Origin of the sequence: Mesorhizobium sp. B2-9-1 (assembly GCF_006439455.1) — a bacterium.
Classification (GTDB): domain Bacteria; phylum Pseudomonadota; class Alphaproteobacteria; order Rhizobiales; family Rhizobiaceae; genus Mesorhizobium.
Genome location: NZ_VFTP01000003.1, coordinates 166,398 through 281,740 on the forward strand (window position 1 = coordinate 166,398; position 115,343 = coordinate 281,740).

General features: G+C 63.7%; 99 protein-coding genes, 1 tRNA gene and 1 pseudogene (2 of these 101 cut by a window edge). 44 read left to right on the forward strand and 57 right to left on the reverse strand.

What is annotated here, in order from left to right; genetic code table 11:
* The 4 genes in view from FJW05_RS08265 to FJW05_RS08280 are tightly spaced (at most 38 nt apart) and all read right to left on the reverse strand, a layout consistent with a single transcriptional unit that may run on beyond the window.
* On the reverse strand, nt 1–64 hold the 5' end (the start) of the coding sequence (locus FJW05_RS08265) for an aminotransferase class III-fold pyridoxal phosphate-dependent enzyme (protein ID WP_140630199.1). It extends 1,295 nt beyond the left edge of the window; the window shows 64 of its 1,359 coding nt (coding positions 1–64); its start codon is at nt 62–64; its stop codon lies beyond the left edge, outside the window.
* 25 nt (nt 65–89) lie between these two features.
* Nucleotides 90–755, reverse strand: a complete 666-nt coding sequence (locus FJW05_RS08270; protein ID WP_140630202.1) for an HAD-IA family hydrolase — start codon at nt 753–755, stop codon at nt 90–92.
* Nucleotides 752–2,002 (reverse strand): Tm-1-like ATP-binding domain-containing protein, encoded by a 1,251-nt coding sequence (locus tag FJW05_RS08275; RefSeq protein ID WP_140630204.1) that lies wholly within the window; start codon nt 2,000–2,002, stop codon nt 752–754. Before FJW05_RS08275 ends, FJW05_RS08270 begins: the two co-directional genes overlap by 4 nt.
* A gap of 38 nt (nt 2,003–2,040) precedes the next feature.
* Nucleotides 2,041–2,805: an IclR family transcriptional regulator gene (locus tag FJW05_RS08280; RefSeq protein ID WP_140630207.1), complete on the reverse strand. Its 765-nt coding sequence runs from the start codon at nt 2,803–2,805 to the stop codon at nt 2,041–2,043.
* A 178-nt stretch (nt 2,806–2,983) separates the two neighbouring features.
* Here FJW05_RS08280 and FJW05_RS08285 point away from each other — a divergent pair, with 178 nt between their 5' ends.
* Genes FJW05_RS08285 through FJW05_RS08305 form a run of 5 tightly spaced genes read left to right on the forward strand, consistent with a single transcriptional unit; the run spans nt 2,984 to nt 8,693 of the window.
* Nucleotides 2,984–4,429 carry an APC family permease gene (locus FJW05_RS08285; protein WP_140630209.1) on the forward strand — a complete coding sequence of 482 codons (1,446 nt, stop codon included), beginning with the start codon at nt 2,984–2,986 and terminating at the stop codon, nt 4,427–4,429.
* A 51-nt stretch (nt 4,430–4,480) separates the two neighbouring features.
* Entirely contained in the window at nt 4,481–5,683 is a 1,203-nt protein-coding gene (locus FJW05_RS08290) for a cytochrome P450 (RefSeq protein WP_246673281.1), read from the forward strand.
* Nucleotides 5,680–7,170, forward strand: coding sequence for an aldehyde dehydrogenase (locus tag FJW05_RS08295; RefSeq protein WP_140630212.1), 1,491 nt, complete (start codon nt 5,680–5,682; stop codon nt 7,168–7,170). The genes FJW05_RS08290 and FJW05_RS08295 overlap by 4 nt, the downstream gene beginning before the upstream one ends.
* Nucleotides 7,171–7,198: 28 nt before the next feature.
* A complete protein-coding gene (locus tag FJW05_RS08300) occupies nt 7,199–8,074 on the forward strand; it encodes a hypothetical protein (RefSeq protein ID WP_140630215.1) in 876 nt (291 codons plus the stop codon).
* A gap of 31 nt (nt 8,075–8,105) precedes the next feature.
* Nucleotides 8,106–8,693 carry a YceI family protein gene (locus FJW05_RS08305; protein ID WP_140630218.1) on the forward strand — a complete coding sequence of 196 codons (588 nt, stop codon included), beginning with the start codon at nt 8,106–8,108 and terminating at the stop codon, nt 8,691–8,693.
* Nucleotides 8,694–8,896: 203 nt separating this feature from the next.
* Here FJW05_RS08305 and FJW05_RS08310 read toward each other — a convergent pair whose 3' ends face one another.
* Entirely contained in the window at nt 8,897–9,643 is a 747-nt protein-coding gene (locus FJW05_RS08310; protein ID WP_140630221.1) for an IclR family transcriptional regulator, read from the reverse strand.
* Nucleotides 9,644–9,803: 160 nt separating this feature from the next.
* Between FJW05_RS08310 and FJW05_RS08315 the strand changes: the two genes are divergently transcribed.
* The 4 genes from FJW05_RS08315 (at nt 9,804) to FJW05_RS08330 (ending at nt 13,714) form a co-directional block, all read left to right on the forward strand.
* On the forward strand, nt 9,804–11,195 hold the full coding sequence (locus tag FJW05_RS08315; RefSeq protein ID WP_140630223.1) for a transaminase: 1,392 nt from the start codon (nt 9,804–9,806) through the stop codon (nt 11,193–11,195).
* Between the two features lie 3 nt (nt 11,196–11,198).
* Nucleotides 11,199–11,996: an SDR family oxidoreductase gene (locus FJW05_RS08320; protein WP_140630226.1), complete on the forward strand. Its 798-nt coding sequence runs from the start codon at nt 11,199–11,201 to the stop codon at nt 11,994–11,996.
* On the forward strand, nt 11,993–12,766 hold the full coding sequence (locus tag FJW05_RS08325; RefSeq protein ID WP_140543983.1) for an SDR family oxidoreductase: 774 nt from the start codon (nt 11,993–11,995) through the stop codon (nt 12,764–12,766). The genes FJW05_RS08320 and FJW05_RS08325 overlap by 4 nt, the downstream gene beginning before the upstream one ends.
* A gap of 219 nt (nt 12,767–12,985) precedes the next feature.
* A complete protein-coding gene (locus tag FJW05_RS08330; RefSeq protein WP_140630228.1) occupies nt 12,986–13,714 on the forward strand; it encodes an autotransporter outer membrane beta-barrel domain-containing protein in 729 nt (242 codons plus the stop codon).
* Between the two features lie 67 nt (nt 13,715–13,781).
* Here FJW05_RS08330 and FJW05_RS08335 read toward each other — a convergent pair whose 3' ends face one another.
* From FJW05_RS08335 to FJW05_RS08355, 5 genes are all read right to left on the reverse strand, one after another.
* Nucleotides 13,782–14,561: an SDR family oxidoreductase gene (locus FJW05_RS08335; RefSeq protein WP_140543913.1), complete on the reverse strand. Its 780-nt coding sequence runs from the start codon at nt 14,559–14,561 to the stop codon at nt 13,782–13,784.
* The gene (locus tag FJW05_RS08340) at nt 14,554–15,444 is read right to left on the reverse strand and encodes an aldose 1-epimerase (RefSeq protein ID WP_140630231.1); all 891 of its coding nucleotides are present in this window, start codon (nt 15,442–15,444) and stop codon (nt 14,554–14,556) included. The genes FJW05_RS08335 and FJW05_RS08340 overlap by 8 nt, the downstream gene beginning before the upstream one ends.
* A 13-nt stretch (nt 15,445–15,457) precedes the next feature.
* Nucleotides 15,458–16,408, reverse strand: a complete 951-nt coding sequence (araH, locus tag FJW05_RS08345; RefSeq protein ID WP_140630234.1) for an L-arabinose ABC transporter permease AraH — start codon at nt 16,406–16,408, stop codon at nt 15,458–15,460.
* An 11-nt stretch (nt 16,409–16,419) separates the two neighbouring features.
* Nucleotides 16,420–17,931, reverse strand: coding sequence for an L-arabinose ABC transporter ATP-binding protein AraG (gene araG, locus FJW05_RS08350; protein ID WP_140630236.1), 1,512 nt, complete (start codon nt 17,929–17,931; stop codon nt 16,420–16,422).
* A gap of 72 nt (nt 17,932–18,003) precedes the next feature.
* A complete protein-coding gene (locus tag FJW05_RS08355; protein ID WP_140630238.1) occupies nt 18,004–18,993 on the reverse strand; it encodes an arabinose ABC transporter substrate-binding protein in 990 nt (329 codons plus the stop codon).
* Between the two features lie 253 nt (nt 18,994–19,246).
* Between FJW05_RS08355 and FJW05_RS08360 the strand changes: the two genes are divergently transcribed.
* Nucleotides 19,247–19,936, forward strand: a complete 690-nt coding sequence (locus tag FJW05_RS08360) for a FadR/GntR family transcriptional regulator (RefSeq protein ID WP_246673313.1) — start codon at nt 19,247–19,249, stop codon at nt 19,934–19,936.
* A gap of 10 nt (nt 19,937–19,946) precedes the next feature.
* On the forward strand, nt 19,947–21,095 hold the full coding sequence (gene dgoD, locus FJW05_RS08365) for a galactonate dehydratase (protein WP_140630245.1): 1,149 nt from the start codon (nt 19,947–19,949) through the stop codon (nt 21,093–21,095).
* A gap of 114 nt (nt 21,096–21,209) precedes the next feature.
* Here the strand turns inward: dgoD and selD are convergent, their stop codons facing one another.
* Entirely contained in the window at nt 21,210–22,259 is a 1,050-nt protein-coding gene (selD, locus tag FJW05_RS08370; RefSeq protein ID WP_140630969.1) for a selenide, water dikinase SelD, read from the reverse strand.
* 214 nt (nt 22,260–22,473) lie between these two features.
* Between selD and fdnG the strand changes: the two genes are divergently transcribed.
* From fdnG to FJW05_RS08410, 9 genes and pseudogenes are all read left to right on the forward strand, one after another.
* Complete coding sequence (gene fdnG / locus FJW05_RS08375; RefSeq protein WP_140630248.1) at nt 22,474–25,560, forward strand: formate dehydrogenase-N subunit alpha; 3,087 nt, start codon at nt 22,474–22,476, stop codon at nt 25,558–25,560.
* Nucleotides 25,561–25,572: 12 nt separating this feature from the next.
* Complete coding sequence (gene fdxH, locus FJW05_RS08380) at nt 25,573–26,523, forward strand: formate dehydrogenase subunit beta (protein WP_140630251.1); 951 nt, start codon at nt 25,573–25,575, stop codon at nt 26,521–26,523.
* Nucleotides 26,510–27,214, forward strand: a complete 705-nt coding sequence (locus FJW05_RS08385; RefSeq protein ID WP_140543931.1) for a formate dehydrogenase subunit gamma — start codon at nt 26,510–26,512, stop codon at nt 27,212–27,214. Before fdxH ends, FJW05_RS08385 begins: the two co-directional genes overlap by 14 nt.
* 102 nt (nt 27,215–27,316) lie before the next feature.
* Nucleotides 27,317–28,234, forward strand: a complete 918-nt coding sequence (gene fdhE, locus FJW05_RS08390; protein WP_140630254.1) for a formate dehydrogenase accessory protein FdhE — start codon at nt 27,317–27,319, stop codon at nt 28,232–28,234.
* 7 nt (nt 28,235–28,241) lie between these two features.
* The gene (gene selA / locus FJW05_RS08395; RefSeq protein WP_140630257.1) at nt 28,242–29,663 is read left to right on the forward strand and encodes an L-seryl-tRNA(Sec) selenium transferase; all 1,422 of its coding nucleotides are present in this window, start codon (nt 28,242–28,244) and stop codon (nt 29,661–29,663) included.
* The gene (locus tag FJW05_RS08400; protein ID WP_181164880.1) at nt 29,650–30,438 is read left to right on the forward strand and encodes a tetratricopeptide repeat protein; all 789 of its coding nucleotides are present in this window, start codon (nt 29,650–29,652) and stop codon (nt 30,436–30,438) included. Before selA ends, FJW05_RS08400 begins: the two co-directional genes overlap by 14 nt.
* Nucleotides 30,435–32,261: pseudogene (selB, locus tag FJW05_RS08405) on the forward strand (selenocysteine-specific translation elongation factor); the annotation flags it as partial. The gene FJW05_RS08400 and the pseudogene selB, both read left to right, overlap by 4 nt.
* A gap of 126 nt (nt 32,262–32,387) precedes the next feature.
* Nucleotides 32,388–32,483: transfer RNA gene (locus FJW05_RS27360), tRNA-Sec, on the forward strand.
* Between the two features lie 156 nt (nt 32,484–32,639).
* On the forward strand, nt 32,640–33,080 hold the full coding sequence (locus FJW05_RS08410; RefSeq protein ID WP_140630264.1) for a hypothetical protein: 441 nt from the start codon (nt 32,640–32,642) through the stop codon (nt 33,078–33,080).
* A 656-nt stretch (nt 33,081–33,736) separates the two neighbouring features.
* On the opposite strand, the gene FJW05_RS08415 is transcribed toward FJW05_RS08410, so the two are convergent.
* The 18 genes from FJW05_RS08415 to FJW05_RS08500 form a co-directional block, all read right to left on the reverse strand.
* Nucleotides 33,737–34,549, reverse strand: coding sequence for an NAD(P)-dependent oxidoreductase (locus FJW05_RS08415; RefSeq protein WP_140630267.1), 813 nt, complete (start codon nt 34,547–34,549; stop codon nt 33,737–33,739).
* Nucleotides 34,550–34,552: 3 nt separating this feature from the next.
* Nucleotides 34,553–35,755, reverse strand: coding sequence for a pyridoxal phosphate-dependent aminotransferase (locus tag FJW05_RS08420; RefSeq protein ID WP_140543941.1), 1,203 nt, complete (start codon nt 35,753–35,755; stop codon nt 34,553–34,555).
* Entirely contained in the window at nt 35,755–37,371 is a 1,617-nt protein-coding gene (locus FJW05_RS08425; RefSeq protein ID WP_140630270.1) for a hydantoinase B/oxoprolinase family protein, read from the reverse strand. Before FJW05_RS08425 ends, FJW05_RS08420 begins: the two co-directional genes overlap by 1 nt.
* Nucleotides 37,368–39,464 carry a hydantoinase/oxoprolinase family protein gene (locus FJW05_RS08430; RefSeq protein ID WP_140630273.1) on the reverse strand — a complete coding sequence of 699 codons (2,097 nt, stop codon included), beginning with the start codon at nt 39,462–39,464 and terminating at the stop codon, nt 37,368–37,370. The genes FJW05_RS08425 and FJW05_RS08430 overlap by 4 nt, the downstream gene beginning before the upstream one ends.
* A complete protein-coding gene (locus FJW05_RS08435) occupies nt 39,461–41,131 on the reverse strand; it encodes a thiamine pyrophosphate-binding protein (protein WP_140630277.1) in 1,671 nt (556 codons plus the stop codon). The genes FJW05_RS08430 and FJW05_RS08435 overlap by 4 nt, the downstream gene beginning before the upstream one ends.
* A gap of 98 nt (nt 41,132–41,229) precedes the next feature.
* Complete coding sequence (locus FJW05_RS08440; protein ID WP_140630280.1) at nt 41,230–42,654, reverse strand: FAD-binding oxidoreductase; 1,425 nt, start codon at nt 42,652–42,654, stop codon at nt 41,230–41,232.
* Between the two features lie 57 nt (nt 42,655–42,711).
* Nucleotides 42,712–43,476, reverse strand: coding sequence for an amino acid ABC transporter ATP-binding protein (locus FJW05_RS08445; protein WP_140630285.1), 765 nt, complete (start codon nt 43,474–43,476; stop codon nt 42,712–42,714).
* A gap of 10 nt (nt 43,477–43,486) precedes the next feature.
* On the reverse strand, nt 43,487–44,566 hold the full coding sequence (locus FJW05_RS08450; protein WP_140630288.1) for an ABC transporter permease subunit: 1,080 nt from the start codon (nt 44,564–44,566) through the stop codon (nt 43,487–43,489).
* A gap of 5 nt (nt 44,567–44,571) precedes the next feature.
* On the reverse strand, nt 44,572–45,735 hold the full coding sequence (locus tag FJW05_RS08455) for an ABC transporter permease subunit (RefSeq protein WP_140543955.1): 1,164 nt from the start codon (nt 45,733–45,735) through the stop codon (nt 44,572–44,574).
* 84 nt (nt 45,736–45,819) lie between these two features.
* Nucleotides 45,820–46,854 (reverse strand): amino acid ABC transporter substrate-binding protein, encoded by a 1,035-nt coding sequence (locus FJW05_RS08460; RefSeq protein ID WP_140630290.1) that lies wholly within the window; start codon nt 46,852–46,854, stop codon nt 45,820–45,822.
* Between the two features lie 88 nt (nt 46,855–46,942).
* Entirely contained in the window at nt 46,943–47,890 is a 948-nt protein-coding gene (locus FJW05_RS08465) for a LysR substrate-binding domain-containing protein (RefSeq protein ID WP_140630293.1), read from the reverse strand.
* Nucleotides 47,891–47,971: 81 nt separating this feature from the next.
* Nucleotides 47,972–48,721 (reverse strand): SDR family oxidoreductase, encoded by a 750-nt coding sequence (locus FJW05_RS08470; protein WP_140630296.1) that lies wholly within the window; start codon nt 48,719–48,721, stop codon nt 47,972–47,974.
* A gap of 10 nt (nt 48,722–48,731) precedes the next feature.
* Nucleotides 48,732–49,442, reverse strand: coding sequence for an SDR family oxidoreductase (locus FJW05_RS08475; RefSeq protein WP_140630300.1), 711 nt, complete (start codon nt 49,440–49,442; stop codon nt 48,732–48,734).
* 279 nt (nt 49,443–49,721) lie between these two features.
* Nucleotides 49,722–50,510 carry a FadR/GntR family transcriptional regulator gene (locus FJW05_RS08480; protein WP_181164882.1) on the reverse strand — a complete coding sequence of 263 codons (789 nt, stop codon included), beginning with the start codon at nt 50,508–50,510 and terminating at the stop codon, nt 49,722–49,724.
* A gap of 56 nt (nt 50,511–50,566) precedes the next feature.
* A complete protein-coding gene (locus FJW05_RS08485) occupies nt 50,567–50,914 on the reverse strand; it encodes a RidA family protein (RefSeq protein WP_140630306.1) in 348 nt (115 codons plus the stop codon).
* A gap of 10 nt (nt 50,915–50,924) precedes the next feature.
* Complete coding sequence (locus tag FJW05_RS08490; RefSeq protein ID WP_140630309.1) at nt 50,925–51,731, reverse strand: SDR family oxidoreductase; 807 nt, start codon at nt 51,729–51,731, stop codon at nt 50,925–50,927.
* A complete protein-coding gene (locus FJW05_RS08495) occupies nt 51,724–52,536 on the reverse strand; it encodes a shikimate dehydrogenase (protein WP_140630311.1) in 813 nt (270 codons plus the stop codon). Before FJW05_RS08495 ends, FJW05_RS08490 begins: the two co-directional genes overlap by 8 nt.
* Nucleotides 52,537–52,539: 3 nt before the next feature.
* A complete protein-coding gene (locus FJW05_RS08500; RefSeq protein WP_140630314.1) occupies nt 52,540–53,430 on the reverse strand; it encodes a 2-hydroxy-3-oxopropionate reductase in 891 nt (296 codons plus the stop codon).
* 109 nt (nt 53,431–53,539) lie between these two features.
* Here FJW05_RS08500 and FJW05_RS08505 point away from each other — a divergent pair, with 109 nt between their 5' ends.
* The 4 genes from FJW05_RS08505 to FJW05_RS08520 are packed head-to-tail and all read left to right on the forward strand — an operon-like array spanning nt 53,540 to nt 57,290.
* On the forward strand, nt 53,540–54,304 hold the full coding sequence (locus tag FJW05_RS08505; protein ID WP_140630316.1) for an aldolase/citrate lyase family protein: 765 nt from the start codon (nt 53,540–53,542) through the stop codon (nt 54,302–54,304).
* 8 nt (nt 54,305–54,312) lie between these two features.
* Nucleotides 54,313–55,530, forward strand: coding sequence for an FAD-dependent oxidoreductase (locus FJW05_RS08510; RefSeq protein ID WP_140630319.1), 1,218 nt, complete (start codon nt 54,313–54,315; stop codon nt 55,528–55,530).
* Nucleotides 55,531–55,586: 56 nt separating this feature from the next.
* The gene (locus tag FJW05_RS08515; protein WP_140630322.1) at nt 55,587–56,336 is read left to right on the forward strand and encodes an electron transfer flavoprotein subunit beta/FixA family protein; all 750 of its coding nucleotides are present in this window, start codon (nt 55,587–55,589) and stop codon (nt 56,334–56,336) included.
* A gap of 24 nt (nt 56,337–56,360) precedes the next feature.
* Complete coding sequence (locus tag FJW05_RS08520) at nt 56,361–57,290, forward strand: electron transfer flavoprotein subunit alpha/FixB family protein (RefSeq protein WP_140630325.1); 930 nt, start codon at nt 56,361–56,363, stop codon at nt 57,288–57,290.
* A gap of 243 nt (nt 57,291–57,533) precedes the next feature.
* On the opposite strand, the gene FJW05_RS08525 is transcribed toward FJW05_RS08520, so the two are convergent.
* Nucleotides 57,534–58,568 (reverse strand): LacI family DNA-binding transcriptional regulator, encoded by a 1,035-nt coding sequence (locus tag FJW05_RS08525; protein WP_140630327.1) that lies wholly within the window; start codon nt 58,566–58,568, stop codon nt 57,534–57,536.
* Between the two features lie 197 nt (nt 58,569–58,765).
* Here FJW05_RS08525 and FJW05_RS08530 point away from each other — a divergent pair, with 197 nt between their 5' ends.
* The 10 genes from FJW05_RS08530 to FJW05_RS08575 all read left to right on the forward strand — a co-directional run bounded on the left by FJW05_RS08530 (nt 58,766) and on the right by FJW05_RS08575 (nt 67,962).
* Entirely contained in the window at nt 58,766–59,812 is a 1,047-nt protein-coding gene (locus FJW05_RS08530; RefSeq protein ID WP_140542664.1) for a sterol desaturase family protein, read from the forward strand.
* Between the two features lie 94 nt (nt 59,813–59,906).
* Nucleotides 59,907–60,872, forward strand: a complete 966-nt coding sequence (locus tag FJW05_RS08535; RefSeq protein WP_140542665.1) for a sugar ABC transporter substrate-binding protein — start codon at nt 59,907–59,909, stop codon at nt 60,870–60,872.
* A 208-nt stretch (nt 60,873–61,080) separates the two neighbouring features.
* Nucleotides 61,081–62,025: an ABC transporter permease gene (locus FJW05_RS08540; RefSeq protein WP_224606939.1), complete on the forward strand. Its 945-nt coding sequence runs from the start codon at nt 61,081–61,083 to the stop codon at nt 62,023–62,025.
* Nucleotides 62,022–63,044, forward strand: a complete 1,023-nt coding sequence (locus FJW05_RS08545) for an ABC transporter permease (RefSeq protein ID WP_140630334.1) — start codon at nt 62,022–62,024, stop codon at nt 63,042–63,044. The genes FJW05_RS08540 and FJW05_RS08545 overlap by 4 nt, the downstream gene beginning before the upstream one ends.
* Nucleotides 63,045–63,118: 74 nt before the next feature.
* Complete coding sequence (locus tag FJW05_RS08550) at nt 63,119–63,964, forward strand: ATP-binding cassette domain-containing protein (protein ID WP_140630336.1); 846 nt, start codon at nt 63,119–63,121, stop codon at nt 63,962–63,964.
* 80 nt (nt 63,965–64,044) lie between these two features.
* Complete coding sequence (locus FJW05_RS08555) at nt 64,045–65,049, forward strand: Gfo/Idh/MocA family oxidoreductase (protein WP_140630340.1); 1,005 nt, start codon at nt 64,045–64,047, stop codon at nt 65,047–65,049.
* A complete protein-coding gene (locus FJW05_RS08560; protein ID WP_140630343.1) occupies nt 65,046–66,005 on the forward strand; it encodes a sugar phosphate isomerase/epimerase in 960 nt (319 codons plus the stop codon). Before FJW05_RS08555 ends, FJW05_RS08560 begins: the two co-directional genes overlap by 4 nt.
* 11 nt (nt 66,006–66,016) lie before the next feature.
* Nucleotides 66,017–66,325: a MocE family 2Fe-2S type ferredoxin gene (locus tag FJW05_RS08565; RefSeq protein WP_140542670.1), complete on the forward strand. Its 309-nt coding sequence runs from the start codon at nt 66,017–66,019 to the stop codon at nt 66,323–66,325.
* Nucleotides 66,326–66,331: 6 nt separating this feature from the next.
* On the forward strand, nt 66,332–67,111 hold the full coding sequence (locus tag FJW05_RS08570; protein ID WP_140630346.1) for a TIM barrel protein: 780 nt from the start codon (nt 66,332–66,334) through the stop codon (nt 67,109–67,111).
* A 26-nt stretch (nt 67,112–67,137) separates the two neighbouring features.
* Nucleotides 67,138–67,962: a 3-methyl-2-oxobutanoate hydroxymethyltransferase gene (locus FJW05_RS08575; RefSeq protein WP_140630349.1), complete on the forward strand. Its 825-nt coding sequence runs from the start codon at nt 67,138–67,140 to the stop codon at nt 67,960–67,962.
* Between the two features lie 718 nt (nt 67,963–68,680).
* On the opposite strand, the gene FJW05_RS08580 is transcribed toward FJW05_RS08575, so the two are convergent.
* From FJW05_RS08580 to ehuB, 14 genes are all read right to left on the reverse strand, one after another.
* Nucleotides 68,681–69,592 (reverse strand): ABC transporter permease, encoded by a 912-nt coding sequence (locus FJW05_RS08580; protein ID WP_140630351.1) that lies wholly within the window; start codon nt 69,590–69,592, stop codon nt 68,681–68,683.
* Complete coding sequence (locus FJW05_RS08585; RefSeq protein ID WP_140630356.1) at nt 69,589–70,689, reverse strand: ABC transporter permease; 1,101 nt, start codon at nt 70,687–70,689, stop codon at nt 69,589–69,591. The genes FJW05_RS08580 and FJW05_RS08585 overlap by 4 nt, the downstream gene beginning before the upstream one ends.
* A complete protein-coding gene (locus FJW05_RS08590) occupies nt 70,686–72,209 on the reverse strand; it encodes an ABC transporter ATP-binding protein (RefSeq protein WP_140630971.1) in 1,524 nt (507 codons plus the stop codon). Before FJW05_RS08590 ends, FJW05_RS08585 begins: the two co-directional genes overlap by 4 nt.
* 2 nt (nt 72,210–72,211) lie before the next feature.
* A complete protein-coding gene (locus tag FJW05_RS08595) occupies nt 72,212–73,306 on the reverse strand; it encodes a BMP family ABC transporter substrate-binding protein (RefSeq protein ID WP_176477105.1) in 1,095 nt (364 codons plus the stop codon).
* A gap of 26 nt (nt 73,307–73,332) precedes the next feature.
* Nucleotides 73,333–74,712: an amidohydrolase gene (locus tag FJW05_RS08600; RefSeq protein WP_140630358.1), complete on the reverse strand. Its 1,380-nt coding sequence runs from the start codon at nt 74,710–74,712 to the stop codon at nt 73,333–73,335.
* A gap of 1 nt (nt 74,713) precedes the next feature.
* Nucleotides 74,714–75,373 (reverse strand): glutathione S-transferase family protein, encoded by a 660-nt coding sequence (locus FJW05_RS08605; RefSeq protein ID WP_140630361.1) that lies wholly within the window; start codon nt 75,371–75,373, stop codon nt 74,714–74,716.
* On the reverse strand, nt 75,370–76,215 hold the full coding sequence (locus FJW05_RS08610) for an aromatic ring-hydroxylating dioxygenase subunit alpha (RefSeq protein ID WP_140630364.1): 846 nt from the start codon (nt 76,213–76,215) through the stop codon (nt 75,370–75,372). Before FJW05_RS08610 ends, FJW05_RS08605 begins: the two co-directional genes overlap by 4 nt.
* A complete protein-coding gene (locus tag FJW05_RS08615; RefSeq protein WP_140630366.1) occupies nt 76,212–76,862 on the reverse strand; it encodes a Rieske 2Fe-2S domain-containing protein in 651 nt (216 codons plus the stop codon). Before FJW05_RS08615 ends, FJW05_RS08610 begins: the two co-directional genes overlap by 4 nt.
* A 163-nt stretch (nt 76,863–77,025) precedes the next feature.
* Nucleotides 77,026–77,259 (reverse strand): acylphosphatase, encoded by a 234-nt coding sequence (locus FJW05_RS08620; protein WP_246673283.1) that lies wholly within the window; start codon nt 77,257–77,259, stop codon nt 77,026–77,028.
* 117 nt (nt 77,260–77,376) lie between these two features.
* On the reverse strand, nt 77,377–78,150 hold the full coding sequence (locus tag FJW05_RS08625; protein WP_140630371.1) for a GntR family transcriptional regulator: 774 nt from the start codon (nt 78,148–78,150) through the stop codon (nt 77,377–77,379).
* On the reverse strand, nt 78,147–78,926 hold the full coding sequence (ehuA, locus tag FJW05_RS08630) for an ectoine/hydroxyectoine ABC transporter ATP-binding protein EhuA (RefSeq protein ID WP_140630373.1): 780 nt from the start codon (nt 78,924–78,926) through the stop codon (nt 78,147–78,149). The genes FJW05_RS08625 and ehuA overlap by 4 nt, the downstream gene beginning before the upstream one ends.
* Nucleotides 78,923–79,582: an ectoine/hydroxyectoine ABC transporter permease subunit EhuD gene (gene ehuD, locus FJW05_RS08635; protein ID WP_140542713.1), complete on the reverse strand. Its 660-nt coding sequence runs from the start codon at nt 79,580–79,582 to the stop codon at nt 78,923–78,925. Before ehuD ends, ehuA begins: the two co-directional genes overlap by 4 nt.
* Nucleotides 79,579–80,307 carry an ectoine/hydroxyectoine ABC transporter permease subunit EhuC gene (gene ehuC, locus FJW05_RS08640; protein ID WP_140542682.1) on the reverse strand — a complete coding sequence of 243 codons (729 nt, stop codon included), beginning with the start codon at nt 80,305–80,307 and terminating at the stop codon, nt 79,579–79,581. The genes ehuD and ehuC overlap by 4 nt, the downstream gene beginning before the upstream one ends.
* Nucleotides 80,308–80,361: 54 nt before the next feature.
* Nucleotides 80,362–81,219: an ectoine/hydroxyectoine ABC transporter substrate-binding protein EhuB gene (gene ehuB, locus FJW05_RS08645; RefSeq protein WP_246673285.1), complete on the reverse strand. Its 858-nt coding sequence runs from the start codon at nt 81,217–81,219 to the stop codon at nt 80,362–80,364.
* Nucleotides 81,220–81,471: 252 nt separating this feature from the next.
* Between ehuB and FJW05_RS08650 the strand changes: the two genes are divergently transcribed.
* From FJW05_RS08650 to FJW05_RS08675, 6 genes are read left to right on the forward strand one after another with little or no spacing between them, the layout of a single operon-like run.
* On the forward strand, nt 81,472–82,638 hold the full coding sequence (locus tag FJW05_RS08650) for a Xaa-Pro peptidase family protein (protein WP_140630379.1): 1,167 nt from the start codon (nt 81,472–81,474) through the stop codon (nt 82,636–82,638).
* Between the two features lie 11 nt (nt 82,639–82,649).
* Nucleotides 82,650–83,837 carry a M24 family metallopeptidase gene (locus FJW05_RS08655; RefSeq protein ID WP_140630382.1) on the forward strand — a complete coding sequence of 396 codons (1,188 nt, stop codon included), beginning with the start codon at nt 82,650–82,652 and terminating at the stop codon, nt 83,835–83,837.
* Nucleotides 83,838–83,854: 17 nt separating this feature from the next.
* On the forward strand, nt 83,855–85,111 hold the full coding sequence (locus tag FJW05_RS08660; RefSeq protein WP_140630385.1) for a sarcosine oxidase subunit beta family protein: 1,257 nt from the start codon (nt 83,855–83,857) through the stop codon (nt 85,109–85,111).
* A gap of 13 nt (nt 85,112–85,124) precedes the next feature.
* Nucleotides 85,125–85,421, forward strand: coding sequence for a sarcosine oxidase subunit delta (locus tag FJW05_RS08665; protein WP_140542687.1), 297 nt, complete (start codon nt 85,125–85,127; stop codon nt 85,419–85,421).
* Entirely contained in the window at nt 85,418–88,360 is a 2,943-nt protein-coding gene (locus FJW05_RS08670) for a sarcosine oxidase subunit alpha family protein (protein ID WP_140630389.1), read from the forward strand. Before FJW05_RS08665 ends, FJW05_RS08670 begins: the two co-directional genes overlap by 4 nt.
* On the forward strand, nt 88,353–88,886 hold the full coding sequence (locus FJW05_RS08675) for a sarcosine oxidase subunit gamma (RefSeq protein ID WP_140630391.1): 534 nt from the start codon (nt 88,353–88,355) through the stop codon (nt 88,884–88,886). Before FJW05_RS08670 ends, FJW05_RS08675 begins: the two co-directional genes overlap by 8 nt.
* A gap of 135 nt (nt 88,887–89,021) precedes the next feature.
* Here FJW05_RS08675 and ggt read toward each other — a convergent pair whose 3' ends face one another.
* From ggt to FJW05_RS08705, 6 genes are all read right to left on the reverse strand, one after another.
* On the reverse strand, nt 89,022–90,614 hold the full coding sequence (gene ggt, locus FJW05_RS08680; protein WP_140630975.1) for a gamma-glutamyltransferase: 1,593 nt from the start codon (nt 90,612–90,614) through the stop codon (nt 89,022–89,024).
* A gap of 37 nt (nt 90,615–90,651) precedes the next feature.
* A complete protein-coding gene (locus FJW05_RS08685) occupies nt 90,652–91,344 on the reverse strand; it encodes an ABC transporter permease (RefSeq protein WP_140630394.1) in 693 nt (230 codons plus the stop codon).
* Nucleotides 91,341–92,054, reverse strand: coding sequence for an ABC transporter permease (locus tag FJW05_RS08690; protein ID WP_140630397.1), 714 nt, complete (start codon nt 92,052–92,054; stop codon nt 91,341–91,343). The genes FJW05_RS08685 and FJW05_RS08690 overlap by 4 nt, the downstream gene beginning before the upstream one ends.
* Before the next feature lie 73 nt (nt 92,055–92,127).
* Complete coding sequence (locus FJW05_RS08695) at nt 92,128–92,979, reverse strand: transporter substrate-binding domain-containing protein (protein WP_140630399.1); 852 nt, start codon at nt 92,977–92,979, stop codon at nt 92,128–92,130.
* Between the two features lie 91 nt (nt 92,980–93,070).
* Nucleotides 93,071–93,778: a GntR family transcriptional regulator gene (locus FJW05_RS08700; protein ID WP_246673287.1), complete on the reverse strand. Its 708-nt coding sequence runs from the start codon at nt 93,776–93,778 to the stop codon at nt 93,071–93,073.
* A 279-nt stretch (nt 93,779–94,057) separates the two neighbouring features.
* Nucleotides 94,058–94,858: a SapC family protein gene (locus tag FJW05_RS08705; RefSeq protein ID WP_140630401.1), complete on the reverse strand. Its 801-nt coding sequence runs from the start codon at nt 94,856–94,858 to the stop codon at nt 94,058–94,060.
* Nucleotides 94,859–95,149: 291 nt separating this feature from the next.
* Between FJW05_RS08705 and FJW05_RS08710 the strand changes: the two genes are divergently transcribed.
* The gene (locus FJW05_RS08710) at nt 95,150–95,425 is read left to right on the forward strand and encodes a hypothetical protein (RefSeq protein ID WP_140630404.1); all 276 of its coding nucleotides are present in this window, start codon (nt 95,150–95,152) and stop codon (nt 95,423–95,425) included.
* Here FJW05_RS08710 and FJW05_RS08715 read toward each other — a convergent pair.
* The 6 genes from FJW05_RS08715 to FJW05_RS08740 form a co-directional block, all read right to left on the reverse strand.
* Nucleotides 95,404–95,946, reverse strand: a complete 543-nt coding sequence (locus FJW05_RS08715; RefSeq protein ID WP_140630407.1) for a GNAT family N-acetyltransferase — start codon at nt 95,944–95,946, stop codon at nt 95,404–95,406. The two genes, FJW05_RS08710 and FJW05_RS08715, sit on opposite strands and share 22 nt — an antisense overlap.
* A 15-nt stretch (nt 95,947–95,961) precedes the next feature.
* Nucleotides 95,962–97,287 carry a hypothetical protein gene (locus FJW05_RS08720; RefSeq protein WP_140630411.1) on the reverse strand — a complete coding sequence of 442 codons (1,326 nt, stop codon included), beginning with the start codon at nt 97,285–97,287 and terminating at the stop codon, nt 95,962–95,964.
* 30 nt (nt 97,288–97,317) lie between these two features.
* Nucleotides 97,318–97,851: a tail fiber protein gene (locus tag FJW05_RS08725; protein WP_140630414.1), complete on the reverse strand. Its 534-nt coding sequence runs from the start codon at nt 97,849–97,851 to the stop codon at nt 97,318–97,320.
* Between the two features lie 10 nt (nt 97,852–97,861).
* Nucleotides 97,862–98,371 (reverse strand): tail fiber protein, encoded by a 510-nt coding sequence (locus FJW05_RS08730; protein ID WP_140630416.1) that lies wholly within the window; start codon nt 98,369–98,371, stop codon nt 97,862–97,864.
* Nucleotides 98,372–98,382: 11 nt separating this feature from the next.
* On the reverse strand, nt 98,383–98,880 hold the full coding sequence (locus FJW05_RS08735) for a tail fiber protein (protein ID WP_140630421.1): 498 nt from the start codon (nt 98,878–98,880) through the stop codon (nt 98,383–98,385).
* Nucleotides 98,881–99,041: 161 nt separating this feature from the next.
* Nucleotides 99,042–110,612, reverse strand: coding sequence for a hypothetical protein (locus FJW05_RS08740; protein ID WP_140630429.1), 11,571 nt, complete (start codon nt 110,610–110,612; stop codon nt 99,042–99,044).
* Nucleotides 110,613–111,005: 393 nt separating this feature from the next.
* On the opposite strand from FJW05_RS08740, the gene FJW05_RS08745 reads away from it, so the two are divergent.
* The 3 genes from FJW05_RS08745 to FJW05_RS08755 all read left to right on the forward strand — a co-directional run bounded on the left by FJW05_RS08745 (nt 111,006) and on the right by FJW05_RS08755 (nt 113,556).
* Nucleotides 111,006–111,464: an invasion associated locus B family protein gene (locus tag FJW05_RS08745; protein ID WP_140630432.1), complete on the forward strand. Its 459-nt coding sequence runs from the start codon at nt 111,006–111,008 to the stop codon at nt 111,462–111,464.
* Between the two features lie 531 nt (nt 111,465–111,995).
* The gene (locus tag FJW05_RS08750) at nt 111,996–112,940 is read left to right on the forward strand and encodes an alpha/beta hydrolase (RefSeq protein WP_140630435.1); all 945 of its coding nucleotides are present in this window, start codon (nt 111,996–111,998) and stop codon (nt 112,938–112,940) included.
* 76 nt (nt 112,941–113,016) lie between these two features.
* Nucleotides 113,017–113,556 carry a hypothetical protein gene (locus FJW05_RS08755; protein ID WP_140630438.1) on the forward strand — a complete coding sequence of 180 codons (540 nt, stop codon included), beginning with the start codon at nt 113,017–113,019 and terminating at the stop codon, nt 113,554–113,556.
* 12 nt (nt 113,557–113,568) lie between these two features.
* Here the strand turns inward: FJW05_RS08755 and FJW05_RS08760 are convergent, their stop codons facing one another.
* Nucleotides 113,569–115,343: the 3' portion of a N,N-dimethylformamidase beta subunit family domain-containing protein gene (locus tag FJW05_RS08760; RefSeq protein WP_140630441.1), read on the reverse strand. Its footprint extends 307 nt past the window's final position; 1,775 of the gene's 2,082 nt are visible here — the last part of the coding sequence; its start codon lies beyond the right edge, outside the window — the gene reads right to left on this strand; it ends in the stop codon at nt 113,569–113,571.

The following is a 115,343-nucleotide window of genomic DNA, read 5'->3' on the forward strand; positions in this document are numbered from 1 at the left end:
GATGCGCCATTGGATGCCAGATCGGCTTGGCGTTGTTTTCGGTGAGAAAATTGATGTCACGCATCGGGAGGGACTCCGGGTTTTTCCAATCAGGGAAGCGCCAGGCCGAAATGGCCGAGCGCCTCGGCATGGCTTCGCGCCGGCTCTGCGACGTCGAAATGAACGGCAAGCATTCCGGCGGCAACCGCGCCGTCGACATTGCGCTTCTGGTCGTCGACGAAGACGCAGGTGGCCAGGGACAGCTGCAATGCCTCGCCGACCATCGCGTAGGCGCGAAGATCGGGCTTGAGGGTGTGGGTATAGGTTGCGTCGACGATCGTCTCGAACAGCGACAGGAGCGGCAGGCGTTCGCGGAACCCACTACCATAGAACAGATCGAGCTCATTGGAGAGGATAGCGAGCCTGATCCCTGCCGAATGGGCGATCCGGATCGCCTGCTCCGCCTCCGGCCGCACAACCGCTTGAGGGTCGGCGCCGCGCGCCCGCTGCACGAAGGTCGACATGTCCCGCCAGTCCTCGCCTACCAGCTGGCCGACTTCGCGTGTGCGTGTCTTCCAGTATTCGCGCTCGCTGATCTCGTCGGCCTGCATCGAGCGCCAAAGCGGGTCGGACGCCGGGTCGAACGGCCCGCGCCATGCTAGCGTGCCAGGTGCCAGCCCCAGTGCCCGCTCAGTCAGCGCATGCGTCTCGAACATCGTGCGGGTGACGACGCCGCCGAAATCGAGCACCAGCGCCTGTGGCTTCGCGCCGCTCATGCCGCGCACCTACCGGGCGGGATGATGCCCTCGGCAACCCAACGGTCGAAGACCTCCAGCGCCTTGGCGCTGAAGGCGGCATCGTTGATGTGTCCGGTAATCTCGTGCAGCTCGGCATTTTTTGGCACGCTTAGGCGCATCTCCTCGACAAAGGCCGCCAGCGCTTCCGGCTCGTACAGCGGCTCGCCCTGCTGGTCCCATTGCTGGACACCGCCGGCGGGTAGGATGAAGGCTGTCGGGCCGGTCGCCGCCGCGAGCTTCTCGCCGATCGCCCGCGCGATTTCCTTGCGTGTCGCGCCATCTGAGGTCACCGAGGCGAGCAGGCGGTTATGCGCATGGTAGGGCCGTTCGGTGAAGCGGGACGGCACGGCCTGCCAGGTCGGGAAATCGACCATGTCGACGGCGCCCGGCGCAACGATCTGCGGGATGCCCTGACGGCCCGCATTCTCGAGCCGGTCCGCGCCTGAACTCACGACCGAGCCGGTGAGATGGTTGGCGAGCTCCTGCAGGCTGAAATCGAGCACCGCGACGAACCCCTTCTGCGCGGCGATCGCCTCCAGCGCCCGTCCGCCCATGCCAGTGGTGTGAAAAACGATGACCTCGTAGCCCCGCTTTTCCAGCTCCGGCTTCAGCGTCACCATATATTGGAGGCAACTCTTGCCGAGCGAGCTCATGCCGATCCTCGGCCTGGCCGCGTCCGGCTTGACGACGGCGCGCGCGGCGCCCACCACCGCGCCGCTGGCCTGCGACAGCACCGCCTTGCAGGCGCTGTTGAGCCCATAGAGACCGCCGGCCCACAGGATCATCATCAGGTCGGTGGCGATGCGCTCCGGCGGCAACAGATGCGAATAGGCGATCGTCGAGACGACGAATTTCGGCGCGCCAAGCGGCAGAGCCAGCGCCACGTCGAGCGCAAGATCGGTGCCCATCGAGCCGCCAAGCGCGATGAAGCCGTCGATGTCGCCCTTGTCGTGCAGCGAGCGGGCGAGCCGCGAGGCGCCGAGCGCCATGAGCGTCATCGCGGTATTCTCGTCCCCGCTGGCGATGATCGCCTCTATCGTCGTATCGGCCGCCCGCGCCACGGCATGCCGGTCGTGCTCCGGCCGATAGGGCGGATCGCCAAGCACGCTGACGTCCATCATCACGGCGACGCCGCCGACAGCTTCGATGCGCTCGCGCATGAACAGAAGCTCGTCGGCCTTGGTGTCGCCGGTGCCGATAACCAGGATTCGGCGTGTCTCCTCCACAGTCAGTTCTCCTTGCAGTGTGTATCTTATTATGCCCGTTACGCCCGTTTGCGGCCCGGCAGGCCGCCGAAAAGCCGCTCGCTGATGCCGTGCGCCGCCGCCGCGACCCTGGCGCCGTAGCGCTCGATGTCGCCCTTTTGGACCCGCACCCCGGGCGCGGCGACAGCGATGGTGCCGATGGCAAAACCGTCGGCGCCGAGGATGGGTGCTGCGACGCTGAGCACGCCTTCCTCATACCCTTGCGAACCGGTCGAATGGCCGCGCGCACGGGCAGCGGCGATATGCTCGGCGAGCGTTTCGGCATCGCCGATTGTGTAAGGCGTAAAAGCGGCCATAGGTCCGGCGAGAACGGCTTCGCGGATACGGTCCTCGGCAAACGCCAGGAAGGCGATGCCGGAGGCCGTCGCATGCATCGGCAACACTTCGCCGGGCTGTACGCTGACCCGGTTGGCCTTTGTCGATTCGGCGACGTGGACCGAGATCAGGCCACGTTTTGAGTATTCGGAAAGATGCACCGTCTCTTCGGTTTCGGCGGCCAGGAGGTTCACCATCGGCACGGCAATGCGCAGGAACGGAAACTGCGCCTCGCGCATCAAGGCCAACCGCGTCAGGCCGGCTCCGAGCCGGTAGAAGCGCGTCGCCTCGTCCTGCTCGACCAGCCCTTGCGCGATGAGGGAGACCAGCAGCCGGCGCGTCGTCGCCTTATCGAAGCCGGCACCCTTGGCCAGATCGGCGAGTGCCGTTTCGGGCGTGCCGCGTCCAAGCATTTCCAGCAGCGAAATGGCTTTGGCCACCGTGCTCATCGCGTGCCTGCTCCTCCTTCAGATACTTAACGTGCGAATTAACTTGACAGCAAGTCGATTCCTTTGCAAGTCTAATATCGAAATGCCGTTGCAAATAATGAAATGCACGCACGGCCCGCCAGAAGGCTCCGGCATCTCAGGGACACTCGGTTTCCGCACAGCGGAGTTGGAGGGAAAGATGACTGCAATTGAAGCCGGTGAAGTGAACCGGCTGAGGAAGAATAGCCTTGGCGTTGGCGCCATCACCTTCATGGTGATCTCGGCAGCGGCGCCGCTCACGGCCGTCGCCGGCGGCACGCCGCTCGGCATGCTGATGGGTAACGGCGCCGGCTTTGCCGGCACCTACCTGATCGTGACGCTTTTGCTGCTGCTGTTCGCGGTGGGTTACGTCGCCATGTCGCGCCATGTCGGCAATGCGGGCGCCTTTTATGCCTATGCCGCGCGCGGACTTGGCGGCTTGGCCGGCGGCGCCACGGCACTGATTGCCATCCTGTCCTACAATGCCATGCAGATCGGCGTCATGGGCCTTCTCGGTGCCGCCACCGCCGGCCTGTTCGCCGGCTGGGGCATCGCCTTGCCCTGGTGGGTCTGGAGCTTCATCGCCATCGCCATCGTCGCCGTGCTCGGCTACCGGCAGGTCGACCTGTCGGCCAAGATTCTCACCGTGCTGGTGCTTGCCGAATATGTCGTCGTGCTGGTCCTCGACCTCACCATCCTCAAGACCGGCGGCGACAGCGGCCTGTCGGCCGCACCCTTCAGCTGGAGCCAGATCACCAGCGGCGCGCCGGCCATCGCCATCCTGTTCTGCTTCGCCGCCTTCATCGGCTTCGAGGCGACGACGATCTACGCCGAGGAGGCGCGCGACCCGAAGGTGACCATTCCGCGCGCGACCTATTTCTCGGTCATCCTGATCGGCCTGTTCTACATGGTCACCGCCTGGCTGATGGCCGTCGGTGCCGGTGTCGACAAGCTCTTGCCGGCTCTGCAGGGCCTGCAGGATCCGACCACCTTCCTGTTCGGTCTATCCGACCGCTATGCCGGAACGCTGCTCACGCACGCCATGAGCATCCTGTTCGTGTCGAGCCTGTTCGCCGGCGTGCTGGCGTTCCACAACGCGGTCGCCCGCTACATGTATGTCGCAGGCCGCGAGAAGCTCCTGCCGCTGTCGATCGGCGTGACGCATTCGTCGCACCAGAGCCCGCATGTTGCCTCGGTCATCCAGACCGCACTTGCCGCTGTTGTCGTCGGGCTGTTTGCCGTGCTCGGCCTCGATCCGGTGCTGGCGTTGTTCTCGTGGCTGACCAATGTCGCCACGCTCGGCGTCATCGTCATGATGGCGGTGGCCTCGCTCGCGGTCGTGATGTATTTCCGCGCCAATCCGTCGAGCCAGGAAAACGCGCTGAAGACCACTATCCTGCCGGCGCTGACCTTCATCGCCTTCGCCCTCATCATCTACCTGATCGTCATCAATTTCGGCAGCCTGTCCGGAGCCGGCGGTCTCCTCGGCGTGTTCCTGCCGCTGCTGGTGCTGATCGCCGCCGTCGTGGGCCTGCTTCTGGCGGGTTCGTTGAAGGGTCGTGATCCGGTTGCTTTCGAAAACCTCGGCAAGCCACCGCAAGATTAAAGCAGACAAGAGGGGCGGCGCATTGGCGCCGCCTCTTCCATCGCAAAGGGAGTGACGGCATTGACCTTTGCCGAGACCATCACCGTCGAAGCACTGGAATGCGATCCCTATCCGATCTATGCGGAACTGAGGCGCAGAGCGCCGGTGGCTTTCGTGCCGGCGGTCAACCTCTGGTTCGTCACCCGCTGGAAGGATGTCGAGACGGTCGCCAAGTCGCCCGATATCTTCTCGGCGGTTGTCGGCACTTCCCCGGTTGAGCGCTCGTTCGGCAAGCCGACGATCCTCACCACCGACGGCGAGACGCACAAGCAATTGCGTCAGGGCGTCGACCCAAAATACCGGCCACGAACTGTCGCTTCTTACGCCGGCGACCTCGTGCGCTCCATCGCAGGACCCTATCTCGACGAAATCGCCGAACGGGGCTCAGCCGAGCTGATGGCCGACTATTTCGAGCCGGTGTCGACGCTCAGCCTGGCGCGCTCGCTCGGCCTTGCCAACATTGACATGCCGACCTTGCGGCGCTGGTTCTATGGGCTTGCCCAAGGTGCCATCAATTTCGAGAACGACCCGAAGCGGCAGGAGATCGCCGACGCCATCAGCGCCGAGGTCGGCACCGTCGTCCAGCCGACGCTGGAGCGGCTTCTCCACGAGCCCGACGATTCCGCGCTTTCGCACATGTTGCATGACGGCATGCCCGCGGGCTCGACCCGCCCGATCGATTTTCTGATGCCAAGCATCAAGGTGATCCTGCTCGGCGGCATGCAGGAACCCGGCCATGGCGCCGGCTCGATCCTTGCCGGCCTGCTCACCCATCCCGAACAGCTGCGGCAAGTGCTCGACGATCCCGAGACTTTCGTGCCGAAGGCCGTCGATGAGGGCCTGCGCTGGGTGGCGCCGATCGGTACCCAGACGCGTCAGACGACACGTGCGGTGGAAATCGGCGGGGTCACGATCCCCGCCGTCGCGCCGGTCGCGGCACTCGTCTCCTCGGCCAGCCGCGACGAAAGCCGTTTTTCCGATCCCGACCGCTTCGACATCAATCGAGACGAGGGCAACCACGCCGCCTTTGGCTTCGGCCATCATTTCTGCTCGGGCCGCTTTTTCGCGCGCGAGCAGATGTGCCTGGCGGTCCGATTGCTGCTCGAACGCTTTCCCGGCCTGAGACTGGTGCCGGGCAAGGAACCAGTCTTCCGCGGCTGGGAGTTCCGCGCGCCAACCGCGCTGCATGTCACAATCGGAGCCACCGCTCAATGATCAACCAGACCACCATCGACACGCTGCGCAAGGCGGAGGTCGGAGCGCGACGTCTGTTCATCGATGGCGTCCATACGGATGCGCAGAGCGGCGCCAGCCTGCCGGTGATCTCGCCGATCGACGGCCGCTCCTTCGCCACCATCGCTGACGGCGGGGCCGCCGATGTCGACCGCGCCGTGGCCTCGGCGCGCAAGGCATTCGAAAGAGGTTCGTGGTCGCGCTCAGCACCTGCCTTCCGCAAGAAGGTGCTGACGAAGTTCGCCGAACTGGTGGAGAAGCATGCCGACGAACTCGCCGTGCTCGGCGTGCGCGACAACGGCACCGAGATCGCCATGGCCTACAAGGCCGAGCCGCTGTCGGCTGCGGGCACGATCCGCTACTATGCCGAAGCTATCGACAAGGTCTATGGCGAGATCGCGCCGACGGCCGACAACGTGCTCGGCCTGATCCACAAGGAGCCGCTCGGCGTCGTGGGTGTCATCGTACCCTGGAATTTCCCGCTGATGATCGGCGCCTGGAAGATCGCGCCGGCGCTCGCCGCCGGCAACGCTATCGTTGTCAAGCCGCCGGAGATCGCCTCGCTCACTTTGCTGCGGCTGGCCGAGCTGGGAGCCGAAGCCGGACTGCCCGAAGGCGTCTTCAACGTCGTCACCGGTCGCGGTTCGGTGGCCGGCGAGGCGCTCGGCCTGCATATGGACGTCGATGCCATCGCCTTCACCGGCTCCGGGCCGGTCGGCCGCCGGCTGCTTGAATATTCCGCGCGCTCCAACCTGAAGCGCGTCTTCCTCGAGCTTGGCGGCAAGTCGCCCAACATCGTCTTCGCCGACGCGGTGGACCTGAAGCAGGCAGCCGTCGTGTCGGCCAACGGCATCTTCCGTAATTCCGGCCAGGTGTGCGTCGCAGGCTCGCGCCTGCTCCTCCAAGCTTCGATCTACGACCGTTTCATGGACGAGCTTGTCAAGGCAACCACGAAACTCAAGGTCGGCGATCCGCTTGATCTCGCAAGCGATATCGGCGCGGTGTCGAGCGCCGAGCAGCTCGACAAGAATCTCGGCTTCGTCACCAGGGCGGCAGAGGAGGGCGCCCGCCTCGTCACCGGCGGCGAGCGTATCTTGATCGAGACCGGCGGCAGCTACATGGCGCCGACGATCTTCGAGAACGTGACTGGAGAGATGCAGCTTGCCCGCGAGGAGGTGTTCGGGCCCGTGCTTGGCGTCATGCGCTTCGAAACCGAGGAGGAAGCGGTGCGCCTCGCCAATTCGACCGTCTACGGCCTGGCCTCGGCGGTGTGGACCGCGAACCTTTCGACTGCTCACCGGATGGTGCGCGCCATCAATGCCGGCGTCGTCCACGTCAACACCTATGGCGGCGCTGACATCACCGTGCCGCTCGGCGGCGTCAAGCAGTCCGGCTTCGGCCGCGACAAGTCGCTGCACGCCATCGACAAATACACCGACCTGAAGACCGCCTGGATCGCGCTTGGGTGATCGTTTGAGCGCGTTTCTGGGCAATCCGATGGTCACCACAGCCGCGCTGCCGCTGTTGCTCGGCCTCATGCTTGCACTGCTGGCGAGATTTGCCTTTCCGGCATCATCACGCATCCTCTCTCTGCTTTGGGCGGCATTGCTGCTGTTTTTCTATCTCGATATGCTCGGCGCGCCGGTCGTGCCGCCTATCGCCGCCAGCCAGAAGCTGATCTATCTCGCCTTTGCCGGCATCGTGTTAGGCCTCTTGCCCGAGCGCGTCCTGACCGGTCGAACAGCCGGCGTTCTTGCCGCTGCCGCCATCGCCGCGGCCATCCTGTGGCTCGGCTGGCGCCGCATCGCCTCCGGCTCGCTTGACCTACAGATGGTCGCCGCCGCCATCGCCGGCTTGCTGATGATCGCCGGCACCGCGATGCTGGTTCACATGCGGGCCGGGTCGTCGCTGTCGGCCGAGCAATCATTCCTCGCGCCGGCGGCGGTGCTGGCCGTGTTCGTGGCCGGCGCCATCATCTCGGTGCTCGGCGCGGCGATCGTCACCGGCCAATTGCTCGGCTCGCTCGCCGCGCTGACAGGCGGCTGGTGCCTCGTGCAGTATGTCGCGTCGCTGCGCGGCGGCATCGCCGCCGGTTGGAGCAAAGGCGTCGAATTTCCGCTGCTCTACGCCGCCGCGACAATCCTCATCCAGGTTGCGCTGCTCGCCCCGAAGGCGAACCCAGTGGCGCTGATGCTTTCCCCCTTGCCGCTGATCGTGGCCGCGCTTGTGCCCGGCCCGCTGCAAGGCCTGCTTCCCGGCGCCGGGCCATTGCGGCCGCTGGTCGCCGGCCTCCTGATCGCCATACCGGCGATGTTGGCTGTGCTCACGGCGATCGTTTGGGCGCCGCATGGGGCAGCCCTCGGCTTTTCCTGAGCCACAACAATAACCCAACTGGGAGAGAGACGTGACGACAAGAAACCTGATCGCCGCCCTTGCCTTCGCCGGCGCCTCCGCGCTGACATCGGCCGCCAATGCCGACAATTACGTGATCGACGGCCAGCACGCCTGGATTACCTTCACCATCAAGCACGGCATTTACGGCATCGCCCACGGCCAGTTCGACGCTGTGAAAGGCGCGATCGTCATGGACAAGACCGATCCGACGAAGAGCAGCGTCAAGGCTGAAATCGATGTCGGCTCGGTCCATACCGCCTTCGATCAGCGCGACAGCGACCTCAAGGGACCCGACTTCTTCAACGCCGCGGAATTCCCGACGATCGGCTTCGAGAGCACCAAGATCGAGAAGCTCGACGACAAGACCGGCAAGGTGACCGGCACCCTCACCATCAGCGGCGTTGCCAAGGAGATCACCCTCGATGTCAAGCTGCTCAACGAAGCGCCGGCGCCGTGGGATGCGACGCTGACCAAGGCGGCGTTCAGCGCCACCGGCAAGATCAGCACCGCCGACTTCCCGATGGCAAAGGCTGCCGACGGCTTCGGCCTCGGCCCGGACGTCGACATCCTTATCGATCTTGAGGCGATCAAGAGATAGGCCGTCCGGGGCGGGGTACGGCTGCGCGACCGAACAGCGCCGCGCGGCAGGCTGGCACGCTGCTGTCCGTCCAGAATGAAGTTGGCACAACGGTCACCGATCATGATCGCCGGTCGCAGCAGCGTTGCCGCTGGTCGGGCGCGGCATGATCAAGGCGTCGCGGATGCGCAGGCGCGGCACGCGGCAACGCCAGAGATGACCGGTTACGCCTCGCCGGTCAGCCGCACTGAGATCAGCCGCGCCGCCTTGATCGCCGCTTCGCCCTGGCTTGCCGCGACCGCATCGTCGACGCGTGAGACGGGTGAAGCCACCGCCAGCGTGCCGATCGGGTTGCCGTCCGAGCCGAGAATCGCCGCACCAATGCTGTGCACGCCTTCCTCATAGCCCTGGGCGCTGCGCGAATAGCCGCGCGAGGCGGCGAGGCGCACTGCCTCCATCAGCCTGTCCGGCTGTGTCATGGTGTGCTGACTGAATGGCTGCAGCGGCCCATCGAGATATGCGCTGACAACTTCCGGCCGCGAGGCAGCGAGGAAGGCGATGCCGGATGCCGTGCCATGCAGCGGCAGCACTTGGCCGACATCGACATTGACGCGGTTCGCCTTGGCCGACAGTTCGACATGCACGGTGAGCAGCGCCCCGGCGCTGAATTCCGACAAATGCACGGTCTCGCCGGTCTCGATCGACAGGTCGCGCACCACCGGCGCCGCCAGGCGCACGAAAGGGAAATGCGCGTCGCGAATGCGCGCCAACCGCGACAGGCCGGCGCCCAGCCGGTAACGGCGGCTTTGCGACTCCTGCTCGATCAACCGGCGTTCGGCAAGCGCCATCAGCAGGCGCCTGGCAGTGGCCTTGTCGAGGCCGGCCTTGCGGGCAAGGTCGGATAGGCCGATCTCCGGTTCCGCTAGCGTAAACAGCTCCAGCAGCGAAACCGCCTTGCCGACTGTGCTCATTTTCGATTCTCCAAGATACTTCGCATGTGAATTAACTTGACAGCGGCCGAAACGCCTTGCAGTCTCCCTATAACATACAAAACGACGGTTCACATAATGAACCGAACTTAAGACCGGTTGGCGCCCTGAGGCAACGGCGCACAAGGAGACTTGCGCCGTGATGGCTGATGCCAAAAAAGATCCGCATTCCGTAATCATCGGCGACCTGCTCGACCGCGAGCAGCAGCGCTTCCGCGACACGCATCCGCGCTCGGCAGCGGCGTGGGAAGAGGGCAAGCAGCATTTCCTCTATGGTGGCCCGTCGCACTGGATGCGCCGCTGGGCCGGCGGCTTTCCGATCTACGCGGCTTCGGCGCGCGGAGCGCATATCAGCGACATCGACGGTCACGACTATGTCGACTTCGCGCTTGGCGACACCGGCGGCATGTGCGGCCATGCGCCGGAAGCGGTGACGCGCGCCGCGCTTCGTCAGCTGCAGAACGGCACAACCATGATGCTGCCGACCGAGGACAGCCTGTGGGTCGGCGCCGAACTCACGCACCGCTTCGGCCTGCCTTACTGGACGCTGACGACTTCGGCCACCGACGCCAATCGCGGCGCCATCCGCATTGCCCGCATGATCACCGGCCGCGACAAGGTGCTGGTGTTTTCCGGCTGCTATCACGGCGGTGTCGAGGAGGCGCACGTCGAAATCCGCGACGGCAAGGTCGGTATGCGCAACATGATCCATCCCAACGGCGTCGACCATTCCGCCGTCTCCAGGGTGGTCGAGTTCAACGACATCGCGGCGCTCGAGGAAGCGCTGTCGCATGGCGATGTCGCCTGCGTGCTGACCGAGCCGCTGATGACCAATTTCGGTATGATCCCAGTCGCCGAGGGTTTCCACGCCGCATTGCGCGAGATCACGCGCCGCAGGGGCACGGTGCTCATCATCGACGAAACGCATACCATCTCCAGCGGCCCAGGCGGCTACACGGCGCTGCGCGGGCTGGAGCCGGACATTCTGGTCGCCGGCAAGGCAATTGCCGGCGGCATTCCGGCCGGCGTCTTCGGCGTCTCGCAAGAGATCGCCGAGCGGCTGTGGAAGCTTGTGCCGATGGTCAATCCGCGTGTGCGCCAGTCGGCGCATCTCGGCATCGGCGGCACCTTGGCCGGCAATGCGCTGACCGTCGCCACCATGCACGCGGTGCTGGAAGAGGTGCTGACGCCGGCGAATTTCGAACTCATGATCGCCAACACCACGCGCCTTGCCGAATCCGCCTGGGGCATTATCCGCGCCAACAAATTGCCCTGGCATGTGACGCAGGTCGGTGCCCGCGCCGAGATCATGTTCATGCCCAAGCCGCCGCGCAACGGTGCCGAGGTCATTGCCGGCCGGCGCGGCGATCTCGAAACCTTGCTGCACGCCTTCTACATGAACGAAGGCATCTTGGTGACGCCCTTTCACACCATGTTCCTGATGTGCCCGGCGACCTCGCCGGCCGATGTCTACCGTCATACGGACGTCTTCGGCCGCTTCGTCGATCTCGTGCGTAGCGCTGGCGTCGTCTGAGCGATGGCGAACCCGTTCGACCTCACGGGCAGGGTGACGCTGGTGACCGGCGGCGGGCGCGGCATCGGCGCCGCCATCGTCACGCGCTTCGCCGAGGCCGGCGCCTCGGTCTTCATCGCCAACCGCACATTGAATGTAGCGGAGGCGCTGGCGGCCGACCTCTCGACGCGCGGTCTTTTCGTTCGCACGGTCCCGCTTGCCGGACTCGACCGCGCCGCGCTCCATCGGCTTGTCGGCGAAATCGTGCGCGAGGCCGGCCGCCTCGACATCGTCGTCCACAACGCCGGCGGCTGCCCCTGGGCCTCGGTCGAGGAGCTTGATGCGGACAAGCTCGAAGAGGCGCTGGCGGTCAACCTGAAGTCCTGCTTCTGGCTGGCGCAGGCAGCGTCTCCGGCGATGCGCGCCAATGGCTTCGGCCGCATCCTCGTCACCTCGTCGGTGTCGGCGCGCGTCGCCATGGCGGGCGGGGTGCACTATTCGGCGGCCAAGGCCGGCGTCAACGCTTTCATCCGGGGTGCGGCCTTCGAATTCGCGCGCGACGGCATCACCGTCAACGGCGTCGAACCTGGCTTCATCGCCAAGCCCGGCCGCGGCACGATGAGCAAGCCCGAGGCGGCGGCTCGGCTCGGCCGGTTCATCCCCATGGGCCAACTCGGCGAGGCCGACGACATTGCCTACGCCATGCTCTACCTCGCGTCCGAGCAGGCGAAATATACCACAGGCCAGACCATCGTCGTCGACGGCGGCTCGACCTTGCCGGAGACCGGCTATGCCGTCGAGCGGCACTGGGGGCTCGCATGAGCCGCCGCCTCGAAGGCCGTAACGCACTGGTCACCGGTGCGGCCACCGGCATGGGCCGCGCCACAGCCGAGCTGTTCGGCCGCCACGGCGCCAAGATCGTCGCCTTCGGCCATGGCGAGGACGTGCTGGAGGAAGCGGCGAAGGCCAGCGGCGGCATCGCCGTGCGCGGCGACATCACGCAGGCGGGTGATATTGCCCGCGCCATTGACGCCTGCAGCGGCCGCCTTGACATAGTCGTCAACGCCGCCGGCGTGATGATCCTCGACGAGCCAGAGACGCTGAGCGACGAAACCTGGGCGATGAGCTTTGCCGTCAACGTCACTGGTTCGATGATGGTCTGCCGCGCCGCCCTGCCGCTGCTCAAGGAACGCGGCGGCGCGATCGTCAACATCGCCTCCGTCGGCGCCTTCAACGCCAGCGGCCAGAACGCCGCCTATTCGGCAAGCAAGGCCGCTCTGGTTTCTTATACCCGCTCGCTGGCCTACGCGCACGGGCCCGACGGGATTCGCGCAAATGCGGTGGCGCCGGGCTGGGTGCGCACGCCGATGAGCGTCTACGAAATGGAAGTTGCGGCCGCCGCCCGCGGCACGACGCCCGAAGAGGAGTTCGCCGCGCTCACCGGCCGCATTGCGCTGCGGCGCGTGGCCGAGCCGGCCGAGATCGCCAATTGCTGCCTGTTCCTGGCCTCCGACGAGGCGTCCTTCGTCACCGGCGCAGTGCTCGTCGCTGACGGCGGCGGTCGCGCGCCGACGCAGAACAGGGCCGTCTGATGCGAACGGAACCATAGATATTGGCCAGTCCGCCGCGGGCGCTGGCTGATGGCTCTGGGTGAACAAATGACCGACTGAAGCATCGACCCGGCTCCTTTCGCGACCCGCCGGACCATACGAGATCATACGAAGAATATGGGTTGGCTAACCATCCGCTAAACCATTGATTTTCCTTAGCAGTCTCACATCCTCCGGGCCCACCATTATCATTATTTATCAATGATTTGGCGCCTATTTCTCCCTTCGGTTAGCCAAGTTCCTTTGGCGACCCCACGCTACGGGACCGCCTCGTCGGATATCTTGTCGATCTACGGTGTCGGCTCGATCCAGGCCACCAGTTACGGCTTCGGCGGCACGCTGACCTGGTATGGCGACAACGGCTTCTACACCGACGCTCAGGGCGAGATGACCTGGTATGACAGCGATCTGAAGTCCGCCACGCCGGGCAGAGAGCTTGCCAAGGGCAACAACGGATTTGGCTATGCGCTGAGCATCGAAGCCGGCCAGAAGCTTGCGCTGCAGGGAAAATGGACGCTGACGCCGCAGGCTCAGCTCGCCTATTCCTCGGTGCGCTTCAACAGCTTCACCGATCCGTTCGATGCGGCGGTATCGCTGAGCGGCAGCGATGTTCTGATCGGCCGCGCCGGCCTATCGCTGGACTATGAGGATGCCTGGACGGGCGCGCAAGGCAAGATCAGCCGCTCGCACCTTTACGGCATCGCCAACCTCTATTACGATTTCTTGGACGGCAACGACGTGGATGTGTCGGGCACGGCGCTGCATGAGCACGACCAGCCGCTCTGGGGCGGTGTGGGTGTCGGCGGATCGCTCTCCTGGGCGGACGACCGCTACACGGTCTACGGCGAAGCCTTCGCCAAATCGAGCCTGAAAAACTTCGGCGACAGCCGGGCAATCGGCGCAAAGCTCGGCTTCAGCGTGAAGTGGTGAGCGGAGTGTGGTGATGAATACGGCCCGTATCCTCGCATAAGTGGGGCTGGCTGGCCGCCGGCCAGCCTTACACCGCGTGTTGAAGCTGGCTGAGCCCGCCATCGACGACAAGGCATGCGGCATTCATGAAGGGGCATTCGTCGGAAATCATAAACACCGCCGCAAGGGCGATTTCGCGGACCGACGCGATGCCACCGCCGGGATGCAACGCCATTGTTTTGGCCCGTGCTGCGGCCGGATCGGGAAAGCTGTTCCAGTAGTCGATCACCTTTCGCGTCTCCACATAGCCAGGCGCCAGTGCATTCACCCTTATACCCCGAGCGGCGTATTCGAGAGCCAGCGATCTCGTTAGGCCGAGCAGCGCATGTTTGGCGACCGGGTAGGGGAAGGTGTGCGGGATGATCGTGAAGCTGTGGGTCGAAGCGATGTTGAGGATGGTGCCGCCACCATTTTCAATCATTCCCGGAAGTGCCGCCTTGCTGCAGTTCCAGGCACCTTTGACATTGACATCGAAATTGCGGTTCCACTCTTCTTCGGTCGCCTCCAGCGGTGTTGAAAACACGTTCATTCCTGCATTGTTGATCAGCGCGTTGATAGGGCCGATTTCCCTGTCGGCCCTCGTGACGGCATCGGCGATAGCGGCCCCGTCACTGACATCCGCGGTGGTATGTCCGATATGACCTTGCGGCGCGGACAGGCCGGCGACGGTCCGGTCGAGCAGGTCCCCATCGCGGTCGACCAAGAACAGCCTTGCCCCTTCGGCAAGGCACGCCTCGGCTATGGCCAGTCCGATGCCTTGCGCGGCGCCCGTCAGGAAGATGCGTTTGCCGAACAGCCGATCAACCATGGTTGTTACTCCAGTCGAAGACAGTCATTGCGAATTCCGCGCTGAAAATGCCGCCGGGAGCAAGCATTACAAGCCCCATTGGGTCGGTCTCCAAATGCTTCAGCGCATTAGGGGCGTGGCTCATCGGCTCCAGACAGAAGAAGCTGCGGTCGCTGTCCGGCGCATAGAGCATGTAGCGGCGGAGTGCCGGGCTGGCTTCGATTTCAAGTCCCAGCCTTTGTTCCGGCCAAGCGATCCGCGCCTGTCCGCTCCAGCCTTCGAAACAATTGTTCAGCCAACGGTCGGGCAGTCGGCGTGGCGTTGAAAAATCGACATCGTCCGCCAGCGCAACCCGCTCCGCCGGCAGATGTCCTGCGCGTTCGGTCCACCAGTCGCTGGCAGGCGCGAAAAGGGTGGTCAGCGGCGTTCGTGGAAAGAAGGGATGAAAGCCGAGGCCGAAGGGAAGGGCGATTTCGCCGGTGTTGGTGACCGAGATCTGGAGCGCCAGGCGCGCGCACGAAAGGCTGAACGACTGTCGCGCGTGATAGGCATGGGGCGAACCGAAACCCTCCGGCTTGTCAAAGCACAGCTCGACATGATCGGCTCGGCGCTCGGTCACCTCCCAGGCCTCGAGCCATCCATCTCCATGGATGAATAGAGGATCGGGCGCATTGGGCGCCAATCGGAACGTTCGGCCGCCGCAGGAGAAAGCGTTGCCTTCAACGCGATTGCCGATCGGCACCAAAGGAAAGCAGGCGCAATCCGCAACGTCGAATTCGGCCTCGCCTTTGTAGGGACGCAAGAATGGCACCCCTTCGGCCGTATGCCCGTCGACGACAGCGCCTCCCTGCGGGCTGATCCGGACGCTCAACCGATCGTTCTCGATGAGTATCCGGGGTGACATGCGATCGCCCGGCTCAGCGCCTTCCGAATGCCGACGAGCGGAGATTGTCGAGCAGCACCGCGAGCAACAGGATCACTCCGCGCACGATGTATTGGTAGAAAGCCGCGATGTTGAGTAGGTTCATTACGTTCTCGGCGATACCCATGATCAGCACGCCAACGATGACGCCCGACATGGCGGCGCGACCGCCGGCCAGCGAGACGCCGCCGAGGACGCAAGCCGAGATAACGGAGAGCTCCAAGCCGACCGCCGCGTTGGGCTGGCCTGAGGTGATGCGTGAGGCCAAAAGGATGCCCGCGATACCGCAGACGAAGCCTTGCAGCGCGAAGATCCAGATGCGCGTCCTGTCGACATTGACGCCGGCCAGCCGCGAGGCTTCCGGATTGCCGCCGATGGCCAGTGTATTCTTGCCGAAGACGGTTCGGTTGAGCACGAAGCCGAAGATCCCGAACAGTATGGCCAGCACCCAGATCGGCGTCGGTATGCCGAGCAGTTTCGACAGTGCCAGCTGGTAGAAATCCGGGCTGTTGATGCCAACGGCGCGGCCGTCGGACGAAATCAACGCGAGGCCGCGCACGATCTGCATTGTGGCCAGCGTCGTGATCAGCGCGTTGATGCGGAATTTGGCGATGACGACGCCGTTGATGAAGCCGACAAAGGTGCCGCAGGCGATTGCAGCGAGAAGCCCGAGCAGGATCGAGCCCGACGCGTTCGATGCCATCACGGCGACCATGCCGGCGAAGGCGACGATCGAGCCGACCGACAGATCGAAGTCGCGCGCGGCAAGGCAGAACATCATGGTGCAGGCGACGATACCGACGGTGACCACCGATTGCAGCAGGCCAAGCATGTTGCGGTCAGTCAGGAAGTTCGGCACCAGCAGCGAGACCAGCGCGAACGCAACGACGAAGATGACGACGAGCCCCTGTTCGCCGAGCACGATCTTCTTCAACTGACCGGTCATGGCAGAAGTCCTCAGGATGCGATCGCGTCGGGGGTTTTCTTGTCGGGGAGCGCCGCGGCCAGGATCGCCTTTTCGGCGAATTGGTCGCGCGCGAGCTCGGCGCTGATGCGCCCGCCACACATCACCAGGATGCGGTCGCAAATGCCCATCACTTCCGGCAGCTCGGAGGAGACGACGACGATCGCCATGCCCTCTTCGGCAAGCTGGTAGAGCAGTTCGTAGATTTCCGATTTGGCGCCGATATCGATGCCGCGCGTCGGCTCGTCGACGATCAGCACGCGGATGTCCTGTTCGGATAGCCAGCGGCCGAGGATGACCTTCTGCTGGTTGCCGCCTGAGAGATTGACGATATCCTGCTTGCGCGAAGGCGTGCGCACCTTGAGCTTCTTGATGAAGGTTTCGGCCGTCGCGATCTCGCTGGCACGGTTCAGGACGCCGAAGCGCGTGTGATGGCGCCTGGACGAGATATTGATGTTCTCCTCGATCGAGCGGCCCTGGATGATGCCGTCATGCTTGCGGTCTTCCGAGCATAGCACGATGCCGGCCCTGATCGTGTCATGCGGGCTGGCGGCGGCAACCGTCTTGCCGTCGACCATGATCGTGCCGCCCGAACGCGGATCGGCGCCGAAGACAAGCCGCATCAGTTCGGATCGGCCGGCGCCGATGAGGCCGAAGAAGCCGACGATCTCGCCGGCGCGGGCTTCGAAGCTTGCCGGCGTGCGCAGCCTGGCGCCGCTCAGTTTGTCGACCTTGAGGCGAACCTCTCCCGCCTTGCGCGGCCGAAAACCCCAGATGTCGGAAATCTCGCGGCCGACCATTTCGGCCACGATCTGATCGCGGGTGACATCCTTCAGCGATTGATGGTGCGCGGCGAGCTTGCCGTCGCGCAGCACCGTCAGGCTGTCGCAGAGCCGGAACACCTCGTCGAGGCGGTGCGACACATAGATGATCACCTTGCCTTCGCCACGCAGCCGGTCGATCAGGGCGAACAGGATTTCGCTTTCACGTGACGATAAGGAAGAGGTTGGCTCGTCCAGCGCGATGACGTGCGCATCGAGCATGATCGCCTTGGCGATCTCGACCATCTGGCGTTCGCCGATCGACAGCGTCTTGACCTTGCGGCGCATGTCGATGTCGATGCCGGCCGATTTCAGCTTGGCGCCGACATCCTCCAGCATCCTGCCGCGCGCGATGACGCCGGCGCTGGCGGGAAAGCGCCCGAGGCTGAGATTCTCGGCGACGGTGAGTTCCGGAACAAGCTGCAGTTCCTGATGGATGACGATGACGCCATTGTCGAAGGCGTCGCGGGTCGAGGTATAAGCCTGGACCTTGCCGTCGATGGTTATTTCGCCGGTATCGGCATGCTGGTCGCCGGACAGGATCTTGATCAGAGTTGATTTGCCAGCGCCGTTCTCGCCCATCAGCCCGTGCACGGCGCCTCTTTCGACGCCGAACGTCACGTCGGACAAAGCCGTGACGCCCGGGTAGGTCTTGGTAACGTTGGAGAATTCGAGAAAGGACACGGGGCTTCGATCCTTCTTGGGCAGGCCAAACAGGCGGCGGCATCAAGCCGCCGCCTGTTTGTACAGGGAGGATTATTCGATGCCGAGGTCCTTGCGCACCTTCTGGTAGTCGTCGCGCTTGGCCAGCGCGCCCGCGGTCAGCGTCAGCTTCGCCGGCTCCTTGTTGTTGGCGATCCAATCATACATGTTGAGCGCGGTCTCATAACCATGCCGCTTCGGTGAGATAATCACGGTGCCGACGAAGCCGGTCGCGGCGGGCTTCTTGAACTCGTTGATCGCCGATTCCGCGCCGCCGATGCCGACGCCGATCATGCCGTCGGCGGGAATGCCGACACTTTCGGAAGCGCGAACGGCGCCCAGCACGGCCTCGTCGTTGAGGCCGAAGGCAATCCACTTCTTGATGTCGGCATGGGCATTGAGCACCACAGTCGCGGCGTTGAGGGCCGCTTCCGTGTCGGTCTTGGCTTGCGGGGCGTCGAAGATGTTCTGGGTCTTGAAGCCGGCGGCTTTCAGCACCGAAATCGCGCCTTCAACACGGTCGACGGCTGTCGGCAGCTGATCGTATGAAACGCGGATCGCGCCGACCTCGTCCATCTTCCAGCCGCGCGCCTTCATCTCATCGATAATGGCCTGACCAACCGCCTCGCCGATCTTGGTGGCCGAAATGCCCATATGCGGCACGTCTTCCAGCGGCTTGCCGTCGGCGCCGACGAGGCGGTCGTCCACCGTCATCAGCTTGAGATTGTTGGCGGCGGCCTTGGCGACGATGCCTGGGCCGAGTTTCACGTCCGGCGTGCAGACGACGAAGCCTTGCGCTCCTTGAGCGCCTAGATTGTCGATCGCCGACATCAGCTTCTCGCCGTCCTCGGCGCCGATCTTGACGAGAGTGAAACCCTTTTCCTTGGCGGCCTGGTCGGCGAACTTCCATTCATCCTGGAACCACGGCTCCTCCGGCTGTTTGACGATGAAGCCGATCTTGGTGTCCTGAGCATAGGCAGCGATGGTCGTGACGGACAGCACGGCAAGCGCGCCGGCGACGAGCGCGGTCTTCAAAAGTCGCATGATTACCTCCCAGCGATGGCCGGGCGCTTGAGCCCGGGTGCTGGAGTTTCTAGTTGTTTTTATCATACTCGTCAATTGATCTGGTATGATAATTAAGATACATGCTCTGACCAGGGATCGCTGGCGCAATTGACCCGCATCCGGTAAGGCCGGTTGTGCGAAACCGACAGGTTCGCCGCCTTGGAGGAGGGCTGAGGTGACCGAAACTTCGAAGAAGGCACAAGGCGACACCGCTACCCGCCGGCCGCGCGTGATGCCCGATGTAACGAAGGCGCTCGCCTCGGACATTTTTTCCGGACGCTATCCGGCAGGCTCCTCCCTGCCGACCGAAAATGATCTCGGCATCGAATACGGCGTCAGCCGCACCGTCATCCGCGAGGCTCTCAAAGTGCTGGCCGCCAAGGGACTGGTGCTGTCGCGGCCACGCATCGGCACGGTCGTATGTGAACAGGACAACTGGAACATTATCGATCCGCAGGTGCTGGCCTGGCACGCGCCGCATGCGCTCGACGACAAGCTATTCGACGCCATCCTAGAAACGCGCCGCGCCATCGAACCATTGGTTGCCGAACTCGCCGCCACGCGTGCGACACTGCAGGAAGTTGCCGACCTCGAAGCGGCATGGCGCGGCATGGCCGGCGCAGGCGAGGACCTCGCCGCCTTCTCGCGCAGCGACATTGCCTTCCACCAGATCGTCTATGCCGCAAGCCACAACCCGATCTTTCGGCAAATCGGCAATCTGATCGACACCGGGCTGAAGTTCTCGCTGGAAGCCTCAGCGACGATCTCGCTGGAAAGGCGCATGGAAGCGGTGGCGGCGCACCGCGAGGTGGTGGAGGCGCTGCGCATGCGCGATGCCACCGCGGCGAGGGGCGCGGCGACCAATATCCTCGATCTTGCGGCGCGCGATCTGCTCAGCGCCAAAAAACTCAAGAACAACTGAGACGGATCGCATGAAGATCACCTCGCTCACCACCTACATCGTGCCGCCGCGCTGGCTGTTCCTCAAGATCGAGACCGATGCCGGCGTCACCGGCTGGGGCGAGCCCGTCATCGAAGGCCGGGCGCTGACCGTCGAGGCGGCGGTCAAGGAATTCGCCGACTACCTCATCGGCAAGGATCCTCGCCTGATTGAGGATCACTGGACGGTGATGCATCGCGGCGGCTTCTACCGCGGCGGGCCGATCCTGATGAGCGCCATCGCCGGCATCGATCAGGCGCTGTGGGACATCAAGGGCAAGGCGCTCGGCGTACCCGTGCACGAACTGCTCGGCGGCAAACTGCGCGACACGATCAAGGTCTATTCCTGGATCGGCGGCGACCGGCCGGCGGAAGTCGCGGCGGGCGCCAGGGAAGTGGTGGCACGCGGCTTCCACGCGCTCAAGATGAACGGCACCGAGGAACTGCAGATCGTCGACAGCCACGACAAGATCGACGCCGTGGTCGAGCGCGTCGCCATGGTGCGCGAGGCCGTCGGCCCGAATATCGGCATTGCCGTCGATTTCCATGGCCGCGTTCACCGGCCGATGGCGCGCATCCTGGTCAAGGAGCTCGAACTCTACAGGCTAATGTTCATCGAGGAACCGGTACTGAGCGAAAACCGCGAGGCGCTGAAGGAGATCGCCGCGCTCGGCTCGACACCGATCGCACTCGGCGAACGGCTCTACAGCCGCTGGGACTTCAAATCCGTATTCGAGGAAGGCGTCGTCGACATCATCCAGCCCGATCTGTCGCATGCCGGTGGCATCACCGAATGCCGCAAGATCGCGGCGATGGCGGAAGCCTATGACGTGGCGGTGGCGCCGCATTGTCCGCTGGGGCCCATCGCGCTGGCCGCGTGCCTGCAGCTCGACGCCGTGAGCTACAATTGCTTCATCCAGGAGCAGAGCCTGGGCATCCACTACAACGCCGGCAACGACCTGCTCGACTATGCCGCCAACAAGGACGTCTTCCGCTATGAGGACGGCTATGTCGCCATTCCCGACGGCCCGGGCCTGGGCGTCGTCATCGACGAGGACTATGTCAAGGAGCGCGCCAGGGAAGGCCACAACTGGCGCAACCCGATCTGGCGCCACAAAGACGGCTCCTTCGCCGAGTGGTGAACGGCACGGTCGCCGGCCAGCTTGACCCAGTGTCGCCTAACCGCGCCCCAGGTTCCCGCTGGTTTTCCCAAGCGTTCGACGATGGCGACAGCGACAGCAGGAGATGCCGGTCGCTCAGTCCTCGATCACTAGGGCTGGTTGGCCGCGCTTGACATATCCGATCATCGCTGCCGACGGATAGCCGCTAGCGACAATTCTCTCGACCAATGCACCGGCACGGTCAGGATCGCAGGCTATCAGCAGCCCGCCTGAAGTCTGCGGATCGGTGAGAAGATGGCGCCGCCACTCCGGCATATCCGACGGCAGGAGCACAGCATCGCCATAGCTCGACCAGTTGCGCCGCGATGCGCCGGTGACGAAACCTCGCTCCGCGAGCGCTGCCGCTTCTTCAAAGACGGGAACGTCGTGGTCGCAAATGACGAGCGCGCAGTCGGAGCCGCGCGCCATCTCAAGGGCATGCCCGATCAAGCCGAACCCGGTCACATCAGTGATCGCATGCACGCTTGCGTCCTCGGCGAGCTCCGCTCCAATCCGGTTGAGAAGGGTCGTCGAGGCGATCATCTCTTCGTAGCAGCCGGGCGGCAACGCCTGCCTTTTGATGGCCGCGGAATAAATCCCAACGCCGAGTCCCTTTGTCACGATCAGGGCGTCTCCCGCCTTGGCCCCCGAATTGCGTCGGATGTCCGTCGGCCGGCAGGTGCCGATTACGGCAAGCCCGTAGATCGGTTCCGGCGAGTCGATCGAATGGCCGCCGGCGATGGGTATCCCGGCTGTGGCGCAAATGTCGTGGCCGCCCTTCAAGATTTCCCGGATGATGTCCGTCGGCAGTTTCTCGATTGGCATTCCAAGGATGACCAGGGCCATAATTGGCCGCCCGCCCATTGCATAGACGTCAGAAAGTGCATTGGTCGCCGCAATCCGGCCGAAGTCGTACGGATCGTCCACCATCGGCATGAAAAAATCGGTGGTCGCAATCACGCAGGTCGCGTCGTCGATCTGCCAGACGGCAGCATCGTCTCCGGTTTCGGTACCGACAAGGAGCTGCCTGAAGGGGCTGGGAACCGGCTGTTCGGCAAGAAGCTGCTGAAGGACGGAGGGCGCCAGCTTGCACCCGCAGCCACCGCCATGAGCAAGGCTGGTCAGGCGCGGAGGTGCTTCGGTGATATCGCCCCGCGACGCGGGAGCCGTTTCCAACACCACGCCTTACTGTAGGGTCACGTTCCAAAAAACGTCAATCGCATTTTTCCTGCGCGAAGCATTTGCCGACGCTGATCTGCGCTCTAAGTTTTTGACATTACGCCAATTTGGCTCAAAATGGCGTGCGTGTCCCTTGGTTCTGGATGCTCGTATGGGCATGGAATTCGGGAGGAAAACCCAGATGAATGTTGAATTTTCACGGCGCGCGTTCCTGCAGACGGCGGGCGCGGGTCTCGCCGGCACGACATTGGGAGCTTTCGGCTTTGCCGACATCGAGGCCGCGCATGCGGCGGCGATACGGTCCTTCAAGCTCGCCAACACGACCGAGACGCGCAACACTTGCCCGTACTGCTCGGTGGCCTGCGGCATCATACTGTATTCGAAAGGCGATCTTAGAAAGGGCGAGCAGGCCGACATCACCCATATCGAAGGCGATACCGACCACCCGACCAATCGCGGCACCTTGTGCCCCAAGGGATCGGCCCTGCTCGGCTTCGTGAAATCTCCAACCCGGCTGCGGCATCCGATGATCCGCAAGCCCGGGTCCGACAAGTTCGAGCCTATAGGCTGGGAAGACGCGCTCGACCGCATCGCCCGCCTGATGAAAGACGATCGCGACAAGAACTTCGTCGCGAAGAACAATGACGGCGTGACGGTCAACCGGTGGCTCACCACAGGCTTCCTCGCCGCCTCGGCTTCGACCAATGAAACCGCGTTCGCGACCTACAAAGTAGTCCGCAGCACGGGCATACTGGCGTTCGACAACCAGGCACGTGTCTGACACGGCCCGACGGTGGCGAGTCTCGCCCCAACATTCGGCCGTGGCGCAATGACCAATTCCTGGACCGACATCAGGAACACGGATCTTGTCGTGATCATGGGCGGCAATGCCGCGGAAGCGCATCCCTGCGGCTTCAAATGGGTCACCGAAGCGAAGGCAAACCGCGGCGCCAAGCTCATCGTCATCGATCCGCGCTTCACGCGGTCAGCCTCAGTTTCCGACCTCTATGCGCCGATTCGCCAGGGGACGGACATCGCCTTCCTGCTCGGCCTGATCAACCACTGCATCCAGAACGACAAGGTGCAATGGGATTATGTGAAGGCCTTCACCAACGCGTCCTATGTCGTCAAGCAGGGCTTCACATTTCAGGACGGCCTCTTCTCCGGCTATGACGAGGCGAAGCGCGACTACGACAAGTCTACCTGGGACTACGACATCGGCCCCGACGGCTTCGCCGTTGTCGACGAAACCCTGGCCAATCCCCGTTGCGTCTGGAACCTGCTCAAGAACCACGTCGCGGTCTATACGCCGGAGATGGTCGAACGCATCTGCGGCACGCCGAAGGAGAGATTCCTGAAGGTGGCCAAGATGGTTGCCGAAACGTCCGCGCCGAACAAGGCGATGACGTCGATGTATGCGCTCGGCTGGACGCAGCACTCGAAGGGCTCGCAAAACATCCGTGCCATGGCGATGCTGCAGCTTGTGCTCGGCAATATCGGCATTCGCGGCGGCGGCATGAACGCGCTGCGCGGCCATTCCAACATCCAGGGGCTGACCGACCTCGGGCTGATGTCGAACCTGCTGCCGGGTTATCTCACGGTGCCGACGCAGAAGGAGCCGGACCTCGCGACCTACATGTCGACGCGCGGCTTCAAGCCGCTGCGGCCGAACCAGATGAGCTACTGGCAGAACTACAAGAAGTTCTTCGTCAGCTTCCAAAAGTCGATGTGGGGCGATGCGGCAACGCCGCAGAACGACTTCGCCTATGACTATCTGCCGAAGCTAGACGTGCCGGGCTACGACCTGCTGCGTGCTTTCGAGCTGATGCACCAGGGCAAGATGAACGGCTATTTCTGCCAGGGCTTCAACCCGCTGCAGGCGGCTCCGAACAAGAAGAAGGTGATCGAGTCATTCTCGAAGCTCAAATTCCTCGTCATCATGGATCCGTTGGACACCGAGACGGGACGGTTCTGGGAAAACCACGGCCCGTACAACGATGTCGACCCGTCGCAGATTCAGACGGAAGTCTACCAGCTGCCCTCGACCTGCTTCGCCGAGGATGACGGCTCGCTGGTCAATTCGGGGCGCTGGCTGCAATGGCATTGGGCTGGCGGCACGCCCCCCGGGGAGGCCAAGCGCGACACGTGGATCATGGCGCAGCTCTACCTGCGCCTGAAGGATCTCTACACCAAGGAAGGCGGCGCCTTCCCCGATCCGATCGTCAAGCTCACCTGGCCTTATGCCGATCCCGACGATCCGAAGGCCGAAGAGCTTGCCCAGGAGATCAACGGCAGGGCGCTCGCCAAGGTGACCGACACGGCCGATCCGACGAAGGTGCTGGCCGAGGCCGGCAAGCTGCTGCCTGCCTTTGCCGCGCTGCGCGACGACGGCTCGACCGCCTGCGGCTGCTGGATCTATTCCGGCTGCTTCAACGAGAACGGCAACAACATGGCAAGGCGGGATACGAGCGATCCGGACGACGCCGGCTTCTATTCGAAATGGGCGTTCTCATGGCCCGCCAACCGCCGCATCCTCTACAACAGGGCGTCGGCTGACCTCACCGGAAAACCTTGGGATCCGAGCCGCAAAGTGATCGAATGGGATGGCCAGAAGTGGTCGGGGTACGACGTGCCCGACATTCTGCCCACTGCCAAGCCCGATCAGGTCGGCCCGTTCATCATGAACCCGGAAGGCGTCTCGCGCCTCTTTACCCGAACCATGATGCGCGACGGACCATTCCCGGCGCATTACGAGCCGTTCGAGTCGCCGATCGTCAATCCAGTGGCGCCCAAAGTCCGCGGCAATCCCGCCGCGCGGGTGTTCCAAGGCGATATGGCCCAGTTCGCCGAAGCGGCCTCGCCGGAGTTCCCCTATGCGGCGACCTCCTACCGGCTGACCGAGCATTTCCACTTCTGGACCAAGCACGTCATCGTCAATGCGGTGATGCAGCCGGAGTTCTTCGTGGAGATTTCGGAACAGCTGGCGGCCGAGAAAGGCATCACCAAGGGCGGCTGGGTGCGCGTCTGGTCGAAGCGCGGTTCGGTTGTGGCGAAGGCCATGGTCACCAAGCGGATCAGGCCGCTCACCTGCGACGGCAAGACCATTCACATCGTCGGCATACCGCTGCACTGGGGCTTCACGGGAGCGGCGAAGAAAGGCTTCGGCCCGAATATGCTCACACCCTTTGTCGGCGACGCCAATATCGAGACGCCCGAGTACAAGGCGTTCCTGGTCAATATCGAGCCCGCGCCAGGGCCGGTGGCATAGGAGGAGCGAGCGATGTTTCCTCCCATTCCCAACCCTTCGACGACGCAAACGGCCCCGCGTCTCTCCGAGAAGGACCTCATCCGCCGCTCGGCGTCGACCGTGCCTGCCCCGGAAAAGCAGCCCACGGAAGTCGCCAAGCTTATCGATGTCTCGAAATGCATTGGCTGCAAGGCCTGCCAGACAGCCTGCATCGAGTGGAACGACACGCATCCGGAGGTCGGCGTCTTCGCCGGCGCTTTCGAGAATCCGCCCGACCTGACGCCGGACATGTTCACGCTGATGCGCTACAGCGAATGGGACAACCCGGAGACCAACGAGCTCGAATGGCTGATCCGCAAGGACGGCTGCATGCATTGCGCCGATCCCGGCTGCCTCAAGGCCTGTCCGGCACCGGGCGCGATCGTGCAATATTCGAACGGCATCGTCGATTTCGTCCACGAGAACTGCATCGGCTGCGGCTACTGCATCAAAGGCTGTCCGTTCAACATCCCGCGCATCTCCAAGGTCGACCACACGGCCTACAAATGCACGCTTTGCTCCGACCGGGTGGCGGTCGGTCAGGGTCCGGCCTGCGCCAAGGCCTGCCCGACCCAGGCGATCGTGTTCGGTACGAAGGAGGAGATGAAACAGCATGCCGACGGCCGCATCAAGGACTTGAAGTCGCGCGGCTTCGTCAATGCCGGCCTCTATGATCCGCCGGGCGTCGGCGGGACACATGTGATGTATGTGCTGCATCATGCCGACAAGCCGGAGATCTATAGCGGCCTGCCCAAGGACCCGAAGATCAGTCCATTGGTCGAGGCTTGGAAAGGTGTGACCAAATATGCGGGCCTCACGGTCTTGGGCGTGGCGGCCGGCGTCGGCTTGCTCCACCATTTGATCATGGGACCGAACAGGGTAACCGAGGCGGATGAGGAGCACGCCGAACAGCTGACGGAGGGCGACAGCCATGGCCGGCGATGACCTCAAGCCGAACGAACAGGTCCATCCCGGCAAGCCGGTGATCGTGGACCGCTACACGGTAGGGGCACGGATCAACCACTGGATCACGGCGGCGAGCCTGGTCCTGCTCGCCCTGTCCGGCCTTGCGATGTTCCACCCGAGCCTGTTCTTCCTGTCCGGCCTCTTCGGCGGGGGCCAGTTCACGCGCTTCATCCATCCCTGGATCGGCGTTGTGCTCTTCTTCAGCTTCCTTGGACTTTTCCTTCGATTCTGGAAGGCCAATCTGTGGAGACGCGAGGACGGGACGTGGCTCGGCCGTTTCCGCGACGTGCTGGCCAACCACGAGGACAATGTTCCCGAGGTCGGCAAATACAATGCCGGCCAAAAACTCGTCTTCTGGTCAATGTCGGTGCTGATTGTGATCCTCATCTCCAGTGGACTGGTGGCATGGGATCAGTATTTCTCCCAGTATACGACAATCGATCAGAAGCGCGTGGCCATACTTGTCCACTCCATAGCGGCGGTGGCGATCATCGGCGTCTGGATCGTCCATTTCTATTCGGCCATCTGGGTGCGCGGTACCATTCCGGCCATGACGCGTGGGCGGGTGACCGGCGGCTGGGCCTGGCGGCATCACCGCAAATGGCTGCGGGAGCTCGTCACCAAATCGAGCAAGGAAACGGGATCGTCGGGATCCAAGCCCGCCGAATAGAGCGGGTGCTGGTCGGATGACTTTCCCGCCCTAGTTTTTGTGTTTGCACATGATTTTTGCCGGTCAGGCAACCACGTGACCCGTGCGGTTCGTGAGGCTCGAATGCCAAGACAGATCATTCCGGCCGGTTCCGACCCCACCGCCATAGGCGAGATCTCCGCCCCTCCCTTTGCCTGCCTTCCAGAGCCTGCAAGTCTGTTTTCTCGTCGTGCGCAGCGGTGGAACGCGCTGGCTGCAGGCCATGAGCTGCGTCCCTATCTTTGCTTTCTTGCCGCTCTCGCCGATGTGCAGCACTGCATCCAGGAGGACCTGGCGGAGCCAGCGATGCCTGATGCCGCAGCGCGCGAGCGCGCGCGCAGTTTTGGAATGCCGCCGCTCGACCGCAACAGCCTCGCGCTCGACATGGCCACGGAGACGCTCGACCGCCTGGTCGCCGCGGCATTGGAGATCGAGAAGCCAGGCGCCGCGGCCGATGCGCTGGACCGTTTGAGGCAGGCCACTCCGGCGAAGCGCGTCGGCATGGTGCGCAATGTGCTCGCCGGTGCGATGCCGATGGAGGCGCTCGCCGAGCACGTCTACGTCGCGGCCGCGCTGCAGGTTCACTTCGCCCGTCTCGCCGCCCGACTGGACGCCCATGCGCTGGTGCCGGTAGGCGAAGGTGCATGCCCCGCCTGCGGATCCCCGCCTGTATCCTCGATCATTGTCGGCTGGCAGAGGGCCCATGGGTCGCGCTTCTGCGCATGCTCGCTGTGCGGCACGTTGTGGAACTATGTGCGCATCAAATGCACGTTATGCGGCTCAACCAAGGGCATCGGCTACCAGGAGATCGAGGACGGACCGGGCACGGTGAAGGCAGAGACCTGCGATTCCTGCGGCTGCTATGTGAAGATCCTGCATCAGCACAAGGACCCCGGGCTCGACCCGATCGCCGACGACGTGGCGACGCTTGGCCTCGACATGCTCGTGCGCGAAACCGGCTATCGCCGCGGATCGTTCAACCCGTTCCTGATCGGCTATTGAGGGTGGGATGTCCGGTCTGCCCGCAACTCGCCTGCGCGATCTCCCTTCAGTCGATCGAGTGCTGAAGACGCCACTCGCGGCTGCGGCGGTCGAGCGCTTCGGGCAGCAGTCGACGACGCGCGCCATCCGCGATGCGCTCGAAGAAGCGCGGGCAGCGTGCCGCAACGGGGCCGCGGTGCCTGATCCGTGCGACCTCGCTGTCGACGCGCTTGTGCGGCTCAAGACCGCCGAGCACCCGTCGTTGCGCCCGGTATTCAACCTGACCGGCACTGTGCTGCACACCAATCTCGGCCGCGCGCTGATTGCGGGCGAAGCCGCCGAGGCGATGCGCGCTGTCATGCACGAGGCAGTGGCGCTCGAATTCGACACCGGGACGGGCAGACGCGGCGAACGTGACGATCATCTGCGCACGCTGATATGCGAGCTCACGGGGGCGGAGGACGCGACCATCGTCAACAACAACGCGGCTGCGGTCCTGCTCGTCCTCAACACGCTCTCGCTCGGCCGCGAGGCGATAGTGTCGCGTGGCGAGCTGATCGAGATCGGCGGCGCTTTCCGCATGCCGGACATCATGGTCCGCGCGGGCGCGAGGCTCGTTGAGGTCGGGACTACCAACCGTACGCATCCCCGGGACTATCAATCCGCCATCGGTTCGGCGACCGGGCTGGTGTTCAAGGTGCATACGTCCAACTATCGGATCGAGGGGTTCACGGCGGAGGTCCCGGCGCGCGAGCTTTCTGCAATCGCCAGGAAGCGCGGCGTGCCTCTCGTCCACGACCTCGGCTCGGGCACGCTCATCGATCTCACCCAATATGGCCTCAGGTACGAGCCGACCGTGGGCGAGGCGATCGCGGACGGCGCCGATCTCGTCACCTTCTCGGGCGACAAGCTGCTCGGAGGGCCGCAGGCAGGTTTCATCGTCGGCAGGAAGGATCTTGTTGCCGAGGTCAACCGAAACCCGATGAAGAGGGCGCTTCGCGTCGACAAGCTCCGGCTGGCCGCGCTGGAGGCGACGCTGAAGCTCTATCGCAACCCGGATCGCCTGGCCGAGCGTTTGCCGACTCTGAGGCTGCTCGCGCGCCTCGCCGTCGATATTGTCGCGCAGGCCCAGCGTCTGGCTCCCCTGCTTTCCAATGCGTTGGGCGTTCAATTTTCAGTGCAAGTGATGGAGTGCCGCAGCCAGGTCGGATCTGGCGCAATGCCGCTCGATACCTTGCCGAGCGCCGGGCTTGCCCTCAGCCCCCATTCAGGAAGCGGTCAGGCTCTGGAAATTCTTGCAGCCGCGTTGCGGGCGCTGCCTGTTCCGGTGATCGGGCGGGTCGAAAAGCGGGCGCTCGTGCTTGATCTGCGTTGCCTTGAAGACGAAGCCGGGTTTGTGGCCAATCTCGCGAACTTCACTCTGGGAGGAGATGGTGGTGCGGTGGCTTGATCATCTCCCGCGCAAGCCCACCCGGACACCTGTGGCCGACCAGCTGGCGGCCGCCCTCGACGCCGCCAGACGGGGCGACTATGCCACAGCTCTCTGCATTTGGGAGCCGCTGGCGCGGTCCGGATCGGCTCGCGCCCAAAACAATATTGGCGCCTGCTTCGCCGAGGGGCTCGGCGTCGAGCGTGACCGCAGTCTTGCCGTCCGCTGGCTGGCGCTCGCCGCCGAAGCCGGCGATCCGGTCGGGCAGCGGAACCTCGCCTCGCTCTGTTTCCGTGGTGAAGGCGTCGAGCAGAACTACCGCCGCGCGGCCGAGCTCTATCGGGCAGCGGCCGAGCAGGGCGACGGACCGGCGCAGGACATGCTGAGCTGGATGCTGCTCGAGGGTGAGGTGATCGAGCCCGACATTGCCGAGGCGCGGCGCTGGGCGCTGGCCGCTGCCGGGCAAGGGATCGCATCGGCAATGACCCGCGTCGGCATGCTCTATCACGATGCGCTCGGCGTGCCGCGCGATCCTGCGGAAGCGGTCCACTGGTGGCGCAAGGCGGCATTGCGCGGCGACGCGGACGGTCAGGCCATGCTCGGCGCCGCCTGCCATCTCGGGGCCGGCGTTTGCGCCGACGCTGTCGAAGCCTATGCCTGGCTGCTGCGTGCGCAGGCAGGCGGCAGTGTTCTCGCAGGCCGGTACCTGGACGCGGCGCGCGCCGCGCTGACCGCGGACGATATCGCCGAGGCCGAGCGCCGCGCTGCGCTGCCGTCCGAGGAGCCCGCGCCATGATCGTCGGCACGGCGGGGCATGTCGACCACGGCAAGACGACGCTGGTGCAAGCACTGACCGGCGTCGACACGGACCGGCTCCAGGAAGAGAAGGCGCGCGGCATGACGATCGATCTCGGCTTCGCCTATCTTCCGACGCCGAGCGGGGACGTCATCGGGTTCATAGACGTCCCCGGTCATGAGCGCTTCGTGCACACCATGGTCGCCGGCGCCAGCGGCATCGATTTCGTGCTGTTGGTCGTGGCAGTCGACGACGGCGTCATGCCGCAGACGCGTGAACATCTGGCGATCGTCGATCTGCTTGGCGTCAGGCGCGGGCTGGTCGTGCTCTCGAAATGCGATCTGGCCGACCCGACACGACGCGCAGCCGTTGCCGCTGACGTCAGCGTCGCACTTGCCGGCACCGCCTTGGAAGAGGCTGAGGTCATCCCGGCCTCCACCGTTACCGGTGAAGGCATCGATGACCTTCGACGCCTGCTGTCCGAAGAGGCTTCGCGCTTCGCCAGGCGCTCAGCCGCGGGCCGCTTTCGATTGGCGGTCGACCGCTGCTTCACCCTCAATGGCATCGGTACTGTCGCGACCGGCACCGTCCTCTCAGGTTGCGTTGATGTCGGCGACAGCGTGGTGACAAGCCCGCCAGGGCTTGCCGCGCGCATTCGCTCGATCCGCGCTCAGGACCGCGTGGCGGAGCGCGGCCGAGCCGGAGACCGCTGCGCGCTCTGTCTGACAGGCGACGGCGTCAGTAAGGAGGCGATCCGCCGCGGAGATGTGATCCTCGATCCCGCGCTTCACGCGCCGGCAGATAGGATCGACGCCGAGTTGCGCCTGCTGCCCCGCGAGCCAAGGCCGATCGGGCAGTGGTTCCCGGTGCGGCTCCATCACGCCGCGGCCGAGGTCGGGGCGAGAATCGTGCTCCTCGGCGACGAGCCTATAGCGCCGGGCGGCACGGCCAAGGTCCAGATCGTTTTGGAGAGCCCGATCGCCGCTGCGGCCGGCGACGCCTATGTGATGCGAGACACCTCCGCCCAGCGAACCATAGGCGGCGGGCGCTTCATCGACCTCAGGGCCCCGAGCCGGAAACGCCGTTCACCGGATCGGCTGGCCATGCTCGAAGCACTCGCCATCGCGGCTCCGGAAAAGGCCGTCGCTGCGCTGCTCGACACGCCGCCCCGCTATCTGAACCTCGCAGCCTTCGCACGCGATCGGACGCTCGGCGCCGGCGAGATCGCCAGCCTGATCGATCGTCTTGGCCTTGTCACGATTCCCGTCGGGGAGACGCAGTTCGTGGTCTCGTCGATGCGTTGGGCCAGGTTCAAGCGCGACCTGAGCGCAACCCTGGAAACTTTCCATGCCGACAACCCGGATATGCCGGGCATCGGAATGGAAAAGCTGCGACTTCAGCTTGATCCCTGCCTTCCTGCGCCGGCCTTCGCTGCTGCAATGCGAAGCCTCGTCCGCGCCGGGCAGATTGAACTGTACGGCGCCTGGATACGGCTTCCGGGTCATGAAGTCCGTCTGGCGCCCAGGGAGGAGGCCCTCTGGCGTGAGATCGAGCCGCTGATAGCCGGCTCGGAGCGATTCCATCCCCCAAGAGTGCGAGATATCGCAGAGGAGCTTGCCAGGCCGGAAGCCGAAATCCGCAAGCTTCTGAAGCTTACTGGACGGATCGGCACGGTGCATGAGGTTGCGCATGATCACTTTTTCCTTCGGTCGGCGTTGGCCGAGATCGTCGAGATTGTCTGCAAACTGGCGGCCGAGCATGACGGGCAGTTCAGCGCCGCACAGTTTCGAGATCGTGCGGGCAGCGGCCGCAAGGTCGCCGTTCACATCCTCGAATTTCTCGACCGGCATGGCGTCACCTTGCGGCGTGGTGACCTGCGGCGCGTCAACGGGCAGCGGCTGGACCTGTTTCGCCACCAGGATGACAAAGCGCCAAAGGCAGAAGATTCTGGAGGAGCATCGTCCCCGGTGGGGCGTCCGGACTTCAAATCCGGGAAGGGCCGCGAGCCGGTCCTTGGTGGGTTCGACTCCCACTCTCTTCCGCCATCCTCCTAGAGCGTTTCACCGTTTCACGGAAACGGCGAAACACTCTATCTCTTTGTTTTTGCGCAATTCCGGACGGAAAACCGTGCCACACTTTCCCTGGAATTGCTCTAGAGTCCGATCCTGAAAATCTATCGGACCTCCCGAGGAGATGAAGCGATGCCAGCATCCTTTCTGCTCGAACTGACAACTTCGGCCGAAGCCGCCAAAGCTGCGGAGACGAGTTTCAGACGCGAGGCCGCAAGGCAGATCGCGGCGCTAGAGCAAGAGCGCGCATTCGCCTTCAGGCGGCTTAACCTGATGCAGCTACTCGGCGATGCAATAGCCCCGGCGGAAAGTGAGGATATCGCCGTGGCGAGCGCCTTTGCCGCCTTGCGCACGCGTCTCGGCTGGAATGCAGACAGCGAGGCGTGCTCGGAGGTGATCTCGCATTTTGGCCCGGTTGCGCTGGCAATGTTCCGGGATTCGAGCGGGGACCAATCCGCCAACACTCATGCCGCCCTTGCGGATTTCGAGCACTGGTATTCCGAAACCCGGGGCTCACCGTTCTGGACCCTGTTCGAGCAGCAGATGCCGGACACGCCTGTCGTCGATTTTTGAAGAACGCAAATCCACGGAACCGACGGCTGCCTTCGAGGCGCATGCCAATAGGCATGTTCGGCGCACGTCCTCAATTGAGCACTGTCGGCAATCTCTTCGTCATCCTGCCGGAGCTCGAAAAGGCAATCCAACAATAGCGCACATTCCGCGGTGTCCTGATCTGCTATTCCCGATAGTGCGCGCGGTGGCGCGACGGCGTCTTTGATACAGTCAATTTCCCACGCGCGCGGTAGCCGGAACAATACGGAACGATATGGGAAGATATCTTGTTTTGGCCCATGAAAAGAACAATGAAATCAACATCATTTCCACATCCTCCGGGCCCACCAAAACCTCCGCATAAGCCATGTTATCGCTGGATTTTTTGATAGTTGCCCACAGTATGGACTCGAACCCCCTTCGTTTGAAGAACCTCGAAGCGTTTTTACGCATTTCAAGGAAATCGAATCGAGCCAGGCATCGCGTGTGCTGAACTTGAGCGACCGTTGTCGCGTTTCGGCGGAATCGGCGCGCTTCTGATACTCAGTCCACGGACAATCGCTTTGGGTTCGGGCCAGGTATGCTGGCATCAGTCTGAGAGATTTCGCGCATGCGAAGCGTTGTGTGATTCCAGTTGGCGTGATTAAGCCACATGTTACTCCCGCTGTCGTGAATCGTCATATTGGCGTATCGTCCGGATGCCCAAGCTCGCAGAACCAGCCGCCAAGATATCTTACGGATGGCCTGGTCGGATCGGGAACCGGCGTCTTCGCCTCGATGGCGGCGCGGAATGGCTCGGCGCTGTCCTGTGGGATAAATCCCAGATGGTTCGCGCCGCTGTTGTCGACCATCTTCAGCTTGTTGTCGGAAATGCCGTAAGAGATGGTGTGGCCGACGCGCGGCGCGGTCAGCGATGCCTCCACCAGGCGCACGCAATCGGCGAAGGAGAGGTACGACCATAGCATGCGGCGGTCCGCCGGTTCCGGGAAGGACGAAAAGATGCGCAGGCACGCCGTCTCGATGCCGAACTTGTCCCAGTACAGCCGGCTGAGGCTTTCGACGAAATTCTTCGACACACCATAGAGGCTGTCGGGACGCACCGGCGCGTCGACGCCGATATGCGCCTCGACCTCGTGGTAGCCGATGGCATGCACCGACGAGGCGTAGATGACGCGCTTCACGCCATGTTTCCGGGCGCCTTCATAGATGTGGTAGGAGCCGCGGATGCTGGAATCGAGGATGGTCTGCCACTCGCATTCGAGCGGCGCGCCGCCGAAATGCACGATCGCGTCGCAATCCTTGGTGGCGGCGATCGTCGCTTCCATGTCGGCGAGGTCGAAGACCGCTTCTTCCTCGTGAGGCGCAAGATCACCGAAGGAGTGGCGCCCCGCCAATCGGATCTTTTTTGCCAGCGGCACCAGCCCCTTGCGCAGCTCCGATCCGAGCCGGCCGGCGGCGCCGGTGATCAGGATACGTTCGTAATGCGGCATCGTTTACTCCACTTGCGCGACGGCGATATTGATCCGCGAGATCGCCTCGGCCAGCACCTCTTCGCTGGTCGCGGTCGAGATGCGGAAATAGGGTGACAGTCCGTAGGCGACGCCGGGCACCGACGCCACCCGGCCCTCGTTCAGCAGGTAATTCGCAACCGCCGTATCATCTTCCAGCACGATACCTTTTGGGGTCTTGCGGCCGATCAGGCTGGCGCAGCCGATATAGGCATAGAAGGCGCCTTCCGGTGGCGAGAGCGTCAGCCCGTTGATCTTGCGTATCCCGTCGACCACCAGATCGCGGCGCGCCTCGAAGGCCTGCCGGAAGCGCGCGACCTCATCCTGCGGGCCATTGAGCGCGGCGACAGTGGCTGCTTGCGCGATCGAACAAACGGACGTGCAGGACTGGCTCTGGATCGTCGACATCGCCTTGACGAGTGGCGTAGGGCCGGCGGCGTAGCCGACACGCCAACCGGTCATCGCGTAGGACTTCGACACGCCGTTGACGATCAGCGTGCGGTCTCTGATCTCGGGGCAGGCCTTGCCGAAGGAGACGAATTTGCGCCCGTCGAACAGGATGTGCTCGTAGATCTCGTCGGAGAGGACGAGCACTTGCGGATACTTGGCCAGCACCGCGCCCAGTGCCGCGAGATCGGACCCGGAATAGACCGCGCCGGATGGATTACCCGGCATGTTGAGGAAGAGCCATTTCGTCCTCGGCGTGATTGCCTTTTCCAAGAGCGCTGGCGTCAGCCGGAAACCGGTGGTCTCCGGGCATTCGACGACGACCGGCGTGCCGCCGAGCAGCTTCACCATCTCCGGATAAGAGACAAAGTAGGGCGCCGGCAGGATCGCCTCGTCGCCCGTCTCCAGCGTTGCCATCAGCGCGTTGAAGATGATCTGCTTGGCGCCGTTGGCAACGACGATGTCATCGGCCGTATAGTCCAGCCCGTTTTCGCGGCGGAATTTTCCCGCTACCGCCTCGCGCACCTCAACCGTGCCGGCAGCGGCTGTGTAGAGCGTCTGGCCGGCCTTGGCGGCGAAATGAGCGGCATCGACGATGTGATGCGGTGTCGGAAAGTCGGGCTCGCCCAGGCCGAGATCGATCACGTCCACGCCCCTGGCGCGTAGCGCCTTGGCGGCCTGCGAAGCGGCCATCGAGGCCGAAGGCTTCACCACCGAAAGGCGCGAGGCAATATAGCTCATCAGTCGTTCTCCGTGATGTAACCCTTGGACCGATCATTGGCTCGCGCGGCCGCACGGCGTTTGGCCGGATCGCCATAGCCGCCGCCGCCTGGCAGTTCGAGGATCAGCCGGCGTCCCGCCGGCACATGCTGCCAGCCCTTGGGCCGCATCTTCGTGCCGTCGTCGAGCTTGACCACGCCGGCAACGCCAGACTTCCCGCCATTGCGGCCGTGGGCCGGATGGTTGACGCGGTCGAACATGGCCGAGAAGTCGAATTCGTGGCCGTCGGTCGCTGCGATCTCGATGATCTGTCCGAGGCCGCCGCGGAATTCGCCGTCGCCGCCGGAATTAGGGCGCAGCTCCTTGCGCCAGATGACGATCGGGCCAGTATGTTCCGTCGCTTCGATCGGCATCGTGTGCACGCCGGACGGAAAGGCCGTCGCCGACAAGCCGTCGAGCTCGGGGCGGGCGCCCATGCCGCCGGAATTGAACATAAGCACTTCGGCGCGGCGACCGGATGTGCCGGAAACAGGGCGCGCCGAAATATGGATGTTCCAGAGTGCGCCGGCGCCTTCCGCAAGGATTTTTCCGGGTAACGCCTTCGAGAAGGCGCCGAGCACCAGATCGGGAACCATGTGGCCGAAAATATGCCTGAGCGCCACCGGCGCCGGCCGCACCGCGTTCAGGATGTTGACCGGTGAGGATACGGTGAAGAAGGCGAGCGAGGCGGCATTGTTGGGAATGTCGGGCGCCACCATGCATTTCAGCGCATAGCAGGCATAGGCCTTGCTGTAGATGATCGGGCAGTTGATGCCCCAGCGGCTCATCGGATCTGTGCCGGTGAAATCGACCTCGACATGGTCGTCGCGGACCGAGACCGTGGCTGCGAGCTTGACCGGCTCGTCATAACCGTCGGTCACCAGCTGGTTCGACCAGCTTCCCTTCGGTAGCGCCTCGATGCGCTCGAGCATCGCGTCGCGGGTGCGCGAGAAGATGAAGTCGCCGAGTCCGTCGAGGGAGGTGAGGCCGATCTCCTTCATCATGTCGACGAGGCGGCGATGGCCGACCTCGTTGCAGGCTGCAAGCGAATAGAAATCGCCGACGACCTGGTTGGGCTCGCGGACATTGGCGCGCAGGATGCGGACCAAGTCGAGGTTGACCTTGCCCTTCTCGGCAAACTTCATGATCGGGATCTGGATGCCTTCCTCATAGACCGACTTGCCGTCGGCGCCGAAGCCGCGGCCGCCGACATCGACGACGTGCGCCGTGCAGGCGAAGAAGGCGACGAGCTTGCCATTGAGGAAGGACGGCGAGACCATGGTGATGTCGTGTAGGTGGCCTGTGCCCAGCCAGGGGTCGTTGGTGACATAGGTGTCACCCTCGAACATGTTCTGGCGCGGGATCTCGTTCATGAAATGCAGCACGGCTTCGGCCATAGTGTTGACGTGGCCGGGCGTGCCGGTCACCGCCTGCGCCAGCATCTGGCCGCGCGGATCGAACACGCCGGCCGACAGGTCGCCGGATTCGCGCACCGAGGTCGAGAAGGCGGTGCGCAAAAGCGTGAGCGCCTGCTCCTCGACCACCGAGATCAACCGGTTCCACATGACCTGCATGCGGATTTCGCCAATGTCGCTCATGCCTGGCTGCCTTTGCGGATCAGGAGGATCGCGCCGTCGCTCTGGATGACGGCGTCGAAGCTGGTGGTGACAACAGTCGATGTCTCGCGCTCGACGATGACGGCAGGCCCCGCGACCCAGTCGCCGGCGCAGAGCGTGTCTCGCTCGACGATGCCGTAGCTGCGCGGCGCGCCGCTGACCGGGTCGAAGACTTCGCGCGTCGTTGTCGGTTCACTCGATTTCTTGCCGGTGGTGAGCTCGTGCCTGACGACGGCGGGACGAACATCCGTCGCCTTGACCGACCAGGTGACGATCTCGATCTCGAGGCCGTCGAGCCCTTCGATGGCCCGGCCGAAGAAGCGCTGGTAGTTCTCCTCGAACAGGTCCTTGAGCTTGGCGACGGCATCGTCGCCGAACGGCTCGTCCGCCAGCGGCACGGGGATTTCCCAGCCCTGACCGGCATAGCGCATGAAGGCGGTGATCTCGCAGACGATCCTGCCGCTGGCGCCGGTGCGCACAAACCCCTCGGCTGAGGCTTTGAGATCGGCGAGCAGGGCATTCACTTCCCTTGACTTGAAGCGCGAGAGGCGCGTCAGCTTCGAGGCCAGAGCTTCGTAGCCGAAGGGAGCCTTGAGGAAGCCGATCGCCGATCCGACACCGGCGCCGCGCGGCACGATGCATTGGTCGATGCCGAGCTTTTCGCAAAGCCTTGCCGCATGCAGAGGCGCTGCGCCGCCAAACGCGATCATCAGATTGTCTGAAATGTTCTTGCCGTTTTCGACGGCATGGACGCGGGCGGCATTGGCCATGTTCTCGTCCACGACCTCGCAGATGCCAAAGGCCGTCGACATGGCATTGAGCGACAGGCGCTCGCCGACATCGCGCAGGAGCGCCTGCTCGGACGCAGATGTGTCGAGCCTGATCGCGCCGCCGGCGAAATTGTCGGGATCGAGCTTGCCAAGCACCAAGTCGGCGTCGGTGATCGCCGGGCGCTTACCGCCGCGGCCATAGCAGGCCGGACCCGGCTCCGAGCCGGCGCTTTCCGGCCCGGTCTGGATGCGGCCCATGGCGTCAACCCAGGCGATCGAGCCGCCGCCGGCGCCGATCTCGATCATCTCGATCACCGGAATGGAGATCGGCATGCCCGAGCCCTTGGAGAAGCGATAGGTGCGGGCCACCTCGAAGGTCCGCGCCGTGCGCGGCGCAAAATCCTCGATCAGGCAGATCTTGGCGGTGGTTCCGCCCATGTCATAGGAGACGACCTTCTCCAGGCCGAAGCGTCGAGCGATGTCGGCGGCAAAAATGGCGCCGCCCGCGGGACCGGACTCGACCAGCCGGACAGGGAATTCAGAAGCGGTTTCCACCGAGATCAGGCCGCCGCCGGAATGGATCATGAAGACCGGGCACTCGGCGCCCATGTTCTTGAGGCGCGTCTGCAGGCGAGAGAGGTAGTCGGCCATCTGCGGCCGCACATAGGCGTTGGCGCAGACCGTGTTGAAGCGCTCGAATTCGCGCATCTGCGGCGAGACCTCGGCGCTGATCGAGATCGGGATGGTGAGCTTGCGAGCGAGGATCTCGCGAGCGCGGCGCTCGTGGTCGGGGTTGGCGTAAGCGTGGATGAAGCCGATCGCCACCGAGCCGAAATTGCTGGCAGCGATCCGATCGGCGATCCCTTCGAGCGCCGCCTCGTCGAGCGGCTGCAGCTCTTGCCCCTCGGCGCCGATGCGGCCCTTGACCGTGAAACGGTCCTCGCGCGGGATCAGGGGCGTCGGCAGTTGCAGGTTCAAGTCATACTGCTCAAAGCGGTTCTCCGTCCGCATCTCGATCACGTCGCGAAAACCTTCCGTCGTGACCAGTGCGGTCCTGGCGCCGCGCCGCTCGATCAGCGCATTGGTGGCGAGCGTCGTGCCGTGGATGATGATACCTATCTCGGCTGCCGAAATTCCGGCATCGCGGACGACGACGTCGATGCCGTCGAGGATCGCCTGCTCGGGCGCCGAGTAATTGGTCAGCACCTTGGTCGAAAACATCGTTCCCCTGACATCGAGGGCGATGTCGGTGAAGGTGCCACCGATGTCCGCGCCGAGGCGGATGTCGTCTGATCTGGAGGTCATGCCGTGGCCTTCTGCGAAGCGAGTGCTGCGTCGCGCATCTGGGAAAGGGTCTGCCGGGGCGTGAGCGCTTCGGGCGAGATGGCGATGTCGAGAACGGCGCCGGTCGCAGACTGCTGGGCCCGCCGGAACGCCGCCGCGAAATGCCCAGTGCTTTCGACGCGCTCGGCGTGAAAACCATAGGCCCTTGCCAGTGCCACGAAGTCCGGGTTTTCCAGCGAGGTGCCGGAGACGCGGGCCGGATAGTTGCGTTCCTGATGCGCGCGGATCGTGCCGTATATGCCGTTGTTGATGATGAGCACGATCGGCTGCGCGCCGGCCTGCATAGCCGTGCCGAGCTCCTGGCAGTTCATCTGAAAGTCACCATCGCCGGCAAAGCATACGACGGTGCGCTGCGGAAACGCGACTTTCGCGGCGATGGCTGCAGGCAGGCCATAGCCCATGGCGCCGGATTGCGGGGCAAGCAGCCGCGCGTCCGGCCCGAACTTGAAGAACTTGTTCGGCCATACCGTGAAATTGCCGGCGCCGTTGGTGAGGATGACGTCGGCCGGCAAGGTCTCGCGCAACCAAGCGCTCACCGCGACCATGTCGACCGGACCGGGCTGCACGGGCGCGGTGAAGGTCCCCTCATAGGCCTTGCGGGCCGCCGCGCGCCAGTCGGCCCAGCCGCCCTTGACCGGTGTCAGCGCCATGGCGAAGGCGTTCGGGCCGGCGTGGATGCCGATGGTGGGCACGTAGATCTTGCCGATCTCGCGGTCGGAGCCGTGGACATGGATCAGCTTCTGGCGTGGCACGGGCACGGAGAGCAATGTATATCCGTCCGTTGTCATCTCGCCGAAACGCACATTGACAGCCAGGATCACGTCGGCATCGCGGATCAGACTTTTCACATGCGCCACCATGCCGACGCCGGCTTCGCCAACGAAGACTGGCGAATGGTTGTCGAACTGGTCCTGGTAGCGGAAGGCGGCAATGACGGGGATATCGGAAGCCTCGGCGAAGGCCTGGAGCGCGGCGCGTCCATTTGCCGTCCAGTTGGCCCCGCCTATCAGCAGCACCGGCCTCTCGGCCGCAGCCAGCATCTCAAGCGCCGACGAAAGGGCATCCTGCGACGGAGCGGCTTCGAAAATCGAAGCAGGGCCGCTGAGCGGCGCGGCCTCGGTCGCGGTCGTCAGCATGTCTTCGGGCAGCGCGACGACGACGGGGCCGGGCCGGCCGATCAAGGCGGTGGTCCAGGCGCGCGCCAAGATTTCAGGCAGGCGCTCAACGTCGTCGATCTCGACCGCCCATTTGGCAACGGTGCCGTAGACGGCGCGGTAGTCGATCTCCTGGAAGGCCTCGCGGCCCTTCATATCGGTGCCGACCTGGCCGACGAAGAGGATCATCGGCGAACTATCTTGCATCGCGGTGTGGATGCCGATGCTGGCATTGGTCACGCCCGGGCCGCGGGTCACTAAGCAGATGCCGGGCGATCCCGTCAGCTTGCCGTAGGCCGAGGCCATGAACGCCGCGCCGCCTTCATTGCGGCAAAGCACATAGTCCAGCTTGCCCTTGGTATCGTGCAGCGCGTCGAGAACGGCGAGATAGCTTTCGCCGGGCACGCCGAAGCACTTGGTCGCGCCGAGCGCAATCAGGCACTCGACAAGAAGGCGGCCGCCATTGCGGATCATGCTGCAACATCCTCTTGAAACCGGCGGCCGGATCGAGCCTGCCTTCTCAGATTCATACCTGCACTCTGGGGGACCAACGCGAAATCAAGAAATGCGGACTATTCGAAAGTTTTTCTTTGTTGTGGCGGGCGCACCAGAACATCGGGGTTCATCGTGCCCCGCGGATCGAACGCGTCCTTCAACCGAGACATCAAGTCACGCTCCACCCGGCTTCTATTGAGGTCGGCCATGGCGATCTTGGCGCGGCCAAGCCCATGTTCGGCGGCAAAGCTGCCCCCCATCTTCGTGGCAAGCAATGACAGCGCCTGCGCGAACTGCTCGGCTTTGCCGTCGAAATCGGCGCGGCCTTCCGGCGGCGACAAATTATAGTGGATGTTGCCGTCGCCGAGATGGCCGAACGGATTGATGCGCACGCCGGAAAGAATATCATCGCAGATCGCAGCACCCGTCTCGATGAACCGGGCGATGGCACCCGGTGGAACCGAGATGTCGTGCTTCAGTTGCGGGCCTTCCAGCCTTTGCCCTTCCGGTTGCTCCTCGCGCAGACGCCAGAACTGCGCTCGGTGCACGCCCGATGTCGCCAGCGCGCCGTCCAGGACAAGGCCTTGATCCACGCCCCGTTCCAGCGCGGAAGTCAGGATGTCGTCCAGCGGAACGCGGGGCGAGCCCGATGCCAGCTCAACGAGCAGATAGACGTCGCCACGCCTATCCAGCTGCCAGGCGAGATCGGGCAGATGCTTGAGCGCCAGTTGCAACCCGGGATCGCAGAAAAACTCGAGGCCGGTCAGGAATTCGCCCGCCTCGCCGCGCAGGAAGGCGCCGAACGAAACGGCGGCGGCAAAGTCGGGCATGACCAGAAGAGCGCTCGCCTGCTGCCGGGGCGTTGGGTATAGCCGCAGGATCGCGCGCGTCACGATGCCGAGCGTTCCTTCCGCGCCGCAGTAAAGCCTGCGCAATTGATAGCCCGCATTGTCCTTCTGCACCGCGCGCAGACCGTCCCACACCGCACCATCCGGGGTCACGACTTCGAGGCCGAGAACCAGATCCTGCATCATGCCGTAGCGAAAAGCCTGGCTGCCGCCGGCATTGGTGCCGATCAGGCCGCCGATCCTGGCGCTGCCCTCGGCGCCGAGATGCATCGGGAACATCAGCCCGTGCGGCTCCAGCGACTCGTGCAGCGCGGCGAGCACGACGCCGGCCTCGACGATGATCGATCCGCTCTCCGGATCCGGTTTGCCGATCGCCGCCATGCGTGAGAGCGAGACGATCACGGCATTCGACTGCTCGGCCACGGCACCACCGCAAAGACCGGTGTTGCCGCCTTGCGGCACCACCGCCAGCCCTCCCTCCCGGCATGCGGTGACGACCGCGGCCACTTCAGTGGTCGTGGCGGGCCTGGCGACGCCCAAAGGCGCGATGCCATAGCGATCGAGCCAGTCGCGCTGGTAAGGCTCGGCATCGCTGCCCGAAAGCCAGCCTTTCGGTCCCAGAATCTCGTGCAACGTGGTTGCGGGATCAGTCATTGAAAACCAGAAGGTGCGTGGCTGCTTTCAGAACGTTGCAATCTTCCCAAATGCCGTTCAATGACCCAGCACCTGCGACAAGAACTGCCGTGTACGCTCGTTTTGCGAAGCGGTGAAGAATTCCTCCGGCGGCGCCTGTTCGACGATCTCGCCGCCATCCATGAAGATCACCCGGTCGGCGACCCGGCGCGCGAAACCCATCTCGTGCGTGACGCAAATCATCGTCATGCCGTCGGAGGCAAGCGTGACCATGACGTCCAGCACCTCCGAGATCATTTCCGGATCGAGCGCCGAGGTCGGCTCGTCGAACAGCATGATCTGCGGCTGCATGCAAAGCGCCCGCGCGATCGCGACCCGCTGCTGCTGGCCGCCGGACAGTTGGCCGGGAAACTTCATAGCCTGCTCGGGGATGCGGACCTTTTCCAGATAGCGCCGGGCAGTTGCCTCAGCCTCGGCGCGCGGCTGGTTGCGCACCAGCGTCGGCGCGATCATGCAGTTCTCCAGCACCGTCATGTGCGGAAACAGGTTGAAGTGCTGGAACACCATGCCGACCTCGCGCCTGATCCCGTCGATGTTGCCGATATCGTCGTTGAGCTCGGTGCCGAGCACGGTGATGCGGCCGCCATTGTGCTGCTCGAGGCGGTTGATGCAGCGGATCATGGTGGATTTGCCGGAGCCCGAGGGACCGCAGATGACGATCCTCTCGCCACGCTCGACAGACAAGTTCACTTTCCGCAAGGCGTGAAATGTCCCGTAGTATTTGTCGAGGTTTTCGATGCGGACGGCAGGTCCGCCCGCCTTGGTCGAATTGCTTGAGATCACGTGCGCCTCCCTAACGTTCGCCAACCGCCATGCGGCGCTCGAGGAAGGCGCCGTAGCGGGACAGGCTGAAGACGAAGACGAAATAGATGAAGGCAATGAAGGCATAGACCTCGACATAGGCGAAGCGCCATTCGCCGGTGCCATAGGCGGCGTTGCCGGAGGCCAGGATCTCGAAGAAGCCGACGATGACCACCAGCGAGGTCTCCTTGAACGAGATGACGAACTGGTTGATCGTGGCCGGCAGCGCGTTGCGCATGGCCTGCGGCAGAAGGATGCGGCCGATGCGCTGCCAGTAGCTCATGCCGAGCGCCATGGCGGCTTCTTCCTGCCCGGCCGGGACGCCCTGCATGCCGCCTCTGACGATCTCGGCCTGATAGGCGGAGAAGAACAAGGCGGAACCCAGGATCACCCGGTAGAGCTTGTCGCCCGCCAACCACTGCGGCAAGGCGAATGGCAGGACGATGGCGAAGGTGAACAGGATCGAGATCAGCGGCAACGACCGGACCCCGTCGATGATGAGACCGGTGGTCCTGGATATCCATGGCAGCTCGGAGCGGCGCAGCAGCGCCAGGCAGACCGCCAGCGGGAAGCCGATCAGACAGGTGGTCACGAAGATGAAGAGGGTGAGCGCCAGCCCGCCCCAGGCCTCCTCGCCGACATAGGAAAGGCCGAGCACGCCGCCTTTCATCAGCACGTAGTACGACGCTGCTCCTGCTCCCCACACCAGCGCGATCCGGCGTCCGGTCCAGAAGGCCGGGATACAGCTCAGCACCGTCATCACCACCACGGTCAGGCAGGCGAGCGCGGAGCGCCATTGCTCCTCGAAGGGATAGAGGCCGAACAGGATGATCCGCCACCGGGCAGCGATGACCGACCAGCAGGCCCCCGCCGCCGCCTGGCACGCCTCGGGTCCACCGCTGGTCGTGAACACGGCAGAAAAGACTGCCCAGTTGAGCAGTTTCCAGACGGTAGAGACCATGATCGCCAAGGAGATCAGCGACAGCAGCGCCTGGAGCGGCGTCGCGAAGAAGCGGCGCTTCAGGTCTTCGAGCCTGCCCGGAGCAGGGGGGGCGACAATGACCATCTCCATCTCTGTCATCCCCTCAGTTGATTGCCCTTGAGGGCAATGGCCTTGTTGATGCGGTTGAAGACGGCGGCGAGGCTGAGATTGATGGCGAGGAAGCCTCCCATCAGGATGCCGATCACTTCCAGGGTCTGGCCGGAATGATTGATGGTCAACGCCACGATCATGAAGAAGTCGGTGAAGCCGACGGCAATGCCCATGGTCGTGGCCTTCATCAGCCAGACATACTGGTTGGCAAGGATCGGCAGCATGGCCCGCAACGCCAGCGGCAGACGCACCAGCGTGAAGACGCGCCATGGGCTCAAACCGAGCGAGCGTGCAGCTTCCATCTGGCCCTTGCCGACAGATTTGAAGCCGCCGCGCACGATTTCTGCGATGTAGGAGCCGCCATAGATGGCGATCGCGATAGCCAAGGCGGAGAATTCCGGCGGAACGCGCAGGCCGCCCCTCAGGTTGAGGCCTTGCAGGGCCGGGAAATCGAGCAGCGGTGCGTCAGGCAGGCGTCCTACCACCAAAATGATGGCCGCGCAGGCCAGCGCCGCAGCAGCGCCGGCAAGCTGAATGGTGGCACGCTGGCCGAACGGCTGGCTGAGCCGTGACGTCCTGCCCAGCCAGACCGGCAGCGCGATGGCGGCGATCACGGCCGATGTGGCCAGCGCCATTGCCACCCCGCCGACATTCGGCGCCGGCACGTAGAGGCCGCGGCTGGTCAGCAGAAGGCCCCAGGCTTCGTGCGCCGCGCGCGGCGTCGGCAGGTGCGTGATCAAAGCGTACCAGAAGAAGACCTGGAGGATCAGCGGGATGTTGCGGAAGATGTCGACATAGGTGCGGCCGAGCAATTGCGCCAGTTCGTTGGCCGAGGTCCGCGCCAGGCCGACGATCGTCCCGACGAGCGTTGCCAGGATCAGCCCGGTGCAGCCCAGGAACAGCGTGTTGATGATGCCGATGAGGAAGAACCACCAATAGGGATCGTTGGCCGTGGCCGGCAGCAACGAGAAGTTCACGTCCCAGCCCGTCGACTTGTAGAGGAAATCGAATCCCGAGGTGATCCCCTGCTCCGCGAGATTCCGCCGCGCGATGATGATGCCTGCGAGCACCAGGGCCGCAAGCGAACCGACATAGACGACCTGCAACAGCGTGTTGCGGACCTTCTGATTTCTCAGCAGGCTGACCATTGACCAATCCTTCTCGAATTGCCGCCGGCTCCGCCCGGCCGAAGCCAGGCGGGAGCCTTGAGCGGTAACACCGTCAGACGTGGATCAGTCGATCACCAGCGGGAATAGGACGCCGCCATTGTTCCAGAGGTTGGTTAGCTCGCGATCCATCTTGTAGGGCGAGTCCTTGCCTAGGTCGCGATCGAAGATCTCGCCGTAATTGCCGACCTTCTTGATCACGTTGTAGGCCCAATCGTCCGAGAGTCCGAGGCCCTTGCCCATGCCGGGCGTCACGCCAAGGAACTTCGCCACCTGCGGCGAGGTCGGCTTGGCCTTGATCTCGTCGACGTTCTTGGAGGTGATGCCTTCCTGCTCGGCGAAGATCAGTGTGCTCAGCGTCCAGTTGGCGATATCGATCCAATTGTCGTCGCCCTGGCGCATGATCATGACTTCCGGCTCTACCGCGAGCACGTCGGGCAGGATGACATGGTCTTCGACCTTGCTCTTGGCGATGCGGGCGATGGCCAATGTCGGGCCCCACTGAGCATAAAGATCGCAACGGCCGGAGAAGTAGGCCTGCTCCAACTCTTCCGTCTTTTCGATCAGCACCGGCTCGAGCTTGATGCCGAGCTTCTGGGCGTAGGCGGCGACCTGCTGTTCCTGCGAGGTGCCGGCGGGAATGCAGATCGTGCCGCCATTGGCATCCTTGAGCGATTTCAGGTTGAGCTCTTTATGCGCCATCACCTTGGTGGTGCCGAGGTAGTAGGACATCGAGAATTGCAGGCCGAGCTCGGTGTCGCGGCTGAGCGTGCCGCCCGAGGCCTTGATGATGATGTCGACATCGCCCGACTGAAGCGATGGCCAGCGCTGCGCCCAGCTGATCGGAACGATCTTCAGTTTCGCCGGATCGTCGAACACGGCGGTCGCCACCGCCTTGCAGAGGTCGATGTCCATGCCCTTCCAGTTGCCTTTGTCGTCCACTTCGGCGAAGCCGAGATAGGAGCCGTCATGGCCGGTGCAGTTGAGCACGCCGCGCGCCTTGATGGTCTCCAGCGTCTTGCCGCCGGCGGCTTCAGCCGGCGCCGCCAGATGCACGAGGCCCAGGGCCATGGCGGCGGCCCCCCATTTGATCATTTTCATAGTTGTTGTCTCCACTGTTGAGGTTGTTCCGTTTCTTGTTGTTGGAGCCCCGCAAGATGTCTTCGGGACTCGGTCTCGAAGCCGCCTCTCAGTCGGAAAGCGGAGTCGGTTTCGGCAAGGAGAGTTTCAGATCGCTCCGCCAATCCTCCTGGGCCAGCCATCGATGGAGCGCCGCCACCGCCTTCACGCGCAGATGCCCGCGCGGGACGACGAGGTAGAAACCCGGCACTTCCTCCGGCTTCATATCGGCAATGGCGTCGCGGCCGATCGGCGCCACCAGCGCGCCGGAGCGGAAATCTTCCTCGGCATCGATCACGGAAACCAGGCCGACGCCGATGCCTTGCAGGGTCGCCCGACGCATGGTCGCGGCATCATCGAAGCTGATGCTGCGGTCTCCATCCGTCAGCTCGACTCCAAGGTGCCGCAGAATATCCGGCCACAGGCGCTTCGACTTGACGGTGTCGAGCAGCGTGAACTTCGTCAGATCGTGCGCCGACTTGATCTTTTCGCCAATCGCCGGCGTGCAGCAAATGATCTTCGGATCCGGCACCAAGAGCGTCGTCTCGTAGTCCGGCCAGTTGCCGTAACCCCACTGCACTGTCATATCGATGTCGTCGCGTCCGAAATCTGGCAGGTCGACCATCGTCGTCAGGCGAAGATCCGCGACCGGCAGGATCTCGCGAAACAGCGAAAGTCGCGGCAGCAGATAATGGGTGGCGAAGTAGGGGCTCGCATTGAGGTTGATGCGGTCCCGATAATTCGATTTGGTGACGCGGCGAACGCCTTCGGAAAACTCGTCAAAGCCTGCCTTGACGTAATGCGACAGAAGGATCGCCGACTCGGTCAATTCGATCGACCGGCCTTTGCGTTCGAAGAGCGTCACCTGAAGCGTGTCTTCGAGAAGCTTGATCTGCTGCCCGACCGCTTGCGGCGTGACCAGCAATTCGTCGGCTGCCTGCCTAAAACTCTTGTGCTGCGCGACGGCGTGGAAAACGCGCAGCGCATTGAGCGATGGGAGGCGAAGCTTGCCGGTCATGGGAATTCCGCCTCCTTTCGTTCGAGACTCCGTCGATCATGCACTGCTGAATGTCAGCCGGGCCGGGCTGATGAAATTGGTTCAGGCGTAGATGTAACCACCTGAGACAATGACGTTTTCGCCGGTCATGTAGGTATTCTTGGGTCCGCCGGTCATGAGTACCCACTCGGCGATTTCCGTCGGCTCGGCGCCGCGGCCGAGAGGGCTTGCCTTAGCCAGCTCCTCGAGGAAACCGAGCGCCTTTGCCTTCTCCGTGGCCATGCCGGCGGGTGCGACGGAATTCACCAGGACGCCGTCCTTGGCGACGTGATGGGCAAAGGAGCGCGTCAGGCTGACGACGGCTGCCTTCGTCGCTGCATAATGGGCGTTCTGCGGATGCGCCTTGAAGGCATCGACCGAGGTGAGGTTCACAATCCGCCCGCGCACATGGTTCTTCGGCTCTTGCGCCTGCATGTGGCGAACCGCGGCCACCATCATGTGATAGGTGCCCTTGATGTTGATGCCGTTGGAGGCGTCCCAGTCGGCGTCGGTGATTTCGAGCAGCGGACGGCGCGGATAGATGGCGGCGCAATTGATCAGCGTGTCGATGCGCCCGAGCTTCGAAACGATGGCGTCGAAAGCGGCATGGCACTGCGGGCCGACCTGGATGTCGCAAGTCGCCGCTGCGGTCGGCAGGCTCTTGGCCTTTGCCGGATCGAGCGCGCTCTGCGCTGCTTCCTGGTTGATGTCGATGATACCGATCTTTGTCGCTCCGGCCTCCACGGCCATGCGGGCGAGAAGAGCGCCGAGGCCTGCGCCGCCGCCAACGATCAGAACGGAAAGGTCTTTCATCCTGTTTCCCTTACTTGGTGCCGCTCGGCGAGGTTGGCCAGGTTGGCATGATGTCAAAACGGGTAACGTCGGCCCATGCGGGGAGCGCGAGAACCGCGGTCACCATCTTGGCCACGTCATCCGGCTGCACCACTTTGCTGGCGTACATGGCCTCGCGCGCCTTGGCGTCGAGGATGTCTTCATAGAGCTGCGTCTCGACACGACCGGCGACGATCTCGGTGACGCGTATGCCGGACGCAGAGAGGTCGGCGCGCAGCGCGCCGGCAAAGCCTGAAATCGCCGCCTTAGTGGCCGCGTAGACGGCGATGTTGGAGAATGCCGTGTGGCCGGCGACGGAACCGGTGAACAAGATGTGGCCCGACTGCCGCTCGCGCATCTGCGGCACAACGAGGCGGGTGAGCAGGATCGCGGCGCTGAGGTTCACCTCGAGCGTGGTGTCGATGTCGGCGATGTTCATATCGGCGAAATTGCCGAGCGGCGGCATGATGCCGGCATTGTTGATCAAGACGTCGACAGTGAGATCGGCCAGCACCGATTCCAGCGCCTCGCGGTCGGTGACGTCGACGGCGATCGGCACGATGCCCGGACGCTCGGCCTGTAGCTCCTTGAGCGCGGCCTGGCTGCGGCCGACGGCATAGACGTCGTAGCCGGCGTCGCTCAGCGCAATTGCCATCGCCCGCCCTATGCCGCTCGTCGCTCCTGTTATGAAGGCTGTCGTCACGTGGGCTTCCCCGATTGCTTGGACTTCAGTTTGCGGCCTAGGCCGATGCCGCGAAACCAAGAAAAGCAGCAAAAAGGAAAGATAAACTTTCGAACGCCTTTCGGCGGCTGGAATATTCCGGCGTGCCTATGCGGCGACAAACGCTGCTATCCCAAGGAAAACAATGTCCTCAACCCGCAAAGGCGGATTTCCGATCGCCAGCTGAGAAAAAACATGGCTTTCGTAAACAACCGGCCGCCCGCGCGGCGACAGAGGCGAGCGACCTCGCAGTCGGCGAACCTACCCGGCGGTCGGCAAAGGCTTTTTCAGTTTGGTGAAAAGCGAGGCCGCCGCAGCCTTCTGCTCGGCCTCGGTTGCCTCGATGCCCGAGGCTTTGGCAAGCGCGCGCACACGTCCCAAACTGTTCTGCAGATGCTTGCGCATAGCCTGTCTGGCTTTGCCTCCGTCCTGCCTTTCGATGGCATCGACGATGGCTTTGTGCTCGCTGTGGATGCGCGCGTAGTAGCTGTCCTTGAGGGCAGGCTCGACGACATAACCGAGCTGGAATCTCGGCACGATCATCGGCCCGAGATAGGCAAGGAAGCCGTGGATGAATTCGTTGCGCGCCGCCTTGGCGATCGCGAGGTGGAAGTCGTAATCGTAGTGGATCTGGACCGCGGCGGGATCGGCCTGCTGCGCGTCGATGTCGTCCATCATGGCGCGGATGCTGCTTGCTTCCTTGTCGGTGCGGCGTTCCGCGCAGAGCCCGGCGGATTCCACCTCGACGCTCAGTCTGAGTTCAAGCAAGGCTATGGTTTCCGGCAGGGTCCTGAGCGCCTCCTCCGGGATCGAGAAATTGCGCGGGGTCGGCGTCTCGCTGACGAACATGCCGCGGCCCTGCTGCGGCACCACCATGCCTTCGGAGCGCAGTCGCGCCACCGCTTCGCGCACGACGGTGCGGCTGACATCGTATTCGGCGCAAAGCTCCGCCTCGGTCGGCAGCTGCGCGCCGGGCTGCAACTGACCGGAGCGGATCTTTTCGGCCAAGCTCTCCGCCACCAGGGTGGAAAGCGGCTTGCGTTTCGTCATTGAGGTCCTTCCGTTCAAGTTCAGATTCGGGATGATGCCCGAACCGGCAAGACCATTCAAACCGCGGCTGTCACAATCAGCTCGACCAGCATGCCGGGCTTGGCCATGCGGCCCTCGCCGGAGGAGCGGGCCGGCGCGTGCTCCTTCGGCATCCAGGCATCCCAGACCGTGTTGACCTCGTCGAAATCGCGCATGTCGTCCAGCCACATTTGCACGTGAAGGATGCGGGTCTTGTCGGTGCCGGCCGTGGCGAGCAAGGCATCGATCTTGCCGAGCACCTCGCGCATCTGGTCGGACGCGGATTGACCCGGTTTGGCGACTTGGCCGGTCAGGTAAAGCGTGCCGTTGTGGATGACGCCGTGATGAACGCGGGTGTCGAAGTCGAAGCGCTGGATGTCGGTCACGGGTTCTCTCTCAGATAGCCGGCGTCAGCCGGATGGGATTGCCTTGCAGATACTGCGCGTAGGGCGCCTGGACGAGCCAGCCGGCATCGATGGGCAGGGTCACGCCGGTTATCGAGGCGGCGCGGTCGGAGCACAGGAACAGCGCGGCCTCGGCAACGTCGCGTGGCTCGACGAAGCGGCGCAGCGCCGTGGTCGCCTGGATGGCTTCGGGGTTGCGCTCGCCCTTGGCGATCTTTGCTTTCAGCCCGTCCGACAGCGTGTAACCCGGAGCCACGGCATTGACGCGAACCCCGTGCGGGCCGAGCTCGGCGGCCAGGATCTGGGTGAGGGCCAGAATCGCATGCTTTCCCGGCGCGTAGGCCGGCAGCGATAGCGGCGCGAAAGAGGCAAGCGAGCCGACATTGAGGATCGCGCCGCGCCTGGCGGTCGACATCAGCCGGCCGAACACCTGGCAGCCAAGCAGCGTGCCGCGATAGTTGATGCGCCACATCCGCTCGTCTTCGTCGAGGTCCTGGTCGAGGACATGCTTGCCGCTCTGCAGGATGCCGGCGCAGTTGATGACGACATGAGGCGTGCCGAAGGTGTCGCCGACGGCCTGCGCCAGCGCCTCGACGGAAGCCGGATCGGCGACATCGGTCTGCACGAACAGGGCACGCGGCGCGCCCTCTGCCTCGCTGGCGCCCGCCGCTTCCTTGCCCCGAACGGCATCGCGGCCTGCGACGGCCACCTGATAGCCGTCCGCTGCGAAGCGCAGCGCAATGGCGCGTCCGATGCCGGACGTGCCGCCGATGACGACCGCTGTCGATGCCTCAGCCATTGCCGCGATCCTTCCGCTCGATGTCGAAGAATTCGGCCATGGCCTCGACCTGGAAATCCATCATCGGGCGCCCGGGCTGGATGCGACAGCCGATTTCCTTCGCCGCCTTGAGCAGGGCGGTCTCGGCTGGCTCCATGATGATGTCGACCACTGTCATGTTCGGGGTCAGCTTGGTCACGTCCATCGGCAGCGGATCGCTGGCCTTCAGTCCGGAAGGTGTCGCGTTGATCGCCATGTCCATTCCGGATGGATCGGGCTCTCCGACCTCGATCCGGCAGTTGGGAAAAGCCTTGTTGACCAGCGATGCGAGTTTTTGCGCGCGTTCCCTGTCGATGTCGGCCAGGCGGATTTCCGCCGCGCCTTCTTCGGCAAGGCAATAAGTCAGCGAGGCGCCCGCGCCGCCGGCGCCGACCTGGAGGATGCGCTTGCCGGCGATCCGGTGCTCGCCGGCCTTCAGCCCCTCGATGAAGCCGACGCCGTCGAAATTGTCGGCATGCCAGCTGCCATCCGCCTGCCGGCGCACGGAATTCGCGCTCTGCACGCGTGCGGCGCGATCGTGAGCCGTCGCACATTTGTGAAAAACCGCGACCTTGTATGGCACCGAGATAATCACGCCCCGAATGTTCTCGGCCGCCGTGATGCCGGCCCAGAAGGTTTCGAAATCCTCCGGACGGCAGCTCAGCGGCACCATCAGGCTGTCGAGCCCCTTCTGCTCGAAGATCTCGTTGAAGATGCCGGGGCTCTTCGCATGGCCCACGGGATGGGCCAGCATGACGAAGATGTCGGCCTTGCCGGTTCCGCGCATCGGTTATTCCTTTCCGTTTGACAGTTCGTGATCACTCAGGATTTCGAGCGCCCGCACGAGTGACGAATGGTCGGCCTCGGCACCTCCCGCTCGCGCCGAACAGGCATTCATCAGTTGCTGCGCCATCGCCGTGTTCGGCAGGGAGACGCCAAGCGCATGCGCGCTTTCGAGCGCGAGGCTGAGATCCTTCTGGTGAAGCCCGATGCGAAAGCCTGGCGCGAAGGTGCGGGAAATCATGCGCTCGCCATGCACTTCGAGCACGCGGGAAGAAGCAAAGCCGCCCATCAGCGCGGCACGAACTTTCGCCGGATCGCAGCCGGCCTTGCCGGCAAAGACCAGCGCTTCGGCAACCGCCTCGATGTTGAGCGCGACGATGATCTGGTTGGCGATCTTGCAGGTCTGACCGGCGCCGTTCTTTTCGCCGATCAGCGTGATGTTGTTACCGAGCTTCTCAAAGATCGGCAGCGCGCGCTCGAACTCGGCGGCCGGTCCGCCGACCATGATGGTGAGGCTCGCCGCCTTGGCACCGACCTCGCCGCCCGAGACCGGCGCGTCGAGAAAGCCGCCCCCCGCTCCCCTGATTTTCGCCGCAAATTGGGCGGTGGCGATCGGGCTGATCGAGCTCATGTCGATGACCAGCTTGCCGGCGGATATCCCTTGAAGCACGCCGTTCTGGCCAAACAGGACGCGCTCCACGTCAGGCGTGTCGGGCAGCATCGTGATGACGATCTCCGCAGTCCGCGCCACCTCAGCGGCGGAGGCGACGACCGACGCTTGCAGATCCGCAGGCAGAGGCGAGCGGTTGAGCACCGTGACGACCTCATGCCCCGCATCGGCGAGATGCCTTGCCATCGGCGCTCCCATGACGCCCAGTCCGATAAAGCCAATCTTCATTTGCAACTCCGTTGCGGCCAGAGCCATATTGCACGCCAAGTCGGCCATATGATATAGGACATCATACAAATTTCAATGCACCTTCTTCTCATTGGAGACCGATCGCAAAATGCAGGAGCGTGTCAATTCGCTAAAGGCTGCCGTACAGGCGGGCAAACCCCACATCGGCATCTGGTGTTCGCTGGCTTCGGCGCTCACCACCGAGGTGGTCGCGGGCTCCGGAGCGGGCTGGCTGCTGATAGATGGCGAGCATAGCCCGAACGATCTGCGCAGCATCATGGCGCAGCTGCAGGTCGCGGCAGCGTTTCCTTGCGAGGCAGTTGTGCGCCTGCCGTCGGACGATGCCAACCTCATGAAGCAAGCTTTGGATGTCGGCGCCCGCAGCTTGATGATCCCGAACGTGCGCACGGCGGAGCAGGCGCGTACAATCGTCGCCGCGATGACCTACGCGCCTGGCGGCTTCCGCGGCTTCTCGGTCGGCCACCGCGCCAACGCGTTCGGCCGCATCGCCGGCTATCACGCCAAGGCGCGCGAGCAGCAGCTGCTGGCCGTCCAGATCGAGGACGAAACCGGCGTCGCCAATGCGGCCGAGATTGCAGCGGTCGACGGCGTCGATGTTCTCTTTGTCGGCCCCGGCGATCTCTCCACCAATATGGGCGCGATGGGCAATCCAGGCGCTGCACATGTGCAGGAGGCGATCGCTTCGGTGCGCAAGGCCGCGGCCGCCGCTGGCAAGGCCAGCGGCATCCTGGCGCCGGTCAAGGCCGACGCCGACCGCTATGTCGCCGACGGCTTCACCATGATTGCGGTGGGCTCGGATCTCGGTTTGCTGGCGCGGGGCTCGGATGCCCTGATCGCTTCGTTCAGGCAGTAGGAAAAGCCATGGCAATTCCTCCTTACAAGGCGCCTTCCCGGAACGCCTACGACATCGTCATCGTCGGTGGCGCGGTGATCGGTTCGTCAACGGCCTACTGGCTGAGCCAGGCGCTGGGCAGCGGCGCGTCGATCCTCGTGGTCGAACGCGACTCAAGCTACGAGTTCTCCTCGACGGCGCTCTCCACCAGCGCAATCCGCCAGCAGTATTCCAACCCGATCAATGTGAAGATCAGCCAGTTCGGCATCGAGATCATCCGCGGGTTTCAGGAGCGGATGGCGCCGTTCTACACCAATGAGCCCGCGCCTGATCTCGGCTTCAAGGAACATGGATATCTCTACTGCTGCTCGCCCGAGGGCGTGAACGCGGCGCGTGAACGGGTCGAGCTGCAGCGCAGCCTCGGCGCCCACACCGTCTTCCTCGAACCGGGCGCGTTGAAGGAACGTTTTCCGTGGCTGAATGTCGACGACCTCGGCGGCGGTTCTTGGGGTTCGCGCGAAGAGGGCTGGTTCGATTCGATGGGCCTCCTCAACGGCTTCCGCCGCGCGGCGCGCGCGAGCGGCGTCGAATATATCGACAACGCCGTGACGGATTTGGATGTTTCCGAAGGCCGGGTCGTCTCGGCCCGTCTCTCGACCGGCCAGACGGTTCGTTGCGGAATCCTAGTCAACGCCGCCGGCCCACGCGCACAGCAGGTCGCAGCCATGGCCGGCCTTTCCATCCCGGTCGCGCCCTACAAGCGCTACAGCTTCGTTTTCGCCAGCGCCAATCCCATCCCCGGGCGGATGCCCAATGTCATTGACCTTTCCGGGACATTCGTGCGTCCGGAAGGCGAACTTTTTCTCACCGGCAACACGCCGCAGGGCGACGGGCCGGCCGACTATGACGACTTCGAGATTCATTTTGAAGAGTTCGACGACTACATCTGGCCGGCGCTCTGGCACCGCATTCCAGCGTTCGACGCGTTGAAATTGCAGACCAGCTGGACCGGCCATTACGAATACAACATGCTCGATCACAACGGTATCGTCGGCTTCCACCCGCAGGTGACCAACTTCATGTTCGCCAATGGTTTCTCCGGCCATGGCCTGCAGCAGTCGCCTGCCGTCGGCCGGGCAGTCTCGGAGCTGATTGTCCACGGGGCTTTTCAGACGCTCGACCTGTCGCCGTTCAGCTACGAGCGCATACCGCGCAATGAACCGTTTCTCGAAGAGGCGGTGATTTGAGCCGTGTCAAAACCGAGCCGACCAGCGCTCCCAATTTCATTTTAGGGAAAATGAAAATGAAGATCCTTGTGCCCGTGAAGCGGGTTGTGGACGCCAACGTCAAGGTCCGGGTGAAGGCCGACGGACTGGGCGTCGAGCTTGCCAACGTCAAGATGGCGATGAACCCGTTCGACGAGATCGCGGTCGAGGAAGCCATCCGCATCAAGGAAGCCGGCAAGGCTGAAGAAATCATCGTCGTCTCGATCGGCCCGCTGCAGGCGCAGGAGACGCTGCGCACCGCGCTCGCCATGGGCGCCGACCGCGCCATCCTGGTCAAGACCGACGAGCAGACCGAGCCGCTGGGTGTCGCCAAGGTGCTGAAGGGCGTGGTCGAGGCGGAGGCGCCCGGCCTCGTCATCCTCGGCAAGCAGGCGATCGACGACGATTCGAACCAGACCGGCCAGATGCTGGCGGCACTGCTTGGTTGGGCCCAGGGCACCTTCGCGTCCAAGATCGTGCTCGAAGGCGATCAGGCCAAGGTGACGCGCGAGGTCGACGGCGGCCTGCAGACGGTGGAGTTGAAGATGCCGGCGATCGTCACCGCCGACCTTCGCCTCAACCAGCCGCGCTATGCCTCGCTGCCCAACATCATGAAGGCCAAGAAGAAGCCGCTCGACGAGAAGAGCCCGGCCGACTACGGCGCCGACGTCAAGCCGCGCCTCAAGGTGATCAAGACCGAGGAGCCAGGGGGCCGCAAGGCGGGCGTCAAGGTCAAGAGCGTGGCCGAGCTGGTCGAGAAGCTGAAGAACGAAGCCGGCGTGCTTTAAAGCGATCGGGAAAGGACAAAGAAAATGGCAATTCTCCTCATCGCAGAACACGACAATGCAAGCCTTTCCGACCAGACCGCCAAGGCGCTGTCGGCCGCTCTCCAGATCGGCTCCGATGTCGACGTGCTGGTGGCCGGCAAGGGCGCCAAGGCAGCTGCCGATGCCGCTGCCAAGTTGAAAGGCGTGCGCAAGGTGATGCTCGCCGAGGCCGACGAGCTTGCCGAGCGCCTCGCCGAGCCGACGGCGGCGCTGGTCGTCTCGCTCGCCGGCTCCTATGACGCGATCGTCGCGCCCGCGACCTCGTCGGGCAAGAACATCGCGCCGCGCGTGGCGGCACTCCTCGATGTCGCCCAGGTGTCCGAGATCATCGAGGTTGTCTCGCCCGACACCTTCAAGCGGCCGATCTATGCCGGCAACGCCATCCAGACCGTGCAGTCGACCGACGCCAAGAAGGTCATCACGGTGCGCACCGCGTCCTTCGCGGCGGCGCCCGAAGGCGGCTCGGCCGCGGTCGAGACGGTCAACGCCGCCGCCAACCCCGGCCTGTCGTCTTTCATCGAGAACAAGCTTTCCGAGAACGATCGTCCGGAATTGACCTCGGCCAAGATCATCATCTCGGGCGGCCGCGCGCTCGGCTCGTCGGAGAAGTTCCAGGAGGTCATCCTGCCGGTCGCGGATAAGCTCGGCGCCGCGGTCGGCGCAAGCCGAGCCGCGGTCGATGCCGGCTACGCGCCGAACGACTGGCAGGTCGGCCAGACCGGCAAGGTGGTCGCGCCCGACCTCTACATCGCCGTCGGCATCTCCGGCGCCATCCAGCACCTGGCCGGCATGAAGGATTCCAAGGTGATCGTCGCCATCAACAAGGACGAGGAAGCCCCGATCTTCCAGGTCGCCGATTACGGCCTGGTCGGCGATCTCTTCGTCATCCTGCCGGAGCTGGCAACCTATGTGTGATTTCCTTGCAATCGATGCTCCATGGGAGCGGCTAACGATGGAAATTTCATATCAGATAGGTTTGGTGGTTGAGAGGATGATCGAGGGTGGAACACTCGAGCGATCCGAGCTTGAGCAAGACAACGGCCATTGCTTCGTTTGAACGACCGCTTCGCACCTCATACCGGCCTGGCGAACAGCCCCTACCATGCCCTGAAAGCGGACATTCAAATTTGGGCTTGCGAAAGTCCCAGAGAAATCGCCTTAGATGTTCTCGGGGGTGACAATTTCAAATGGTATGGATCGCTGAATGGTGGCCAGCTGCGCCTGCGGCCCAGTGACATCAATCATCGTCTGCACAAGAAGGGAAGACGTAGCTTCGAGAGGATGGCAGAGAGCTGCGGTTATCAGCCCTTCGGACAGCCCTTTCCGAGTTTCTGGGCCAATGTCGCGGCACACCACTTTGATGCCTGATCGCCGCTCAGGAGAGACTTCCCTTAAAGCCCGAAGCACGCCCGTAATACCGCCGCCGACAATTAGGATTCCTGCAAGATCGTCGGTCGACTTCAGCAACTCCGCCACCATGCGGTAAGCTTCATTTGGTTCCTCGTGAGTGGGGCGGCTTTCCTCGACTGTGAGCCGAGGCGCATGCTCGCGCAGATAGGAGCGGAAGCTGGCGTCCGAGACGTCTTGGCATTGGTACCGGTGATTGCCGATGAAAACCGCGATGCGGCCTGGGCCTTGCGTCGTTTGCGTGATCAGGAAGGCCGCGGTCCGTCCCAGCTTCCAATTGTCGGTGCCCACATAAGCCGCCCTTTCCGGGGCGGATTGATCCGTGATGTAGGAGACGACCGGTTTCCCCATCTCCTTCAGTGAACGGATAGCCTGGCCAACGATCGGGTGATCCGCCGCGACCACCGCGACCGCGTCGCATTCCTCGCCGAGCGCGATCAGTCGGCCCGATATGGTCTCCGGCGTCAGAATATCGACGAAGTCGACGACAGGTTCAATGACCTCGTCCCGACGCTCGCGACAGGCGGCAATAATCTTCTTCCCGAACAGCTGGTAGAGGTCGCGGGTCGACTGCTGGAGCAGGAAACCCAACCGGTAGTGTGGCGATATTTTTCGGGCCCGATCGTCAATCGCTCCTAGGCCGTAAAACCCGATTTCCTCCGCGGCGCTCTGCACGCGTTGGACTGTCTTGGGTCGCACGGAAACGGTGCCGCCCAATATTCTGTTCACAGTCGCCACCGATACGCCTGCCGCCGTGGCGAGATCATGGATTGTCGGCCGCTTCATTGGACGCCCATCCCTTTGCAGTATCATCATGACTGAAACTAAATGATACAAATGCAATTTTGATACTATTTCTACCTTCTCCAAATATCAACCCTCCGATATGAATTGCGCCGAGTTAGGGCTCGGCCGGCTGAGCCCAGGGCGGGGCCTGATCCCTGCAGATTCCAGATCGATCCGGGTGAGGAGGCGCTGTTACGATGGATGACCTTCAGTATGGAACACGCGACAAACGCGGCAATTGGGCGCCGCACCGCCGCGCCGAGCCGGCGCCGATCTGGCACCGCCCGTTCAATGCAAAGAAGGTGATGGCCTGGATCCCGGAGTTCTTCTGGCCGTGGAACATGTTCCATCTCGCCACGTCGCTCATTTGGGTCAATCTGCTCATCCCGAGCTGGCAAAGCCTCGCGAGCTTTTCGCTGCTCAACTACCTTTGGCTGTATGGCCTCAATGCCGCCGGGATTTTTCTTTTCTACGGCTTCTTCGAGTTGCGCTATTACATCCAGCGCAAGCAGCAGAACCGTTTCAAATACAATCCGAAATTTCCGTCCGAGGTGCCCTCCGACGTGTTCTGGTTTCAAAGCCAGAACATCGACAATTTTGCCCGCTCTTTTTTCGTCACGATACCGCTGTGGACGGTGGTCGAGATCGTGATGCTGTGGGTCTATGCCAACAGCTGGGCGGTCTGGCTGCCGTGGACGACGAACTGGCTATACCTGTCGTTCCTGGTGCTTATCGCGCCGGCCGTACATGAGGTCTATTTCTTCTTCCTGCACAGGGCTATCCATTGGCCGCCGCTCTACAAATGGGTGCATTCGGTCCATCATAATTCGATCAACCCGAGCCCGTGGTCGTCGCTGTCGATGCATCCGGTCGAAGGCTTCCTCTATCACGCTGAGGCCTGGCTGCACCTGTTGATCCCGTCCAACCCGGTCTGCGCCTACTTCACACTGCACGGCGCGGGTTTCGGCGCGGTGAACGGTCACCTCGGTTTCGAGATCTTCGAAATCACCGACAAGGTCAATCTCGATAGCCATTCCTACGTACACTACCTGCATCACAAGTATTTCGAGGTGAATTACGGCGGCGACGGGCTGGTACCCCTCGATAAGCTGTTTGGCACCTGGCACGACGGCAGCAAGGAAGCCGACGAGGCCATGAAGGCACGCTTCCGCAAGAAGAAGGAAAAGATGCGGAGCCGCCAGGAAGGCCGCGGTGATCCGGCGCCTGGAATGCCGGCGGAATAACCAACCAAACGCTGTTTCGGCTGAGCCGTGAGGAGCGGGCCCGGGACAGGAAGACTTTTGTTGAAACCCCACGGGGTAATCTGGGAGGAATACCATGAAGCTTTTCAAGACACTGGTGTCGACAGCGGTGCTGATCGGGTTCAGCACCGGCGCGACGCTCGCCGCCAATATCTTCGTGGTCGGCGGCAAGCCCGACGATCCGTTCTGGTCGATTGTCAAGCGCGGCGCTGAAGACGCCGGCAAGGTGGTCGAGGCTCAGGGCGGCAAGGTTACCTGGCTCGGGCCGCAGAACTACGACAATCTCGGTGTAGACGCCGCCGAACTGATCCGCCAAGCGATCGACCAGAAGGCCGACGCCATTGTCGGCCCGGACTGGGTGCCGGAAGCTATGGACCCTGCGTTCAAGGCGGTAAAGGACGCGGGCATTCCGCTGCTTATCTACAATGCCGGCGGGTTGAAAGCGGCCGATCGCCTTGGCGCCATGAACTATGTCGGCTCGGACGATTATAAGGGCGGCGTCGCGGCCGGCGAGTACCTCACCAAGGCTGGCAACAAGAAAGGCGTCTGCATCAACACGCTGCCAGGCGCCGCCAATATCGAGGCGTTTTGCGGTGGCTTCAAGGAGGGGATGAAGAACGGCGGCGGCGAAGCCGACGTGCTGCCGTTGCCGGCCACCTCCTTCGGCTCGGCCACGGCCGTCGCGCAGGCGGTGAAGGCCTATCTGCTACAGCATCAGGACGTGAACGCCGTCTTTACCATCGGCAACGTCGATGCGAACTCGGCCATGAACGGCATTACCCAGGCCGGCAAGATCGGAAAAGTCCACCTTTGCGGCATGAATTTCGACGAGACCATCCTGAACAACATCAAGGGCGGCCAGCAGGACTGCGCGATCGACCAGCAGGGCTATCTGCAAGGCTATCTCGCCGTTGCGATCCTGAACGGCCATGTCAACTATGGTTTGTCGGTGCCTACCCGTGAGATCCTGACGGGACCAGGCATCATCGACAAGGCAAATGTCGACGCCACCATCGCCGGCGTGAAAGCAGGGACGCGATAATCCTTCCGCCTGGGCCGCCCTCGCTTTTGCTGCGGGCGGCCCCTTTCCTTCTCGGCGTCGGCTGCATCGTGGCAGGTCGGCATGTTCGCGGATTACCCCAATGGCACATCCCGTGACGTCCACATCAATTCCGGCGCCGGACCGAACGCAATCCGGACTGGCCCTCGGCCGGCTGGCGCGTCGGCCGGAGTCGGGCTCGTTTCTCGGCATGGTCGCAGTTCTGCTGTTCTTCGGGCTGTTCGGCGGTAGTGGCTTTTTGTCGGCCGCCGGCACGGCCAGCTGGCTGAACATCGCTTCCGAGATCGGGATAATCGCGCTGCCGATTGGACTGCTGATGATCGCCGGGGAACTGGACATCTCGGTCGGTGCGGTGATCCCTGCTGCATCGCTCACGGCGGCCATTGTCTCCGGCCATTATGGCCTGCCCGATTGGCTCGGCATAGCGGCGGCGCTTGGCCTTGGCCTCGCGGTCGGCTTCATCAACGGCCTGTTCGTGACGAGGACAACCATCCCGTCGCTCATCATTACCATCGGCACCATGTTCGGCACGATGGGTCTGACGCTGGGGCTTACCGTCAAGATCGCCGGCAGCACCGGCGTCTCGCTCGTGCCTGACCCGCTCACCAAGCTAATCCTCGGTGATTATCTCGGCGGCATGTTCCAGGTCACGATCCTGTGGTGGGTGGTGTTCGTCGTCGGTTTGTTCTGGCTGCTGCACGTCTCACCGATCGGCAATTGGATCTATGCGCTGGGCGGCGACAAGGAGAGCGCGCGCAACGTCGGTATCCCGACCAAGCGGCTCACCATCGGCCTGTTCATGCTGTCCGGCTTCAGCGCCGCTTTCGTCGGGGTCAGCGAGGTGATGGTCTATCAGAGCGCGCAGGTTCTGGCGGGCCAGTCCTTCATTTTCAATTCCATCATGTGCGTCGTCATCGGCGGCGTTTTGCTCACGGGCGGTTTCGGCTCGATCGTCGGCATCCTGTTCGGCACGCTTACTTTCTCGATCGTGAACCAGGGCATCTACTTCACCAGCCTGGATCCCAATGTCGGCAGCGTCATCATCGGCGCGCTTCTGCTGATTGCGGTATTGACCAACGACACGTTCCGGCAATTGGCGCTCAGCTATTCGTCGAAGAAGGCAGGGCAGTCATGATTGACGTGGTCAAGTCCTTGCTGCGCCGTCCCGACGCCGGTTCCATCCTCAGTCTCGTCGGCGTGGTGCTGTTCTTCGTTCTGTTCGGCGGCGCCAATCTGGTCACGCTGGTTGGCGCGGCGAGCTGGGTCAACTTCGCGGCCAATCTCGGCATCGTCGCCATCCCCGTCGGCCTGCTGATGATCGCTGGCGAGCTCGATATTTCCATCGGCGCGTTGATCCCGGCGGGTTCGATGACCACTGCGATCCTGACCGGTTACTACGGATTGCCCATAACAGTGGGCATTGCCGGCGCGCTGGTGGTCGGCATCGCGGTCGGCCTGGTCAACGGCCTGCTGACCATTCGGACTTCGGTGCCGTCGCTGATCATCACCCTGGCCACGCTCGTCGCCATGCAGGGCGTGGTGCTCAGTGCTTCGGTGCTGCTGACCGGCAATGCCAGCGTGGCGCTCACCGCGCCGGACTGGGCAAAATTCCTGTTCGGACAGCTGATCGGCGGCAGTCACCAGGTCATCATCGTCTGGTGGCTCGCGTTCGCCGCCATCATCGGTTTCGTGCTGCACAAGACGCGTTATGGCAATTGGCTCTTTGCAATGGGCGGCGACAAGGTCAGCGCCCGCAACGCCGGCATCCCGACGGACCGCATGACCATTGCCCTGTTCGTGCTGTCCGCGGTCAGCGCCACATTCGTCGGCATCTGCCAAGCGATCCTGTTCAACTCCGCCCAGGTCTCCGGCGGCATGAACTTCATCTTCAATGCCATTGTGTCCGTCGTCGTGGGCGGCGTGCTGCTGACCGGCGGATTCGGCTCGGTCCTGGGCATCTTCGTCGGCACCATCACCTTCGCCATCGTCAGCCAGGGCATCTACTTCACCCAGATCGATCGGAACTGGTCGAACCTGATCATCGGCGTGATGCTCCTGCTGGCGGTGCTGATGAACCAGTCGTTCCGCGACCTGGCGCTGTACTTCCGGCCGCGGCACAAACAAGGCCCGCCGCGAGAGCCGGCAAACCCATGAGAAACGAGTTTCAGATCAGCCCCCGCTTCGCCGAGCACCTTGGCGCAGCCGGATGCAGATGAAGAGATGACGCCATGAACGACAAACCTACCATTCTCGAACTGAGGAACGTCAACAAATCCTTCGGGCCGATCGACGTCCTGCACGATATTTCGCTGAGGGTGCGCGCCGGCGAAGTGCTTTGCCTGCTCGGCGACAACGGCGCCGGCAAGTCCACGCTCATCAAGACCCTGGCCGGGGTCCACAAGCCCACCAGCGGTCAAATCTTGATGGATAGTCAGCCGGTGACCTTCACCGGACCGAGCGATGCACAGGGACGCGGAATCGCCACGGTGCACCAGTTCGGCGGCACGTTTCCGCTGATGAGCATTGGGCGCTCCTTCTTCGTCGGCGTTGAACCGACCAAAGGTTGGGGGCCATTCAAGATCTACGACCGCAAACGCGCCAACGAGATCGCGGTGAAAGCGGTCCGGGATTTCGGTATCACCCGTATCGATGACGGCGACCGCCTGGTCGGCGGCCTATCAGGCGGCGAGCGCCAGTCGCTCGCTATTGCGCGCGCCGTCTATTTTGGAGCGCGCGTGCTGATCCTGGACGAGCCGACCGCGGCGCTCGGCGTCAAGCAGGCCTCGCATGTGCTGCGCATCGTCAACGAGGCCAAGCGGCGTGGCCTGGCGGTGGTCTTCATCACCCACCAGGTTATGCACGCCATGGCCGTCGGCGACCATTTCGCGGTGCTGATCCGCGGCGCCATCGCCGCCGATTTCCGTAAAGGCGAGAAGTCCCGCGAGGAGATCACGGATCTGATGGCGGGCGGCGAGACCATGTCCGATCTGGAGGTCCAGGTCGAGGGTTACATGGAAACCCATGAGGGGCATCCGCCGTCCCTACAGGTGCTGAAGGGCCCAACCGCGCACTAGACTTCACAAAGGTATTTCCCAGCCTGGGGCCGCTCGATGCCGCCGCTGCCCATAATTCGAAGAAGCAAAGCAGGACAGAAATGACAATTCGCATTGCAGTGATCGGCGCCGGCTTGATGGGTGCCGACCATGCCAAGATAGTCGCCGAGGAGCTACCAGGCGCCACCCTGCAATTGGTCTGCGACATGGATGCGCAGCGCGCCCGTCGCATCGCCGATGCGTGCGGCGCCTTCGACATTGCCACGGACCCCAAGGGCAGCATCGCGCGACAAGACGTCGACGCCGTGATCATCGCCAGCCCCGATTTCACGCATGCGCCGCTTTCGATGGTCTGCATTGCCGCCGGCAAACGGGTCCTCTGCGAAAAGCCGCTGTCACAAGCTTCGGCCGACTGCATCGCCGTGATGGAGGCCGAACAGAAGGCGGGGGCGAAATTCGTCCAGCTCGGCTTCATGCGGCGTTACGACCGCTCCTACCAGGAGATGAAGTGGGCCCTTGATGATGGCCATCTCGGCCGGGCGCTGATGATGCACAATTTCCATCGCAATGTTGAAACGCCTGCGGCCGATTTCACCGGCGCGATGGCGATCACCAATTCCGCCCCGCACGAATTCGACGTGGTGCGCTACGTGCTCGGAACCGAGTATGCGGCGATCTCTGCATTCCAGCCGAGCCGCTCCGATGCGCGCGTGGCTCCCGTTGTCATGGTGCTGGAAACAGTGGACGGGCAGCTCGTCAACATCGAGATCAACAACAATGCCGCCTATGGCTATGACGTCCGTGCCGAACTTGTCGGCGAGTGCGGTACCGTTGCGACCAACAATGTCGCCTACACCCGCACGGAGTCCGCGCTCACCCAAAGCACAAGTTACGACGCCGACTGGCGCACCCGCTACTACGACGCCTATCGCCGCCAAAACCGCGATTTCCTGCGCTTTGCCACGACCGGCGAGTTCCCGGCGATCGCATCGGATTGCTGGGACGGCTATTGCGCCGCCATCGTCGCCGAGGCCGGCGTGAGGGCGCTGAAGGAAGCCCGCCGCACAGAGGTTCAGATGATTGCAAAGCCGGAGTTCTACGCGTGAAGCTGGGTTTCGTTTCAGACAGTCTCGGCGGTCTGCCGCTCGAGGCGGTGCTCGATCACGCCCAGCGCATGGGCGTATCCGGCATCGAGGTGAACACCTGCGGGTGGTCGACCGCGCCGCATTTCCGGCTGTCGTCCATGCTGGGCAACGGGGAGGCCCAGAAGCGATTCGCTGGAGCCTTCGAGGAACGCGGGCTGGAGATCATCAGCCTGAACGCGAACGGCAATCCGTTGCATCCGACGGATCATTCCCAAGGCGAAGGATTGAGAGATACCATCCGCGTCGCCGGCGAGATGGGCATCCGCACCGTCTGCACCATGAGCGGCCTGCCGGCCGGCAGCGCCGGCGACAGCATGCCGAACTGGGTCGTGTCCTCCTGGCCGCCGGAAACACAGACCATCCTCAAATATCAATGGGAAGAAAAGCTGATCCCGTTCTGGACCGAGATCGCTGCCCTGGCGAAGGCAAACGGCGTCGAGCGCATCGCGCTCGAGCTGCACGGCAATCAGTGTGTCTATAACGTACCCTCGCTCCTAAAACTTCGAACAGCGGTCGGACCTGTCATTGGCGCCAATCTGGACCCCTCGCATCTGTTCTGGATGGGCGCTGACCCGCTCGCCGCCGCCGAAGCGCTGGGCGCGGCGGTTTATCACGTTCATGCCAAGGACACGCTGCTCAACCGGCCCGTTCAGGCCACGACCTCGCTGCTTGAGAATGGCAGCCTGATGGACATCCCGGCCCGCTCATGGAGCTACATCACGCTCGGCTTCGGCCATGGCGAGGAGTGGTGGCGGCAATTCTGCTATCGGCTCAAGATGGCCGGCTATGACGGCTGGCTTTCCATCGAGCACGAGGACGTGCTCCTGAATTCGGTGGAGGGGCTGGAAAAGTCCGTCGCGCTGCTCCAGGGCGTGATGCCGTCGGCCCCTGCGGACTTCAAGCCACAAGATATCTGAGGAGATGCTCAATGCCCTGGGTCGACGCATGCGCCGCTGATGACATCGAAGCCGAGGAAGCCAAACGCTTCGACAATGGCGGCCGGACCTTCGCGATCTTCCGCAACGACGCCGATGAATATTATTGCACGGACGGGCTGTGCACGCACGAGAGGATCCACTTGGCCGACGGCCTGGTCATGGGGAATACGGTGGAATGTCCGAAGCATGCATCGATCTTCAACTTCACGACTGGCGAGGTGGAGACGCCGCCGGCTTGCGAGAACCTCAGGACGTATAAGACGAAGGTCGAGAACGGCCGCGTCATGGTCGAGGTTTGAGCCACTATGGCCCAGCCCTTCCAACTGGCCGCTTGCGCCGAGATGCTTTGGCGCGACCGCCCGATGGCTTGGCGCGTCGCGCGGCTGCATGAAATGGGTTTCGGCGTTGGATTGTGGAATTGGCCGGACCACGACCTCGCGGCGCTTGAGAAGACCGGCGCGAGCTTCACGATCATGAACGGCTATCTCGAAGGGCGGGTTGCCGACGATGAGGGCGCCGACATGCTCTTGAAGTCAGCTTCCGAGACCGCGAAGGTCGGAAAACGCCTCGGCGTTGCCCGGTTGAACCTGCACGGCACCGGGCTTGGAGAGGGCGGTATTCCCATCGTAAAGGCCGAGGTCGAGACCGGCCCCATGTGGCTGAAGGCGCGCGATACGTTGAACCGCATCTGCGACATGGCCGAAGCAGAAGATGTCGTCTTCACGCTCGAAAACCTGAACCTGCTGGATCACCCAGGCTGCCCCTTCGGCTCCACGGCGGCGGTGCTGGCTTTGGTGTCGTCGATCGACAGGCCGCAATTGCGGATCAACCTCGACCTCTATCACACCCAAATCGGCGAGGGCGACATCGTGCGCTGGTGTCAGAAGTGCCTGCCCTTCATCGGTGAGGTGCAGGTCGCCGACAATCCGGGTCGCTGCGAGCCAGGAACGGGCGAGATGAACTGGCCCTACATCGCGAGGGCCCTGTTCGACATGGGATATCGCGGGGCAGTGGGGCTGGAAGCTTTTGCGCAAAATGATCCGGAAGCAGCGCTGGACGCTTTCCGGCGGGCTTTCACGATCTGAGAAACGAACTGCGGCGGAGGCTGACCATGGGCATGTATCACAACCGTCCTCATGTCGAGGACATCCGAAAGATGAAGCGGAATGGACAGAAGATATCCATGCTCTTCGTCAGCACGCCCGAGGAAGCCGCCGCCGCAGCGGCGGCGGGCATTCACATGCTTTCGATCGAAGGCCGGTATTTCGACCAGGAAATGCGGGATGCAGCCGGCAACTGTTTCGTGCAGGTCGGTCTGCCCTATGGCGGCTGGGGCAGTTTTGCAGGCCGGCCTCTTGCCACGGCGGAAGATTATCTGCGGGCGGCCTTCCATTTCGCCGGCATTGGCGGCGACGCCTTCTACTGCGCGGCCTCCTATGACGTGCAAAGGGCGCTCTGCGACAACCACCTCCCTGTCGTCGGCCATATCGGCCTGATCCCTTCCTACATCACCTGGACGGGGTGGCGAGCGGTCGGCAAGACGGCGGACGAAGCGCTCCGCCTCTGGCGACATACGAAGAGGCTCGAGGAGATCGGCGTCTTCGGGGCGGAATTGGAAGTCGTGCCTGACCGGGTGGCGAAATTCCTGACCGAGAACTCGTCATTGGTGATGCTTGGCATGGGCGCCGGCAAACATGCGGATGCGCAATATCTCTTCACCGAAGACGTCTGCGGCTACGGCAAGAACCACAAGCCACGACATGGAAAGGTCTACCGAAATCTTGGTCCTGAGTTGCAGAAGATTCAGGACGAGCGCATCGCGGCGTTCAGAGAATACAGGGCCGATGTCGAATCTGGCCGATACCCAGGCTATGAGCACACCGTTCCGATCGGAGATGCCGAGTTCGACAGCTTCATGCAAGCGGCCAAACGGTGAATCGATGCCTCCGGAGCTACCCACTTCATTACCAGGAACTGCCAAGCAACTGGGAATGCGAAGCACCAAAGCGCCAACTCTCGCTGAGCTCAAAATACTGATTGCAAAGAAGGAACTGATACTTCCGGCGAAACTGGAGACAGCGGCTCGCCTAATGTTCTCGAACCCGGACTACGTCGCCTTCGAGAATTCGGTCTCGATCGCACGCCGGTGCAACATATCAACGACCACCTTATCTCGCCTCGCTCCGCGCCTCGGCTTCAGCTCGTTCAAAGAAATGCAGAACTGCTTTCGCAAGGATATCCTTGATCGAAAGGGCAGCGGAAACCGAGCTAACAAACCAATTGCATCGATCGCCAGAGCCTAAGCTGCGTTTTACTAGCCGGCGACGTCAGGTGGGCTTTCTAACCTGGCTTCCTAGAAGCCGACGGTCCGCTTCCGGCCTCATTGCGGCCATTCCAGAAATTGGGCGGGCTCATACGGAGGGATATGGGAAGCTTCGGAGTTTTGGCCCAAAAAAACTTGGTAAAATCAACGATTTCAGTACGTCCTCCGGCACACCATTATCCTTATTTATCAGTGCTTTATGGGCGGTTCGCTAATGCCAGCGACGGGATCAGCTCAGCATTTTTAAGGCATGGACTTGAGGCTTGCGTGCAGCCCTTCATGCCCCTGAGCTCAGATGTCGGGCTATTGCGCGCCCGGGCGGCGAGCGACACTATTGTTCGAAAGGCTCTCCCAGCGAAGCCACGCCGTTGAGCTTGAGCAGACGCCGGTTCGAAGAAATGATGCCCAGCACGACGATTGTCACGAGATAAGGTAGGCTCGACAGAAGTTGCGAGGAAACGTCGAGCCCAGTTGCCTGGGCTGCGAGGCTTGCGAGGGACACGGCGCCGAAGAGGCAAGCACCAAGGAAGATACGGCTGGTAAGCCAAGTGCCGAAGACGACGAGCGCGATCGCTATCCAGCCGCGCCCGGCGATCATGCCATCGGCCCAGAGCGGAGTGTAGACCACGGCCGCGTAGGCACCGGCGAAACCCGCCAACGCGCCGCCGAAAGCGACCGCGGCGAAGCGCACGGCGATTACCGGATAGCCGAGCGCACGGGCCGCCTTGGGATTCTCGCCGACGGCGCGGATGACGAGGCCGGTCTTTGTGTGGGCGAACACCGCCCAAATGGCGACGGTCGCAGCAAGCGAAAGCCACACGACAATGTCTTGGCTGAACAAGCCGCCGATGACCGGGATATCTGAAAGCCAGGGCAATGAGAGCTTCGGAAGCCCTTTGACCGTGAGGCTCTCAAAGCTCTTGCCGAACAGCGCCGACAGGCCCTGGCCGAGGATGCCGATGGCGAGGCCCGTCGCAACCTGGTTCGCCCGGAATCCCAGCGCCACGACGGCAAAGACAAGGGAAAGAGCGGCGCTGGCGAGACCAGCGGCGAGGAAACCCAGGAGATGCCCGCCGCCTTGATAGACGATGATGAAGGCAATGACTGCGCCGAGGGCCATCAGGCCCTCCACACCGAGATTGAGGACCCCGGCGCGCTCGGCCACCAGTTCGCCGAGCGCCGCCAGAAGGAACGGCGTAGCCGCCGCCAACATCCCGGCGAGGATGAACTCCAAGGCGTTCATGGCGTGCTTCCGCGGGCGACATGGCGCCATTCGAGCCGATAGCGGACGAAGGCGACGGCGACAAGATAGGCAAGCAGCAGACTGCCCTGGAATACCCTGACCGCAGCGACCGGCAGATTTGCCGAGACCATGGCGTTATCGCCACCGATATAGAGGGCCGCCATGAGCAACGCGGAAAAGACGATGCCGACCGGGTGAAGGCCTCCGAGATAGGCGACGATGATGGCGGCATAGCCGTAGCCGGTCGAGATGGAGCGCTGCAACTGTCCGAGCGGCCCGGCCACCTCGGCCGCTCCGGCGAGCCCTGCCGCGAAGCCACCGACGAGGAGCGAAAGCCAGATCGCACGTCCTTCGTTGAAGCCGGCGTATCCGGCGGCGCGCGGCGCGAGGCCGCCGACCTGCAGCTTGTAACCCGCGAAACTCCTCTGCATGAACAGCCAGGCCGCGAGGGAGAAGGCGCAGGCGACAAGCAGCGAGACGTTGACGCGGGTGCCGGGGATCAGGATCGGCACCATCGCGTCAAACTGGAACATCACCGATTGCGGGAAGTTGAAGCCATTCGGATCCTTCCAGGGGCCGAGAAGCAGATAGTTGAGCAATTGCGCGGCAACGAGCGCCAGCATGAGCGACACGAGAATCTCGTTTGCGTTGAGCTTCACGCGCCAGAAGGCCGTGAGCGACGCCCACAGCGCGCCGCCCAGCGCGCCGATGACGAGCATGGATGGCCAGATCCACTGGCCCGTTGCCTGGGGGAACCAGACGGGAATGGCGGATGCGAAGATCGCGCCGAGGATGAACTGACCCTCGGCGCCGATGTTGAAGACCTTTGCGCGAAAGCCGATCGCAAGCCCCTGCGCGATCAGCAGGAGCGGCCCCGTCTTCAGCAGGACTTCCGAGAACGAGGCCCAGGACAGGAAAGGCTCCAGAAGCATCGCGTGGAAAACGGCTACCGGATCGCGGCCCATCAGGAGGTAGAGCCCGAGATTGAGGAGTGTCGCCAGGCCGAGCGCCACGGGCGGAGCGACCAGCTTCACGGTAAGCGAGGCATGCTCCCGGCGAACCAGAACCGGAAGCAACGGCCTGGAAAGAGCACTCATGCCGGGACCTTCGTGGCCATTGATTGCGCGCCGATCATGTAGCGGCCGATCTCCTCGGGTCTGGTGTCGCGCGTCACCAGCGGCGGGCTCAGCCGGCCCTGATGGATCACCTGGATCGAATCGCAGAGTTCGAACAGTTCCTCCAACTCCTCCGAGATGACGAGGATGCCCATGCCTTCGTTGCGCAGCGCGACAAGGCGCCGGCGGATGGCGGAGGCCGCGCCGATGTCCACGCCCCAGGTGGGTTGCGCCACGAACAGCAATTTCGGGGACAGCATGATCTCGCGGCCGACGATGAACTTTTGCAGATTGCCGCCTGAAAGCGCGCTGGCCTCCGCTTCGGAACCGGGCGTGCGCACGTCATATTGCCGGATGCAGTTCTCGGTGAAAGCCTTCGCCCGGGCTGTGTCGACAAGGCCGCGTTTCAGCAGGCCGAACGGATGGGCGGTCAGAAGGCTGTTGAGGACGAGCGACATTTCCGGCACCGCGCCGCGGCCGAGCCGTTCCTCCGGAACGAAAGCGAAGCCCAGCCGGCGGCGGGCGGCCGTATCGAGCGCGCCGACATCCTTTCCCATCATGTAGATGCAATTGGACTTTTGGCGCGGCAGCACCGTTTCGCCCGAGATCAGCGCCGCGAGTTCGCTCTGCCCGTTGCCCGATATGCCCGCTATGCCGAGGATCTCACCGGCACGCACCGTCAGATTGACGTCGCAAAGCGGCACCGCGAAGGGATCGTCAGGCTGATGGTCCAGGCCGACGATTTCGAGGCGCTTTTCGCCGCCGGAATGCGCCAACGCCGGCATGGGCTGCGGCATGTCGCGGCCAATCATCATGCGGGCGAGGTCGTGCGCGTCATGATCGCGCGGGTCCACGTGGCCGGTAACGCGCCCGCCGCGCAGGATGGTCGCTCGGTCGCAGACCGCCCGGATCTCTTCCAGCTTGTGCGAGATGAACAGGATCGAAACGCCGCCGTCGCGCAGCCGCCGCAAAGTCTCGAACAGCTTGTCCACCGATTGCGGCGGCAGGACGGAGGTCGGTTCGTCGAGGATCAGGAGCTGGGGTTCGGTCATCAGGCAGCGAATGATCTCCACCCGCTGCCGTTCTCCTACCGACAGCGCGTGCACATGGGCAAGCGGATCGACCTCGAGTCCGAAGTCGCGGCCGAGCGCACGGATGTATTCCGCGAGATCCGCTTTGCCCTTGGGCACGACCAGGCGGATGTTCTCCACCACCGTCAGTGTTTCGAACAAGGAGAAATGCTGGAAGACCATGCCGATCCCCTTGCGCCTCGCATCCGCGGGGGAAGCGAGGGCCAGGGGGTCTCCTTTCCAGGTCGCCGTTCCGGCGTCCGGCTGCTCGACGCCGTAGATCAGCTTCATCAGCGTCGACTTGCCCGCTCCGTTTTCCCCGAGGATCGCATGGATCGAGCGTGGAGCCACATCCAGATCGATGTCTCGATTGGCATGGATCTGGCCGTAGCTCTTGCAGATGCCGCGCAGCGACAGGAGCGGGACGGTCACGGTCACTTGGGCAGCGGCGTGGTGACACCCTTGACGTGCCAGTCCATGGCAACGATCTCGGCCCCGGTCATCGTCTTGCCGGCGGGCACGCCCTCGCTGCCGTCGGCCTTGACGATCGGACCGGTAAAGGGCGAGAAGCTGCCGTCGGCGATCTTGGCTTCAACGTCCTTGATCCTGGCCATCATGTCGGCCGGTATTCCCGGGTTCCAGTCAACGACCTCGACAACCTTGTCGCCGACACCCAGGAAAGCGTTTGCGCCCTTGAAGGTGCCGGCGATGTGGGCGTCGACCGAGGCCTTGAAGAAGGGCGACCAGTCGGTCGCCACGCAGCCGAGATAGTTTTTGGGCGCGTATTTCTTCATCGACGAGTTGAGGTTGAAGGCGGGGACGCCGGCCTCTTCGCAGGCCGAGACGACGGAGGGTGTGTCCTGCGCGTTGGAGAAGATCACGTCGCATTTCTGCGCTAGCAGCGCCTTGGCGGCCTCCTGCTCCTTGGCCGGATCGAACCAGGAGTTCACCCATACGACCGAAACCTCGACATCGGGCTTCACCGCCTGCGCTCCCAGCGTGAAAGCGTTGATGGAGGTGATCAGCTCGGGAATGGCGAAGGCAGAGACCGAGCCGAGCTTGCCGGTCTTCGAAAGCGCGGCCGCCGCCATGCCCATAAGGTAAGTACCTTGGGAATATTGGGCTGCGAAGGGCGAGAAGTTCGGCGCCACCTGGAAACCGGAAGCGTGCAGCACGGTTACGTCGGGATTGCGGCGCGCGATCTGCAGGGCGCCGTTCTGATAGCCGAAGGAGCCGGCGACCAGGAACTTGTTCCCGTCGGCGACCGCCTTGTTCATGATCCGGTCGGCATCGGGTCCTTCCTGTATGTTCTCGATGATGGTCACCTTCACCTTGTCGCCGTAGGCAGCCTTCACAGGCTCAAGCCCGTCGGCGAGCGCACGGCCCCAGCCGACATCGCCGACCGGCGACGGGACTACGAGCACGATGCCCAGAGGTTCGTCGGCGGCAAGCGCGCGGCCGCCCACCGCCACGACGAGCCCAGAGGCGGCCGCGCCTTTCATCAATGTTCTGCGGGTAAGATTTGTCAGCATGTCGGTTCCCCTTGTTTTGGTTTCTAAAATTCCACCGTCGCAAGCGCCGCCTCGGCTTGCGCGAACAGCCTGGCCTCGTCGAGCCCCGGGAATTCGCCTTTGGCCCAGACGATGCGGCCGTTGATCATGGTCATGTCGGTCGGCGCGCCGATGCCCACCTTGGCCAGCAGGCTTAGCGGATCGTGCCGCGTGCCGACATAGTCCATGCGCCGCGTGTCGATGGCGAAAAGGTCGGCGGCCATGCGGGGCGCCAGCTTGCCGATTTCGCCGCGTCCGAGCAATGCCGCGCCTCCGGTCGTCGCATAGCCGAGAAAATCGGCCGGCGGCGGCACCGGATGGTCGCGCGTCGACGCCGACAGGCACTGCAGCATGTAGGCGGAATGTATGCAGTGCATCAGGTTGGAATTGTCGTTTGAGGCGGCGCCGTCGCAGCCCAGACCCACACTGAGTCCGAAGGCTGACATCGCCGGAATGTCGGTGATTTCGGCGCCGACGAGGTAGACCGGTTCCGGGCAGTGGGCGACGCCGGTGCCGCTCGCGGCCATCTTGCGCAGCTCGTCGTGGGTCAGTTCCCAGCAATGGGCATAAAAGGTATCCGGCCCGCAGAAGCCGATGTCCGCGCAATAGTCCACCGTGCGCATGCCGTGACGGGCCTCGATCACGGGGCTTTCGCCCTCGCCGACATGGGTATGCATGCGCACCCCGCGGTCGCGCGCCAGCGCCACCGATTCCACGAAGGTGTCGCGATAGCAGTTGACTGGCTGGCAAGGCGCGACGACGACCTGCCGCATGCCGAAGGGACCGGCATCATGGTAGGCGTCGATCAGCCGGGCGCAGTCGGCGATGAATTCGTCGGTCGTTTCCAGCATGGCGTCGGGGATGGTCGAGCCTTCCGATTTGGGCAGCGTGTTGCCGCCACGTCCGGCATGGAAGCGCATGCCGAGCAGTTCGGCTGCTTGGAACTGCCGGTCGATCAGCTGCTTGCCCGCCTGCCGCGGAAAGCAATACTGATGGTCGAATGCCGTCGTGCAGCCGTGCTTTATCAGCTCGGCCATCGCCGTGACCGATGCGTGGTAGAAGCATTCCTCAGTCAGCCGCGAGAAAATGGGATAGATGCGGTCGAGCCATTCGATGACCGACAGCTTCGTCCAGTCCAGATCGGCGCGGTTGCGCACGAAGCATTGAAAGAAATGATGATGGGTGTTGACGAGGCCGGGATAGACGAACCAGCCAGCGGCGTCCTGCGTGATTGTTCCAACGGGCAGCTCTGCCTTGTCGAGGCCTGCGCCGATGGCCCGTATTGCCGGGCCGTCGGTCAAGACATCGACATTGCGTCGGATATCCGGACCGTTGCCCTCGTCCACGATGACCGCAGCGCAGCCCTTCAGCAAATAGCCCGCCACGTCAGGCCTCGCCGACTTCGAGGACGGGCGCAGGTGTCAATTCGTGCAGCCGGTGGATGCCCGGCATCTCGATGAAGCCCTCGAGACTGCGGACCGCCCGTGACCAGAGCCGGATCGCGGGATAGGGGTCGAGCGAAACGCCGCCGTCCGGCGCCAGCGCAACATAGGGAAAGCAGGCAATGTCGGCGATCGTCGGTCGATCCGACGCGAGGAAGCGCTGGCCGCGGACATGCTGTTCGACGAGGCCGGCTTCCAGCTCCCGCAGGGCCGCTGTTCCCTGCTCCCGAAGGGCGGCGATATTGCCCGGACGCAGCAGCATCTCGTGCAAGCGCGCCGCCCCAAGGCTCGCGGTCAGCCGGTGCGAGAAGGACAGCCATTGCTGGACGCGCGCCGCCCGCCCGGCCGTATCATTGCCCAGCCATTGGGGTGCCGCCTTCGCGGCGAGATAGACCAGCATGGCCGAGGATTCGGTCAGCACGAGGTCGCCATCCTCCAGGATCGGGATCGAACCCGCCGGATTGAGCGCCATGAGCTCAGGACCGCGATGCTCGCAACCGGGATGGAAGTCGACAGGGCGGATGTCGAGCGTCACCCCGATCAGCGCAGCCATGAGGCGCACCTTGTAGCAGCTCGGCGACAGCACGTAGTCGTAGAGCTTCATTGCGCCACCAGTTGCGCGCCGTAGGTGTAGCCGTGGCGTTTCAGCCAGCGCCGGTAGGCAACCGAGGTAAGGTCGGCGCGCGTGGGGATCTCCATGCCGGGATCGAGCGGGAGCAGCGTCGGAATCTGGTTTTCGAGGATCGACCGGTCCTGAACGAAGATCGTCTGCTGGAAATGGATCAGGTCGGTCATCGGTGTTTCGTCATCGAACAGCGCCATCCATGGCCAGACGTCGCACAGGTCTTCGGCAAGTGGCTGCACGAAAAGTGTGATGACGTCCCATTCCGCCGGGCGAGGCGGGCAGGTCTTGTAGAGCACCGAGCAGGTCGGCGCGGGCACGCGGTACATGTATTCCGTGGTGATGCCACCTTCCGCCGACTTGGCGGCCTGCGGCTGGTAGAACTTCACCTGAGTGGCCCAGACCTCGTCTTCGTCCTCTCGGATCTCGACCTTGTAGTTCTGCACCTCCGTATGCGGCTCGGCCCCCAGTATGTCGGTGTGCACGAAAGGAAAATGCGCGATGTCCAGGAAGTTCTCCACCGCACGCAATGGCGAGCAGCGCACGCGCACCACCCCGACATCGACGAGCCGCCGGCCCGGCTGATCGGCCTCGGGGATCGCAAACAGCGGCTTTTGTGGATCACCGAGCGACGACCAGACATGGCCATAACGGATGCAGGCCGGCAGGTCACGTCCGTTGCCGCCCGTGACCTTCGCGTTTCCATCTTCGCCGCGCCTCACCGCGATCGGCTCGCCCATCAGGGCCGTCCTGCGCCCATGCGCATCGAGCTGGCTAGCAAGGCCGACAGGGTACCATCCGTCGATCATCGTGTTGCGGGTCATCGGGCGATTCCGGCGCGTGCAATATCCTCGGCCGCCCGCCGCAGCGCCTCGGCGGCCCTCGACGCGTCGATACGCTCGTCCGGATTGCTGTCCTCGTTCACCAAAACATGCATCAGCGTGCGCGCCTGCCCATCGGGAGCAAGCAGCAGCCAGACGGTCCGGTCATCATAGGTGTAGTCGAGCAGGCCTCCAGCGGCTTTCGTGCCCGCGGCCGCCTCCAGCGCCACGATGCCCGCTTCCACCACCATGGAGCGGAGCGGCGCAAGGCCCTCGAACCGCGGCGGTCCGGCGGCGGGTTCGCCAACCGAAATCCATATGATGCCGCCGCCATCCTCGACGTGCTGTGTCGCGACACGAATCGTGTCCGGCGGCGTCAATGCCGGTTGGGCCGGAATGCGCTGGCAGTTTCCCGCCTTGGCGTAGCTCCAGCCGTGATAGATGCAGGCCAGGGTCTCACCGCGTACGAAGCCGTGGGAAAGGCGCATGCCGCGATGGGGGCATCTGTCGGCGAAGGCCGCCGCACGGCCGGAGCGGGTTCGCCAAAGGGCAACCGGTCCGGCCGGGGATTGCGCCGGCATAACGGTTTGCGCCGGCAAGTCCGCGGAGAGGGCAACAGGCATCCATGAGCCGGTGGGATAGGGCGGCATGCATCAACTTTCAAAACGGCACCAGCATCTTCCCAATCGAAGCTTCGCGGTCAAGGATATGCTAATACGCCGGGTTACGTTTGCACAACATTTCCTCACTGGCAATAATGCCTAAAAAAGGTGCATGACACTTCGGCAGGCAGAGGGCCGCAGGCCCAGAAACCTAGCCCGATTCGCTCTCGATCGGCGCCCGGCGGATGGTCTCGACCCAGACATCGATTGGTCCAAGAGAGCACCCCATCTCCATCATGTCGATGAGTTCGGCCGGACCGGCAATGTCGAGTTCAATGCGGTCGGGACCGGCAACGCATATCGCATGCGCGAGCCCGAGCTTGGCGGCATGACGCTCGATCCACGGAAGAAAGGATGCCACTTCGACATCGCCGAGGATCGTCATGCGCTCCCGCCAGGAACATCGATTTTGCTCGCTCATAGAAAACCTCGGCAATGAAGCTGATATTCTATCTATCTACATCGTGCTCAATCGCTGAAGCATCTGCTTTTGAGAGCATCGTCACGCCAGACCTGAAGTCGAAGACCGCGCTGACTTGATCGAATCGTCTTTACGCAAAGTTCCCCCTTTGTCGCTTCGGTGAAACATCATCCGCCGAAAGCTCATCGAGATATGCGCCCGCCTGATGTGTCCGATCGAAGCCCAGTCGCCGATCTCGGCCGCCGCGAGCACCTCCGCGATTTCCCGGCGGAACGCGGCGAACTCCTCGGCCAGGCCAAGCCGCGGCATCATTTTCAAGACGACCCGTGCGACCTGGAAATAGAGCCGCTCGCTGATGTCGCGCAGCGGCTGGTTTCCGGTCATCGCGCTCAGCTCATAGAAGAAATCCATGTTGAGCCGCAGGAAAGCGCGCTGGTCCGGATGGAGGATGTGGGCGTCGCAGCGCTCCATCAGCGCGCGTATGCGGTCGAGATCGGCACCGGTCCGCGGAATTGGCGACAATTTGCCGATCAATTCCGCCAGCTCCATGCGCAAATGGTAGACCTGCTCCAATTCCTCGATGTCGACGTCGGTGACGATCGTGCCGACACCATGGACCGACTGGACCAGGCCTTCCGATTCCAGACGCGCAAGGACCCGCCGGACCGGAGTCCGGCTGACTTCGAACTCTTGAGCGAGCTCTTCTTCCGACAGGTGGTTCCCGGGGGGATAGTCGAGCAGGCAGATACGGTCACGCAGAATCCTGTAGATGCGTTCCGATCTCTCCCGCGCCGAAGGCGGTCGCGTTGGACCGATCGTGGCCTGCTCTATCGCCGCATCGTCGTTGCGGGTCATCCCGCCTCCAGCACCGCGCGCAGGAATTGCCGCGTCCGTTCGTTCTTCGGCGCGCCAAACAGCTCGCTTGGAGGTCCCTGCTCGCAGATCTTGCCTTGGTAGAAGAAGCAGACCCGGTCGGAGAATTCCTTCGCGAAACCCATCTGATGGGTGACCATCAGCATTGTGAGGTCATGCTCCCGCCCGATTTGCCTTATCACCTGCAGCACTTCGCCGACAAGCTCGGGGTCGAGCGCCGATGTCACCTCGTCGAACAGCATGATCTTTGGCCGCATGGCGAGCGCCCGCGCGATCGCGACGCGCTGCTGCTGTCCGCCGGAGAGCTGCGAGGGATAGTGAGCCTTCTTCTGCGACAGGCCGACCATGTCGAGCAACTCGGCCGCGCGCGCCTCGGCGTCGGCGCGTTTCATGCCGAGCACAGTCATCGGCGCCTCGATGCAATTGGCCATCGCGCTCATATGCGGGAACAGGTTGAACGATTGGAACACCATGCCGATCTTGGCCCGTACCCGCCTGATATGGCCGAGATTGGCGGGAACCAGCTTGCCGCCCTTGTCCATATGCGTGAGCGGCTCGCCTTCGACCCAGATGACGCCGTCATTGATCGTCTCCAGCGTCATCAGCATGCGCAGTACCGTCGTCTTGCCGGAGCCGGAAGGTCCGATGATCGACACCTTTTCGCCGCGCGCAATGTCGAGGCTGAGCCCGTCGAGAACCGTCAGCGCGCCATAACGTTTCGACACATTGTCGAAGCGCACCATGGGCTGGTCCGTCATCGTGGAGTCCTCCGGTTGAGCAGGCGTTCCAGAATACGGATGAGCGCGGCCGAGACCAGGCTCATCACCAGGAAGAACAGGCCGACGAGCGTCATCGGCTCGGTGTAGCGGAAGGTGTCGGAGCCGATGATCTTAGCCGTCTGCATCAGTTCGAGAACGGCAATGGCCGACAGCAGCGGCGTCTCCTTGAACAGCGCGACCAGGTAGTTGCCGAGCGCCGGAACGATCGGCGGAATGACCTGCGGGATGATGATATCGCGAAAGGTCGCCCATTGCGGCAGGTTGAGCGCGATCGACGCCTCCCATTGGCCGCGCGGGATGTTGTCGAACCCGGCGCGGTACACTTCCGAGCAGTAGGCCGCATAATGAAGTCCGATCGCGATCACGCCGGCGGTGAAGGCGTCCAGCACCACGCCGAATTTGGGAAACACGAAATAGAGGAAGAAGATCTGGATGAGCAGCGGCGTCGAGCGGATCAGCTCGACCAGCACCGATATCGGCCAGGCCGTCCACGGTATGGCGATGCGCACCAGGGCGAGCGCCAGACCGAGCAGGGCCGCGATGACGAAGCCGATCAGCGTCGCCTCGATGGTGATGATCGCAGCACTTGCCAGCGTCGGCAGGATTTCGAGCGCGAAGGACCAATCCCACATCAGGCGGCCCTCCCTCGCGAGAGCCCGGCGGACGCCCGCTGCTCGAGAAACCGCATGCCGATCGTGATCGCGAGCGACATGACGAGATAGATCAGAAGCACCAGAGTGAAGATCGGGACGGTTTTCAGCGTGCTCTGGTTCATCTGCTGCGCCTTGAAGGCGAGGTCCGTCAGCGTGATGAGCGACACCAGCGCCGTCGACTTCAGGAGCTCGATGAACAGGTTGCCCCAGGGCGGGATCATGGCGACGAAAGCCTGCGGCAGGATGATCCTGCGCAGCATCTGGGCGCGGCTCATGTTGAGGGCGATCGACGCTTCCCACTGGCCGGGCGCCACCGCTAGGATCGCTCCGCGCACCACTTCCGATCCGTAGGCGCCGACATTGAGGCCCAGCGCCAGCACGGCCACCGTGAAGGCGTCCATCAGCAAGCCGAATTGCGGCAACACGAAAAACAGCCAGAAGAGCTGCACCAGCGCGGAGGTGCCGCGAAAGATCTCGACATAGACCGTCGCCAGCCAGCGCAGCGGTGCCGCCCCGTAGAGGCGGGCAAGCGCCGCCAAGACGCCCATCACCACGGCCAGCACGCTCCCCAGCACGGCGATTTCAATGGTCAGCAGCGCTCCCTGCAGCAGTCCCGGCAGGAACAGGCTGTAGGAGGTCTGCGTGGCGAGCAGGCCGATCACCGCCAATGCGGCAACCAGCATGCCAACAAGCGTCCGGATGCCCATCTGCCTCTCCGAAGAAAAAAGGCGGCGCCGAAGCGCCGCCCGGAGTTGGGACTTTTACTTGCCGGCGCAGAGCTCGGCGGTGGTCTTGTTCGGCAGATAGTCCTTGCCGAAGCCGAACGGCTCGACCAGGGCGACGTGTTCGGGCGAGCCGATGAATTTCTTCAGCTCGGCGTTGAAGGCCTTCTGCAGGTCGGTATCTTCCTTCCTGAATCCGAAACCGCCATGACCTTTCACCGACTTTCCGTTCACCTCACCGAAGGGCTTGGTGGACTCGACACCGTCGGCCTTCTTGGCCATCTCGGCGATCGACAGCGCCGTCAGCGCGGCGGCGTCGGCGCGACCCGACTGAACCGCGGCAACCAGGCTCGACTGGTCCGGCAGGACCACGAGCTGGCCTTGAGAGACGCCGGCATCCTTCGCTTCCGCCCCTTCGACGGCTCCGGCCATGACCGCGAGCTTGAGGCTGGAATTGTCCTTGAAAGTCGAAAAGTCCTTAACCTGCTTCGGATTGCCCTTCTGCACGAGCATCGCCGCGCCGATGCCGTAGGACGGCTCGGAGAAGTTGATCTCGGCGCAACGCTTGGGATTGATGAACATGCCGGCGGCGATGATATCGAAGCGCCCGGCCTTGAGACCCGGGATGAGCGAGCCGAACTCGGTCAGCACGCCGTCGACCTGCTTGATGCCCATCTTGGCCAGCACCGCCTTGGCGACTTCCGGCGCCTCGCCGGTCAGCTTGCCGTCGGGCGTGGCGTATCCGAACGGCGCCTCGTTGGCGAAGCCGACCCGGATATAGCCGTCCTTCTTGGCGCGCTCCAGCGTCGTGTCGGCCAGCGCTGCTGCGGTGCTGGACAACATGACAAGCCCCGCGCCGAGTCCAAGCGCGGTGCGGCGCGAAATTCTGATCGTCATCATCTTGCTCCCATTTTTGCGAAACCGCCGCCTAACCCGACCCCTTTTTTTCGGCATTGAGCAGCTTGAACGTATGGTTGCAGATTTTTCGCCGCGTTTCAATAGATGTGCACATCAATGGCCTTCGAAAAACGAAAAAACCTTGACAGGGTCGAAAACTGAGGCCGATATTGGCGGAAGTTGTACACAACATGCCTCAACCGAAGGCGAGCAAAAATGATGCTGCGGAGCAACGGCTCCGGAGGGGGAGTTATGCTGGACAAAAGCAACGGCGAAGCGGTCGCGCCCTATTTCGAGAGCGAGGAATTCGACCGGCGCCGCGACGCCGTCCGGCATGCCATGGCCGGGCGGGGCATCGACACGCTTCTCGTCTCGGCGCCGGAGAACATCTTCTATCTGACCGGCCTCGATCACTGGGGCTATTTCGCGCCGCATATCCTGGTCGTTCCGGCCGATGGCGAAATGATCCTGCTGACGCGCGCCATGGAAAAGGTAACCATTGCCAACCAGGTCAGGAACGCGCGCTTCGAGGGGCACCATGACGGCGAGACGGTCGCCGATCTTTCAGGACGCGTGCTTTTCGGCAGGCTCGGCGCCGTCGGTATCGAGTCCTGGTCGTCCGGCCTGCCGCACGGGCTTGCCGAGGCGCTGAAGGAACGCCTGAGCGCCGCGCGCTGGGTCGACGCATCCGGCATCATCGACGACATCCGCATGGTCAAGAGCCCGGCAGAGCAGGCCTTGATGCGCGCGACCGCCAAGATATCCGACGCCGGCGCGCAGGCTGCGATCGAGGCGATCGGGGAGGGGGCGAGCGAGCGCCATGTCGCGGCGGAAGCCGAGCGCGCGATGATCGAGGCCGGCGGCACGTTCCCCGGCTTCGGTCCGTTCATCCGTTCCACCCGGCGGCTCGGCGAGGAGCACACGACCTGGACGAGCGACCGGTTCGGTGCCGGCGATGCGGTCTTCCTCGAACTGACCGGCTGCGTCGCCCGCTACCACGCGCCTCTCGGCCGCCTTATCCATGTCGGCCAAGCCTCGAAGGAGACCTACGAGATGGCAGCGCTCACGGCCGACGCCTTTGCGGCAGTCGTCGGCGCGATGCGCGAGGGCGTCCTGTTCCGCGACGTCTATGCGGCTTGGCAGGGCGTGGTCGACCGCGCCGGCCTCTCGCATTACCGCCGCCATCATTGCGGCTATGTGGTCGGCATCGGCCTGCCGCCGAGCTGGACCGGCGGCAACAAGGTGACGGGGCTGCGCCGCGACAGCGACATCGTGCTCAAGACCGGCATGAGCTTCCATGTGCTCTCCTGGCTGATGGGCACCGGCCGCGGCGATTTCTTCATGTCCAACGCGGTGCTTCTGGGTCCCTCGGGCGCCGAGGTGCTGACCAGGACGCCCTCGGGCGTGACCGTGCGCTGAGGACATCGGCGATGCAGTTCGGCAAGAACAACACACCGTTCGACAAGGAGGAATTCGCCGCCAGGCTGGCGAAGACCAAGGCGCGCATGGCTAAAGCCGGGCTCGACGCGCTCTATGTCTCGGAGCCCGCCAACCTCAACTATCTCACCGGCTATGACGGCTGGTCCTTCTATGTCCATCAGGGCGTGCTCGTCGCGCAGGACGAAGCGCATCCGGTGTGGATCGGACGCGGCCAGGACGTCAACGGCGCGCGGCTCACGACCATCCTGCCGGAAGAGAACATCGTCGGCTATTCCGACGATCATGTGCAGTCTGAGGCGAAGCACCCGCTGCAGGCTGTAGCGCGCGTGATCAGCGAGCGCGGCCTCGGTCGCGCCAGGATCGGTGTCGAGGCGGACTCCTTCTACTTCACCGCGAAGTCGCTCGACATTTTGAAGGCGGAACTGCCCAACGCTCGCTTCGTCGACGCCGGCGCGCTGGTCAACTGGGTCCGCGCGGTGAAGTCGGGCGCCGAGATCGAACTGATGCAGCAGGCGGCCCGCATCGCCGAAAAGACGATGGCGCGGGCGATCGAGGTGATCGGCCCCGGTGTCCGCCAGTGTGATGCCGCCGCCAAAATTCTTGCCACAGCCACGCGTGGCACCGAGGCCTTTGGCGGCGATTACGCCGCGATAGCGCCGCTGATGCCGACCGGCGTCGGCACCTCCTGTCCGCATCTGACCTGGCGCGACGACCTGTTCGCTTCGCCGGCCGGCACGACGGTCGAGATCGCCGGAGTCAGGCACCACTATCATGTGCCGCTGACGCGCACGGTCTATCTCGGCGAGCCGCCGCAAGGGATGCGCAAGGCCGCGGAGGTGGTCGTCGAGGGGCTCGAGGCCGCGCTTAGCGTGGCAAAGCCCGGCGCCGGCTCGCGCGACGTTCATGCCGCTTGGACAAGGGCCATCGAGCGGCATGGCTTCTTCAAGGATTCTCGCTGCGGCTATTCCATCGGCCTGGGCTACCCGCCGGACTGGGGCGAGCGGACCATCTCGCTGCGCTCGATCGACGAGACTGTGCTGGAGCCGAACATGACGATCCATTTCATGCCGGGCCTGTGGCTGGACGACTGGGGCATCGCCATTTCGGAATCGATCCGCATCACCGAGACCGGCGTCGAAGCCTTTTGCGATTTCCCGCGCCGTCTTTTCGTCAAATAGAACCCAAGAAGCCTCCGATGCGCCGCTATTCGGCCCTCTCCATCCTCGCCAATGGGCTTGCCGGGCACAGGCATTGGCAGCGCGCTTGGCGCGCGCCGGAGCCGAAACGCTTCTATGACGTCGTCATCGTCGGTGGCGGCGGGCACGGACTGGCGACCGCCTTCTACCTCGCCGAGAACCACGGCATCCGCAACGTCGCGGTGATCGAGAAAGGCTATGTCGGCGGCGGCAATGTCGGCCGCAACACCACCGTCATCCGCTCGAACTACCTGCTCGACGGAAACACCCAGTTCTACGAATTCTCGATGAAGCTGTGGGAAGGCCTGACGCATGCGCTGAACTTCAACGTCATGTTCTCGCAGCGGGGGCAGATCGTCACCGCTCATTCGGCCGACCAGCTCGACTTTTTCAGCTACCGCGCCAACGTCATGCGGCTGAACGGCATCGATGCCGAGATCCTGAGCCGCGACGACGTTCGGCGCCTGGTGCCCTATCTGGACTATTCCGACACGGCGCGCTTCCCAATCCACGGCGCGATCATGCAGGGCCGCGCCGGCACGGCCCGGCACGATGCCGTCGCCTGGGGCTACGCCCGCGCCGCCGACGGGCACGGCGTCGACATCATCCAGAATTGCGAGGTGACGGGCTTTCTGCGCGAGGGCGAGAGGATCGTCGGCGTCGAGACGGCCAAGGGCCCGATCGCCGCCGGCAAGGTCGGCTTGGCGGTGGCGGGGCATAGCTCGGTTCTCGGCCAGAAGGCGGGTCTCGAGCTGCCGATCGAAAGCCATGTGCTGCAGGCCTTCGTGACGGAGCCGCTGAAGCCGATGGTCGACCACGTCGTCGCCTACGGCGCCGATCATTTCTACGTCAGCCAGTCCGACAAGGGCGGACTGGTCTTCGGCGGGAATCTCGACGGCTACAATTCCTACGCTCAGCGCGGCAATCTCGGCGTCGTGCGCGAGGTCGCGGAAGCGGCGATTGCGCTGATGCCCTGCATCTCGCGGGTCAGGCTGCTGCGCCACTGGGGCGGCGTGATGGACATGACGCCCGACGCCAGCCCGATCATCTGCCCGACCCCGATCGACGGGCTCTATCTCAATGGCGGCTGGTGCTATGGCGGCTTCAAGGCGACGCCGGCGTCCGGCTGGTGCTTCGCGCACACGATCGCGACCGGCAAGCCGCATCCGCTGAATGCCGCCTACAGCCTCGAGCGCTTCCGCACGGGGCGCACGCTCGACGAGGCCGGCGTCGGTCCGTTCGCCTGGCTGCAATAGGGGAGGCCGAGATATGCTGCGTATCGACTGTCCCTGCTGCGGCCCTCGCGACCATGACGAGTTCCGTTATGGTGGCGATGCCTCGGTCATGCGCCCCGCGCATGACGATGCGGATTTCGAGGCCTGGTACCGCTATGTCTTCGTCCGCAAGAACCCGGCCGGAGCACACCGGGAACACTGGCAGCACGTCCTCGGCTGCCGGCAGTGGCTGATCGTGGAGCGCGACACTCGCAACCATTCGATCGCTTCGGTCGCTCTCGCCCGGAACCCGTCTGCGAAAAAGCCACCTGCCAGGAAACCATCGCAATGAGTTCCAACTCCAACCGGCTGGCCGAGGGCGGCCGCATCGATCGCGGCCGGCCGCTCGAATTCAGCTTCGACGGAAGCAGCCTCACCGGTTTCCAGGGCGATACGCTCGCCTCGGCGCTGCTCGCCAACGGCGTGTCGCTCGTCGGCCGCAGCTTCAAATACCACCGCCCGCGCGGCATCTTCTCGGCCGGAGCCGAGGAGCCGAACGCGCTGGTGACGCTTGGCACCGGCGGACGGCGCGAGCCGAACTTGCCCGCGACAATGCTGGAGCTCGCCGACGGCATGGTCGTCGAGAGCCAGAACCGCTGGCCTTCGCTCGCCTTCGACGTGCAGAGCCTCAACAGCCTGTTCGCGCCGTTCCTGTCCGCGGGCTTCTACTACAAGACCTTCATGGGTCCGACCCGTCGCGCCTGGATGTTCTACGAGCATTTCATCCGCAAGGCGGCGGGGCTCGGCAAGGCCGGGCTGGAGCCGGATCCCGACCGCTACGAGGTTCGCCACGCCTTTGCCGATGTCGCCATCGTCGGCGGCGGCCCGGCGGGCTTGTCCGCCGTGCGCGCCGCGGCGAACGCCGGGGCGCGGGTGGCGCTGATCGAGCAGGATTTTCGGCTTGGCGGGCAGCTTCTCTCCGAGCGTCGCGGTTCCGAGGCCGCCGCTTGGCTCCAGACAGTGGAAGCCGAACTCAAGGGCTTCCGGAACGTCAGCCTCATGGCGCGAACGACCGCCGTCGGCCTTTACGACGGCAAGGTGCTTGGCCTTGTCGAGCGGCGCGACGATCCGCAGGCCGCCGGCCAGGCCCTCCAGGCGTTCACGATCCTGCGCGCCGGCGCTATCGTCTTTGCCACCGGCGCCATCGAGCGGCCGCTGGTGTTCTCCAACAACGATCGTCCGGGGGTGATGCTTGCCTCGGCGGCCAGGACCTATGTCAACCGCTTCGCTGTCCTGCCCGGAAGGAAGGCGGTGGTCGCCACGACGAATGACGGCGCCTGGCGCACGGCCTTCGATCTCGCTGCCGCGGGAGCGCAGGTCACGGTTGCGGATCTGCGGACTATGCTTGCGCCCGCCCTGCAGGCAGAGGCTTCGCGCCTCGGCATCGCCGTTCGTGCCGGCACGCACATTGCCGACCTGCGCGGCGGCCGCGCGGTCAAGGCGGCCAGACTGGCCGGAACAGGCGCGGAGACCGAGGTCGATTGCGATCTGGTCTGCGTTTCCGGCGGCTGGTCGCCGACGGCGCATCTCGCCTCGCAACTCGGCGTCAAGCCGGTCTACCGCGAGGACATCGACGGCTTCGTTCCCGGTCCCTTCGCGGCCGGCCAGTTCGGCGCCGGTTCCGTGGTTGGCGGTTACACCGCGGCGGAAGCGATCGAGACCGGCCACTGCGCCGGCATCGAGGCGGCCGCTTCTTGCGGCAAGACGAAGCCCGTGCCGGCCGCTCTCGAGCTTCAATCCGCGGAGCTGTCCGCGGCCGCGTTCCGCAATGTTCCGGCGGCGCGCGGCAAGGCCTTCGTCGACATCCAGATGGATGTCACCATCGGCGACATCGCGCTCGCGCACCGCGAGGGCTATGAATCGGTCGAGCATCTGAAGCGCTACACCACGCTCGGCATGGGGACGGACCAGGGCAAGACCAGCAATTTCCCGGCGCTCTCTGCGATGGCAGCGTTGCGCGGCACAACCATCCCCGAGACCGGCACGACCACCTTCAGGCCGCCCTATACGCCGGTGGCGATCGGCGCGCTGGCCGGACGCGCCGTCGGCCATCACTTCAAGCCGACCCGCCGCACGCCGCTGCATGAATGGCACGTCGCCAATGGCGCCGACATGCTGGAAGTCGGCCTATGGATGCGGCCCTATTTCTACCGCGGCGCCGGCCGCGACGTGAACGAGGCCTATGTCGCGGAAATGCAGTTTGTGCGCGAGGCCGCCGGACTGATGGATATCTCGACACTCGGCAAGATCGACATTCAGGGCCCCGATGCCGCGACGCTGCTCGACCGGGTCTACGCAAACAGCTTCGCCAAACTGCCGGTCGGCCGCGCTCGCTACGGCGTCATGCTGCGCGACGACGGCATCGTCTTCGACGACGGCACCACGACGAGGCTTGGCGAGCACCGCTTCTTCATGACCACCTCGACCGCCAAGGCGGCCGAGGTGATGTCGTGGCTGGAATTCCTGCTCGACACGGCCTGGCCGGACCTGCGCGTCGCTGTCGCCTCCGTGACCGACGAATGGGCGGCGATGTCGGTCGCCGGACCGAGGAGCAGGCAAGTTCTCGCCGCCGCCTTTCCTGCGCTCGAGCTCTCCAACGAGGCCTTGCCGCATATGGGCTTCGTTGAAGGGGAATTCGAAGGCCGGGCACTGCGGATCATTCGGCTGAGCTATTCCGGCGAGCGGGCCTACGAGGTCTATGTCGGCGCGAGCGCCGGCGAAGCCGCCTGGCGCCGGCTAATCGAGATCGGCGAGCCGTTCGGGCTGAGGCCCTACGGGGTCGAGGCGCTGGGCGCGCTGCGCGTCGAGAAGGGTCACGTCGCCGGCCCCGAGATCGACGGCCGCACGACGCTCGACGATCTCGGTCTTGGCCGCATGGTCGGAAAGCGCTCCGGTTTCGTCGGCGACGTGCTTCGCCGCCGTCCTGCTCTTGGCGAGCCGAACCGGCAGCGCCTGGTCGGGCTGAAATGCCTGGAGGCAGGAACGCGCCTGAGCGGCGGCGCCATTCTCTTCAAGCAGGGCGAAGCCCGGCAGGGGCACGGCCGCGGTCGCATCACCTCGGTGACGTATAGCCCGACGCTCGAAGGCTATGTCGGTCTTGCGCTGCTCGCTGGCGATGTCGCCGTGGGGGACGAGGTGGTGGCCGTTCACACCATGAAAAACGAGACCGTCCGCGCGAGCGTGGTCTCGCCAGTATTCTTGGACCCGGAGGGGGAGCGACTTCATGGTTGAAACCGGCTCCGCCATATCCGTCGCGGCCTGCACGATAATCCAGATCGAGAGCTGGCCTGAAACGCAAGCGGCATGCGAAGCCGACCTGTCACGCCAGCTGGGCGCCGCGCTGCCGGCCGCTGCCGGCGAGACAGTCGCCGCCGCAGGGTGGCTCGCGGTTCGTATTGCGCCTCGACGGTTTTGGCTGATCGCGGATGGAGGACCGCAGGTTGACTGGAATATCGACCCCACTCTTGGATGCTCGCTGTCGCTCAGCGAAGGAAGAATGCGGCTTAAGCTGAGCGGGCAGCAGACTTTCAACGCTCTGAAAGGATCGGTGGCGATCGACTGGGACTCACCGTGCGCAAGTCCAGGGAGGGCGCTGCAGACTGGCTTACATCATGTACCGGTTCTGCTGTTGCGAAACGGACCTGACGCTTGTGACATCTTGGTCCCGCGCAGCTTTGTGCGAAGCGTGATCGAATGGCTGGCAGACATAGCCGCGGTGTCCGATATTCAGAATGAAATTGTCAGACGCCGCGCCTGAACGCTGCAACGCGGCTCGCTGATTCAAGCGCGTCGGCGCTCACAGATGTGGAAGCTGGGGGACAACCCGGCTGCCGACGGCGGGAAGATCACGATGTGTCGACTTCCGCTGAACTGAAAGTTGTTGCCACACCCGTTAGCTCCCCAGAGCGATGCCGTCTTTCCTTGGTTCCGACGCGCCGGTCAGCGTGCCGTTCTCCCAGTCGATGCGGATCGCTTGAGCGCCGCCGATCGGATCTTCCGCTTGAGTAAAGGTGAAACCTCGGCGTTCGAGCTCGGCTTTTGTTGAGCCGTCCAACGTATGCTCTGCCTCCACTCTCGTTCCGTTGGATGTCGGCATCAAGCGCGGCAGATCGATCGCCTCCTGGAGGTCCATTCCGTAATCGAGGACCTTCGAGATCAAATGCGCATGGCCGAGCGCCTGATAGTAGCCGCCCATCACACCGAACGACATTTCCACCCTGCCGTCGCGGGTCGCCATGCCTGGGATGATCGTGTGAAGCGGCCGTTTCGACGGGCCGATTCGATTGGGATGGCCGGGCTTGAGCGAGAAACTCTGACCGCGATTGTGCAGGATCACGCCCGAGCCAGGAGAGACAAGGCCGCTGCCGAAACTGTCAAAGATGGAGTTGATGAAGCTTACGGCATTCCGATTTCGGTCGACCACCGAGATATAGACCGTGTCGCGATGAAGAGGCGTTTCGAAAGGCGGCAGATCTGTCAGCGCCTTTGTGAGGTCGATCATCCCCGCAAGTCTGTCGGCCAGTTCGTCTGACAGCAGGTGGCCGACTGGGACATCCGCCTTCTCTGGATCGGCGATCCAGGCGTCGCGGGCGCCGTAGGCAAGGCGCGTCGCCTCGATCTCGACATGCAGCCGGTCGGGCGACTGCGGGTCCTCTTCGGCGTCGAAGTGGCTCAGGATATTGAGGATCAGGAGAGCGATGATGCCCTGGCCGTTCGGGGGACATTCATGGACCGTGTAGCCGCGAAAATCGGTGGTCAGCGGGCTCACATACTCGCCGCGCGCATTCGCGAAGTCCTCCAGCGTCTGGAGCCCGCCCAGCGAATTTAGATAGGACACCATGTCCTCGGCGACCGGCCCGCCATAGAACGCGTCGCGTCCCCCTGCAGCAATGCCTTTCAGCGTATGTGCCAGCTCCGGCTGGCGGTGAACCTCCCCGATTCTTGGCGCCCTTCCGCCGGGAAGGAAGATTCGCGCAGCCGTAACGTCGGCTGCGAGAAGTTTTTGTTCAAGAAACCAATCGCGGTGAACGCGCGGAGTGATGGCATAACCCTCCTCGGCAAACCGTATGGCGGGCGCAAGCACGTCGGCAAAGGGGAGACCGCCGTAATCGGCGTGCAGGCGTGTCCATGCGTCGATGGCCCCTGGGATCGTCACCGATGCGGGCGACTGACGTGGCACCTCTGTCAGTCCCCGCTCGTCGAACCAGTCGGCCGTGAGGGCCGCCGGCGTGCGCCCGGATCCGTTATAGGCGACGACCTTGTCGGAGCCGTTGGGCGCGTAGAGCGCGAAACAGTCGCCGCCGATGCCGGTCGAGCCCGGCTCCACAACGCATTGGACCGCGCAGGCTGCAATGGCTGCATCCATCGCGTTGCCACCCGCTTCAATGACCTGCAGCGCCGTGAGCGTGGCGGATGGATGCGAGGTCGCCGCCATCGCATGTCGCGACACGGCAACGGATCGCGTCGGCTTCTCGAAATTGCGCATTTCGTTAATTCTCTTCTTCATTGGCGAGTGGCATGTCTCAAGCCCGCGACCGGTAGGGGGTGAGCCAAGTTTCCAGCGCGTTCAGTGCCGAGATGAGCGTGAAATTGATGGTGAGATAGATCGCGCCGGCGGCCACGAAGACCTCGACCGCGCGATAGGTTTGCGAAATAAGCCCCTGCGCGATGCCGGTGACTTCCATCAGCGTGATGATCGATGCAAGCGACGTGCCCTTGATCATGAGGATGATCTCGTTGCTGTAGCTCGGGATGGCTTGGCGGAGCGCCAACGGCAAAATGACGAGACGCAATGTCAGCAGTCGTGACATGCCGAACGCGGAGGCTGCCTCGGCGAGGCCGCGCGGCACGCCCTGTATCGCTCCGCGCAGGATCTCACTGCCATAGGCCGCGGTATTGAGGCTGAGCGCGATGACGGCGCACCAGTAGGGCTCGCGGAACACCCACCAGAGCCCGGCCGCCTGGAGCGACGGACGAAACTGGCCCAGTCCGTAGTAGATGAGGAAGATCTGCACGAGCAGCGGTGTGCCGCGAAAGATCGCCACGAAGGAGCGTATGGGCCAGACCAGTATCCGGTTGGTTCCCTGTTGGACCAATGCGAGCAACAGAGCCAAGACGAAGCCGATGCTGATCGACCAGCCCGCAAGCTGCAACGTCAGTGGCAAGCCGGAGAGTAGGGTGGGAATAATCTCGACAAAGAACGCGAAGTCGATCATGCGCGGGCCATGCCTCGCCACGCACGGGCTTCACCGTAGCGGAAGACCGAAGCAGTCACGGCAGCGATGACGAAGTAGAGCGTGGCGGCCGCCACGTAGAAGACGAAAGGCTCTCGCATCGAGCCGGCACCGATCTGAGCTTGCCGCATCAATTCGACCAGGCCGATCACGGAGATCAAGGCTGAATCCTTGAGAACCAGCTGCCAGACATTGCCGAGCCCCGGCAGGGCGTGGCGCATCAGCTGCGGCCCGATGACGAGGCGCAGGGATTGAAGGCGGGATAGGCCGAGCGCCTTGCACGCGTCAAACTGGCCGTGATCGACGGCCAGGTATGCGCCGCGATAGACCTCAGCCTGGTAGGCGCCAGAAATGATGCCGATCGCCAGGACGCCCGTCGCAAATGCCGGCAGTCCGACGAAGCCGGCGCCGCCGAAGAATTTGCCGATCTGCGTCAGGGCAATGCTGCCGCCGTAGTACAGCAGGTAGATCGTCAGCAGATCGGGAACGCCCCGAAACACCGTTCCGTACCCTTTCGCGAGCCAGCACGAGAGACGTTTCGAGGAGAGCCGGCCTCCTGCTGCAACTGCGCCGAAGACAGCACCGAGGAGAAAGCCGAGGACGGACAGCGAGAGCGTCACGCCCGATGCCAGCAGCAGGGCGGCGCCCCAGCCGCCCTTGCCAAAGGAAAGAATATGCAATGCATCCATCATGTGAACCGAGGCTTTCAGCGCGCCGCCCGGCGGAGTCGATCGATGCCGATCCGCCGGACGGGTCAGCCAGCGCCTACTTGACCGGCGTCACATCCGTCTTCACCCATTTCTCCGAGATACGTTTGATGGTGCCGTCAGCGATCGCGGCGCTGATCGCGGCGTTCATCATCTCCTTGAGCTTGGTATCTTCCTTACGCAATCCCGCACCGGTTCCGGCGCCGAACAGGCCGCCGACGAAGCCCGGACCTGCAAGCGTGAAGCCGGAGAATTCAGGTTTTGCGAGCGTCGCGGCAAGCGCTGTCTTCTGAGCGAATATCGCATCGATGCGCCCCGCCGCCAAATCGAGATCGTGCTGCTCGGTGGTCTTGTATTCACGGATTTCCACCGTGTCGCCGAAGTATTTCTTCAGGAATTCGAGCATGGCCGTCGCCGCCTGGACGCCGACCACCTTGCCTTTCAGCAGCGGCTTCAACTTGTCGACGGCGGCCTTGGACGCGGCTTCGTCATCCAGCTTGAATTTTTCAGCCGAAGCACCGAGCTTGCCGAGCTCACTATCCTTGGCGACTGCAAACCCGCCCGGATCGATCGCGTAAGGCTGCGTGAAGTCGATGGTCTCGAGGCGTTTCGGCGTGATGAACATGCTGGCCATGATCACATCGAACTTGCCGACCTTCAATGATGGTATAAGGCCGTCCCAGTCCTGGGCAATGATGGTGCACTTGATTTTCATCCGTGCGCAAAGATCGTTGGCAAGCTCGATCTCCAGACCGTCGAGCTTGCCGTCTGCGTTGGTGAAATTCCAGGGGGCGTAGGCACCCTCGGTCGCGATTGTTATAGCCTTTGGCGCGTCCTGCGCGAATGCGGTCTGGACAAAGCCGAGCATGCCGAATACGGCCGCGACGGCGGCCAGTCGATGAATTTTCATATATGTTCCCCTTTCTTAGGCTGATCTAGCTGTTCCGCTGGCCAGTTCCGGTCTTTTGCCGGTTTGAGGCCATTTCTCCTGCCGGCGTTGATCACCGGCTCGCAGACACGAATTCGGCCAACATCGGCGCTGTGCCGAGAATATGATCCTGCATGACCTCTTCCGCATGGCGAGCGTCGCCCGATCGCAAGGCTGCGATCACCGCAGCGTGCTCCTCGCGTGCGGAGAGCGGCTTGTCGGCGTCATCGAACCAGATGCGCATGTAAGGCTCTATCACGACATGCAGTGCCGAAACCTGGTGGATGAGCTTGGGCCTCCGGCTGAGCGCACAGATGCGGCCATGGAATTCCTGATGGCGGATCACCCAGTCGCTGCTGCCGCTCTGGCCCGCGCGTTCCATGCGGTCGAGCAGGTTCTCGAACTCTTCGAGCGCCTCCTCATCGATCCGTGGCATTGCCAGCCTGACGGCCAGTCCTTCGAGAACCGAACGTATCTCGAAGATCTCGTAAAGCTCATCAACCGTGAGGCCGGCGACGACACATCCTCTATTGGGACGCAGAACCACCAGCCCGTCGGAAGCCAGGCGCCGAAAGGCTTCGCGCACCGGCATGCGGCTCATGCCGATCTCGGCCGCGATCTCTTCGGGAATTAGCCGGTCGCCCGGTTTGTAGCGACCGAGGCGAAGCGCCCGCTGAAGATGCCTGTACGCCTCCTCCTCTGCGGTGGCGGACAGGCGTGGCTCTACGGAGAAGGCTGCTGGCACTTGGCACCAAAAAGTATTTTTGTATCCACGTATCATAAAATCCGCATTTGGGTGCGGGGTCAATACCCCGTAAAGACCGTTTGCGAGCTGTTCGGTGTCAGCTAATCGGTGTCAGCTAACGTCAGCGGCCCGGCGCCGGGCGTTGGCTGACTTATGATCGGCAATCTCGTCCCTCGCTCCGTCCGAGCGGCGTGAGGGTCGTGCCGAGCTACGCGGCGTGTTGATGGGCATCCGCGAATTCGCAAGAGGCCATGGATATTCACTTTGCCGAGGTCTGACGGCGTTGGCTGCGTGCTTATTGTCGCCGCCTATTTTCTAAGCCCGCTTGCGAAGCGACGCCTGGTAGACCAGCGACGACCAGCTGTTGGACGAGGCGAGGTGGCAGTAGATCAACGCGAGCGCGCCGGATTTGCGGAGGTCGAGGAAGGCTTCATCGCCGAGCTTGTTGAGCGCCTGCTCGTCGATCACCTGGAAATCGGTGAGGTTCAGCACCTCGCCGCCTTCCAGCGTCACCTTGCTCTGGCGCGGCGCGAACAGCCCATGGGCGTCGATTTTCTCGACCATGGCGCGGGTGGCGTTGAAGTCGTTCTGGAACTGGCTGCAGAAGGCGAGCGCCTGCTTGGTCGCCTCGGCGGGTTCGGCGCCGTTGAAGAACAAAGCGAGCTTGCCGCCGTCGTCGCGGAATGGCGCCGCCAGCTGATCGACGACGCGATCGCTGGCGCGGTCGACGCAAAGCGTCAGCCGGCCGGAGGTGGCGGACTCGTCCGCCAGGATGAAGGGATAGCGGCGCACATAGGCGGGAATGTAATGGGGTTCGGTCCAGCGGCCGTCGGCGTCGACGAACAGGTTCTCGTTCTGGCGCAGTCCGGTGATGACTACCGGCGCCTTGGTCGGGCCGATGAAGACGATCGGATAGGAGCGCATGGCGCCGGGCATTTCCGACGCCACGACCGGAATGGCATGCGCCGTGCGGGCAAAGCCGAAATCGGCGCGGGCGGTCAGCCCGAGCGAGCCGTGGCGGATCGGGTTGAGCGCCTCGGGCTTGCCGTAGAACAATGGCAGCGCATTGCCGGGGGCACCTGCGGCCGGCGCATTGTCGGTCGTTGTTTCAGCCATGTTGTCGCATTCTCCCCGGAAACTTCGAAAGCTATGAAATAGCGCAGCCATAACGGGTTTAGGCCAGCACAAGGGCTGGCGCAACGGCCGTAGCGGCTCTCTTGCCGGATAGAATCCGCCGAACCGCTCCTGCTCCTTTCCAACGCAATTCCGGACGGAAGGCTACGGCGAAGTCGCCGAACCCAACCACCGCGCAGTTTTCCTGGAATTGCTCCGGTCGGCAGGCTATGGACAACATGGTGCCGGCCGATGACATCGGCGGGCCAGGCAAGCGATCGAGGGCGGACGAGTATGATTTCGGCGACGGATTTCGACCAGGCTGTCGGACAGACTTTCATCGTCGAGACGAGCGGAAAGATGGTCGCGCTTGAGTTGAACGCGGTGAAGCGGATTGGCCACAGCCTGCGCGACGGCGGCGGCTTCTCGCTGCTGTTCAAGGGGCCGCGCGAAATGCTTTTGCCGCAGGCGACCTACCGCTTCGTCGGAAGCGAGCATGCGCATGACATCTTCATCGTGCCGGTATCCCAGGATGCGACGGGCTATACTTACGAGGCCGTCTTCAACTGAGCGCCATCGCCGCCCTTGCCTGACAACGCGGCCGGCCGCGCCATCAGGTCGTAAACGCCCTTGTCTTCGCTCACAGCGAAGCCCAGCCGCAGATAGAGGCGGCGCGCCGGATTGTTCTTCTCGACATGGATCGACACCGCCTTGCCGACGGCGGCAGCCTCGTCGATCAGGTCGTTGAGCAGCGCCGTGCCGAAGCCCTTGCCGCAATGCTGCGGCAGGAAAGCAATGTCGATGATGCGGTGTTGGCTCGGCCAGCGCTCGAGATAAAGGCGGCCGATCCGCTCGCTGCCGTACTCGATCACGAACCAATCGGCGTCGGGATAATAGCGCCGGTAATGCGCGCGCTGTGCCTGGAATTGCATGTCGAGGAATGCATGCTTCTGCGGCTCGCTCCAGGAGGTCACCGCCAGTTCTTCCATTCGCGTCGAGGCATAGAGCGCGCCGAGGAACGGGACGTCCGCGTCCGTCTCTGGCCGCGTCGTCAGCCCGAGCGCGCCCCCGTAATTCTTGCCGGCTATCATTCTTGACCGGCTGCCTCAGACCGGCGGTGTCAGGTCACGCACCACGGCGATCTGCTTGAGATTGCCGGTGGCAAGCGCTGTCCAGTCCCACTCCCATTCGGAGCTGTCCATGGCCATCTGGTTGAGGGTCCACAGACCATTCGAGCCATCGCCAGTGATCATCATCGAGAACAAGGCGAGGCGGCCGTCGGCATTGTAGTCGAGCGACAGGCGCGTGTTGGCGTTGGACAGGCTGAAATCACGCCATCCCGACCAATTCTGGGTGGCGGCGTCATACTGGGCGTTGAAGGAATGGACATGCTGCTGGTCGGACGCGGCCAGCATGATGTCGCCGTCGCCCTGGATGCCGGCGCATAGCGTGGATTTGGGAACCCTGCTGTAGCCGGGGGACGCCCAAACCGTCCAGGTGTCGGAGCCCGCCGGCTGTTGCTTGGTATGCAGAACCTGGCCTGGCTGCGTCATGGCAAAGAGATTGGTTGCGCCAAGCGGACCGACGATCGGCGCCATTTCCGTGAACCTGTATCCGTTGTCGATCTCCACCCATTGCGTCCAGTCGGCCGGCGTCAACGCTTGGGCCTTGGCTTGCTGGCAGCGGTAGAGTTGCAGGCCGGAATTGATGCCGAACAGCGCTATACGGCCGTCGGCCTGGCGCAGCGCGGTGATCGCCACCAGCCCGCCCGGAATCTGCTGCCAGGCGCTCCATGGCCGGGCGGGCGGCCTGAGCTCGTCGGCGGTGACGACGATCGGCGTTGAGGTGCCGGGCGGCGTGATGGTCTTCTGCACCTGAACGATGACGTCCGGGTTCTGGTAGATCCACCAGATGCGGCCGAGATTGTCGGTCGCGAATATCTCGACGCGGCCGTCGGCGTCGCGCGCCATCGACAGCTTTTGGTAGAGAACCGCGCCGGGCGGCGCGCCGATGTTGACCGGCGGGTTCCATTTCTCGATCGGGCCGACCTGATTTGGATCTTCGGCGATGAAGAAGAGATTGGGGCTTCCCGCCTGCTGGGCGGCGATCGCGACGCGACCATCCTTGGTCAGGCCCGCCGTCATGATCACGAAGACGCCTGGCGCAATGGGAGACCAGTCCTGCGCCCACGGGCCGTTCGGCGAAGTCTGCGCCTTATGGATGAGCCGCCCGGCCGCGGAATCGATGCCGACGACCATGAGCCGCGACAGTTCGAAGAAGGACGCGCCGGCGGGCATGTGCTGATAGGCCGGCGGAACGCCGGGTTGCCGCGCGCGCGCCGGCTGCCGGACCTTGGAAGCCGCCTTTGGCGTTGGCGGCTTCTCTGCCTTCGGGGCCGCCGCTTTCATTTTCGATTCTGCTTTCTTGGCCATCGTATCGGTCCTGACCTGTTGGCTCGGAATTCAGGTTCTCGGCGGGAAAACGCCTTGCAGCGCGATGCAGAAATAGCAGGTTAGATAGGGCTGCAGATTGTTGTGAGGCTGGTCGCCGCCGGCTGGCGCGAGCATGCTATCGCTCATCGGCGTCAGCGCAGGTATTGGCGTGCCTGGAACATAGGCGAAGACGTTCTTGGATTTGCCGAGGATTCGCGATGGGGAGGGAACCTGAACGTCGGCCACATCCTGGGTTCCGACCATCACACCGTGCGCGTGGAGCGGCATCTCGCTTTCAAGCAGCGATACTGTCCCTGAGCCCCCGGTCTCACCGAGATCATGCAGCGAGAGTCCCGGGCCTTGGCCTGGATGCATCGGCGAGCGACCCTGCAGGTCGGGCAGGGCGAAATTGGACTTGCCGTTGCCGCCATAGGTGGTGCCGAGTAGCGAGAACAGCGCGGTGTTCTGCGACAGCGGCAACAATTGCCCGTCGCACCATGCCCACCCCTTGGGCGCGAAATTGAAGGGGAAGATGCGAATTTCGGCGACGAACGGATCGGCCATGACGGTCCTCTCAGGTCTGCGACGGGAAGATGCCGAACAGCGAGATGATGAAGTTGACGCACAGATACGGCTGGAAATTATCGTGCGGCTGGTTGCCGCCGACGGCCGACATCATGGTCGCGGCCATGGGGCCATCGGGCGCTTGCCCGTCGATATACATGGCGATCGTCCCGGTAACCTGATCCAGAACGTTCCCTCCCGGATTGTTACCTGTCCCCGTCTGCGTCGATGCCAGCATGGTATGCGAGTGCGCCGGAATCTGCTGGATCGTCAGCGTGATCTGCTCGGCGCCTCCGGTCTCGGCAAGGATGAAGCCGTTGCCTTGATGGAGCGGCAGGCGGCCGCGCAGGTCGGGCAGCGCGAAAGTGCTCTGACCGTCGCCGCCATAGGTCGTGCCGATCAGTTGGAACAGCGTCTCGTTTTCGGAGATCGGTAGAAGCTGTCCTTCGCAGAACATCCAACCGGCCGGCGCGAAATTGCCGGCAAACATGCGGATTTCGCCAACATAGGGTTGTGCCATGATCGCGTTCCTCAGGTCGGCGACGGGAAGATGCCCTGCAGGGCAATGCAGAAGGTCAGCGTCAGGAAAGGCTGCATGTTCAGATGCGCCTGTGATCCGCCGATATTGGCAATGCTGGCCGGGTGCAACGACGTGAGGTTGTCCGGCTGCCTGTAACCGTTGTTGAAGGCGCCGAGAAAACTGCCGGAACTGGTCGGTACGCTGCCGTTGCTGTTCGTTGCTTGCGCCTGGTGGGTATGGGTCGGCAACTCCCCAATGGACAGCGTGTGGGACTGCTCGCCGCCGCGCTCGCCGAGTGTGTGTCCGTCTCCGACGTGGTTCGGTATCCGTCCCCGGTAATCAGGCAGCGCGAAATTCACCCTGCCGTCGCCGCCGAAAGTGGTGCCGAGCAGCGAGAAAAGCGCCTGATTCTGATTGATGGGCAAAAGCTGCCCGTTGCAGAGTGCCCACCCTTTGGGCGCGAAGCCGAACGACATGATGCGGATTTCGGACAGAAACGGTTCTGACATTCAAACACCCCTTCGCTGCCGTCTGCAGACTATACACACACTAACTTATAAGTCTACCATAAATACTTTGTCGTAAAATTCTCTCAAATATCTCTTAATCGATGCTAAGCAAACGACAGTATACTACACTTGCTTCGACTAACGCCTGCCGCTTATCCATGCTACGGCGTTGAATAGAAGCCCGCCGTGCCGCCGGTCGTGACACTGACAGTTCCATTGTTGACGGACTGGATGTAGCTGATGATGGCCGCCGCGTCCGTGGGCGCGCCGGCGTAGGCCGAAGCGCCACCATGCAGGCCAACACGAGTATCGAACCTCGCGCGAACGCGGATATCCGTGCCGCCGGTGGCACTGGTGCCGGTGAAATTATTGGCCAGCCCGCCGGCACCGCCGAGCGTCAACGAAACCGTCTGAGCGTCCCCAGCAACCGTCCCGGCGTTCAGCTCGAAACCGTGGTTGCCGAATGTGCCCGGGTTGCTCGCGGTATTGCCCTGCACCACGGCCGTCAGCTGGTGGTTGCCGCCGTCGACCGCGTCTCCGGTCTGCAGCTCGATCGCATCGTTGTTGTACTGGTAGAGCAGATTGTTGGTGATCGTCACGCTAGAATTGGCGCCGCCATCGGTAACGAAGCCGATATCGCTGCCCTGCGCTGATCCGCTGTTCGCCACGCCGGCGACGCCGATCGTGTTCGAATCGATCGTGCCGTTGAACGAGCTGGCGCCTGAGCCGGTGCTTATGCCCAGCGCGGTACCCACCGCATCGCGCATCGTGTTGTGGGCGATGTTGAAGGTCAGATTCGCCGCGTCGCCGACGCCGCCGGAGCTGATCGTGACGCCGCCGCCGCCGGAGACGATGTTCTGGTTGTTGTTCGACAGCGTGTTGCCGAGCCCGGCCGTCGCGCCGCCAAACACCAGATCCGACTGGACGCCGCCATGCAGATCGAGCTGGAACAGGTCGCCGCGCGCGGAGGTGAAGGTCGAGCTCTGGACCGTCGCGTTGAAGACGCCGTTCGTGGCTTGGAAGACCAGCGCGTCGCCTGATTGATTTCCCGCGGCGGCGTCGGTCGCGAAGGTCGAGCCGGTGATGGTGATGCGGTTGAGGGTTTCGCCATTGTTGTTGAAGACGTGGAAAGCGTCCAGCGCCGCGCCGGTGAAGGTCGAGTTCGAAACCGTGGCGGAGCCCTTGAGGCCGGTGAAATAGACATCGCCCTCGCCGACGCCGCTGACGTTCGTGCCGTTGCTGCCGTTGATGATGACGTGATCGAGCGAGAAGCCGGTCACGTTGTTGCCGAGGATGCCGTAGTTCTGGAAGTCGTTCATCTGCATCCAGGCGAACTGGGCGCCGGATGTGTTGTTGAGATAGATGCCGGTGCCCTGCGCCGTGCTGCCGTCGGCGCCAGTCTTGTTGGCGATCGTGCCGCCCGATCCGGCCGAGCCGGTGCCGGTCACGTGCAGGCCGCCGCTGGAGCCGGTCGTGTCGAGAATGATGCCGTTGGCCGAGCCGCCATTCGAGCTGATGCTCTGGAAGATCAGATTGCCGGATCCGATCGTGGTATTGGCAACGTTGAGCGCCGTTGCCTGGCCCGAATTGATCGTGCTGCCCAAGCCGGTCGCGCTGATCGTGCCGCCACCCGTCGCGGTGAAGCCGGTGGCGTTGCTGCTCGAGGTGTTGATGGTCAGCGTGTTGGTGAAATTGATGGTTGCGCCGGTGTTGTTGCTGAGCGCTATGCCGCCGCTCGAAACTGTCGCCGAAATGGTTCCGCCGAAGGTCGCTGTGCCACCGGTGTGAGACGATACGCTGACGACGTTGCCGGCGCTCGTCTTGGCTATGGTGCCGCTGTAGCTGATGGTGTTCGAGCCGCCCGAGACCAGGAATGCCGTGCCCGAGGCGCCGCTCAGCGTGCCCGCGCCAAGATTGACCGCGCCGGCGCCGGTGACGTTGGTGAGCGAAACATTGTTGGAGCCGCCGGTCGATGTCGTCGAGGTGAAGTTGATGCCCGTCGTGGTGGCGACGCCATTGAGGTTGATTGCCTGCGCGCCGGTGGAGCTGACCGTGCCGGTGGCGACATTGACTGTGCCGCCATTGGCGACGCTGAAGCCGGTCGTGCCGCTGCTGGCGATGTCGATGTTGGCGAAGTTGATCGTCGAGGACTGGCCGTTGTTGTTGATCGACACCGCGGTGCCGGTCATCGGCGTGCCGGTGCCGAGATCGACCGTGCCGTTGAAGCTGACATTGCTTGCCGCCGTCGCGCCGGAGATGACGATGCCGCTCGCCGCTCCGTTTGCCGTGACCGCGCCCGCAAAGGTGAAGCTGCCGCCGGCACGGTTGGTGATGCTTGCCGCTGTGCCCGAGCCCCCGGCAGCAATGGAGCTGGCGTTGTCGAAGACGATCGCCGCGTTGCCGCCCGTGACTGTGATCCCACTGCCGCCCGATATGTCGACGTTGGTGCCGTTGATCGTGCCACCGGGACCGGAGGCGCCGCCGAAGGCTATGCCGGTGCCGGTCGCTGCCGTGGTGATGTTGAGGTTGGTCAGCGTCGTCGTGCCGGTGGTGTTGCGCAGGTCGATGGCAATGCCGGTAGCGCCGGTGCTGGTGACGTTGGTGATGGTGGAGTTCAGCGCGTTGAGGACGACGTCCGTCGCATTGCCCGAGAACGCCACATTGTCGATCGTGGTGCTGGTGGACGGCGTGATCTCAATGCCGGCTATGGTGAAGTTTCGGATCGTCATATGGCTGATCGTGGTGCCGGAGGCGCCCGCGCCATTGTCCTTGATGCCGCGTCCGCCGCCATCGAGGATGAAGCCGTCGATGATGTTGCCGCTGGCCCCAAGCGTGATCGTATTGTTGCCGGCGCTGGTGGTCAGCGTCGCTGCGCCATTGGGCGTCTGGTCGATGATCGAGATGTTGTTGCTGGCGAGTTGGATGGTCGACGGCACCGTCAGCGCCAGGTCGATGTTGCCGTTGGCGAAGCCGCGCAGCTGTTCGCCCGCGGCAAGGTTCAGCGTGTTGTCGGCATTGGTGCTGGCGGCGGTGATGGTGCCGCCGTCGTTGACAAGGACGATGACGTCATTGGCAACCGCCGCCGCCTCGGCTGTCGAAAGCGTCGCCAGATTGCTCTGGTCCTTGCCGCTGCCGTCGCCGGTGGCGCTGGCGCCGACAAAGTAGATCCTGCCGATGCCAAAGCCGAGGCCGGGGCTGGCCTGGAAGTTCACGTCCTGGAAATTGTAATTGCCGGCAACCGGCGCGCTGGACGAGTCGATGCCGACATTGGCGCTGATGGTCGACGACTGGTCGGTCGCCGACTCGCCGTCGCCATAGGTGAAATTGAGGTTGGTCGTCGAGTTGAGGAAGACGCCGGTGTTGACGCCGGTAATGCTGGAGCTGTTTCCGGCCGCATTGGCGTCGCCGAGACGCACCGTCTGGCCGCCGGTGGCGCCACGCAGATCCACGCCGATGGAAGTGCCGGCGCCGGTGGCGTTGGTGACGTCGAAATCGTTGGCCGTGATGGCGGCATTGATCGTCGCGCCGTTGAGGCTGAAGCCAACGGCGTTGTTGTTGCTCAGGCTGATGTCGAGATCGTTGAAGGAAAGCGCCGCGCCGAGCGTGCCGGTGACATCGACGCCGCGCGTGGTGACGTTCTGCAAATTGGCCGTGCCGATGGCGATGGCACCGCCGCCGGACGAGCCGACGCTAGCCAGGGAGATGCCGGCCACGGGCCCATTCGCCGACACGGTCGAGAAATTCAAGCCGAGACTGCCGACGGTGACGTTGCTGAGATCGATGCCTCTGCCGGCCGACGTCGTCGTGATGGTATTGCCGCTTCCGGCCACATTGACCGTTCCGCCCGTGAAGGCCCTGAAGCCGTTACCGGAGGTCGTCGTGATGGCCAAGCCGCCATTGGTGAAATTGACGGTGCCGTTGCTAAGGCCGGCCAGGGAGACAGCTGTGTTGGTGCCGGACCTGATCTGCTTGCTGGCGCCCGAGAAGGTGACGGTCGCCGCGGTGCCGTTGTTGATGCCGAAAATGGCAATATGGCCGCCGCCCGCGGCGAAACCATCGGTCAGATTGCCCGAAAGCGTCACCGAACCGCCGGTCAGCTCCTGGATCGAGACCGCCGCGCCGCTGCCGTTGCTGGCGATGGCGCCGGCATAGGAGACCGTGGCGCTGCCGCCGCTCTGGTCGGTGACCGAGCCGATGTTGAAGGCAGCGCCCGAGCCGGTGTTGGTCAGCGTGCCGGTGCCCAAGTCGAGCGAGCCGGCCACCTGCTGCAGGTTGATGCCGTTGGCCGTACCCGAGAAGCTGGCGCTGACCGAGGTGAAGCCGCCATTGAGGGTGGCCGAAGCGATGTCGACGGCGGTTCCGTTCGAGGTGCTGACGCTGCGCGTGCCGGCGCCTGTCACGTTGACAATGGTGGCGGCTGGCGCAGCGCTGCTGGAGACGCGCAAGCCAGTGCCCGTGGACGTGGTGATGCCCAGCGCGCCGTCGAAGGTGACGGTGGTGGTGCTGGCGGCGTTCTCGATGTTCACGCCGCGGCCGGCCGAGGCCGAATTGTCGATCGTGGTGTTGCCGAAGGTGTAAGTGCCGTTCGAATTGAGAACTTCGATGCCGGCGCCGCCGGACGCGGTGACGTTGACCGCGTCGAGATCGACACTGCCGCCGCTGGCGCCGCTGATCAACACGCCCTGGCCGGCCGCGTTGGTGGAGGTGATGCTGTCGAAATGGACGCCGCCGGCGCCGATTGCGCCCTGTAGCGACAGCGCCGTCTGGCCCGTCGCGTTGATCGTGGTCGAGCCGGCAGCGGCAACCGTGAGCAAGTTCAGGCCAGAGAAATCGAGACCGGTATCGGCCGAGGTGGCGATGTCGAGGCCGCCGTTGAAGTTGACCGCGCCGCCGGCGGTGCCGCCCGAGATCGACACGCCATTGCCGCCGGCGATCGTCACCTGGTCGGTGAAGGTCACCGCCCCGCCGGTGCGGTTGGCGATGTTGATGCCGCCACCGACCAGCGTGCCGGACGTCGCGCTGTTCGGCAGGATGCCGCGCGAAACCTGGATGGCGCCGGAGCCGCCGTTCACGTCGAGCAGTGTGCCGGCAACGCCGATGTCGTTGTTGATGACCGAGAGATTTCCGGTCAATCCCGCGACCTTAATGGCGGTCTGGCCGGCCGCCACATTGCTGATCGTGACGCCTTCGATGATGATGCCGCTGGCGTTGCTGAAGCCCGACGCGCTCTGGTCGATGAGGAAAGCGGAGCCGCTGGCGCCGCTGAAATCGAAGGTCGTGTGGCGGACCGCGTTGTCGCCAAGCAAATGCATGAAGTCGCCGGTGCCGGTGACCACGGTCTCGTCGCCGGTGATGTTGCCGCCGGTGGCGCCTAGGCTGCCATGCACGTTCACCGGCTGGATGGTGCCGATCGAGACGACGTTGCCGTTGCCGAAACCAGTGATCGTCTGGCCCGAATCGAGCGTGAAGGCGCTGGCGCCGAGATCGATCGGACCGACGAAGGCGAAGTTCTGGGTGCCGGTCAGCGCATCGGCGGCGGCAAGCGAAATGGTGCTGACGCCCATGCTGAGGTTGCCGGTCGTGCCGGCGTTGATAAAGCCGCCTGACTGCGAAACCAGCGTGACCGCGCCCGCCGCCGACCCCAGGTTGGCGTTGCCGGTGAAGAACACGTCGTCGAAATCATAGTCGCCGAGCGTCGGATCGAGGCCGACCGTGTTGACGGTGTAGCCGTTGGTGGCCACGGAGATCGAGGATTCCAGCCCGTCGGTCGAGTCGCCGTCACCGAAGGTGAAGGTGGCGTCGGCCGAGGTCGCCGTGGTCTGGCCGGACGACAGATCGACGCCGATGCCGACATCGGCGATCGAGGATCCTTGCAAGAAGGTGATGACCTTGTTGCCGGTCGTCGAGGACAGATCGATGCCGCGCGAGGTGAGGTCGCCGGTGCCCGTGATGGAGGTAACGCCGAAACCGGCGGCAGTGGACGAGCCGCTGAAGTCGATGCCGGTCTGGTTGGCGCCGACATTGCTGATAGTCGTGGTGCCGAGCAGGACGTTGGCATTGGTGCCGCTGAAATCGATGCCGGCCGTGTTGGTGGCCGAGCCCATCGCCACCGTGGTGGTGCCGGAGAACGTCACCAGGCCGGCATTTGAGCCGATCTCGATGCCGTTGCCGCCGGCACCCGAGACCGTGACATTGCCGAAGCCTGCAATGGCGCCGCTTGCGACGTTCGAGACCGAAAGACCGCTACCGGCCGCGTTGGTGATCGACAACGCCGTCATGGCGTGGAACGTCGCGGTTCCGCCAAGACCGCCGATCACCGCTCCGCCGCCGCCCGTCGCGCTCAGCGTCGAACCGCTGAAGCTGATCGCGCCGCCGGTTGGCGCCGTCGTCGAGCCGATGTCGAAGAGATTGCCGGTTCCGGTCGAGGTGACGCTGCCTGTGAACGCGACCGAGCCGCCGGTGGTGCCGTCGATCTTGACCGCCGTGCCCGGCGCGCCTGCCGAGCTGGAGACGTTGGCCGAAACGGTGATCGCCGCGCTGCCGCCGGACACCACGACACCGTTGCCGGTGCCGGAATTGGTGATGGTGCCGCCGATCGAGATGGTGCCGGTGTTGCCAGTCAGGTTGACGTCGTCGCCGTTGACGCCGGTCGTGACCAGGTTGTCGACGCTGACGGTGGCGCCGCTGTTCTGCACCGCGAATCCGGGGACCGTGCCGCCAGCGGTCGCCACCGTCGTAGTGCCGTTGAAGGTGTAGGTGCCGCTGGCCACATTGGTGAGGCGGATGGCATCGGTGCTGGCGCGGCTGATATCGACGGCGCCGAAGCTGACATTGCCGCCGCTGGTGTTCGAAATGACGATGCCGCTGACATCGGTAGCCCCTGAGCCGTCCACCTTGACGCTGTCGAAGGTGACGCCGCTGCTGCCGATGACGAGTCCGCTCGCGCCGCCGAGCTGGATGCCCTTCTCGGTCACGCCGCCGCCCGTCGCGATTGTGTTGGTGCCGGTGACGTTGAGCGTGCCGCCGTTGACGGCGCTGAAGGCAAAGCTGCCATCGGTGGTGAGGTCGAGACCGCCGGTAAAGTTGATCGTGCCGCCGGCATTGCCGCCCAGATCGATGGCATTGCCCGAACCGGTGACGTTGGCGGTGATCTTGCCGGCGAAAGTGACCGAGCCGCTTGTCAAGCCGCTGATCGTAACGGCCCTTCCGGAGCCTGTCTTGTTGATGGTGCCGTTGTAGGTGACGTTCGGCGTCGACGCGGAGACGACGAAGGCGTCGCCCGCCGTGCCGGCGATTGAGCTCAGATTGTCGAAGATCAGCGTGCCGGCGGTGCCGCCGCCGATGTTGATGCCGGTGGCCGCCCCGGTGATGTCGAAATTGTTGAAGGTGGCGGTGCCGCTGTAGGCGCTGATCGCGAGCGCCGTGCCGGCAACGCCGCCGATCGTGGTGTTGGTGAAGGAGGTCGTGGCGCCTGAGCTGTTCAGCTTGATGCCGGTCTGCGCGGACTGGACGATCAGATTGGTGACGCCGATGGCGCCCGAGGCGCCGGTCAGGTCGAAAGCGGTGACGGCGCTGGTGACGGTGACGCCGTTGACCGTCAGGCTGCTGATGCCCGCGCCGTCGATCGTCGAGCCGGAGCCGGCGTTGCTGACGCTGAGGTTCTGGACGAGGTTGCCGTTGGCAAGGTCGATGGCGCTGCCGCCCGAATTGATGAGCGTGGCGCCGCCGTTGCCGAACGGATCGGCCTGTGTTGCACCGCTGACGACATTGGTGCCGGTGACGTTGGCCGGGGGCGCGCCGAGATCCACCGTCGCGCCATTGGCGAAGGAGACGAGCGACTGGCCGGCGGCGAGCGTGAAGCCGTCGGCATCGGTGTTGATGACGGAGCCGTTGTTGACCAGGACGAAGATCGTGTTGGACGGCGCCCCGAGATCGTCCGCCAAGGCGGCGCTGATCAGGTCGTTGACGCTCGAACCGTTGCCGGCGCCGGTGTTGCTGTCGCCGACGAAGACGATGTTGGCGGTGTCGAACAGCTGCGGCCCGATGAGCGCCGTATCGTCGAAGGCGTAGCTGCCGCTGCCTGCCATCAGGCCGCGCATGTCGAGCGAGGCGTCCGTGCCGGTGATCGAGGCGCCACCAGCGGTGCCGAAGGAGAAGGCGGTTTTGGCGGAGACGCCGGCCGCGCCATTCGTGCCCATCTGCACGCCGGTGCCGGCCGAGATGACGCCGCTGCCGATGATGACAGACCCGCCGGTGGTGCCGGAGAGGTCGATGCCCGTCGAGGTACCGCCACCGGAAATGTCGAGCGTCGCAGCGGTGAAGGTGGATGTGCCGGACATGCTGAGGCCGGTCTTGCCGGTCTGCAGGTTGGTGATGTCGATATTGCCGAAGGCGATGGTGCCGTTCGCGCCGATGACGTTGATGCCGTTTTGGCTTGGATTGTCTATCGCGACATCGCCGAAGGTGACGGCGCCAGAGTTGCCAATGAGCCCGATCGCCTGGGTGGTCGCATTGTTGACGGTGACCTTGCCGCCGAAGCCGACCGTGGCAGAGCTGCCGCCCACCACAATGCCGCTCGCAACATTGGAGATGGTCGTCGTGCCGGTGACGTTGAAGCTGCCTGTTACCGCCCCAAGGCTGAGACCGGTCGAGCCCGGGTCGGTGCCGGTGTGGCTGAGGCTGGACAGCGTGACATCAAGCCCGATATTGGCCGCCCGCAGGCCGTTGATCATGTTGCCGGACACTGTCCCGTCGGCGATGGAAAGCGTGCTCGTTCCAGGGCTCGAGACAACATCGACCCCGATGCGATTGTTCTGCGCATTGACCGTATCGAACGCGTAGGCGCCGGTGCCGACAATTGACAGGCCGGTGCCGCCATTGTTCGCAACCGTTGTCGTGCCGGTGAAGGTGAAATTGCCATTGGCCAGCGCCAGGCCGGCGCCGGTGTTGCCTGTCGAGCCGATATTGGAGGCGCTGATGCCGCTCGTGCCGTCAAATCGCACGCCTGCCAAACTCGCGCCGCTGACCGACATGCCCGCCAGCGTGACGCCGGTGACATTGGTGCCGTGGATGCCGTTGCCATTGGCGACGCCGGCGATGTTGAAATCGAGCAGCGAAGTGTTGCTGGCGACCGTAACGGCATCGCCGGCGCCCGTATTGGTCAGCGTCGCCGCGCCGTTCGCGTCAGAGACGACCTGGTCGTGCTGGACATTGTCGCCGGTGACGTTGACCGGGACGCCGCCGAGCGAGAAGGTGCGGCCGTTGCCGAAGGAGGCCATCGTCTGGCCGGCATCGAGCGTGAAGCCGCCAGCGGCGTCGATCGGCGTGTTGGCGGCGTCGTTGACCAGCACGAAGATGGCCTGGCCGTCATGGTTGTTGTCGGCGTCGGTGATGGATGCCAGGTTCGAAATCGAAGAGCCGTCGCCGGAGCCGTTCGCGCCGACGAAGAACAGATGCTGTTGGTCGAAGAGCTGACCGCCGCTGAAGGTTGTCGTGCCGAAGGCATAGGTGCCGAGCGTCTGGTTCAGGCCGCGCGCGTCGAGCGAGGCGGCTTGTCCCGCGATCGAGCCGCCGCCGAAAGTGAAGTTGGCGTTGGCCGAATTGGCCAGCGAGCCGGAAATGCCGAGGCGAACGCCGGTATCGACGCCCGAGATGCTGCCGCCATTGGTGAAGGTGATCGTTCCACCGGTCGTGCCGGCGAGATCGATGCCGATGGTGTTGGCGGCGTTGGTGCCGGTGAGCTTGAGCGACTGCGCGGTGAAATTGGTCTGGCTGTAGGAGAAGTCGATGCCGGTGCCGATGCCGAGTCCGGAAATTACGATGTTGCCGGCGACCACCGCGGCATTGACACCATTGAACCTTATGGCGTCGTCGTGGACATTGGTGATGTCGATGTCGCCGAAGCGGATCGTCGCCGGCGAATCGGCGATCACGATGCCCGCCGAGGCCGTGTTCGAGATGGTCGTGGCGCCATTGACCGTGAAGCTGCCCGACAGGTTGTAGAGCACGACGCCGGACGTGCCGCCGTCCTGGGTGATGGAATCCAGCACGACATGGGCAGTGATCGGGTCGATGAAGACGGCGGTGCCGCCATTGCCCGAAATGGTGCCGCCGGTGGTGGTGAAGCTGCCGCCGCTCGACGTGCCTTGCACGGTTATGCCGCGATCGGTGTTGTCCAACGCATTGACGGTGGCGAAGGTGTAGGTGCCATGCCCCGTGACATCGAGGCCGTCGTCGCCATTGTTCTGAAGCAGCGTCGTGCCGGTGAAATTATAGGTGCCGTCGCCTTCTATATGCAGGCCGTCGAGGCCGTTGTTCCGCGACGTGAAGTTCGAGGCGCTGACATTGGTCGAGTCACCGGTGAAGTCGGCACCGCTGCCGCCGGCGCCGTCTACCGTGACGTCAGTCAGCTTCGTGCCGGTGACGTTGTTGCCGAAGATGCCGTCGTCGCCGCCGGTGATGGTGATGCCGCTCAATGTGTTGTTGTTGGCAAGCGAGATGACCGGGTTGGCGGCGTTGGTGCCCTGGATCGTGCCGTTGCTGCCGCCGAAATTGTAAGTGCCGACGCTGCCGTTGGCGAGTTTGGCCTGGACGCTGCCGCCACCGCCGATGACGATCTGGCCATCGGTAAGCGTTACGCCGGCGGTGGTGATGTTGCCTTTGCCGCCTAGGGCTACGACGATGCCATTCGCCCCGGCGCCCGCAACCGCGTTGTCGAGCGTCGTCGGGTCGCCGATCGTGCCAAGGCCGAGGGAATCGTTATCGCCGTTGGCGAAGAAGAATTTGCCGAAGGCGGCGTTGGTGGCGGCGTTGATCGCCACGCGCGTCGTCGTGCCGGCGACCTTGTCCTGGTTCTCCAGCCTAACGCCGATGTCGCCGCGCACGCGCTCGTTGAGCCGCTTGCGCAAGCCGGGGCTCACCATCGAGACGAGGTCCGCCGCATCGTCGGCGGAAGCGCTCTTGCCGGGCACGTTGAAAGGCACCGTCAGCCGGATGCTGCCGGCGAACTGGGTATTGTCGCGATTGTCGTTGCGCACCTCACCGGCGAAGGTCAGCGACGTGGCGGTGCCGATGACATCGCCGATCGTGTATTCGATGCCCGCCTTGGCGCCGGTGATCGAGTGGTCGTCGCCGTCCGGATCGGCGAAATGATAGGCGCCGATATCGAAGCGCAGCGACTGGTTTTCCGGCAGGTCGATCGGCGCCTGGACGCCGACCTCGCCCTCGATGCCCCAGGCGGCATAGGTGCGACGGTCGATCGCCGAGATTTCTTCCAGCAGCTGGTTGCCGACCAGCGACAGCGTCGAATCGATGCCGTTCGAGCCGCGATCCTTGCTGATCGGCAGATAGACATTGACATGCGCGTCGTATTTCGAGGTGATCGCCTCGAGCCCGAGCGTGGTGGCGACGAACTGGTGGCTGTTGTCGTTCTGGATGTTGAGATAGGCGTAGCCGCCGATCATCAGATCGGGATTGACGATGCGGCGAATGCCAAGGCCCACGTCCTGGCCGAAACCATCGTCGAAATCATATTTCGAGCGGACATCCAGGAACAGGACGGATTCGAGGTTCTGCTTGACCGGAAGGAAGCCTTCGAGCGCGGAGTAGCCACTGTTACTGTCGGCGCCGATGATGGCGCGGATCTGCGGTTGCCACAGGCCGGCATCCTGGGCATGCGCGGCAAGGCCCGACAGGGCGAGGGCGACGGTCGTCAGCGCGGAGCTGCGCAGCAAAATACCCGACCGACGGGATGCAGCCAACGCTCCGCCGTGCTGCTTGTGGCGCCCTGCAGTCTCCCCCCGACGTTCAGTCAGCCCTTTGCGCGAACGCATATACCCGTCCCGGCCGCCGCCATGCTCTTCCGCTGGAATACCAGATACTATTGTATTGCATGGTATTGCACCGCAATTAACGGTTGAGGTACCGTATTAACATAGAATTTGGAGTCCTGTGGTAGTAGAGCAACACCGATTTTTTCTCCAACGACTCGGACTCACTAAGCCGGCTACAGGCGCCGAAGTTGTAATGCGAGAATTGGAGCTATATTAGTGAATTTTAATGTACAGAGGCGATCAGGATATTTGGCCGCCGGCCTCAGCGCGGTTTTGTTGCTGACAGGTCCTGCCATGGCTGAAGATGCCAAGCCCGCCGAGCCGACGCCGGCCGACGCCAATCCCTGGGTGGTCAACTGCTCCTCAGGGTCGACCGGAACGGAGCTGCAATGCCAGGTCTCGCAGAATCTTACCGAAGCCAAGACCGGCCAGCGGGTGCTGACCGTGACCGTGCGCGGTCAGCAGAACGCCGCCGGGTTTGCCATGCTGCTTGCCCTGCCGCACGGGCTGTTCCTGCCTTCGGGCGCCTCGTACCAGATCGACAGCGGCAAGAAGGCAACCGTGGCCATCCAGACCAGTGACCAGAACGGCGCCTATGCCGCGGTGCCGCTGGCGCCCGAGCTGGTCAAGGCGATGCGTTCTGGGACGACCCTGAACATCGGCATGGAATCGGTGACGCGCAAACCGGTGACCATTCCGGTTTCGCTGAAAGGCTTCGGCGCAGCGATCGACAAGCTCGAAGCGACCAAATAGGGCACTGTAAATTGCTCAGTCGCAAGATCGAACCCGGCTGGAAGCTATACGAAAACAGCCCCGCACCTCGCTGTCATCAATATGCTGGCAGATAGCTTTGCGAACAGGCCAGCAGCTTAGTCGGTCCAGACACCAAATCGCGGTCGCAGAGCCGAATTCGACCGGCAGATCGTCAGGGCCGGATGCAAAGCCGGCTCCTCATCACGCCGCCTGACTGTGAAGTTCCGCTTCATAGCCCATTGACGTTATCGCCAATAGTCGATCGCGGGCAGCGGCCTTAGATCTGGCGGGCAAGTCTGGACGCACGCCGCAATTCGGCAGTGCGGCGCCATCGAGGCCCAGATACGCGATGTTCAGGAGAGCGACACCATGCGAGATGCGACATTTTCCCGACGCGACGTCCTTTGGACCGGTGCGCTCACCATCGGGGCCGCTTTCGCCGGGCCCCTTGGACTCGCCGCCGCGGAACGCGGCCGAGGCCCGGAGCCGGCGTCCTGGGTGGATTCGGCGACACCCGAGGTGACGCATCGCATGATCGAGACGAACGGCATCCGCTTGCATGTAGCAGAACAGGGTGAAGGTCCGCTCGTCATCCTCTGTCATGGCTTTCCCGAATGCTGGTATTCCTGGCGCCATCAGCTTGGCGCGCTGGCGAAGGCCGGGTTTCGCGCCGTGGCGCCCGACTTGCGCGGCTATGGGCGGAGCGATCGTCCGGAGGAGCTCGAGAAATATACGATCCTCCATGACATCGGCGACATGGTGGGCCTCGTCGACGCTCTGGATGCCAAACAAGCCGTGATCGCCGGCCATGACATCGGCGCCGCGATCGCCTGGCAAACGGCGCTTCTGCGTCCCGACCGCTTCCGCGCCGTGATCGCGTTCAGCCCGCCGTTCCGCTCGCGGGGATTCGGCGACGCCGGGCCGCCGACGACGCTGATGCCGCGAACCGAGGATGCCCTGTTTTACCAGCTCTACTTCCAGAGCCCGGAGGCCGAGGCGGCACTCGGTCGCGATCTTCGTCGCACCTTCCGCTCCATGTTCTACTCGCTTTCGGGCGACAGCCCGCCATCAGCCAACGCCGGGGGATTCGCCGCGGGGATGGTTCCTCGGAACGGGGACTTCCTCACCAATCCGGCGTCCCTGCCTTCCTGGATCGGCGAATCCGACATCGACGTTTATGTCGAGACGTTCGCGCGGAGCGGATTCCGCGGCGCCCTGAACTGGTGGCGCAACATCGACCGCAGCTGGGAACTCATGGCCGCCTTCGGCAAGGCCGAGGTCGCCGTTCCAGCGCTCTACATCGCGGGCGACCGCGATATCATCCTTGACGTGTTTCGACCAATCATCGCCAAGCAATCGGCGCTGGTTCCCAAGATACGGCCGGCGATCATCCTGCCGGGTTGCGGCCATTGGACCCAGCAGGAACGTGCACCGGAGGTGAACTCGGCGATGATCGACTTTCTTCGCAGCCTATAGCCGAGGAAAGGTCGGCTCGGCATGCCGCGGTGTTCGGGCCGCGGTCTCGTGAACGAAACCCAACGAGGGAGCTCGCATGTCGCCGCAAATCGTGTTCCTGACCCATCTCATCTTGGGTTATATCCCGTGGCTGCTTTGCTTCGGCGCATATATATGGCCGAGGCTCAGGGCGATGGATCATTTCGATGCGCAACGGGCCATCGCGGCCCTGCACAGCTTGCGCCTCTTCGGGCTCGCCTTCCTCCTTCCTGGCGTGGTTGGCCCCAATCTGCCTGACGGCTTCGCCACCTTCGCAGCCTATGGCAACTTCGCAACCGGGGCGCTGGCCTTGCTGGCGCTGCTCACGATCAGGGTGCGACCGTTGTTTTGGCTGCTCGTCATCGCCTTCAATCTCGTCGGGGTGGCGGACATCGCCGTCGATTTTTATGACGCGGTCCGGGTCGATCTTCCTGCAGTCGCTGGCGAACTCGGCGCCATGTACGCATTCCCGGTCATCTACATGCCGTTGCAGATGATCACGCACTTGGCCGCTTTCTACCTGCTTGTGCGTTCTCGGTCGAACGCCGTTTCCTCTTTCGTCGGCGATGCGCCCGCATCACCGGCCCGGAGGAACTAAAAGGCCATGGCGTCACGACGGAGGGCGATCGCTCGGCGTCGGAGTTGGCCTCCTGCTTTGCAATGCCGAGAGACGGTTGAGAAGGTTCAGGGTGATCCTCCCCACGTCGTTCATTGCTTTGCCGGCAGGCAGCGCGCCGCACCAGGCGACCGAACTTGCCGAAAAGATCAGGCCACCCGCAGCAAGATTTCGTAAGGTCATTTCGGCGCAGCGACGCCCGGCGCGCTCTTCGTCCCCGCCCGCGTACCAGCGCGAGGGATCCTGGAAGAAGCCGGCCGGAAAGTCCGTCGCGCGGGCGATCACGACGGTGTCTGCCGACGTGCCCAGGGCCGGGTTCGTCGCATCCACCTCGTAACCCGCGGCGGCACCCAATACGATGCCTTCCGAACCGAAGGTTTCGTCCTCGATGCCTTCAAACAGCCATGCGCATTCCGGCGCGTGGCTTTCGGACGTTCGCGTGAACGGACGCGCGCCCTCGAAACCCATCAGCGAAATCGCGCCGCCGACCAGTGAAAACTCGCCCCGGCCCCGGGAGCGAAGGTGGCCGCCAGGCTCGTTGGTTATCGACAGATATTGTTCGCTGACCGGGCCGTCCCATGTGCGGCCAGGTTCCAGGGGCGAGCGGCGCAGTTCCATCAGGTCGTCCTTGAAGGCGACCGTTCCGGCAAAGCCGTTTCCGCCGAGATAGGCGATGCTGCCGCCCTCGGCCGCGAATTGCCGCAGTGCCCCTTCCATCTCGGTCGACATGTATTCCGGATGGCTTCCGGTCACGACGGCACGATGCCCGCGGAGAGCTTCGATCCCCTGCCGATGCAGCTCGTGATCGGTGACGATGTCGAGCGCGATGCCGTTCTCGTTGCAGAATCTGAGGAAGTGCAGATCGACCGGCAGGTTGTGAGGGCAGCCGCATAGCGGGTAGTTGTAGTCGTCCCGCAATGTCACCTTGGGTTTGCGATAGGAGCAGATCGACACGCCGCTGAGATCGGAGTGATAGTCGTAGAGCGACTTGAGGCTGTTTGCGATGGCAAAGCGGTGTCCGCGGTCGTCGCACTTCCATTCATAGAGGTGGTCTGGAAGTTGCTCGTCCGCGTAAGCGAGATAGGTCGCGGTCGGCAGCAGATAAAGCAGCGGTGAGGAGGCACGCGCGGAGATGACGAAGAACACGACGCGCTCGTAGCCGCCGTCCCATTCCACCTGGAAAGCGTATACGCCCGGCTTCGCATTCTCGGGCACCGCGGCGCGGTGGGAAGCGGGCCAGTCGAGCGGTCCCATGTCATCGTCATGGCAATGGACGGCATCGTAGTGCGAAGGCACGAGCCGGGGGTCGAAGCTCGATCCGTCCCAGCGCGCCGATGTCACGCAGAATGTAGGCTGATTGATCGCATCGAGCGCCAGCGCAACCGGTCCGCCTGACGACAGGATCGGTCCCGTCGGCAGCAGGGTCGGGAAATCCCAGGCGATTGGCCCTTGGGAAGTCTCCAGCCGAATAGCCGCAAATCTCGCATTGAGAGTGAGCTCGCTTCGAGAGCTGCTCACGCCGAAGAGGATGTCGCGCCCTTGTGGATGCCATTCGGCGTCGCGCAGGCGCCGCTTGAATTCGTAAGGGGCGAGGAGGTCGTGAGATTTCAGCGTGAAGAACGGCTCCTCCTCATGCATGCCGAGCTCGACTGTCAGCCAAACCCCTTGCGGAACCGGCGCAGACAACAGACGATCGTTCCGCGTTTCCAAGGCGATCGCCCCATCGCGAAGGCCCAGCAGAAAGGAGCCCGCTTCCAGGATCGTGCGCG

Excerpts from the sequence above, each read along its gene's own strand:
- FJW05_RS08325 (WP_140543983.1), top strand. The coding sequence starts at position 11,993 with ATGAGCCGCCGCCTCGAAGGCCGTAACGCACTGGTCACCGGTGCGGCC.
- FJW05_RS08685 (WP_140630394.1), bottom strand. The coding sequence starts at position 91,344 with ATGATCGACTTCGCGTTCTTTGTCGAGATTATTCCCACCCTACTCTCC.
- FJW05_RS08280 (WP_140630207.1), bottom strand. The coding sequence starts at position 2,805 with ATGAGCACGGTGGCCAAAGCCATTTCGCTGCTGGAAATGCTTGGACGC.
- FJW05_RS08745 (WP_140630432.1), top strand. The coding sequence starts at position 111,006 with ATGGCTGAAGATGCCAAGCCCGCCGAGCCGACGCCGGCCGACGCCAAT.
- FJW05_RS08625 (WP_140630371.1), bottom strand. The coding sequence starts at position 78,150 with ATGACCCGCAACGACGATGCGGCGATAGAGCAGGCCACGATCGGTCCA.
- FJW05_RS08660 (WP_140630385.1), top strand. The coding sequence starts at position 83,855 with ATGCGCCGCTATTCGGCCCTCTCCATCCTCGCCAATGGGCTTGCCGGG.
- FJW05_RS08570 (WP_140630346.1), top strand. The coding sequence starts at position 66,332 with ATGGCCCAGCCCTTCCAACTGGCCGCTTGCGCCGAGATGCTTTGGCGC.
- FJW05_RS08530 (WP_140542664.1), top strand. The coding sequence starts at position 58,766 with ATGGATGACCTTCAGTATGGAACACGCGACAAACGCGGCAATTGGGCG.
- FJW05_RS08510 (WP_140630319.1), top strand. The coding sequence starts at position 54,313 with ATGGCAATTCCTCCTTACAAGGCGCCTTCCCGGAACGCCTACGACATC.
- FJW05_RS08450 (WP_140630288.1), bottom strand. The coding sequence starts at position 44,566 with ATGGAGATGGTCATTGTCGCCCCCCCTGCTCCGGGCAGGCTCGAAGAC.
- FJW05_RS08355 (WP_140630238.1), bottom strand. The coding sequence starts at position 18,993 with ATGCGACTTTTGAAGACCGCGCTCGTCGCCGGCGCGCTTGCCGTGCTG.
- FJW05_RS08550 (WP_140630336.1), top strand. The coding sequence starts at position 63,119 with ATGAACGACAAACCTACCATTCTCGAACTGAGGAACGTCAACAAATCC.
- fdxH (WP_140630251.1), top strand. The coding sequence starts at position 25,573 with ATGTTTCCTCCCATTCCCAACCCTTCGACGACGCAAACGGCCCCGCGT.
- FJW05_RS08515 (WP_140630322.1), top strand. The coding sequence starts at position 55,587 with ATGAAGATCCTTGTGCCCGTGAAGCGGGTTGTGGACGCCAACGTCAAG.
- selA (WP_140630257.1), top strand. The coding sequence starts at position 28,242 with ATGTCCGGTCTGCCCGCAACTCGCCTGCGCGATCTCCCTTCAGTCGAT.
- FJW05_RS08705 (WP_140630401.1), bottom strand. The coding sequence starts at position 94,858 with ATGGCTGAAACAACGACCGACAATGCGCCGGCCGCAGGTGCCCCCGGC.
- FJW05_RS08615 (WP_140630366.1), bottom strand. The coding sequence starts at position 76,862 with ATGCCGCCCTATCCCACCGGCTCATGGATGCCTGTTGCCCTCTCCGCG.
- dgoD (WP_140630245.1), top strand. The coding sequence starts at position 19,947 with ATGAAGATCACCTCGCTCACCACCTACATCGTGCCGCCGCGCTGGCTG.
- ehuB (WP_246673285.1), bottom strand. The coding sequence starts at position 81,219 with ATGACGATCAGAATTTCGCGCCGCACCGCGCTTGGACTCGGCGCGGGG.
- FJW05_RS08700 (WP_246673287.1), bottom strand. The coding sequence starts at position 93,778 with ATGATACGTGGATACAAAAATACTTTTTGGTGCCAAGTGCCAGCAGCC.
- FJW05_RS08580 (WP_140630351.1), bottom strand. The coding sequence starts at position 69,592 with ATGAACGCCTTGGAGTTCATCCTCGCCGGGATGTTGGCGGCGGCTACG.
- FJW05_RS08725 (WP_140630414.1), bottom strand. The coding sequence starts at position 97,851 with ATGGCCGATCCGTTCGTCGCCGAAATTCGCATCTTCCCCTTCAATTTC.
- FJW05_RS08585 (WP_140630356.1), bottom strand. The coding sequence starts at position 70,689 with ATGAGTGCTCTTTCCAGGCCGTTGCTTCCGGTTCTGGTTCGCCGGGAG.
- FJW05_RS08695 (WP_140630399.1), bottom strand. The coding sequence starts at position 92,979 with ATGAAAATTCATCGACTGGCCGCCGTCGCGGCCGTATTCGGCATGCTC.
- FJW05_RS08620 (WP_246673283.1), bottom strand. The coding sequence starts at position 77,259 with ATGACGATCCTCGGCGATGTCGAAGTGGCATCCTTTCTTCCGTGGATC.
- FJW05_RS08520 (WP_140630325.1), top strand. The coding sequence starts at position 56,361 with ATGGCAATTCTCCTCATCGCAGAACACGACAATGCAAGCCTTTCCGAC.
- ggt (WP_140630975.1), bottom strand. The coding sequence starts at position 90,614 with ATGCGCAATTTCGAGAAGCCGACGCGATCCGTTGCCGTGTCGCGACAT.
- FJW05_RS08300 (WP_140630215.1), top strand. The coding sequence starts at position 7,199 with ATGGTCACCACAGCCGCGCTGCCGCTGTTGCTCGGCCTCATGCTTGCA.
- FJW05_RS08320 (WP_140630226.1), top strand. The coding sequence starts at position 11,199 with ATGGCGAACCCGTTCGACCTCACGGGCAGGGTGACGCTGGTGACCGGC.
- FJW05_RS08270 (WP_140630202.1), bottom strand. The coding sequence starts at position 755 with ATGAGCGGCGCGAAGCCACAGGCGCTGGTGCTCGATTTCGGCGGCGTC.
- fdhE (WP_140630254.1), top strand. The coding sequence starts at position 27,317 with ATGCCAAGACAGATCATTCCGGCCGGTTCCGACCCCACCGCCATAGGC.
- FJW05_RS08610 (WP_140630364.1), bottom strand. The coding sequence starts at position 76,215 with ATGACCCGCAACACGATGATCGACGGATGGTACCCTGTCGGCCTTGCT.
- ehuC (WP_140542682.1), bottom strand. The coding sequence starts at position 80,307 with ATGGGCATCCGGACGCTTGTTGGCATGCTGGTTGCCGCATTGGCGGTG.
- FJW05_RS08535 (WP_140542665.1), top strand. The coding sequence starts at position 59,907 with ATGAAGCTTTTCAAGACACTGGTGTCGACAGCGGTGCTGATCGGGTTC.
- FJW05_RS08575 (WP_140630349.1), top strand. The coding sequence starts at position 67,138 with ATGGGCATGTATCACAACCGTCCTCATGTCGAGGACATCCGAAAGATG.
- FJW05_RS08540 (WP_224606939.1), top strand. The coding sequence starts at position 61,081 with ATGGTCGCAGTTCTGCTGTTCTTCGGGCTGTTCGGCGGTAGTGGCTTT.
- FJW05_RS08435 (WP_140630277.1), bottom strand. The coding sequence starts at position 41,131 with ATGATCCGCAATGGCGGCCGCCTTCTTGTCGAGTGCCTGATTGCGCTC.
- FJW05_RS08330 (WP_140630228.1), top strand. The coding sequence starts at position 12,986 with ATGATTTGGCGCCTATTTCTCCCTTCGGTTAGCCAAGTTCCTTTGGCG.
- FJW05_RS08415 (WP_140630267.1), bottom strand. The coding sequence starts at position 34,549 with ATGCCGCATTACGAACGTATCCTGATCACCGGCGCCGCCGGCCGGCTC.
- FJW05_RS08360 (WP_246673313.1), top strand. The coding sequence starts at position 19,247 with ATGCCCGATGTAACGAAGGCGCTCGCCTCGGACATTTTTTCCGGACGC.
- FJW05_RS08470 (WP_140630296.1), bottom strand. The coding sequence starts at position 48,721 with ATGAAAGACCTTTCCGTTCTGATCGTTGGCGGCGGCGCAGGCCTCGGC.
- araH (WP_140630234.1), bottom strand. The coding sequence starts at position 16,408 with ATGACCGGTCAGTTGAAGAAGATCGTGCTCGGCGAACAGGGGCTCGTC.
- FJW05_RS08285 (WP_140630209.1), top strand. The coding sequence starts at position 2,984 with ATGACTGCAATTGAAGCCGGTGAAGTGAACCGGCTGAGGAAGAATAGC.
- FJW05_RS08525 (WP_140630327.1), bottom strand. The coding sequence starts at position 58,568 with ATGAAGCGGCCGACAATCCATGATCTCGCCACGGCGGCAGGCGTATCG.
- FJW05_RS08670 (WP_140630389.1), top strand. The coding sequence starts at position 85,418 with ATGAGTTCCAACTCCAACCGGCTGGCCGAGGGCGGCCGCATCGATCGC.
- FJW05_RS08555 (WP_140630340.1), top strand. The coding sequence starts at position 64,045 with ATGACAATTCGCATTGCAGTGATCGGCGCCGGCTTGATGGGTGCCGAC.
- FJW05_RS08455 (WP_140543955.1), bottom strand. The coding sequence starts at position 45,735 with ATGGTCAGCCTGCTGAGAAATCAGAAGGTCCGCAACACGCTGTTGCAG.
- FJW05_RS08480 (WP_181164882.1), bottom strand. The coding sequence starts at position 50,510 with ATGACGAAACGCAAGCCGCTTTCCACCCTGGTGGCGGAGAGCTTGGCC.
- FJW05_RS08655 (WP_140630382.1), top strand. The coding sequence starts at position 82,650 with ATGCAGTTCGGCAAGAACAACACACCGTTCGACAAGGAGGAATTCGCC.
- FJW05_RS08425 (WP_140630270.1), bottom strand. The coding sequence starts at position 37,371 with ATGAGCGACATTGGCGAAATCCGCATGCAGGTCATGTGGAACCGGTTG.
- FJW05_RS08310 (WP_140630221.1), bottom strand. The coding sequence starts at position 9,643 with ATGAGCACAGTCGGCAAGGCGGTTTCGCTGCTGGAGCTGTTTACGCTA.
- FJW05_RS08430 (WP_140630273.1), bottom strand. The coding sequence starts at position 39,464 with ATGACCTCCAGATCAGACGACATCCGCCTCGGCGCGGACATCGGTGGC.
- FJW05_RS08605 (WP_140630361.1), bottom strand. The coding sequence starts at position 75,373 with ATGAAGCTCTACGACTACGTGCTGTCGCCGAGCTGCTACAAGGTGCGC.
- FJW05_RS08385 (WP_140543931.1), top strand. The coding sequence starts at position 26,510 with ATGGCCGGCGATGACCTCAAGCCGAACGAACAGGTCCATCCCGGCAAG.
- FJW05_RS08750 (WP_140630435.1), top strand. The coding sequence starts at position 111,996 with ATGATCGAGACGAACGGCATCCGCTTGCATGTAGCAGAACAGGGTGAA.
- FJW05_RS08420 (WP_140543941.1), bottom strand. The coding sequence starts at position 35,755 with ATGAGCTATATTGCCTCGCGCCTTTCGGTGGTGAAGCCTTCGGCCTCG.
- FJW05_RS08735 (WP_140630421.1), bottom strand. The coding sequence starts at position 98,880 with ATGTCAGAACCGTTTCTGTCCGAAATCCGCATCATGTCGTTCGGCTTC.
- FJW05_RS08710 (WP_140630404.1), top strand. The coding sequence starts at position 95,150 with ATGATTTCGGCGACGGATTTCGACCAGGCTGTCGGACAGACTTTCATC.
- FJW05_RS08500 (WP_140630314.1), bottom strand. The coding sequence starts at position 53,430 with ATGAAGATTGGCTTTATCGGACTGGGCGTCATGGGAGCGCCGATGGCA.
- FJW05_RS08340 (WP_140630231.1), bottom strand. The coding sequence starts at position 15,444 with ATGTCACCCCGGATACTCATCGAGAACGATCGGTTGAGCGTCCGGATC.
- FJW05_RS08495 (WP_140630311.1), bottom strand. The coding sequence starts at position 52,536 with ATGCGCGGAACCGGCAAGGCCGACATCTTCGTCATGCTGGCCCATCCC.
- FJW05_RS08665 (WP_140542687.1), top strand. The coding sequence starts at position 85,125 with ATGCTGCGTATCGACTGTCCCTGCTGCGGCCCTCGCGACCATGACGAG.
- FJW05_RS08465 (WP_140630293.1), bottom strand. The coding sequence starts at position 47,890 with ATGACCGGCAAGCTTCGCCTCCCATCGCTCAATGCGCTGCGCGTTTTC.
- FJW05_RS08410 (WP_140630264.1), top strand. The coding sequence starts at position 32,640 with ATGCCAGCATCCTTTCTGCTCGAACTGACAACTTCGGCCGAAGCCGCC.
- FJW05_RS08730 (WP_140630416.1), bottom strand. The coding sequence starts at position 98,371 with ATGGCACAACCCTATGTTGGCGAAATCCGCATGTTTGCCGGCAATTTC.
- FJW05_RS08460 (WP_140630290.1), bottom strand. The coding sequence starts at position 46,854 with ATGAAAATGATCAAATGGGGGGCCGCCGCCATGGCCCTGGGCCTCGTG.
- FJW05_RS08755 (WP_140630438.1), top strand. The coding sequence starts at position 113,017 with ATGTCGCCGCAAATCGTGTTCCTGACCCATCTCATCTTGGGTTATATC.
- FJW05_RS08440 (WP_140630280.1), bottom strand. The coding sequence starts at position 42,654 with ATGACTGATCCCGCAACCACGTTGCACGAGATTCTGGGACCGAAAGGC.
- FJW05_RS08295 (WP_140630212.1), top strand. The coding sequence starts at position 5,680 with ATGATCAACCAGACCACCATCGACACGCTGCGCAAGGCGGAGGTCGGA.
- FJW05_RS08315 (WP_140630223.1), top strand. The coding sequence starts at position 9,804 with ATGGCTGATGCCAAAAAAGATCCGCATTCCGTAATCATCGGCGACCTG.
- FJW05_RS08545 (WP_140630334.1), top strand. The coding sequence starts at position 62,022 with ATGATTGACGTGGTCAAGTCCTTGCTGCGCCGTCCCGACGCCGGTTCC.
- FJW05_RS08715 (WP_140630407.1), bottom strand. The coding sequence starts at position 95,946 with ATGATAGCCGGCAAGAATTACGGGGGCGCGCTCGGGCTGACGACGCGG.
- FJW05_RS08505 (WP_140630316.1), top strand. The coding sequence starts at position 53,540 with ATGCAGGAGCGTGTCAATTCGCTAAAGGCTGCCGTACAGGCGGGCAAA.
- FJW05_RS08335 (WP_140543913.1), bottom strand. The coding sequence starts at position 14,561 with ATGGTTGATCGGCTGTTCGGCAAACGCATCTTCCTGACGGGCGCCGCG.
- FJW05_RS08690 (WP_140630397.1), bottom strand. The coding sequence starts at position 92,054 with ATGATGGATGCATTGCATATTCTTTCCTTTGGCAAGGGCGGCTGGGGC.
- FJW05_RS08490 (WP_140630309.1), bottom strand. The coding sequence starts at position 51,731 with ATGGCTGAGGCATCGACAGCGGTCGTCATCGGCGGCACGTCCGGCATC.
- FJW05_RS08720 (WP_140630411.1), bottom strand. The coding sequence starts at position 97,287 with ATGGCCAAGAAAGCAGAATCGAAAATGAAAGCGGCGGCCCCGAAGGCA.
- FJW05_RS08650 (WP_140630379.1), top strand. The coding sequence starts at position 81,472 with ATGCTGGACAAAAGCAACGGCGAAGCGGTCGCGCCCTATTTCGAGAGC.
- FJW05_RS08675 (WP_140630391.1), top strand. The coding sequence starts at position 88,353 with ATGGTTGAAACCGGCTCCGCCATATCCGTCGCGGCCTGCACGATAATC.
- ehuA (WP_140630373.1), bottom strand. The coding sequence starts at position 78,926 with ATGACGGACCAGCCCATGGTGCGCTTCGACAATGTGTCGAAACGTTAT.
- FJW05_RS08565 (WP_140542670.1), top strand. The coding sequence starts at position 66,017 with ATGCCCTGGGTCGACGCATGCGCCGCTGATGACATCGAAGCCGAGGAA.